Raw genomic sequence first — 112,819 nt, forward strand, 5'->3', positions numbered from 1 at the left:
GTGCGGCGGGGGAGTGGCGGTGGAGGGAGATCCCAGCTTTCGCTGGGATGACGGTTTTAACGCGCTCGCCGTCGCCCCGGCGGAAGTTGGGGCCGCGTGCGGCGGGGGAGTGGCGGTGGAGGGAGATCCCAGCTTTCGCTGGGATGACGGTTTGGAGGCAACGGTTACTCGGCCGCCACGGGTGCTCCGAAATCGAAATGCGCCTGGGCGACCGGGGCGAAGCTCTTGCGATGGTGGGGGGTGGGGCCGAGCGTGCGTAGCGCTTCCTGATGGGCGCGTGCGCCATAGCCCTTGTTGCTCGCCCAGCCATAGCCGGGGTGGAGCGCGTCCAGCTCGATCATCATGGTGTCGCGGCGATGCTTGGCGACGATCGAGGCGGCGGCGATCGACAGGCAGAGCGCGTCGCCCCCGATCACCCATTGACTGTTATGCTGCCATTTGGGGCAGCGATTGCCATCGACCAGCACCATGGCGGGCGCAAAGCCCAGCGCATCGACCGCGCGGTGCATCGCCAGCATCGATGCCCAGAGGATATTGAGCGAATCGATTTCCTCGACGCTGGCGATGCCGATGCCGACCTGCGCACAGGCGAGCAATTCGGCGCACAGCCGCTCGCGCTTGGCGGCGGTGAGCGCCTTGGAATCGTCGATCCCATCGGGCACGCATTTGGGATCGAGGACGACGGCGGCGGCGACGACGGGGCCGGCCAGCGGGCCGCGCCCGGCTTCATCGACGCCCGCGACGGGCCCCTTGTGAAGCCGCTGATATTTCCGTTCGAACTTGAGGTCAGGCATCGCGATCAATCATTTTCCAGCCGCCATGGCGGGTAGCGGCGCATCTCGCCGGCCTGATAAAGCCGGACCGAATTGCCCGCCGGATCGCGCAGCCGCGCTTCGCGCCAGCCCCAGCTTTCGTCCTTCGGCTCGGCTTCGAACGCCACGCCCTGTTGCTGGAGATAGGCGACGGTGACGTCGAGATCGCCGCATTCGAAATAGACGACCGCGCCGGTATATTCGGGATCGGTGGCGACCGAGAAGGTTGCGCCGCCCTCGGTCTCGAAACGGGCATAACGCGGGCTGGCGCGGACGATCTGGCGCAGGCCGAGCAGGCGATAGAATTTCTCCGACGCGGCAAGATCGGCTGCGGGCACGGTGACCTGGTTCAGCATCGGCTCGAAAAAGCTCATATTGGTATCGAGCCGCACCGATTGCTGGCCCATCGGGCCATGACCCCGGCCCAGCCCCGGCGCTTCGCGCATCGCGATCCGCACGAAGCGGCGGGCGCGGCGGACCGCCTCGGGCAGATCCCATTCCTGCGCGAGGCCGCAGGCGATCGCAGAGGAAAGCGTGCAGCCGGTGCCGTGATTGCTGGTGCTTTCGATGCGCGGATTGGTCCAGTCGATCTCGGGCGGGTCCTCGGGATCGGAGGAGTAGAGCCGGTCGGTGACCTGATCGCCCTCGGCATGGCCGCCCTTCACCAGCACCGCGCAGCCATGCGTCTTGACCAGCGCGCGGGCATCGCCGCCCAAAGCCGCGAGTTCCGGGAGGTTGGGCGTGACCACGGTGGCGACCGCCATCAGCCGCTCGAACGCGGCGATCGTCGCTTCATCGGCCAGCTCCGCGCCCGAGCTGGCGACCATGACGGGATCGAACACCACCGGCACGCCGGGCAGCTCAGCGAGCTTTTCCGCCACGGCAAGCGCGGTGCGCGCCGAGCCGATCATGCCGATCTTGACCGCGTCCACGCCGATATCGCGGACCACTGCGTCGATCTGCTCGATCACCATCTTGGTCGGGATCGGATGGACGGCGGTGACGCCCAAAGTGTTCTGCGCGGTGATCGCGGTGATCGCGGTCATGGCATGGCCGCCGAGCATGGTGACGGTCTTGATATCGGCCTGGATCCCGGCGCCGCCGCCCGAATCCGATCCGGCGATGATGAGGATGCGCGGCGTCATCTCAACCCTTGAACCGCGGCTCGGTCGAGGCGGGATGCCGCGCCAGCGCGGCACCGGTGCGGGTGGGCCGGTCCATCAGTTCGCCGCCGCAATTGGGGCAGGTCTCATCGAGCGCATCGGCGCACAGCGCGCAAAAGGTGCATTCGAACGAGCAGATGAACGCGCCGGGCTGATCGGCGCGAAGCACCGTGCCGCAACGTTCGCAATCGGGGCGCATTTCGAGCATCAGGCGGCGGCCTTGCTGACCGCATCGCACACGCGATCGACCACGGCCTCCACCTGTCCGGCATCGTCGCCCTCGGCCATGACGCGGATCACCGGCTCGGTGCCGGAGGGGCGGATGACGAGGCGGCCGCTGCCCGAAAGCTCGGCTTCGGCGGCGGCGATGCAATCCTTGACGGCGGCGTCTTCGAGCGGCTTGCCGCCCTTGAAGCGGACATTCTTGAGGATCTGAGGCAGCGGATCGAAGCGGTGGAGCACTTCGCTGGCCGGCGCGCGGGCGCGGACGATCTCGGCGAGGATCTGGAGCGCGGCGACCAGGCCGTCGCCGGTGGTGGCATAGTCGCTGAGGATGATGTGGCCCGATTGCTCGCCGCCGACATTATAGCCCGAGGCGCGCATATGCTCGAGGACATAGCGGTCGCCGACCTTGGTGCGGACCATGCCGAGCCCCTGTGCGGCGAGATGGCGCTCAAGCCCGAGATTGGACATGACCGTGGTGACGAGGCCGCCGCCCGCGAGCCTGCCCTGGCGCGCCCAGCCGCCGGCGATCGTCGCCATGAGCTGGTCGCCGTCGACCACCCGGCCGTTCTCGTCGACCACGATCAGCCGGTCGGCATCGCCATCCAGCGCGATGCCGAGATGCGCGCCGGAGGCAACGACGGTCTCACACAGCGTTTGCGGCGCGGTGGAGCCGACGCCGTCATTGATGTTCTTGCCATTGGGCGTGACGCCGATCGCGACGACTTCGGCACCCAGCTCCCACAAAGCGGAGGGCGCGACCTGATAGGCGGCACCGTTGGCGCAATCGACGACGATCTTAAGCCCGTCGAGCGTCAATTCCTCGGGAAAGGTCATCTTGGCGGCGTGGATATAGCGGCCGCGGGCATCCTCGACGCGGCGGGCGCGGCCGATATGCTCGGATGCGGCGAGCGGCACGTCGCCGTCGATCAAGGCTTCGATCGCCAGCTCATCGGCATCGGAAAGCTTGTAGCCATCGGGGCCGAACAATTTGATGCCGTTGTCGCGATAGGGATTGTGGCTGGCCGAGATCATCACGCCCATATCGGCGCGCATCGACTGGGTGAGCATGGCGACGGCAGGGGTGGGCATCGGGCCGACCAGCACCACATCCATGCCGACCGCGGTGAACCCCGCGACCATCGCGTTTTCGAGCATATAGCCCGACAGGCGGGTATCCTTGCCGATCACCACGCGGTGCCGGTGATCGCCGCGCAGGAAGTGTGCGCCGGCCGCCATGCCGACCTTCATCGCCATCGCCGCAGTCATCGGATGCGCGTTGGTCGCGCCCCTGATTCCATCCGTTCCGAAATATTTTCTTGCCATGCCCCGCCTTCTGAAGGCCATTGTCGCGTTCAACCCGGGCAGCAATAGCGCTGCGAACGGCAAAGGGCGAGCACCGGTGATACTCAATCTTCTCAAGGCGATCATTCGGGCGACGCTGGGCAGCGCCAGCAAGCCGCAGCCGACGCGCATCCTGATCGCGCTGATCGGCGGGCTGATCATCGGCGTGGCCGCCGCCAGTGCGATGCCGGGCGGCGCGCTGATCGCCGCAGACGGAATCCAGCCGATCGGCACGATCTGGCTGCACGCCCTGCAGATGACGATCGTGCCGCTCGTCACCTCGCTGCTGATCACCGGCATCGCCGCCACCGCCGAGCGGGCCAAGGCGAGCAAATTGGCGACGCGGGCGTTCGTCACCTTCCTGGTCCTGCTCTGGGTCTCCTCCGCGCTGGGCGGGGCGCTGACGCTCGGCTTCCTCAACCTCTGGCCGCTATTGCCGGATTCGGCGGAGGCGCTGCGCGGGGCGCTGGCGCAGCAGGCGCCCGAGACCGGCACGATCCCGCCCTTCATCGACTTCGTCGTCGCGATGGTGCCGAGCAATCCGGTCACTTCGGCGGCGGAGGGCGCATTCCTGCCGCTGATCCTGTTCACCACGGTCTTCGCCTTCGCGATCACGCGACTGCCCGAAGAGGAGCGCAAGCGCCTGACCGGCTTTTTCGAAGCCATTGCGAACGCGATGCTGGTGGTGATCAACTGGGTGCTGTGGCTGGGGCCGATCGGCGTGGGCGCGCTGGCCTATGTCGTCGGCGCGCGCGCGGGCACCTCTGCGTTCGGCGCGCTGCTCCATTATGTGCTGATCGTCTCCAGCGTCGGGATCGTATTGTGGATCCTCGCAGTCCCCTTCGGCGCGATCGCGGGCAGGGTTTCGCCGCTGCGCTTCCTCCGCGCGGTGGGGCCGAGCCAGGCCGTGGCGATGTCGACGCAAAGCTCGCTCGCGACGCTCCCCGCGATGCTGCGCGCCACCGAGAAGCTCGACGTGCCGGTGGCGCATTCGGGCGTGACGCTGCCGATCGGCGTGGCGATATTCCGCTGGACGGGCCCCGCGATGAACTTCGCGGTGGCGATCTATGTGGCGCACTGGTTCGGCGTGGAACTGGGGCCGGGCGCGCTGGCGGCAGGGTTCGCCGCGGCGGCGATCACGACCATGGGCGCGGTGGGCCTGCCGGGCACGGTGAGCTTCGTCAGCTCGATCGCGCCGATCGCGATCGCGATGGGCGTGCCGGTGGTGCCGCTGGGGCTGCTCGTCGCGGTGGAGACGATCCCCGACATCTTCCGCACGCTGGGCAATGTCGCGATGAACATCGCCGCGACGCGCGCGATCTCGCTGCGCGCGGGCGACCATGATCCGGGGCTCAGCGAGAGCGACGAACTGTTGAAGGGGTAGGCCGGGCGCGCTGGCCGGGGTGCTTTCGCACCCGCGCGCCTTACTTCATCAGGACGAGTTCCTCGGCCATCGAGGGATGCAGCGCGACGGTCTGGTCGAACTGGTCCTTGGTCAGCCCGGCTTTCACCGCGATCGCCGCGGCCTGGAGGATTTCGGGGGAGTCGGGGCCGATCATGTGGAGGCCGACCACGCGGCCCGTCGTGCCGTCGCAGACCATCTTGTAGAGCGCGCGTTCATTGCGGTTCGCCAGCACGTTCTTCATCGCGCGGAAATCCGAGGTGTAGACCGAGACCGAGCCGAGCTTGTTGCGCGCCTGGCTCTCGGTCAGGCCGACGCCTGCCATGGGCGGGTGGCTGAACACCGCGCTGGGGATGCAATCATAATCGACCCGATGCGGCTTGTTGCCGAAGATCGTGTCGGCAAAGGCCTGCCCCTCGCGGATCGCGACGGGAGTGAGCTGGACGCGGTTGGTGACGTCGCCCACCGCATAGATCGAATCGACCGAGGACTTGTTGTCGGCATCGACCTTGACCGCGCCGTGCTGGTCCAGCTCGACCCCGGCTTCGGCGAGGCCCAGGCCATCTGTGTTGGGCACGCGGCCCGTGGCGAACAGGACGATATCGGCGATCAGCGGGTCATGGCCCTTGGTCATCACCGTAAACGTGCCGTCGTCATTCTTGTCGATGCTCTCAAACCCGCAATTGAAGCGGAACTCGACGCCCTTCGTCATCGAGATCTGGAGCAGCCGGTCGCGGATCGATTCGTCATAGCCGCGCAGGATCACGTCGCTGCGGTTGATCAGCGTGACCTTCGATCCCAACTCGTTGAAGATCCCGGCAAATTCATTGGCGATATAACCGCCGCCCGCGATCACGACGCGCCTGGGCAGCTTTTCGAGGTGGAAGACCTCGTTCGAGGTGATGCCATGCTCGCTGCCCGGAAATTCGGGGCTGTGCGGATGCGCGCCGACCGCGATCAGGATATATCTGGCGGTGATCTTGCGGCCCGAGGCGAGCGTGACTTCATGCGCGCCCGAGACGGTGGCGCGTTCCAGGATCACGTCGACATTATTGTTGCTGAGGGTCTGCCCATAGAGGCCGTTGAGGCGATCGACCTCGCCCAGCACATTGTCGCGCAAGGTCGCCCAGTCGAACTCCACCTCGGGCACGTTCCATCCGAAGCGCTGCGCGTCCTTCAGATCCTCGGCGAAATGCGCGCCATAGACGAGCAGCTTCTTGGGCACGCAGCCGCGAATGACGCAGGTGCCGCCCACGCGATATTCCTCGGCGACCGCGACCCGCGCGCCATGGGCCGCCGCGATGCGCGAGGCCCGCACCCCGCCCGAGCCGGCACCAATGACGAAGAGGTCGTAGTCGTAATCGCTCATGTTCAATTCCCGGATCGCCGTCGCCGCGCGACGCTTATTTGAATGCTCTGGCGATCAGATCGGTAGTCGAGGCGTCAAAATCCAGTCCGCCCTGATCCGCCGCCTTGGCCATCTGCTTGCCGAGCTCGACGCCGAACTGATCGAACGGATTGATGCCGAGCAGTACGGCATTCACGAAGGTGCGGTGCTCGTAAAATGCGATCAGCGCGCCCAGCGTGCGCGGATCGAGCCGATCGAGCAGCAATGTGGAGGAGGGGCGATCGCCGGAATAGGCGCGGGCGGGATCATCGGCATGCTTGCCGGCCATCAGCGCCGCACCTTGCGCGAACATGTTGAGCAGAAGCTGGCGGTGATGATCCTCCGCCAGCCCATCGCCCGGCTCGATCACGCCGACGAATTCGACCGGCACCAGATGCGTGCCCTGGTGGAGCAACTGGAACACCGCGTGCTGCGCATCGGTGCCGACTCCGCCCCAGGTGATCGGCGCGGTGGGATAGGTGACGGGTTCGCCACCGGCGGTCACGCTCTTGCCGTTCGATTCCATCTCCAGCTGCTGGAGATAGGAGGGCAGCAGGCGCAGCCGCTCGTCATAGGCGAAGGTGGCGCGCGTCTCGCAGCCGCGCGCCTGGGTGTAATAAAGGTCTGCGAAGGCAGCGAGCACGGGGGCGTTCTTCGCGATCGGAGCCAGCCGGAAATGGCGGTCCATCTCCGCTGCGCCCTCCAGCAGTTCCTCGAACGCGTCCCAGCCGAGCGCCAGCGCCGCCGGAAAGCCGATCGACGACCAGAGCGAATAACGCCCGCCCACGCTTTCGGAGAATGGCAGGATGCGGGTTTCGTCCACGCCCCATTCGATCGCCTTGTCGGGCGCCGCCGTGAGCGCGATCACCTGGCCATAGGGATCCTCGACGCCTGCCTGCTGCATCCATTCCAGCGCGCTTTGCGCGTTGAGCATGGTTTCGGTGGTGGTGAAGGTCTTGGACGCGATGGCGAGCAATGTCGTTCGGGGATCGAAGCGCTCCATCGCTTCCTCGATCGCGACGCCATCGACATTGGAGACGATGGCGACTTCGTAACGATCCGAATCGCGGCCGAGCGCATCGACGAGCAGATCGGGGCCGAGCGCCGATCCGCCGATGCCGACATGCAGGATCGAGCGGATCGGGCCAAATGCCTCCGCTTCGATCGCGTCGATCACGGCGCGCATCCGCTCGCGATAGGCGCGGGCGAGCGCGACACTGTCCGGCGCGCCCTCGCCGCGCTCGGCGCTATGCTCGGCGGCGCGGCCTTCGGTGACGTTGACGGCCTCGCCCGCGAACAGCGCGTCGCGCTTCGCCGCCAGCCCCATCGCATCGGCGAGCGCGGAGAAGACGGCCAGCGCCTCTTTCGTCAGGTGCGTCTTCGACCAGTCGAACCGGATTCCCGCCACGTCGGCCGAGAGCGCGGCGACTCGATCCCCGTCCTGCCTGAACAATGCGGGAAGCGGGGTGCGCGGCAGCGCGCGGATCGCGGACCAATCGGGCAAGGCCATGTTCATCTCCTGTCTCCCATGCCCTATCGTCCCAAACCTGCGCCTGCCAGCAGGATTCACCCGCTTGACCTCGCCGCCCAGCCCAAGCAGAGCAAAGCCCATGGAAACCACGCCCTCCGACGAAGCCGTCCCTGCCGGCCAGAACAACCCGGCCCAGGCCACGACTGCCGATCCCAAATCGGAATGGCGCGATCTGGGAATATTCCTGGTCAAGCTGGCCGCGATCGTCTTCTTCGTGCGCAGCTTCATCTTTTCGCCCTTCGTCATCCCAAGCGAATCGATGATGCCGCGGCTGCTGGTCGGCGACTATCTGTTCATCACCAAGTGGAACTATGGCTATTCGCGGCATTCGCTACCGTGGAGCCTGCCGCTGATTCCGGGGCACCTGTTCGCCAGCACCCCGACGCGCGGCGACGTGGTGGTCTTCAAGGCGCCGCCGACCGACAATACCGACTGGATCAAGCGCGTGATCGGCCTGCCCGGCGATAGCGTGCAGATGGTGGGCGGCCAGCTGATCGTGAACGGCAAGGCGGTGCCCAAGCAGAAGGTCGCCGATTTCGTGCTGCCGATCACGCCCAATTTCACCAAATGCCAGATGCAGTTCCAGACGGTGGAAGCCGGCCAGCCGGTGTGCCGTATCCCGCGCTTCCGCGAGACGCTGGACAATGGCAAGACCTATGACGTGCTCGATCAGGGCCTGCGCGATCAGGACGATACGGTGGTGTTCCACGTGCCCGCCGGCCATGTGTTCCTGATGGGCGACAATCGCGACAATTCGACCGACAGCCGCTTCCCCCATGCGGAAGGCGGGATCGAATTCGTGCCGCTGGAGAATCTGGAGGGCAAGGCAGTGGTCAGCTTCTGGTCGACCGATGGCAGCGCCAACTGGTTCCTGCCCTGGACCTGGTTCACCGCCGCGCGCTGGAGCCGCATTGGGGAAGGCTTTTGAGCGCGCGTTCGCCGAGTAGCGGTGCCAGCCCGCTCCCCCTCCCGACCTCCCACAGAGTATCCTGAAATGGGTGGCCGGGAGGGGGAGCGGGCCGGCACCGTCTTGCCGACGCAGACTCTCGGGGGGTGGATCAAAACAACCTTTGGCGAGAAGCCGGTTGACCTCACCGCGTTCGAGCGCGCGCTGACGCATGGCAGCCAGGCGGCGGCGAATTACGAGCGGCTGGAATTCCTGGGCGACCGGGTGCTGGGGCTGGTCATCGCCGAATGGCTGTATGAGCGCTTCGGCAGCGAGGCCGAAGGTGCGCTTTCGCGGCGGCTGAACGCGCTGGTGACCGGGGCGATGTGCGCCGGCGTGGCGCGCGAAGTGGGCGTTGCGCCCTATCTCCGGCTGGGCAAGCAGGCGCGCGACGATGGCGCGGCGGACAGCGACAATGTGCTGGGCGACGTGATGGAGGCGCTGATCGGCGCGCTCTATCTGCAATCGGGGCTCGCCCCGGTGCGCGCGTTCATTCGCAAGGCCTGGGCCAGCCGGATCGAGGAGCATGCCCAGGCACCGCAGCATCCCAAATCGGCGCTGCAGGAATGGGCGGCGGCCAATAATCGCAAGCCGCCCGAATATGAGATCACCGATCGATCGGGGCCGAATCACGCGCCCAAGTTCGTGGTGACGGTGCGCATCCCCAAGCTGGCCGAGGCGAGCGCGCCCGGCACCAGCAAGGGCGCCGCAGAGACGGCCGCAGCGGCCGCGCTTCTGGAGAAACTGAGGAAATGACCCAGCATTGCGGCGTAGTCGCCATTGTGGGTGCCCCGAATGCGGGCAAGTCGACGCTCGTCAACGCGCTGGTCGGCCAGAAGGTGGCGATCGTCAGCCCCAAGGCGCAGACGACGCGCGCCAAGCTGCTCGGCATCGCGATCGAAGGCGAGGCGCAGCTGCTGCTGGTCGATACGCCCGGCATCTTCACGCCCGAGCGGCGGCTGGATCGCGCGATGGTCGCCGCTGCATGGGAGGGGGCCGAGGGCGCGGACCTGATCGCGTTGGTGGTCGACGCCAAGGGCGGGATCGGGCCGAAGGTGCAGACCGTGATCGACAGCCTGGCCGGGCGCAAGGAGCGCAAGATCCTGGTGCTCAACAAGGTGGACGTGGCGGACAAGCCGCGTCTGCTGGGCCACGCGGCCAAGCTGAACGAGACTGGGCTGTTCGACGAAACCTATTTCATCAGCGCCAGCACCGGCGACGGCGTGGCGGAGCTGAAGGCGGAACTGGCCAGGGCGATGCCCGAAAGCGCGTGGCATTTCCCCGAGGATCAGGTGAGCGACGCGACCGAGCGGATGATCGCCGCCGAGGTGACCCGCGAGCAGCTCTATCTCCAGCTTCATGCCGAGCTGCCCTATGCCAGCGCGGTCGAGACCGAGAAATATTCGGAACGCGCCGATGGGTCGGTGGAGATCCACCAGCAGATCATGGTCGAGCGCCCCACCCAGCGGGCGATCGTGCTGGGCAAGGGGGGCGCGCGCCTCAAGGAAATCGGCAGCCGCGCGCGCGCCGAACTGAGCCGGATCATGGGCGTACCGGTCCATCTCTATCTTCACGTGAAAGTAAGGCCGGAGTGGCAGGAAGACCGCTCGCTTTACCGTGAGATAGGGTTGGACTGGGTGGAATGAGCGAAAAGCTGAAGGTCGCGATCGTACAGGATAGCCCGGCGCCGCTCGCCGTGGCGCAGGGCATGGAAAAGGTGGTCGCCAAGACGCGCGAGGCGATCGAGATGGGCGCGCGCGTGATTGCGTTCGGCGAGGCGTTTCTGGGCGGCTATCCCGCCTGGCTCGATCATGTGCCGGCGGTTTCGCTCTGGGATCATCCGGGCACCAAGGAGCTGCATGCCCTGCTCCTCGCCCAGGCAATCCGCGGCGACGATCCGCGCTTCGCCCAGTTGCAATGGGCGGTGGATATCGCCGGCGTCGCGGTTTCGACGGGTGGCTATGAGCGCATCCGCAACAGCCTTTATTCCACGCAATTCCTGTTCCGGCCCAAGGCGCCGGTGCTGCGCCACCGCAAATTGATGCTGTCACCGTCGGAGCGGCTGTTCCTCGGCTCGGGCGACGGATCCACGCTGGAGGTGCATCAGGCTCCGTGGGGCGGGCTGGGCCAGCTGGCTTCGGACGAGCATTGGATGCCCCTCGCCCGCGCGGCGATGCACCATGCGGGCGAAGCGGTGCATGTCGCCGCCTGGCCGACGGTGCACGACATCTCGATGCTCGCCTCGGCGCATTATGCCTATGAAGGGCGCACCTTCGTGCTTGCGGCGGGAACGGTGCAGGACAAGGCCGAGATGATCGCGGGCTATGAAGCGGCGGGCGGTGACGGATCGGCGCGCAAGCTGCTGGACCGGCTGCCCGAGGGCCAGCTCCAGCATGGCCGCAGCGCGATCATCGCGCCCGATGGCGTGGTGCTGGCGCAGGCGGGCGAGGGTGCCGAGATATTGCTGGCCGAGATCGATCTGGGCGAAATCCCGCGCGGGCTGGCGACGATGGATGCCGATGGCCAGCACGCCCGGCCCGACGTGTTCGAACTGCGCATCGATCGCCGCACGCGCACGGGTATCGTCGATGTGCGCGAGGACGATTCGGGGTCAAAGGCCGCCTAGCATTTCCTCCACCCATCGGGGCACCAGAGTGCCCGCCGGGCCCAGCCGGCTCTCGCCGAACCATCCGCTTCCCTCCGACGGATCGAGGTTGAGCTCCAGCGTCTCCGCGCCGTGATAGCGCGCGGTCTGGACGAAACCGGCGGCGGGATAGACCGCGCCGGAGGTGCCGATCGAGACGAAGAGGTCGGCCGCGCCCAGCGCGCGCTCGATCGCCTCCATCCGGTATGGCATCTCGCCGAAGAAGACGATGTCGGGGCGGAGCGCCGGTTCGCCGCAATCGGGGCATTCGCTCTCCGGCGGCAGCGCGCTTTCCCAGGCGTGGCGGATGCCGCACAAGGCGCAAAGGGCCGATTTCAGCTCGCCATGCATGTGGATCAGCCGCATCGCTCCGGCGCGTTCGTGCAGATCATCGACATTCTGCGTGACGATCAGCAATTCGCCCGGCCATTCCGCGTCGACCCGCGCCAGCGCCCGATGCGCTGCATTGGGCGCGACATCCGCCAGCTTCGCGCGGCGTTCGTCATAGAAACGATGCACCAGCTCGGGATCGCGGTGCAGCGCCTGCGGCGTACAGACATCCTCCACCCGGTGCCCCTCCCACAGCCCGCCGGGTCCGCGAAAGGTGGCGATGCCGCTCTCCGCAGAAAGCCCCGCGCCGGTGAGGATGACGGTGTTTCGGATGTCGCGCATGCCGGACTATCTACCCTTGCCGAACGCGCTGTGCCACAGACGCGGCCATGACGAGCATCGGTATCTATGGCAGCCTTGGCCGCATGGGGCAGGCGATTATCGAGGTCGCGCCCTCGTTGGGCGCGCGCGTGGCAGGCGGGGCGGACGCGCAGGACGATCCCGCGCCGATCGCTGCCAAGGCGGATGTGCTGGTCGACTTTTCGGCCGCCAGCGCGCTCGACGCGCATCTGGCGGCAGCGCGCGCCGCGGGAACGCCGATCGTGATCGGCACCACGGGCTTGAGCGCGAAGCAGCACGAAGCGATCGACGCAGCGGCGCAGGAAATTGCGGTGCTCCAGACCGGCAACACCTCGGTTGGTGTCAATCTGCTCGCGCGGCTGGTGCGCGATGCGGCGGCGCGGCTGGGCGGCGACTGGGATGTCGAGATCGTCGAGATGCACCATCACCACAAGGCCGATGCGCCTTCGGGCACCGCGCTGATGCTGGGCGAAGCGGCGGCATCCGGCATGGGCACCACGCTGGGGGAAGCGCGGGTTACGGATCGTGCGGGGCTGGTTGGTGCGCGCGCGGAAGGCACGATCGGCATGGCCAGCCTTCGCGGCGGATCGGTGGTGGGAGACCACACAGTGATCTTCGCGGGGCAAGGCGAGCGGATCGAGCTGACCCACCGGGCCGACGACCGCGCGATCTTCGCGCGTGGGGCGGTCCGCGCGGCGCTGTGGCTCGCGGGCCAGAAGCCCGGGCGCTACACGATGGACTCGGTGCTTGGGGACGCGGTGCTCGGCGCGTGAAGAAGGCCGATGTCATCGAATTCTTCGCCCGGCTGGCGGAGGATAATCCGCATCCCGAAACCGAGCTCGAATATACCAACCCCTATACTTTGCTCGTCGCCGTCGCGCTTTCGGCGCAGTCGACCGACGTAGGGGTGAACAAGGCGACGCGGCGGCTGTTTGCCGAGGTCGATACGCCCGAGAAGATGGTGGCGCTGGGCGAGGCCGGGCTCAAGGAGCACATCAAGACGATCGGGCTGTTCAACACCAAGGCGAAGAACGTCATCGCCTTGTCCGAAGCGCTGATCCGGGATCATGGCGGCGAGGTCCCGGACGACCGCGAGGCTTTGGAGAAGCTGCCGGGCGTCGGGCGCAAGACCGCCAATGTCGTGCTCAACACCGCGTTCGGCCATGAGACCTTTGCGGTCGACACGCATATCTTCCGCGTCGGCAACCGCACCCGGCTCGCGCCTGGCAAGACCGTGCTGGCGGTCGAGCAGAAGCTGGAGAAGGCGGTACCCCAGCCGTTCCGGCTCCATGCCCATCACTGGCTCATCCTGCACGGCCGCTACACGTGCAAGGCGCGAACGCCGGAATGCTGGCGCTGCATCGTCGCCGATCTGTGCCCCTATAGCCCCAAGACACCAGCGCCCAAAAAGGCGGCATCGCCCGCGCATTGAGGCACTGGCGCGGACTTGCGCGCTTTGCTAGGCGGCATTCCCAGGCACCCGTAGCTCAGCTGGATAGAGCGCTGCCCTCCGAAGGCAGAGGCCACAGGTTCGAATCCTGTCGGGTGCGCCACACCGGTAAAAGCCCGGAAATCCGGCATTTCCTGCTGAGGCCGTTCCCGAACAAAAGTGAGAACTTTAGCTGGCAGCTTCGTCCGTCCCGCAAGCCGGTGGGGATGGCACAGAAGGTCCGACCCCGCAAAGCGCACACAATCGTCCCTTCGGTCGGGGCCGGACGCACTTGATTAAGATAGACCTGCCTTGTCCAGCCCGAACGCCTTGTCCTGCGAGCCAGGCACCGACTGGAACGCGATAGAGGCGCGGTTCCAAGCGTTGATTACCATAACCATGTAGGTGAGATAGACCAACTCATCCTCCGAGAATTGCGCGCGCGCTTCGGCGAAGACGTCGTCTGAAACGCCGTGCGGCGACAGCCGGGTCAGTGCTTCGGTCCACGTCAGCGCAGCGCGCTCACGATCGCTGAACAAGGTCGATTCATGCCAGATCGCGACGTGGTGCATGCGGAGCTCGCGCTCGCCATGGAGCTTCGCCTGTTTGACGTGCATGTCGAGGCAGAAGGCACAGCCATTGAGCTGCGACGCACGCATCTCGACCAAGCTCAAGATGGTCTCCTCAACGCCCCCTTTCTTGAGGGCGAGAGTGAGTTCGGTCAGCTTCTGCGTCAGCGCCGGCACTTGGTGCATATGATCCAGTCGTTCGGTCATAGTCCGTCGATCCAATAAGTTTGAGGTTGTCAGGGCTTGGCTTTCACTGGCAAGCGGAACGGCGCACCGAGCCGATTGAAGGCATTCATCGCTGCAATCGCGATCGTCAGATCGACCAGATCGCGCGGCTCGAACGCGGTCGCTGCGGCGGTATAGGCATCGTCCGAAGCATGGGTTTCACCGACCCGTGTCACCTCTTCTGCCCAGGCAAGAGCAGCGCAATATTGCGGTCCGAACAAATGGGGCACTTCGGCCCAGACCGGTAGAAGTACGACCTTGTCGAGCGGCATCGTCTTGAGCAGGTCGCGGCTATGCAGGTCGATGCAATGAGCACACCCGTTGATCTGTGACACCCGCAGGAACACGAGGTGGATCATCTCTTCCGGCAGATTGGTGCCGGTGATGATGTAATGATGCACGCCGAAAAGGGCCTGCGCACCCTTCGGCGCCACTTCATGCCAAACCAGTCGCTTGATCTCATTCATGTCGTCATTCCTTTGCAGCGGCGTCCAATCGACGCTCGCTTGCTCTGACGAGACTGATCGCGCTGATGTGACATGCAGGAACAATTTTTGGATCTGCCCGCGATCATGTCACACTGGGCCCGGCTGGCTCGTCAGAACTGAGGAGCTAAGGAGGTGACGCAAGATGACGAGGATGGAGCGAGAGCAAGCGGCTGGGCAAACGATCGAACAAAGTCAGCGCTTGGCTGATTTCCAGCGTGAGCGTAAGCGCCTCGTCCGCCTGGGCTATCGAATGCTCGGCTCATTCAGCGAGGCCGAAGATGTCGTGCAGGATGCTTGGTTTAGATGGGAAAAAGTCGAGGCAGGCATCGACTCACCGGAGGCCTATCTGACGCGGATCGTTACGCGCCTTTGCCTCGACCGCCTCAAATCTGCACGCGCACGACGCGAAACCTATGTCGGCCCGTGGTTGCCCGACCCGCTGATGGACTCGGTCGATCCCGATGAACCCATCGCTGATGATATCACGGTCACATTGATGCTCGCGATGGAGCGCCTGTCGCCGCTGGAGCGGGCTGCTTTCCTTCTCCACGACGTTTTTGACATCGCGTTGAGCGACATTGCCGTAACGCTGGGCCGCGAGCCGGCAGCGGTGCGCCAACTCGCCTCACGCGCCCGCAAGCATGTGCAGGCGGCACGACCACGCTTCAGCGTCGAAGCGGCTGAGGCAAACCGGATTACGCGAGCGTTCTTCGTTGCCGCTCGCGACGGCGACACTGCCTCCCTTGCCTCGCTGCTTGCCCAAGATGTCGAAATTCACTCGGACGGGGGCGGCAAGGTCCTGGCCTTTCGCAACGTCATTCGCGGCCTTGATCGCGCGCTGCGCCTGTTCGCTGGACTGCGGCGCAAGAATGCACCAACCGCTCAACTGCTGCGCACTGTGGAGATCGACGGTCTGCCCGGCTACATCAGCGTCGATCGCGACCTCGTGCAGACGACCGCACTCGATATACGGGACGGCAGGATTACGGCAGTCTACATCGTTCGGAACCCCGACAAATTACGGCACCTGACAGGCGACATGATCGCCTAGTATCGACCTACTGACGCGCCGCTGCTGCATGACGCAGAACGGTTGCTCTTGAGATCGCATAAGTCACCTCCGAAACGGCTGAATTTGAGGCGCGAGGCTGTCGTTGTCGTTAGACCTCCCGTGCTACACGACGATCATCCAGTTCTCATCTTCATCATCTCGGGTGCGCCATTCCCGTTCGATGTTGGGCACCGATCGGTGCGGCTGCCTTGATATGGCGCGTTTCCAAGGCATTCAGGGGGATTTGATGAATCAGCCGTTCTCGCGTCGGCTTGGCGACCGTCTGATCGAATTGTTGGATTCAGGCGACTTTCGCAAGCATCGGCTCCAGAAATCGCTATAGGAAGCTCGATGCGTATTCTAGTTCTTGGCGGCGGCGTTATCGGCGTCTCCTCCGCTTATTATCTGGCTCGCGCCGGCCATTCGGTGACCGTCGTCGATCGTCAACCAGGTCCGGCGCTGGAAACCAGCTTCGCCAATGCGGGTGAGATTTCCCCCGGTTACGCTTCCCCCTGGGGCGCACCCGGCATCGTGCCCAAGGCGATCCGCTGGATGCTTATGTCGCATCCGCCGCTCGTGTTGCGACGCGTATTGGATCGCGACGCGATCAGCTGGGTGCTGGCGATGCTCGGCAACTGCACAGAGCGCCGCTACGCGATCAACAAGGAGCGCATGGTTCGCCTCGCGGAGTTCAGCCGCGACAGGTTGATCGATCTGCGCGCGGAGACCGGCATCGAATATGACGGCCGGCAGCAAGGAACGCTGCAACTGTTCCGGACGATGAAGCAGGTTGATGGCGCGGCGAAGGATATTGCCGTGCTGCGCGAAACTGGCGTGCCTTTCGAGGTGCTCGACGTGGCCGGATGCATCGCGGCGGAGCCCGCGCTTGCCGCGACGGCCGAGAAGTTCGTCGGCGGCCTGCGCCTGCCGAACGACGAGACCGGCGATTGCTTCAAGTTCACCAACGCGCTGGCGGCGCTTGCCGAAACACTTGGCGTCGAGTTTCGCTATGGCGAGACGATCTCGCGGATCCAGACCGACGGAGAGGGCGTATCGGGCGTTCACACCGATAAGGGCCTGCTGACCGCCGATGCCTATCTCGTTGCGCTCGGCAGCTATTCGCCCTTGCTGCTGCGGCCGCTGGGGCTGCGCCTGCCGGTCTATCCGGTGAAGGGCTATTCGATCACCGCCCCGATCGTGGATGCGGCGCGCGCGCCCGAATCGACGATCATGGACGAAAGCTACAAGATCGCGATCACGCGCCTGGGCGACCGGATCCGGGTTGGCGGCATGGCGGAGATTTCGGGATTCAGCACCGATCTGCCCAAGGTTCGGCGTGCGGCACTCGAATTCTCGGTCGGCGATCTGTTCCCCGGCGGCGGCGATCTCAAGGCGGCGAGCTTCTGGACCGGGCTTCGCCCCATGACCCCGGACGGAACGCCGGTAATCGGCGCAACCGGGATACCAAATCTGTTCCTCAACACCGGGCACGGCACGCTCGGCTGGACGATGGCATGCGGCTCGGCGCACGTGATCGCCGACCTGATTTCCGGTCGCCCGGCGGCGATCGAGACGAGCGATCTTTCGCTGACCCGTTACCGTTCCTGATCCACCCGCAGAGGAAAGCAAAATGAGCATCAAGCGTATCAACCCCGGCACCCGCATGAGCGATGCCGTGATCCATGGGAACACCGTATATCTTGCCGGTCAGGTCGCGCTGCCGGGTGCCAGCGTCACCGAGCAGACCCGTGCCGTGCTCGCGCAGATCGAAGCGCTGCTCGGTGAAGCGGGCAGCGCCAAGGAGAAGATCCTCAGCGCCACGATCTGGCTGGCCGACATGGCTGACTTCGCCGAAATGAACGCGGTCTGGGATGCATGGGTCGATGGCCGCGATGCGCCCACGCGCGCGACCGGCGAAGCGAAGCTCGCTACGCCCGATTATAAGGTCGAGATCATCATCATCGCCGCTGTCGGCTGAGCGCACAGCGATTGAAACGCAATGCGGGCCTGGATCGCATCAGCGACCCGGGGCCCGCTTAATCGTCATCCCCGCTGTTCGCGCGGGGCAACGGCTGTTTAATCCGGCAGCGATGTGGGACGCACATTGTCACTTCTCGAGTAGGTCGATCGCTTGCGCCAGGTCCGTCACCTCGCCGATCTTCTTGCTGATATCGAACAGGTTCTGACTGTGAATCGCGGGCGAGCGATCTGCGCACGCTTCGTCGATGACGATCGGCACGAAGCCGTGGCACAGCGCGTCGAGCGCGGTTGCCCGAACACAGCCTGATGTCGAAAAGCCGGAAATCAGCAAGGTATCGATCGACATGCCGCGCAGCGTCGAAGCCAATGCGGTTCCGAAAAACGCTGACGGATAGTGTTTGACCAGAACCATCTCGCGGTCGCGGGGGGCAATCTCGGCGGGAAATTCTCCCAGCGGCCCGCCATCGACGAACACCTCCAGTGCAGGCACCTTGCGGTAAAATAATCCGCCTTCGCGCCCGCCGGGGGTGTACCGGACCGTGGTGAATATGACAGGAGCGCCAGCCGCGCGAGCGGCGGCAAGCAACTGCTGGTTGGCGGCGATGGCACCATCTCCATCGAGCCGGAGCGGACTGTCCAGATCGAGATAGGCCCTTACGACGTCGACGATCAGCAATGCGATGTGCGAACCGGCGTTGAGCGTTCCGCCAAAGCCTGCGCGGCGGTAATCCTCATGCGCGTCCAAGTCTAATCTCCCACGATCGCATTGATGTGGTGAAGATCGGCGATTTCGCCGGCGAACGCTTCCGTCGAGCGGTCATGATGCAAGCGCGTCAGCCAGCCCGGTGCATGCGCGACCAGACCATGCAGCATCATCAGGGGATGCAGGGCGACGGAGAAGCCCATCGCTTCGAGCTCCGCGCCATCGTTGCTGGGGGCGGAACCCCCTTCGACCAGATTGACGACCAGCGGCGCGCGCCCTGCGAAGCGCTCCGTGACGGCCCTGGCCTCCGCAATATCACGCGGGCCTTCGACAAAAATCAGGTCTGCGCCTTCCTCCAGGAATGCTTCCGCGCGATCCAGTGCCGCGCCGATGCCATCGACCGCCAAAGCGTCGGTGCGGGCGACGACCAGCATCGCACTACGAGCGTCGAGCGCGGCACGAATCCTGTCACGCGCCTCTTCGATCGGGACCACCGATTTCCCGATCATGTGGCCGCATCGCTTCGGAAAGGTCTGATCCTCGATCTGGATCGCACTCGCGCCGCTGCGCTCGTACTGGCGAACCGTGCGCGCGACATTTTGCGCATCGCCAAAACCGGTATCCCCGTCGACGATCAGCGGCAAAGCGACCCGATCGCGGATCTGCATCACGATGTCGGCGATTTCCGTCGGGCCGACCAAGCCGATATCGGGTCGGCCGAGCCGGGCCATGGAGATCGCGGCACCGCTGATGAATGCAGCCTCGAATCCGGCGCGCTCGATCAGCAGCGCACTGAGCCCATCCCAGCAGCCTGGCAAAGAAAGCAGGCGGTGGCCGGCTCCGGGCGCGAGCAGCGTGCGTAGCCGCTCGACATGCGCGCCCATCTAGCCCAGCTGCCCGGGAATATGATCCTGGTGCACGCCCAGGTACCAATCTGCCAGCTCTTCGCGCGTCGTCCACCAGATACCTGGCAGCGATTGCGCATGGGCGATAAATTCCCTGAGCGCGCGGATCCGGTGTGCACGGCCCGAAACATGGGGGTGCAGCCCGACATTCATGATCCGGCCGGTGGTAGCGCCCTCCTCATAGAGGACGTCGAGTTCCTCGATCAGCGCCTGGGCGAATTGATCCGTCGTGTAGTTCTTGCGGGTGATGAAGGTGAAATCATTGATTTCATTCGAATAGGGTACCGAGACGATCGGGCCGTGCGGCGTCCGGAGCAAGAACGGCTGATCGTCGTTCATGATGTCGCAGTAGAAGCTGCAGCCATATTCGGCGAGGATCTCCGCAGTCTGCAACGTGCCCCGCAACGAGGACGAGAGCCAACCACGCGACTTGCGCCCAACATGCTTCTCGAAAGCGTCGAGCGTGCGAAGCACCACCTCGCGTTCACGCTCGGGGTCCTGGGCAAAGCTGGTCAGCAATTCCCCCTGCTCCCAGTTGTGTGCAAGCAGTTCCCAGCCGCGTTCGAGGACGGCGTCGGTCATCGCCCGGCGGCGTTCGAAGGTCACCGCGTTGGTGGTGCACGAGGCTTTGGCGCCCATCGCATCGAACAAGTCGAGCAAACGCCAGATCCCGACCCGCTGGCCATATTCCCGCCAGGTAAAATTGGGAAAATCCGGCGTATTTCCCGGCAACGTATCCGGAAGGATCGACGGTCCGCCGGCATAATAGGGCTTGTCGGTATCCTTGGTGAGATCCCAGGTTTCGAGGTTGAATGTGAGGATCAGCGCAACGCGCGCGCCGTTCGGGAATTTGAGCGGATTTCGCGCCGGGAGCGGGACATAATCATATTCCATCGTGCGACGTTCCTCAGAATTCGGCGAGAAGCCGGCCGTAGCCATAAACCTTGTCAGAAATTCCCATCGACCTCAGCGCGTGCCAATAGGTCGCGGTGTTAATCGCGATAACGGGCTTTTCGAGCCAGAATTCGGCGATCGCCGCAACCTCGGCAAAGGCGAGGTTGGTGCCGCACTGGATGACCGCATCGACGCCTTCGGAAACCTCGATCGCCGCGCGTTTCAGGGTCTGCTTGGTCTCGTGGGCGATCATCATCGGCGAGGGCGATTGGAGGCCGACCAGATTGACGACCTCGAACCCCTGATCCTCGAAGAACTTGCGGACGTTGGCATCGCCGACCGGCATATAGGGGGTTACGATGCCGATCTTCCTGATGCCGCCATAGCTTTTGATCGCCGCATCGAGCGCCGTCGAACCCATGATCACCGGAATGCCGCCCGTCCTTTCGAGCATGCGCTTGTGCAACCGCTCGGCCCCCTCGGCACCATCCCAGAACGTTTCCGCCGACATGCCCATGATCAGGCAGCCCGGCTCCATCGACATCGAGACATCCACCGCATCGAACGTCGCATCGCGGATAGACTGCAGCATCACCATGAAGCTGTCGTCGTCGGTCACCTTCGTGTCGGGGATTGAAATACGAGAGAAGTGATTGGTCACGCCGTGCGGACGCATATCGTCATATTCGGGCTGGACGCTCGTATTCGTCGATGGCGCGACAACCGCGAACTTCATCCTGTGCCCTAGAGAATCAACCATGATGGCTTCCTGCTGCTTTGCTTGAGACAAGGCCTAGAAGCTTGCGGCGGGCCGTCTCGACCGCTCCCGGCCAAATGATCGCCTGACGAACATTTTGGCAGACGCCCCGATGTCCCCGGTCCGAACCTCCTATCAAGACGCGGAAGCACAGGAGGGAGCCGCCCATGCCAGCCTATATCGTCGGAACAGTCAGAATCTCTGATCCAGAGCGGTTCGCCGAATATCAAAAGGCGATCGTAGGATTGTCCGAGCGATTCGGCGGCGAGACGGTGATGAAGGGTGTCGTGGCGGAGGCGCTCGATGGAGCTGCGGACGTCGGCGAGCGCGTGGTCGTCAGCCGCTATCCGGATGCCGACTCCGCCCGCGCCTACATTGCCTCTGCCGAATACCAGGCCGCGGCGGCGCTGCGCGAGGGGGCTGCCCAAGTCGTCCTGCGGCTCATCGAAGCCTGATTGGGGGAATTGATTTTGCACTCTGCGAGCAAGCGCGCCCAGGTTCTGGTGGTCGGTGCGGGCCCCGTCGGCGCCTTCGCTGCCTATCGCCTCGCGCGGATGGGCATCGATACGATCCTGATCGAAGCGTTACCCAATTGTCCGGAGGATATGCGGGCGTCGACCTTCCATCCGCCTTCGATCGAGATGCTCGATGCGCTGGAGCTTTCCGAAGCGCTGATCGCGGACGGACTGAAGGCTCCCGTCTATCAATATCGTGACCGGCGCTCGGGCCAGACGATCGAGCTCGACATGACCGAGCTGTCCGAGGTGACCCCCCATCCGTACAGACTGCAATGCGAACAATATAAGCTGGCACGCCTAGCCTCTGCGCGCCTCGATGCACATCCGTGCGGGACGGCATTGTTCAGCCACCGCCTCCTGGCATTCGAGCAGGACGACACGGGGGTGACGGTGCAGGTCGAGACGCCGATGGCGGTCGAGCAGATTCGCTGCGACTATATGATCGGGGCCGATGGCGCCAACTCGACCGTGCGCAAATGGACCGGAATTGGCTTTAATGGCTTTACCTGGCCCGAAAGCTTCCTGACGCTCTCGACCGCCTATCCGATCGAACAACACATTAAAGGTTTGGCGAACGTCAACTACGTCGCGGATGCCACCGAATGGTGCGTTCTTTTGCGCGTGCCGACGCTGTGGCGCATGCTTGTGCCGGCACCGGGGGGCACGGGCATCGACTATTTGTCGGACGCCTATAAAAGCGGCGTGTTCGATCGGCTGGTCGGAGACGGCAAGGCGGTAGAGACCTATCACCGTACGCTCTATCGCGTGCATCAGCGCGTCGCCGAGACTTTTCGACAAGGCCGGGTCCTGCTGGCCGGCGATGCCGCGCACCTCAACAACCCCCTGGGCGGATTCGGTATGAACTCCGGTCTGCACGACGCATGGAACCTGACCGGTAAGCTCGAGCAGATTCTGATTGGCGGCGAACCTGCCGATCCATTGCTCGATCGCTTCGATCGCCAACGACGCACGATTTCTCACGAGTTCATCCAGTCGCAGACGATCCAGAATAAGGAGGCGATGGAGAGCACCGACGTCGACGGCCGCTCACTGCAGGAAAGCAAATTGCGCGCGCTGCTCGACGACAAGGAGGCGCGGATGCGGCATTTGTTGGCTCAGGGGATGTTCACCAGCTTGCGGCGGGAGGCGGAGATTGCGTGAGTGGAGCGCGAAGCGGGCCGTGGGCGCGGGGGCGGGAACGCGTGGGTGCTGGCGCGACAGGGGCGAGAGAGCTAAGCTTGCCTTGAGATGAGTGACGAAGTTCCGATCCGTTCGATCAGCCGCGCGCTTCGGGTACTTCAAGTCATCAACCGCGGCCGATCGCTCACGCTGACCCAGATCTCGCGCGGGACATCGCTCCCCTATCCCACCGTTGCCCGGCTGGTGCAGACGTTGCTGCACGAGGGGATGCTCGAACGCGAGCCCGGCCGGAAGCGCTATCGGCCGACCGCCATGGTCCAGACCCTATCGCATGGATTCCAGGGCCATGGCCGGCTGGTCCGCGCCGCCCGCCCGCATATCGTGGAGCTGACCAAGGCGCTGGGCTGGCCGGTCACGCTGGCGGTGCATGTCGGCCACCGCATGGTCGTCCAGGATTCGACCCATGCGCTGACCTCGCTCACCTTCAACCATTATTATCCGGGCTATGCGATGCCGCTGCTCGGCAGCGCCGCCGGCAAGGTCTTTCTGGCGTTCACCGACAGGACCGAACGCGACCTCATCATCGAGACGCTGTCGCGGCTGCCGCCCGAACAGGGGGCCGACAAGCTGACCATCCAGCGCTTCGCCGAACTGCTCGATACGATCCTGCGACAGGGTTATGCGACCGGCGTTCGCAACATCTTCACCGAAAATCCCGGCAAGACATCATCGATCGCGGTTCCGATCATCGTCGACGGCAAGGTGACGGGCACGCTGACCCTGGCGTTCTTCCAGGCGGCGATGGCGCTGCCCGAGGCAGTCCAGCAATATCTCGGCCCGCTATACGAATGCGCGCGCCGGACGATCGAGACGCTGGCGACGATCGAAGACCTGCCCGACCAAGGATAGAATAAAGGCCGCAGCGCGATCGCACTGCGGCCCCAATCTTTTACGCAACGCTACAGACAGTCGTCAGAAGCGCACCGAGAACCGTGCCCCGCCGGTGCGCGGCATCTGGGGCGACAGCGACAGCACATTGGCCGCCGTATAGGTGTCGGTCGAACGCGTGATGTTGATCGGCGTGCGATCGTCGGTGACGTTGTTCATGTAGAGTTCGAACCGATAGGCGCCGTGCTCCACACCGGCCCGCAGGTTGATGCGATGCGAAGGAGCGGTCCAGGCGAGGTTCGCCTCGCTTTCATATTGCCGGCCGACATAGAGGTAGTCGGCACGGAAGAAGCCTTCCCAATCGGGCGCGATAGCCTGCTGGTAGTTCAGGCCCGCATTCGCGGTATGGGCCGGATAACGCGGCAGGCGATTGCCGACCTGGTTGGGGTTGCCCAGGAACGTCTGCGCGACGATGTCACGCGAATAGCGGATATTGGTTTCCGCATAGACATAGCTGGCATCCAGGGTAAGGGCGGGCGTCACCTTCAGCGACCCCTGAACCTCGATCCCATAGACCTTTACCCGCCCGCTCGGCAGCACGACCGTCACCGTCTGCACGGTGGGCGTCGTATAGGCGAAGGTCTGGCTGATATGGCGATCGGTCCAGTCGCCATAATAAGCGGCGGTCAGGAGGCGAAGGCGGCGGTCGAAGAAGTAGCCGCGAAGGCCGACTTCCGCCATCTTCAGCCGCTCTTCCGGAACGCCGATCGGAACCGGTGCCTGCGCCTGCACCTGTGCCTGCGAGGCGGCCGGCAGCTGATAGAGCGAGCCGTTGAAGCCGCCCGGACGGGTGCCGATCGAATAGGACGCGTAGAGCGTCTGATCCGATGCCAGATCATAGCTGAGGATCGCGCGCGGCGTGAACGACTTGAAGGTTTCTTCGAGGCTGAGGCCCGAGAACGGCACCTTCTGAACCACCGTATCCCACTGGTAACGGCCTTCGACGCTGATCTTCAGGCCATCGACGAGGCGATAGTTGAGCGCAGCGAAGACACCGCCGGTACGCGCGCCGTCCAGCGTATCGCGCACCGAATAGGCAAAGCCGGTGTTCGCGAACGCAAGCGTGTTGCGCATGATATCCTGCGTGAAATAATTCGCGCCGATCATCCAGCTGAACCGGTCGCGGGCTGGCGAGCTCACGCGCAGCTCACCCGACCAGCTGTTGAAGTCGCTCTGTCCCATCACGGTGCGCGAGAAGTACGGCACCGATCCTGCCACGGCGGGATAATTGGGGTTCGGCGTGGCGCGGCGGTCGCGGAAGCCGGTGTCGCTGAGGAACGCGAACTGCTGCGAATTGTAGGAGACGTTGCCGCCCAGCGAATAGCCACCGCCGAGATCGTAATCGACGAGTACATTCGCGACGAGAGCCTCACGCTCCAGCCCGAAATCCTGGATGAAGTCGCTCGGCAGCAGCGTGGTCGCGCCGGTAAGGCGCTGGATCACTGCGGTGCCGACATCGACCTGCTGGGTCATCCGGCTGTTCGGCAGGTCGCGAAACGCGCCGCAGAAGAAGTTGTTCGCGGCGGTCGCGGCAGTGGGCGTGCGGCAATTATATTCGTTGGCACCCAGCATGCCGGCGGCAGCCGGACCGTCATGGTCGGTCCAGGCAGACACATAAGCACGCACCTGCAGCGAATCGCTGGGGGTCAGGTTCAGCGCGAGCGAGGCGGACCTGCTCTCCTGTGCGCCGAGGCGGCCGCGATAGCCGAAATTCTTATAGCCGCCGTCGGTGGTGTAATAACGCGCGCTGACACGCGCGGCGAGAACGTCGGGGATCACGCCGCCTTCGAGCGAAGCGCTGGCTTCGAGCGTGTTGAAGGTGCCGTAGCTGATGTCGCCGGTGAAGCGGGTGGGGGCTTCCGGCGCCCGGGTGATGAAGTTGAGCGCGCCCGAGAAGGTCGAGCGGCCGAAATAGGCGCTTTGCGGGCCATTGACGAGTTCGACCTGCGAAACGTCGGTCAGGCCGGGCACGCTGCCGGTGCCGATGGGAACACCGTCGATGAAGATCGATGCCGCCTGACGGCCGGGCAGATCGGAGCCCGGGAAAATGCCGCGAACGACGAAGACCTGGAAGCCGCGATCGTTGCGGTTGGTCGATTGCTTGCCCGATTTGAAATTGGGAAGGAAATCCGAGAGGGCGGCGACATCGCGGATGCCGCGATCGGTCAGGGCGCTGCTGTCGAGCGCCGTAACCGCGACCGGAACCGAGACCAGGCTTTCGCTCTGCTTACGCGCGGTGACGAGGATCTCACCGTCTTCGGACGCATCGGCTGCAGGTGCCTTTTGCTCCGTGCCCTCCGTGGTCTGCGCTTGGGCCATCGGCGCCAAGAAGGTGAACAGGGCTCCACTGAGGAGCAAGGCGACTTTCTGGGTACGCATGCAGTCTTCCCCTTCGCTCATTTTCATATCGGCGGCTATTACCGTTCGCCCATAGGGTGCTGATCGAGAGCGCTCCGGGTCCAGCCATGCCCACGGTTCATCCGCGCTGCGGATAAAATCGGTTCGAAATGGCCTTCACCCCGCGAATTTTATCGCCAGCCGATAAGTTTTCCGCGCCAAGGTCACCGCGCACAAAGTTCCTGTATGAGGAACACTGTTCTGTTATGGTGAACTTTCAAGGGAGCCGATCGATGCGATTCGGACTGTTTTGCAACCAGCAGCGTGCACGCCAGGACGTGGGCGCATCCTGGCGCGAGGATATCGACGAGATCGTGCTCGGCGATAGGCTGGGGTTCGAGCAGGCATGGATCAGCGAGCATACCGGATCGCCCTGGTTGCCCGATGCGCTGCCATCGCCCGACCACATGATCTGCGCCCTGGCGATGCTGACCAAGCAAATCCGGCTGGGACCGGCGATCCGCCGTCTGGCGCTATATCATCCGCTGCAGGTGGCGATCGAAGCCGCAGTCTGCGACCAGCTGACCGGTGGCCGGTACATGTTCGGCTTTGGCCGGGGCGGTCCGGTTTCGGGCTGGGGCCAGCGCGGCACCGCCTGGGAAGAAACGCACGACATGATGGTCGAGGGCATCGACCTGATCATGCGCTGCTTCGACGAGGCGGATCCGTTCGATTTCGAAGGCCGTTTCTATCGCGGGCGTGACATCAGCGTCTATCCGAAGCCGGTGCAGCGGCCCGGACCGCCGATCGCGGTGGCGACGGGCAATCCGACGCTGCTGGCGCTGGCCGCCAAGCGCAAGTTCGACGTGATGACGTCGCAGTTCGCGACGCCGCAGGAAATCCGCAAGCTGGCCGATGCCTTTGCCAGCGTTGGCCCCGATGGCGGCACGCGCGAGCAGGTCACCGCCGTACGCGGCGTCTATATCGGCGAGACCGATGCCAAGGCCGTGGCCGAGGTGAAGTCCGATTGGGAGACCCACCTCGCCTTCAACCGGAAGCACTTCCCGGTGAATTTCAAGAATTGGGTTGGCGAGGGCAGCATTGCCGATGCGCGTTTCGACAATCTCCACCGCGACGGGCTGATGTTCGTCGGTTCGGCGGAGACGGTGGAGGAGCGCATTCGCGAATTCCATCATGCATCGGGCGGCTTTGGCACGCTGCTGCTGGTGACCGGTCGCGATTGGGGCAGTTTCGACCAGCGCGCGGCATCGATGCGGCGCTTTGCCGAGCAGGTCGCGCCAAAGCTGGCGGATATCGGCGCCGTAGCCGATCCGGTACGCGAGGTTGCCCATGGCTGATCTGGCCGGCCGCCGCGCAGTGATCACGGGTGCCGGCCGGGGGATTGGCCGTGCATCGGCATTGCTGCTCGCCGGGGCCGGCGCAGCGATATTCGTTGTCGACGAAGATGGCGCACTGGCGGACGAAACCGTGTCTGCCATCGAAGCGGCGGGCGGGCGGGCGATCGCATGCGTAGCGGATGTCGCGCAGCTCGATGCGCTCGAACGGCTGATCGAGGAGGCCGTGCAGGCCCTTGGCGGCATCGACATATTGGTCAACGCAATGTCTCTGCCGGCGCGCGGCGGCACCGTGCTGGATCATGATGAGGCGGAATGGGAGGCGGTGCATGCCGTCAACCTGCGCGCGCCGAGGGTGCTGATCAAACTGGCGGCACAGCGGATGGTGGACCAGGGAACCGGCGGGCGGATCGTCAGCATTTCCTCAAGCTCCGGAAGCCGCGCGGCGGGGGTGAAGCTGGCTTATGGCGCGTCCAAAGCGGCGCTCAACGCGGTGACCCGCATCGCGGCGGCGCAGCTCGGCAAGCACGACATCAACGTCAATGCTGTTGCGCCGGGGATCACGAAGACTCCGTTGCAGCGCTCGCTTCGCGACGAAAGCACGATGGCGCGCGATGTCGCGTCCGGGACGCTGGAGAATTTCTTCAACCGCGTGTCCGAGCCCGAGGATGTTGCCGCGACCGTGCTGTTCCTGTGCATGCCGGCGAGCCGGCAGATCACCGGGCAGGTGATCCACACCAGCGCTGGAGTGGTGGTGTGACCGCCAGCGCGCAGCTTGCGTCCTGTACGCTTGCCGACAGCGTTACCGCGCTGGCTGCCGATGCTGCGGGCACGATCCTCGTCACCGGATCGCATGGCGGTGTCGTCGCAGCGGCGATGGCGCTGCGAGCTGGTGTTGCGGGCGCGATCTTCAACGATGCGGGCATCGGGCTGCGCCGCGCAGGCGTGGCCGGGCTGGCGCTGTTCGAACAGGCCGGGCTGCCGGCGGCCGCGGTCGATCATCGCAGTTCGCGGATCGGCGAGGCCGAGAGCACGATGCGCGGGCGGATCAGCTGCTGCAATTCGGTGGCGGAGGCTCTCGGCGTCCATTCGGGGATGGCATGCTCGGACGCGGCGTGCCTGATGGCGCGCGGGCAGGGCGGCGGCGCCCGCATCGAGATTCCGGAGGAACGCCGCGAGATCCTAGACCCCGCTGCGCCCGCGCTGATCCTGCTCGATTCGGCATCGATGGTCGAGCCCGGTGATGCCGACGCGATCGTCGTCACCGGATCGCATGGCGGCATGGTCGGCGGCATGACGGGCTATGCGATCAAGGCGCCGGTGCGCGCCGCGATCTTCAACGACGCCGGGTTCGGCATGGGCAATGCCGGGATCGCACGGCTGGCGGCGCTCGACGTGCTCGGCATCGCCGCGGCGACGGTGGACGCCGGGAGCGCCGCGATCGGCGATGCCCGGTCAACCTATCACGAGGGCTGCATTTCCGCGGTCAACCAAAACGCGGCGCAGTTGGGCGCCCTCACCGGCATGGATTGCGGGCAGTTCGTTGCCTGCATCCGCGATGCCGCCAGGAGATCTGAGCGATGAAGATGACGGGGGGCGAGGCTATCGCCCGGATGGTACAGGCGCACGGCACCGAGCTGGCCTTTGGCATGGGCGGGTTTCAGCTGCTGCCATATTATGACGGGGTCCGCCGGCTGGGCGTGCGCCATATCCTGATCAACGACGAGCGCACCGGGGCCTTTGCCGCCGACGCCGCTTCGCGCGTGACCGGGGCGCCGGCGGTGTGCGATGCGACGCTGGGGCCGGGCGCGACCAACCTGGCGACGGCGCTGGCGGAGAGCTTCAACGCAGGCGTGCCGATGGTCGCGCTGACCGGCGACGCGCACCGCGATTATGCCCATCGCAACATGACGCAGGAGACGCGGCAGAACGAGATCCTGGCGCCGGTCGCCAAGGAATTGCTGCGCGTCGAGAAGGTCGAGCGGATACCGGAGATGATGCGCCGGGCCTATTCGGTGGCGACGAGCGGCCGGGGCGGGCCGGTGGTGGTCGACGTGCCGGAGGATGTGGCGCATGGCGAGGCGGAGTTCGCCGAGGCGGATTTCGAAGTCTCGGCGGGCTTCGGGCCGCGGCTGCGTTGTCGCCCGGATCGCCGCGACATCGAGCGCGCGGCGGCGCTGCTGGCCCGCGCCAAGCGGCCGATGATCCTGGCGGGCGGTGGCATCCATCTGTCTGAGGCGACGGCGGCGCTTCGCCTGTTTGCAGAAGCGCGCGGCATCCCGGTGGCGCACACGCTTTCGGGCAAGGGCGCGATCGCGTGCACCGATCCGCTCTCGGTCGGGCTGTTCGGGCGCTACAGCCGCATCGCCAACGACCTGATGGAACAGGCCGATGTGCTGCTCGTCGTCGGCTGCAAGCTCGGCGAGATCGCGACCAAGCGCTACGCGCTGCCGCCCGCGAGTGCGAAGGTGATCCATCTCGATATCCTGCCGGAAGAGATTGAGCGCTGGCGCCGGGTGGACGTCGCATTGTGGGGCGATGCGCGCTCGGGCCTCGAGGATCTGCTCGAGGCGCTGGGTCCGGCGGCCAAGGACGCCGAGTATCACCGCGAGATCGCCGAGCGCACCGCCAAATGGTATGCCGAGGCGCGCGAGCGGCTGGAGAGCGCCGACAGCCCGATCAACGTTGGCCGCGTCGTCGGCGAGCTCAACAAGGGACTGCCCGAAGACGCGATCGTCGTCGCCGATGGCGGCTTTGCCAGCCACTGGGTTGGCCTGCTTTACGATACCAAGCAGGACGGGCGCGGCTTCGTTGCCGGGCGCGGCATGGCCTCGATCGGATACGGCCTGCCGGGCGCGCTCGGCTGCAAGCTGGCGGCACCGGACCGGCCCGTCGTCGGTCTGACCGGCGACGGTGGCTTCAACATGGTTGCCGGTGATCTGGAAACGGCACGCCGCGCGGGCGCGGGCTTCGCGCTGATCGTGCTCAACAACGCTGCTTCCGGTTACATCAAGGCGCTCCAGCACGCCGTGTACGGCGAAGGCAATTACCAATCGAGCGACCTGGGCGAGATCAACTATGCCGATGTTGCGCGCGCATATGGTTGCGAGGGCATCCGCATCGAGAACCCCGACGATCTCGCGGGTGCGGTGAAGCGCATTTCCGAGCCGCGCGACGTGCCGCTGATCCTCGACCTCGTCGTTACGCGCGATCCTGCGCAGATGCTTCCCGGTGTCGATAACCGCACGCTGAAGGTCGAAGCCGGCGACCGCCCCGTTTGATCGAATCATCAGGAGACCTGTCATGACCAAGCTTCCCGAAATCACAAAGACGTTTGCACCCTATGGTGCCGAAGTGCGCGGCGTGGATTTTTCCAAGCCCTCGCCCGAAGTGACGGCAACGCTGAAAACCATGCTCGCCCAGCATCATGTGCTGGTCAGCCGCGGCCATCCGACGCCCAACGATGACGATATCTCGAACTTCTTTGAAGGCTTTGGCGAACTCAGCGAGCGCACCGCCGAAGTGCAGGCGCATTATCGCCGCCTGTCGAAGCTGGTGCCCGAATATCTTGAAAACGGCGCCAACAAGGTGGGCACCCGCTTCATGCTCTCCAATGTGGAAGAGGACGGCAAGAAGCTTGGCGGCCTGGGCAATCGCGAGCTCCAGTGGCACAACGATCAGGCCGATCTGCCCCGGCTGAAGACGATCTCCTGCCTGGAAGCGATCGACTTCGAAGCGGGTGCTGGCAACACCTTCTACTGCGACATGTACGCCGCGCTCGAAACGATGCCCGCGGACTTGCGCAAGCAGCTCGACGGCATTTTCGGCCTGCACGATTCGAAGCGCTACAAGTCGAACGATGGCGCGACCCACGACGAAGCACCGAGCGCTGTGCATCCGGTCGCGCTTGCCCACCCCGAAACCGGTCGCAAGTGCCTGTACGTCAACGAATCGTTCACGTCGGGCATCAAGGGCATGAGCGCGGAGCAGAGCGCAAAGTTGCTCGAGAAGCTCTACGCGTTCGCCTACCGCCCCGAGTTCATCTACGAGCATCAGTGGGAGACCGGCGACATCGTGATCTGGGACAATGTGGGGCTGCAGCACATGCGCAATGCGCTCGATCCGACCAAGCGCCGGACGATGCGCGTGTTCCAGGGCGTTTCGGAAGCGCTGAGCATGCCGGGCGCGCTGGCAGCATGAGCCGCCGCTTCCTCGCCGCCTGCATCCAGGCGCCAGTTCATGTGCCGGCGGGCTGGAGCAGCTTCGAGGGAGTCGTTCAGCGCAATGTCGCTGAAGTCGCACGCGCGGCGGCCGGAGCAATGGATCAGGCCGGCAAGGATTTGCGCCTGATCCTGTTTCCGACCCAGCCGTTCAGCGGCGGATCGTATAACGCGTGGAAGACCTGGGCCGAGCAGCCGCCGATGGAAAAGGTGGCGCTCGATCTGGAGAGTTCCACGCTCGATCCGCTGCGCATGCTGTGTCGACAGGCGCGCTGCTATATCGGCTTCAGCATCTTCGAGCGGACGCGCAAGATGCCGGGCCACTGTTTCCACACCGCGGTATTGCTGGGGCCGGAGGGCGTCGTGCTGCGCGTTCCCAAGACGCAGGGGACCAGCATCGCGGGGGCAACCGTCTTGCGCGACGCGCTGGACAAATATGTCGCAGCATTCGGCGAGAGTGCGATCCTGCCGGTAGCCGAAACCGAGATCGGCTGGATCGGCACCGCCGTCGAACGCGAGCTGCACGCCACCGAGATCGGCCGCCTGCTTACGGCCAAGGGCGCGGAAATCGTGCTGCAACCCACCGCCAATGTGGAGCCGGGCCCCGATGCGCTCGCCTGGCGGGCGGGCTTCGCTTACGCCAATTCGGTCTATCTGCTTTCCGCCAGCCCATCCCGCCGTCTGGCCGAGGACGGCACGCAGCAATGGACGCCGGGTTCGTCGAGCATTGTTGGCCCGGACGGAAAGGTGCTGGGCAGCATCGGCGGGGCGATGGCCGAAGGCAGCGTGATCGCTCCTATCGATCTCGATCAGCTTCGCGAGGTCCGCGAGCGGCAGCGTAACAACACGGTGCTGGCGCCTTCGCTGCGCCCATTGATCTTGCGCCAAACCGGCCGCGAATGACCACTGCCAGCCTATGGATGGTGCAAGCCGGACAGGGGCCGACAGCGCTGTTCGTGCATGGCGGGCTGCTAGACCATCGCATCTTCGCGCCGCAGATGCGCGATCTCGCCGATGTGCGGCGCTGCGTTGCGCTGGACCTGCCCGGCTTTGGACGCTCGCCGGCCAAGGGCGCTCTGGCGCCCGCCGCGCTTGCCGAGGCGGCGATCGAAGCGATGGCGGGGCTGAAGCCGCCCTGGGATCTTGTCGGGCTGAGCCTGGGCGGAAGCGTCGTCGCCGAGATTGCCCGACAGGCGCCGGATCGGGTGCGATCGGTCTGCGCGATCGGCGTGGGCGGCGCAGGCGGAAGGTCCGCTGGCGCTATCGCCGCCGCGCGCGACCGCTTTGCGACGCAGGACCGCACCGAGTTCGCCGCGAGCTTTGCGGATCGCATGGTCAGCGAAGCCGCCGATCCCGGGATACGCGCGCTGATCGCAGAGATGGCGGCGGCCACTCCTGATGCGACCGTCCACGCGCTGTACGATCTGCTCGTCGACTTTCCCCCGTCGCTGCCGCGACTGGAGGCTCTGACATGTCCGGTGCTGTTGCTCGCCGGTAGCGAAGATGGCGGTGCCGCAACGGACGAGATGGTCGCCATCGCTGCGCGCCGGCAGCATATCGCGTTTTCCGTGATCGCGCAGGCTGGTCACGTCGCTACGCTGGAGAAGCCGGCGGCGATCGATGCCGCGTTGCGCGCCTTTTGGAGCTGAGAGGGTAGGGGCATGAGCGATCCCGACGAAATGGCACGCTGGATCGAGGCGAACAGCAATTGGGGGCGGTGGGGCGCCGACGACGAGCTGGGCGCAGTCAATCTGATCACCCCCGAGCGCCAGCGCGCGGGGGCTGCGTGCGTTCGCCAGGGGCGCTCGATATCGCTGTCGCGCGATATCCGCACGGCACCGGCGGTCGACAATCCCCAGCCGGTCCAGCATTTCGTGCGCTGGTTCGACCGTAGCGACGGCAAGGGCGGCGGCGCGGGAGAGTTTATCGGCCTGCACGTTCATGGCCTGCAGATCACGCATATCGACGCGCTTTCGCATGCCTGGGGCGATCGCGGCTTCTGGGGCGGGCGCACGCGGGACGAGGTGCTTTCCCCGCTCGGCTTGAAATGGGGCGCGGTCCATCACTGGAAGCAGGGGCTGGTGACGCGCGGCGTGCTGATCGATGTGGCGGCCCATCGCGGCATGGCGCATATTGGGTTCGACCGGCCCGTTGAGGCGGACGAGCTGGAGGAGGCCGCGCGGATGCAGGGCGTGACGATCGAACCCGGTGATGCGCTGGTGATCCATAGCGGTCGCGATGCGCTGGAGCGCGAGAAGCCCGACTGGAATATCGCCGCAGACCCCCATCCGGGGCTTGGCGCATCGACGCTGCGCTTCTTCCGCGAGCGCGATATTTCGTTGCTGCTATGGGATTTGATGGATTTCCAGCCCTATCCCTTGGGCTGGCCGCTCGTCCCGCATGCCGCCTTGTTCGAGCTGGGCATCCCGCTGGTTGATAATTGCGCGCTGGGCGATCTGGCCTTGGCCTGTGCCGAGAGCGACCAGCGCGATTTTCAGCTGATCGTAGCGCCGCTGGCGTTGCGCGGCGGCACCGGATCGCCCGTCAATCCGCTGGCAATCCTGTGAGCACCGGCGGCATTCAGAGCCTGCAACGGGCAATCGAGATACTCGACTTGCTCGCCGAGTCCGGCAGTCGCGGTGCGCGCCTGTCTGACCTGGCGGCGGCGACGGGGCTCGGAAAGTCGACCGTGCATCGCATGCTCGGCGAACTGATGCGCGGCGGCATGCTCGATCAGGATCCCGCCACCAAATATTACCGGGTTGGATCCAAGCTGATCCGCCTGGGCGAGCGCGCTTCGCGCGGCCGGCAGCTGGGCGACCTCGCCCAGCCGGCGCTCCGCCGGATCGCCGAGCAGACGGGCGATACCGCCTATCTGAGCGTCCGGGTCGGCAATAAATTCGTGTGCATGGGTCGCGAAGTCGGCGGCTATCCGGTCAAGGTGTTGAGCCTTGAGGTGGGGGAGCAGCGACCGCTTGGTCTGGGCGCGGGATCGCTGGCGTTGCTGGCAATGCTCGATCCGCGCGAACGCGATGCGATCATCGCCGCCAACGCCGCAGAGATGCCCGACAACCCGGCTTTGGCCGTGGACGAGATGAACCGCTGCGTCAGCGAGGCGCTCAAGCTGGGCTATGCGCGCACCGAAGGGCGGGTGGTGACCGGAATCGCAGCGATCGCGGTGCCGGTATTCGATGCCTCCGGGACGGTTGCAGGTTCGCTGAGCCTGCAGGCGATCTCCTCGCGGCTCAGCAGCGCGCGGACGCCGGAGCTGGTCGCGTTGCTCGCCCGCGAAGCGCTGTCGCTCTCCAGGGAGATGGGCGCTCCGGCGGACAAGCAGTCCAAGCTGGTGGCGCTGGCCGCGCACGCGCCCCATCCGAGCAACATTGCCGGCAATGCCGCGCTGGTCGAAGGGTTCGCATGACGGACGCGTTGCTGGGCAAGCCCGCATTGCTGATCGTCGATATTCAGAACGGGACGTTGGGCCGCGCTTTCGCGCCGCGATCGGCGGAGGAGTGCATGTCGAAGGGCCTGAAGCTGGCCGAGGCCGTGCGGCGCGCGGGGGGACTCGTCGTGGTCGCGAGCTCAAGCTTTGCGCCTGACCTGAGCGATGCGCCTCCAGGACCGGTTGACCGGCCGATGCCGATCCTGACCAGCGGACTGCCGACGGATTGGGATACGCTTCCCGAGAGCCTGTTGGCGGCAGCCGACATGCTGGTGCCGAGGCCGCATTGGAACGTGTTTCACGGCACCGCGCTCGACACCGGACTGCGCCGCCGGGGCATCCGGGACCTGATAGTGGCAGGGCTGACGACCAATTTCGCCATCGAATCCACCGCGCGCAGCGGATGGGAGCTTGGCTATGCGCAGTGGTTTGCCGAGGATGCGATGACCAGCATCTCGGACGCCGGCCATCGCTTTGCCATGGAGACTACCCTCCCCCGATTGGGAAGGGTTCGCGACACGGGCGCGCTAGAGGCTATGCTGGCCCGGACTGCTCGCCCCTAAGATCGCGTTCCTTCAGGCTGTATCCGAAGATCGTCGCCATGCTGATCAGCGAGGCGATCCCCGGTACCGCGGCGAAGGCGATGTAGATCGCGGTCAGCGCTTCGGCTGACTGGCGCGAGCCATGGCCGCTGGCCGACGAGACATAGCCCGAGGCGGTGAGGAAATAGCCGATCAGCGCCACGCCGACCGCCGCCGAGATCTTGTCGATCAGGCTGATCGCACCGGCGAACGCGCCTTCGCGGCGCAAGCCGGTCTGGACATTGTCGTAGCGCATGATGTCGGTCACCACCGAATAGCCGAGCAGGATCACGCCGCCCATCGCCACGCCGATGATGAACATGCGGATCAGCACCAGGCCGATCCAGTCTTCGGGGGTGGCAAACAGCCAGCTGAGATTGAACAGGCCGTAAGCGGCGAGCGCGGCGATATAGGCGTTGCGCTTGTCGAAGCGCTTGGCGATCCACAGCCACATCGGCATCGAGATGATGTTGCCGACCACCTTGAGGCCGTAGAAGCTGCCCAGCCACAGATCGGACAGCAGCAATACGTGGCGCGAGAAGAAGGCGGTCGAGGAAACCGTCGCCGCTACGGCGATCTGGAACGAGACATGGCTCAGCAGGATGAGCCGGAACGGGCGGTTCTGCCACGCCAGGGCCAATCGCTTTCGCGCGCTCAGCACCGTCCGCTGCGCCGCCGGGGCACCGCTGGCGGGAAGGATCATCGCGGCCGCCAGGCCGACCACGGCGATGATCACGCCGATCGTCACGCCCATCATCGCGTGCCCCTCTGCCGTTGGCCCCCAAAGCGCCAGCAGCCAGGGCGCACCGGTCGCCGCGACGAGAAGGCCAAGCGCACCGCCATAGACCCGGTAGGACATCAGCACGGAACGTTCGTGATAATCGTCGCAGACCTCGGAGCCGATCGCCGTATAGGGGACGACGAACATCGAATATGCGGTGCCGTGGATGAGCAACAGCACCAGCACGATCGCGACAGGATAGCTGCTTGCGAACATCGGCACGCTGAACAGGGCCGCGACGCTGACGGGCAGGATCACCGCGCCGCCCAGCATCCATGGACGGCGACGCCCCCATTTGCCGCTGGTGCGATCGCTGGCGACGCCGATCGCCGGATCGATCAGACCGTCATAGATCTTGACGATGGCGAGCAGCAGCCCCGCGGTTGCGGCGGTCATCGCCAGACTGTCGGTGAGGAAGCGCAGCATCAGGATGGTGACGATCTGGAGGCCGGCGGCCGGGCCGATCGCGCCGAGCAGAAAGCCGATACGCACTCGCCGCGATGTCTTGCCGCCGGATGCGGTCCCAGCCTGGCCCGCGCTTTCCAGATCCGTCTTCAACACATTTGCCTCCGTTCGGGTCAGCTCCTGGCAAACCGCGAGAATGGCGATCGCCCGCTTGGAATGCGCCATGGCGCACCCAGCGACACGCGCCCAGCAACTTTTCTCCGTGGAACGGATAAACGTGCTCCCCGGGTTGAACTGCCCGACCGGCCAGAACAGATTCGGTGCCGGGAAAGGAGAGTTTTGTGAGCTTCGAGATCATCGGCATCCTGCCACACCGGCGCTATTCCGAGGTGTTCGCCGATCCCCTCTCCGCTTTCGATGCGAGCGTATTGAGCGAGGGTGCGCGCGCCCTGGAAGCGGCCGGATTCGAGCGCGTGCTGATCGCCAATTCGGCGACCTATCCGGACAGCATGCCGCTGGCCAGCTGGGTGCTTGCCCAGACCACCAAGCTGAAGGTGATGATCGCCCATCGCCCCGGCTTCATCGTCCCGACCATGGCGGCGCGCATGCTCGCGGCGCTCGATCGCGTGAGCGAAGGTCGCGCCGGCGTCCACATCATCACCGGCACCGATGACAAGGAAATGCAGGCGGACGGCGATTTCCTGACCAAGGACGAGCGCTATGCCCGCAGCCGCGAATATGTCGCGGTGATGAAGCGGATGTGGCGCGAGGAAGCGCCGTTCGATCATGACGGAGCATTCTACCGGTTCAACGGCGCGTTTGCGGCGGTGAAGCCGGCGCGCAAGATCCCGGTATTCTGGGGTGGCCTGTCCGATGCCGCAGTCGATGGCGCGGCGGCGGTTGCCGACATCTTCGCATTCCCCGGATTGCCGCTTCCGAAGATCGAAGAGCTCATCGCCCGCACGCGTTCGGTGCCGCGCGCTCCGCACGATCAGCCGCTCGAATATCTCGTCACGCTGCGCATGATCGTCGGCGCCACCGAACGACAGGCATGGGATACCGTCCAGGATTATCTGCGGATGCTGGCCAAGGAAGCGGCGAACAATGGCAAGCTGGGCGACGGCGGCCAGGAGGAGATCGACGCGTGCGTCGCCGCTGCCACCGAAGGCAGCAGGTTCGGCACATTGTTCAACGGCTTCGGCAAGGTGCCGGTGGGCCGCCCGATGTCCGGATGCGTGGTCGGCACCGTCGATCAACTGCTCGAGACGCTGATGGCGTACCGCCATGCCGGCATCGATCGCTTCATCATGGGCGGATATGGAACCCCTGCAGAATATGCCCGCGAACTGGGCGATGAACTGCTGCCGCGCTTCCGCGCCGCTGTTGCCGCAGATGATCAGAGGCGTGACGCTGGGGCAGCGGCTTGACGTGTGCGACCATGGCACCGCGAGACAATATCGTTGAACTGCCGCCCCAGGCCTCCCGGATCGGCGGGGCCTGGGTAACCGGCAGTGCCTGGATCGACGTGAACGATCCGGCAACCGGCGCGATCATCGGGCGGGTGCCCAATCTGGGCGCGGAGGAGACCGAACGCGCTGTCACCGCCGCGACCGGGGCGATGCCTGCCTGGGCTGCGCGAACTGCGGCCGAGCGTGCCGATATATTGCGCGCCTGGCATGCGCTGGTGCTCTCGAAGCGGACCTGGCTGGCGCGCCTGCTGACGCTTGAGCAGGGCAAGCCGATCGTCGAAGCCGAGGCCGAGATCGACTATGCTGCGGCCTATATCCTGTGGTTCGCCGAAGAGGCGCGCCGGGTCTATGGCGAGATCATACCCGCCCCGACCGGTGACACGCGGATCCTGGTCCTTCGCCAGCCGGTAGGCGTGGTCGGCGCGATCACGCCCTGGAATTTCCCGGCCGCAATGATCACCCGCAAGCTGGCGCCGGCGGTGGCTGCCGGATGCGGCGTCGTGCTCAAGCCGGCGATAGAAACGCCGTTCACCGCGATCGCGCTGATCGACCTGGCCGAACAGGCCGGTATTCCCGCCGGGCTGCTCAATCTTGTAACCGGGGATGCCGAGCCGATCGGGGCGGTGCTGACCACGGATCCGCGCGTCCGCAAGATCAGCTTTACCGGATCGACGGCGGTGGGCGCGCGGCTATTCGCGCAATCCGCCTCGACGATGAAGCGATTGGGCCTGGAACTGGGCGGCAACGCACCGTTCGTCGTATTCGAGGATGCCGATCTCGACGCCGCTGTCACCGGGGCGATCCAGGCCAAGTTCCGCAACGCCGGCCAGACCTGCGTTTGCGCCGATCGCTTCTATATCCAGCAATCGATATACCCCGCATTCATCGAGCGCTTCGCCGCGGCGATGGCGCATCTGCGCTCGGGAAGCGGTTTCGCCCCGGGGGTGACGATCGGCCCGGTCATTCACGAGCGCGCCCTGACACGGCTTGAGAAGCTGATCGAAGAGGCGATGCAATCCGGCGCGCGCCTGCTGTGCGGCGGTACACGAAGCAAGGGTGCCGGGACCTTCCTGGAGCCGACGTTGCTGTGCGATGTGGACCACAGCATGCGGATCGTGTCCGACGAGGTATTCGGCCCCATCGCCGCCGTCATGCCCTTCGCAGACGAGGCGGAAGTGATCGAGCGCTGCAACGCTTCCGAGGCCGGCCTTGCCGCTTATTTCTACGCCCGTGACCATGCCCGCATATGGCGCGTGGCCGAGGCGATCGAGGCCGGAATGATCGGCGTCAACACCGGCCGGATTTCCACAGAGGTCGCGCCCTTTGGCGGGGTCAAGAGCTCGGGGATTGGACGCGAAGGCTCACGGCACGGGATCGAGGCTTTCTGCGAACTCAAATATGTCTGCCTCGATATCGGCAGCGGGGAGAAGGCTGCATGATTGAGGATTCGGCCCAGGTCGCGGGTGAACTGAAGGCGGCAATGCGCAGTTTCGCGAAATCGGTGGTGATCATCACCGCACAGCTGGACGGACAGCGTTATGCGATGGCCGCCAGTGCCGTGGATTGCCTGACGCTCGACCCGCCATCGATGCTGATCTGCGTCAATCGCAGCGCGTCGCTATGGCTGCCGCTGGCAAAGGGCGCCGATTTCGCGATCAACCTGCTTTCGGCCGAGCAGCAGCATCTGGCGGTTCACTGCAGCACCGGGGCGCGCGGCGACGACCGCTTTTCCGAAGGTGCATGGGCATCGAGCGAGGCGGATCCGCCGATCCTCTCCGATGCGCTCGCCAGCATCGTCTGCCGGCAACAGACTTCGACGACCTATGGCACCCACCAATTGTTCATCGGCGCGGTGCGTAGTGTCGCGCGGCAGCGAGATGCCGATCCGCTGGTCCATTCCAACGGTGCCTATCACCGCCTGGCCAGCGCCGCCTGAACTTCGACTGGACTTGTTGCCATGACGCAAAGCGACGCACGCCTGGTCCTCGCCACGCCCGAGGAGCTGGTCGAAGAGGCGCGTAACGGCCGGATGTTCATCCTGGTCGACGACGAGGACCGCGAGAATGAAGGCGATCTCGTCATTCCGGCCCAGATGGCGACGCCGAGTGCGATCAATTTCATGGCGCGTTTTGGCCGCGGGCTGATCTGTCTGGCGCTGACAAAGGCGCGCGTCGAACAGCTTGGCCTGAGCCTGATGAATCAGGATAATGGCTCACGCTTCGAAACCGCATTCACTGTCTCCATCGAAGCACGCGAAGGAGTGACCACGGGCATTTCCGCCGCTGACCGTTCGCGCACCATCGCCGTTGCGACCGACCATGCCCGCGGCGCGGACGACCTTGTCACGCCGGGCCATGTGTTCCCGCTCATCGCCCGCGACGGCGGCGTGCTGGTTCGCGCCGGACATACCGAAGCCGCGGTGGATATTGCCCGCCTCGCAGGCCTCAATCCGTCGGGCGTGATCTGCGAGATCATCAATGACGACGGCACGATGGCACGGATGCCCGACCTGATCGAGTTCGCCGGGCATCACGGCCTAAAGATCGGCACGATCCGCGACCTGATCGCGTTCCGGCGCAGGCACGACCATCTCGTCGAGCGGCTTTCCGAAGTGCCCTTCGAAAGCGAATGGGGCGGGAGCTGGCAAGCGATCAACTTCCGGAACCGGGCGACCGGCAATCGCCATGTCGCACTGGTCAAAGGGCATATCGACCCCGCCACGCCCACCCTTGTCCGCATGCACGTTCTGTCGGCAAATCATGACCTGTTTTCGGGGGTAGGGGGTCGCAACGGCCTGTTGCATCGATCGATGGAGCTTATCGGCGCGGAAGGAGCCGGCGTGGTGGTTGTCCTTGCCGGGGACGCGGCTCCGGGCATTGGCGTTTCCCCGGGAGATCCCCGTGTTCTGAGCCCCGACCAGAGCGAGCGCCAGTTCCGCGCTTATGGCGAAGGTGCGATGATCCTTGCCGATGTGGGGGTGAAGGACATCACCCTTCTGACCAACTGGCCGCAGATGCTGGTCGGCCTGGAAGGATATGGCCTGTCGATTTCGGGCCATCGCGCGCTGTAGAAGCACGCCGGAATAGCCGTCGTCTGCTTTCCGGGGGAGCATGGCGGGTTAATGGATCGGTTTTTCTGCGACTAGGATTGCCCGCTCTACCGCGATCTGTTCGCCGGGCATTGCGCGCGCTGCCCGACTGGAGACCTGGCTCGGGTGCCTGATGCCCTTAGGCAAAGATTAACCATGTGCGGCGAAGGGTGTGGCGATGACCATGCCTGTGCCCGTGCGAAAGGATCCGGCGGGCTGCCCGCTCAAGGCGCGTGCGCAGCGTATCCGGCGGCTCGCCCTCGAAATGGTGACGCGTGCCCGCGCTTCGCACATCGGCAGCGCGCTTTCGATCGCGGATATTGTCGCGGCGCTTTATGGTGAGGTGATGCGGGTTGATCCCGCCGAGCCCGCTTGGGATGCGCGCGACCGGCTGTTGCTGAGCAAGGGGCATGCCTGCGTCATCCTCTATGCGGCGCTCGCCGATGCGGGGTTCTTCCCGCTCAACCGGCTGGAGAGCTATGCGCAGGATGGCTCGGACCTGATGAGCCATATCAGCCACAAGGTGCCCGGCGTCGAATTCTCGACCGGGTCGCTGGGCCACGGCCTGCCCTTTGGCACGGGCAAGGCGCTGGCGGCGAAGAAGCAGGGGCGCGACTGGCGCACCTTCGTCATCCTGGGCGACGGCGAAATGGCGGAGGGTAGCAATTGGGAAGCGATGCTGTTTGCCGCGCATCACCGCCTCGATACGCTTGTCGGCATCATCGACTATAACAAGTTGCAGAGCCTCACGACCGTGGAGCAGACGCTGCGGATCGAGCCGCTGGCGGAGAAGATTGCGGCGTTCGGCTGGGCGGTTCGCGAAGTGGATGGGCATGACGTGCGCGCCATCGCCGATGCGCTTTCCGGCGCGCCGTGGGAACCGGGCAAGCCATCGATGCTGATCGCGTACACGATCAAAGGCAAGGGCGTCTCGTTCATGGAGAACCAGGTCGCGTGGCATTATCGCAACCCGGACGCGGCGCAGCTTGCGCAGGCGATCGCGGAGATCGGCGATGCGTAACGCGTTTATCGAAGAGCTTTGCGCGCTGGCCGGAGCGCATGACCATATCGCGCTGATCGTCGGCGATCTCGGCTATGGCGTGATTGAGCCCTTCGCCGATGCCTTTCCCGATCGCTTCATCAACGCCGGGATCGCCGAGCAGAATATGGCGGGCCTTGCCGCCGGCATGGCGTCCGAAGGCTATCACGTCTTCACTTATTCGATCGCCAATTTCCCCACCTTTCGCTGCGCCGAGCAGATCCGCAATGATGTGGGCTATCACGGCCTGCCGGTGACAACCGTCGCGGTGGGCGGCGGGCTTGCCTATGGCGCGCTCGGCTATTCGCATCATGCCGTGCAGGATTATGCGCTGATGCGGTGCATGCCAGGCATGACCATCGCGGCACCCGGCGATGCCTGGGAAGTGCGCGCGTGCATGCGATGGCTGATTGCCAATCCGGGGCCATCCTATCTGCGCATCGGCAAGGCGGGCGAGCCGGTCTATCACGACGCGCTTCCCGATGTGGCGCCGGGCCGCTGGGTTCCGGTGCGCAAGGGAGAGCATTGGGACGGGCGCGCGCTGATCGCAACCGGCGCGGCGCTGGGCGCGGCGCTCGATCGGGCAGAGGGCGCACCAGTCTACTCGATGCCCCTCTGGGGCATGGCGAGCAAGGCCGCGCAGCCGGAGATGGTGGCGCAGCACGCCCGCGTCGAGACGCTGGAGGATCATCTGATCGATGGCGGCTTTGGCGCGTGGATGATGGAGGCGATGATCGGGCATGGCGATCTTGCCGGGCGGATCGCCCCGGTCGCGCTCGACCCGCGTGTTTGCGGCATGGTCGCGTCGCAGGCGGTGCTCAATCGGGCGGGTGGGCTGGTGCGCTGAACCAGGCGGGCCTTCACGACTTGTTTACCATCTTCGTTGAAACCTTCGCGCCATGAAAGCCATCATCCTGGCCGGCGGCCTCGGCACGCGCCTCTCAGAGGAAACCTCGCTTCGGCCCAAGCCGATGGTAGAGATCGGCGGCATGCCGATCCTGTGGCACATCATGAAGATCTATTCGCACTACGGGGTGAACGACTTCATCATCTGCCTGGGGTACAAGGGCTATATGGTGAAGGAATATTTCGCCAATTACGCGCTGCACATGTCCGACGTGACCTTCGACATGCGCAAGGGATCGATGGAAGTGCATCGCAACGACGCCGAGGAGTGGAAGATCAGCCTGATCAACACCGGCGAGACGACGATGACCGGCGGCCGGCTGCGCAGGGCACTGCCGCATATCGGCAATGACGATTCCTTCTGCCTCACTTATGGCGACGGCGTCAGCGACGTGGATGTCGCCGCGCAGATCGCCTTCCACAAGGCGCATGGCAAGCGCGCGACGGTGACGGCGGTGCGCCCGAGCAGCCGCTTCGGCCAGCTCGATCTGGATGGCGATGATGTCCGCGCCTTTGCCGAAAAGCCGGTGGATGAAGGTGGCTGGATCAATGGCGGCTTCTTCGTGCTTTCGCGCGATATCGGCGATTATCTGGGCAATGACGATGATTGCGTCTGGGAGCGCGGCCCGCTCGAGGCGCTTGCGAGCGAAGGCGAGCTGAAATCCTATTTCCATGACGGCTTCTGGCAGCCGATGGACACGCTGCGCGACCGGCAGATGCTGGAGGGCATGTGGGAAGCCAAGCAGGCGCCCTGGAAAGTCTGGCACTAGGCCGTGATCGACCGCGCGTTCTGGCAAGGCCGGAAGGTGTTCCTGACCGGGCATACCGGCTTCAAGGGCAGCTGGCTGACCTTGATGCTCGAGATGCTCGGCGCGCGGGTGAACGGCTATAGCCTGACGCCGCCGACCGATCCTTCGATGTTCGAGCTGCTGGGACTGGCTTCGGCGGTCGATCACAATGTCGGCGATATCCGCGATATCTGGGCGCTGGAGGCAGCTTTGGCGGCCGGCCGGCCGGAGATCGTGCTCCACCTTGCCGCCCAGCCGCTGGTGCGCGAATCCTATCAAACGCCGGTCGAGACGTTCGAGACCAATGTGATGGGCACGGTGAACCTGCTCGACGCCTGCCGCCGGGTCGGTTCGGTCAAGACGATCGTCGTGATCACCACCGACAAATGCTATGAAAATATCGGAACCGCGCGCGGCTATGCCGAGGGCGACCCGATGGGCGGGCACGATCCCTATTCGAGCAGCAAGGGGTGCGCCGAACTCGCCGTATCCGCCTATCGCGACAGTTTTCTGGCACAGGCAGGGATCGGCGTTGCGTCGGCGCGCGCGGGCAATGTCATCGGCGGCGGCGATTTCGCCGAGGACCGGCTGGTGCCCGACGCGGTACGCGCCTTTGCTTCGGGCAAGCCACTACAGATCCGAAACCCCCTGGCGATCCGCCCATGGCAGCATGTGCTGGAGCCGCTGGTCGGCTATCTGATGCTGGCCGAGCGGCTGCACGGCGATACGGGCTTTGGCGGAGGCTGGAACTTCGGCCCTGCGCTGGGCGACGCCGCGCCGGTCCGCGAAGTCGCGGATCTGTTCGTCGGCCATTGGGGCGAAGGCGCTTGCTGGACGCAGGATCCGGGCGCGCACCCGCATGAGGCAGCAACGCTGATGCTTGATTGCGCCAAGGCGAATGCCGGGCTGGGCTGGAACCCCAAGCTTAGCCTGGACGCGGCATTGGCTCTCAGCGCGGAATGGTATCGCTGTTGGCTCGGCAAAGGCGATTTGCGCGCAATATCTAAAGAGCAAATTAACCAATATCTTTCACGTTGACGCTCGATGAGCGGGGACAAATCCTTGAAGATGCTGGTCACTGGCGCCGGCGGTTTCGTTGGCGCGGCGGTCGTGCGCGCCGCGCAGGCTGCGGGGGTGGCGGTGCATGCAAGCGGGCGGGGCGATGCGCCCGTGCGGCTCGCGGGGTGCGATGCGCCCTATACGCGCACGGATATGTTCGATCGGCACGCGGTGGACGCGCTCTTCGCAGCCGTCCGCCCCGATATCGTCGTGCACACGGCATGGGCGGGCGTTTCGGGAGACGCGCGCGCCGATGACGTGCAGTTCGCCAATATCAACGCCACCTGCCACCTGGCTGCGGCGGCTGTGTGCCATGGCGCGCGCAAGTTCGTCGGACTGGGCAGCCAGGCCGAATATGGCATGTTCCACGGCCCCGTCGCCGAGACGCACGTGCCGAACCCCTCAAGCTTGTATGGTGCGGCCAAGCTCTCCGCCTCGCATCTCGCGCGCCAGCGCTGCGAGGTTGCGGACGTGGAATTCGCGTGGCTCCGGCTCTTCGCTACCTATGGTCCGGGAGACAATCCGAACTGGCTGATTCCCAGCCTGATCGCCGGGATGGCCACGGGCACATCGCCGAAGATGACGCCCGGCACCCAGAAATGGGATTATCTCTATAATGACGATACCGCCGCGGGCGTGCTCGCGGTGGCGCTTGGCGATGCGCGCGGCACATTCAATCTCAGCTCGGGCAGCGCGCTTCCGGTGCGCGATATCGCCGCGATGATCCGCGATCGTATCGCGCCCGATCTGGAGCTGCGCTTCGGCGAGGTCGATTTCGGACCCGGCCAGATCATGCACATGGAGGGCGATATCAGCGCGCTCCGCCATGCGACCGGCTGGTCGCCAAGGATCGATCTCGCAACCGGTCTCGACCGTACCATCGCCGCGATGCGGCCGCTTCTTCAAAAGGCCGCCGCATGACCCGCAAGACCCGCAAGACCATCTCGATCGTCTCGCCCTGCTTCAACGAGGCCGACAATGTCGCGCGCTGCCACGCAACCGTGCGGGCGCTGTTCGATGGGCCGCTCGCCGATTACGATCTGGAGCACATCTTCGCCGACAACGCCTCGACCGATGGCACCCCCGATATTCTGCGCGAGATCGCTGCGACCGATCCGGCGGTGAAGGTGATCCTGAACGCGCGCAATTTCGGGCCGTTTCGCTCTATGTTCAACGCGTTGCGCGCGGCGACCGGGGATGCGGTGGTGGTGTTCCTCGCGGTCGATCTGCAGGATCCGCCCGAGAAGATCGTCGATTTCGTGCGGCTGTGGGAGACCGGCGTCGAAGTGGTCGCGGGTGCGCGCGTCAACCGGCAGGAAAGCCTGGCGCTGCGCATCTGCCGGGGCATCTTCTACCGCATCGTCAACGGGCTTTCGGATATCGATATCCCGGTCAATGTCGGCGAGTTCCAGCTGATCGATCGCAAGGTCTGGCAGGCCGTGGTCGAGCATGACGACCATTATCCCTATGTGCGGGGCATCATCGCATCGGTGGGCTTCAGCCGCGTCATCCTCCCCTACACCTGGGAAGCACGCAAGAGCGGCATTTCGAAGAACAATCTGCCGCGGCTGGTGGATCAGGCGCTGAACGGCATCTTCTCTTTCACCAACGCACCGATGCGCGTGTGCACCTTTGCCGGCTTCGGCCTCGCGGCGCTCTGCATGCTCTACGCGCTCGGCTCGGTGATCGCCTATCTGTTCGATCCGAGCATGGCACCGCGCGGCACCATGACGATGATCGTATCGCTCTTCTTCCTATCCGGCATCCAGATGATCTTCATCGGCATCCTGGGCGAATATGTCACCTCGATCCATTCGCAGGTCCGCCGCGGACCCATGGTGGTCGAGCGCGAGCGGATCAATTTCGACACCCGGGCGCTGCCGAAGAACAGCGAGAACCCGGTGCACAAGCTCCAGAAGAAAGTCGCCAAATCGTGACCCAGCTGCTTGCCGCCGATCCCGAGCGCGATGCCATTGTCGCGGCTGCGCGCGCCTATTTCGAATCGCGCCCCAAGCCGGCATTCGTGCCGGGCGAAACCTATATTCCGCCATCGGGCAAGGTGATGGACGGCAATGACTGCGCCTCGCTGGTCGATGCCTCGCTCGACATGTGGCTGACGGCCGGGCGCTATGCCGAGCAGTTCGAACGCGAACTCGCCGAGCGCTGCGGCCGCCGCTATTCGAAGCTCACCGTATCGGGCTCCGCTGCCAATCTGCTCGCCTTCGCGACGCTCACCAGCTGGAAGCGCGGGCCGAAGGCCATCAAGCCGGGCGACGAAGTCATCACGGTTGCGGCGGGCTTCCCGACGACGATCACGCCGATCGTGCAATATGGCTGCGTGCCCGTTTTCGTCGATGTCGATATCGAGACGCACAATGTCGATGTCGATCTGATCGAAGCCGCGATCACCGGAAAGACCCGCGCGGTGATGATCGCGCATTCGCTGGGCAACCCGTTCGACGTGGTTCGCGTCCGCGAGATTTGCCGCAAATATGATCTGCTGCTCGTCGAGGATTGCTGCGACGCATTCGGCGCGACTGCAAACGGCCAGCTTGTCGGTACGTTCGGCGATATCGCAACGCTCAGCTTCTACCCCGCGCACCACATCACCATGGGGGAGGGTGGCGCGGTGCTGGTGGACAGCCCGCTGCTCGCCAAGGTCTGCGAGAGTTTCCGCGACTGGGGCCGCGATTGCTATTGCGCGCCGGGCAAGGACAATAGCTGCAACAAGCGCTTTGGCTGGCGATTGGGCGATCTGCCCAAGGGCTATGACCACAAATACACCTATAGCCATATCGGCTATAACATGAAGGTCAGCGACATGCAGGCGGCGCTCGGCGTCAGCCAGTTGACCAAGCTCGACCATTTCATCGCGCGCCGCCGCGAGAATTTCGTCGAGCTGGAAAAGCGCCTGCGCGCTGCCGGGCTCGACCGCTATTACCACCTGCCGCAGGCGACACCGGGCACCGATCCGAGCTGGTTCGGCTATCTGATGACCGTGCGCGACGGGGCGGGCTTTGCGCGCAACGACGTGACGCGCGCACTGGAAGAGCGAAAGGTCGGCACGCGGCTGTTGTTCGCCGGCAACATCATCCGCCAGCCGGCATTCCGCGACGTGGCGTACCGCGTCCATGGCGGACTGACCAACACCGACAAATTGATGGAAGACGCATTCTGGGTCGGCGTCTGGCCGGGCATCGACGCCGCGCGGATGGATTATATGGTCGAGACGCTTGCCGATATCACGCAGGCGCTGATCGCCGGACGCGATCCGCTGGCGCTGGTGCGCCCCGCCGCGTGACCGCAGGCCCGCCCCAGGGCGGCATATCCGGCCGCATCCTGACCTCCGCATTGTTCGGGCTGTTTGCGCTCGGCAATGTGCTGGTGCCGGTCTTCCTGGGGAAGACCATGCTCGCCCTTGTGTCGGCGGTGGCGGCATGCGGATTGCTGGTGCTGCTTTGGCGGAGCGACATATTCGGGGCACGCGTTTCGTGGCGCGTACTCGGCGTCAGCTTCGCGGCCGCATTGATCCTGTTGCTGCTCGGCGGTGAGGGGCGGCTGTTCTACGCCAACGAGGATTGGCAGATCCGCGACGCGGTGCTCGCCGATCTCGCGCGAAACCCCTGGCCCTTCGCCTATCAGACCCATGTCGGCGAACAGGTGCTGCGCGCGCCGCTTGGAATGTATCTGCTGCCCGCATTGTTCGGGCCGGGCGCGGAAATTGCGCTGTTGGCCTGCAACACGGTTTTGTTGGGGCTGATGCTTGCTCTGGGCTCACTCCTCTTCCCCGGTGGCCGCGCGCGGTGGATCGCGCTGGCCGTATTCGTTGCGTTCAGCGGGCTCGATCTTCTCGGCAATGTGCTGGCCGGCAGCGCAGGATCGTTCGATCATCTCGAGCGCTGGGCGCCGGGGCTGCAATATTCCTCGGTCCTCACGCTGATCTTCTGGGTGCCGCAACATGCCTTTGCCGGCTGGTTCTGCGCCCTGCTCTATCTGCTGCATCGGCGTGGCGAGGTTTCGCTGGGAACGTTCGCGGCGTCGCTTCCGATCGTGGCGATCTGGTCGCCGCTGGCGATGATCGGCGCGTTGCCGTTGGTGGCCTGGGCGGCCTTGCGAACAATACGCGCGATTGGCTTGCGCGACATTGCCGCCGGGGCGCTGGCATTGGCCGTTTCGCTCCCCGCTTTGGCCTATATCGCGGCGGACGCGCAGCAGGTGTCCTCAGGACTCGCCGTTCCGCCGCTCGCGACGCTCGCGCTTTTCCTCGCGCTCGAAATCGCGCCTTTTGTATGGATCGTCTACCGGCTGCGCGCGACCGGGCGCTTCGGGCTCGACAGTCTGGTGCTGGCGGGGGTGATGCTGGCGCTGATCCCGTTTCTGCATATCGGCGACAATGGCGATTTCGCGATGCGCGCGTCGATCGCGCCTTTGGCCGTCCTCGCCGTGATGGTCGCCGCCAGCCTGATCGATACGGACTGGGCCGCACATCGCCGCGCCGGGATTGCCGCCGTCCTCCTGCTATCGCTCGGGGCGGTGACCGGCGTGGCCGAAGTCGCACGCGCGCTCCGCCATGCGCCCGCGCCGCCGCCCGGTTGCACGCTGCCCGAAGTCTGGACCCGCCAGACCGGCGTGGTGGCCGATATCGCCACCTATCTGGCGCGCATCCACGCCATGCCTTCCGTCCTCCGGCCCCAATCGCCTGTGCTCATTGTCACCCGTGCAACCCCTGTCTGCTGGTCGCATTCGTGGAAGGTGCCGCGCTGATGCAGCCCCGGACCCTCCGCCGTGTCGAATGGGCCGCGCTCGCGCTCGCGCTTCTTGCTGGCGTGGTGCATCGGTTCGTCTTCGCCTGGGGCGCGCCACTTTGGCTGGACGAAGCCTATACCGGCGTGATCGCCGCGCAGCCGGATTTCGCCGGATTGTTCGAATGGTGCCGCCAGGAGCTGAGCGGCCCGGTTTATTACGCATCCATGTGGGCGTGGGAAAAGATCGCGGGCGACAGCAATATCGCGCTGCGGCTGCCCAGCCTGATCGCATCGCTGGGTGCGATCGTTCTTATCGCTTTTTGGGGGCCGGACGATCGCCGCGAGCGCCTGCTCTGGGCGGGGTTCACCGCGATCTGGCTGCCGGGACTATTGTTCGTGGCACAGGCGCGGCCGCAGGCCTTGCTGTTCCTCTTTGCGACCGCGCAGGCCATCGTGTTCCTGCGCGCCATGGAGTTTCGCACGCGCGGCTGGCTGACGCTCTGGGCCCTGCTCGGCGCGCTGATGGTGATGACGCATGTGCATGCGGCGGTGATCGCCGGCATCCAGGGCCTGTGCCTGCTCTGGGCGATCCGCCCGAGGCTGCGCGACGCTGCGCCGGGCCTGGCGATCTTCGCCGTCGCGGGGCTGTGGCTGTCGCTGCAATGGTCGTTCCTGTCCGGCATATTGAAGCCCGGCGCGGCCTGGTATCCGCTCCTCGCGCCCAGCGATCTGCTCCAGCTTTCGGGGCATCTCTTCGCGCAGAATATCGCCGCCCCCGCAGTTGTCGCGATCGTTCTGGTCGTGCTCGGGCTGCAATTTGCCGAGCGGCGCGCGACGGGCACGCCGATGCCGTATGCGCCGCCCGAAGCGATGCTGGCGCTCAGCGCGGTCGCATCGGTGCTGCTGGTCTATGTGATGGGCTATATCCGGCCCTCTTTCGCGCCGCGTTATCTGTTCCCCTATATGCCCGCCTTGCTCTTCGGGCTGACGATCGTGCTCGCGCGCACGCGGCTGTTGCTCGGGCTGCTGCCCAGCATCGTACTTGTCACCTGGGCCGCCACCGCGACGCTGAACGCCGCAGCCTATGCGCGCCCGGAGTTGCGCGCGACGCTCAACCCGCTGGAATTCGAGCGCGGATCGGATTGGCTGATGGCGAACAAGGCGCGCAGCGTGGTATTTCTCTGGGACAATCCGAGCAGCGCGCTCAGCGGCGATGCGCGCCAGGCGGAGGTGGCTGGCTTCTTCTTCCGCCGCGCGCGATATCCGGTGCGGCTGCGCGCGATCTACCTCGATCATGCCGAGCATAGTAGCGAGCGGATCGCCGCCCTGGCCGATGCCGAGGGTGCGTCGATCCTGTGGGTCGGCGGGGAGGAGGTGCCGACGGGCCTTGCCGCGCTGCCGCAGTTCGATTGCCGCATCCATGGCAACGGCAAGAGCAACTCGATCACCTGCGCGCGCCGATAGCCGGCCCTTGCTCCGGCCACCGTGCGAGCCTAGCTCGGCAGGCATGACCGACTCCGCCACCGCGCTCGATTTTGCCGAGCGCCATATCGATGACAGCCTTGAACGGCTGTTCGCACTGATGCGCGTGCCTTCGATCTCGACCGATCCGGCCTATGCCGAGCAATGCCAGCGTGCCGCGCGATTGCTGGCTGACGAGCTGGCGTCGCTGGGCTTTGACGCGCGGGTTGCGCAGACGCCGGGGCACCCGATGGTGGTCGCGCACCATGACGGCGATGGACCGCACGTGCTGTTCTACGGCCATTATGACGTGCAGCCGGTGGACCCTCTCGAATTGTGGAAGCGCGATCCGTTCGATCCGGTGATCGAGGCGCGCGCGGACGGCGCGAAGCAGATCGTCGGGCGCGGCGCATCGGATGACAAGGGCCAGCTGCGCACCTTTGTCGAGGCATGCCGCGCATGGAAGGAAACTGCCGGCGCCTTGCCGTGCAAGGTCACCATCCTGTTCGAAGGCGAAGAGGAATCGGGCTCGACCAGCCTGGAGCCCTTCCTCCACCAACATGCCGAGGAACTGAAGGCCGATTTCGCGCTGATCTGTGACACGCTGATGTGGGATACCGAGACGCCGGGCCTCACCATCGGCTTGCGCGGCATGGTGGCGGGGCAGGTGACGGTACGCGGCCCCTCGCGCGATCTGCATTCGGGACTATATGGCGGGGCTGCACGCAATCCGATCCAGCTGCTGAGCACGATCCTCGCCGATCTGAAGGATGCGGACGGCCGCGTGACGCTGTCCGGCTTCTATGACGGCGTGCCCGAGATCAGCGACACGGTCCGCAAGAGCTGGTATGCGCTTGGCTTCGACGAGAAGGCGTTTCTTGGTGAGATCGGCCTTCGCGTGCCTGCGGGCGAGGAGGGCCGCAGCGTGCTCGAACAGATTTGGGCGCGCCCGACTGCCGAGGTCAACGGCATCTGGGGCGGCTATACGGGCGAAGGCTTCAAGACCGTGATCCCCGCCGAGGCGCACGCCAAGATCAGCTTCCGCCTGGTCGGCACGCAGGATCCGGACAGGATCTGGGCGGCGTTCGAGGAACATGTGCGCGCGCGGCTTCCTGCCGATTGCACGGTCGCGTTCGCGGGGCGGGGGCCGGGCAGTCCCGCCGTCAGCGTCGCGAGTGACAGCGGGCCGCTCGCCGCCACGCGCGCCGCATTGGATGCGGAATGGGGCAAGTCGGCGCTGATCGGCTGCGGCGGAGGCATCCCGGTGGTCACGTCGATCTCGAAGATCCTCGGCATGGATACGGTGATGGTCGGCTTTGCGCTGCCCGACGACAATATCCATTCGCCCAACGAGAAATATGATCTCAAGAGCTTCCACAAGGGCATCCGTTCCTGGGTACGGATTCTGGCCGAGATCGGGGCAATGGCCAAAGCCTGAGCGCTGGAGATCGGGCGCTTTCTGGGTTAGGATAGCCTCCATGAAGCGGGGGCTTTCCATATTTATCGGGTGCGCGGGGCTGCTGGCGGGGTGCGAGTCCAAACCGTCGGCGCCGGCTGCGAATGTGACTGCAAACGTCGCGGCCGATCCGGCCGACGAAGCGCCGCCCGCGCCTGTCGCGACCTCTGCTGCGATTGCCGCTTCGCCGCTGGCGCAATGGCTGGTCGGGAGCTGGTCGGCCGAGGCCAATTGCTCCAGCGATTTCATCGCGCATTACAATGCCGATGGCACGCTGCAATATGGCGAGGATTCCGGAAGCTGGACGCTTACCGGGGATCAGGTGACCGAAACGGTCACCGAGCGCTTCTCGATGGAAAGCGACACGCCCGAGAAGCTGACCAAGCCCGAGACGCGCACCTACAAGGTCGTCCGGATCGACGATGGGCACGGCACCATCCAGTTCGAGGGGCGCAAGGTGGCAATCCAGCGCTGCTGACGCTGCGGTTGACTGGCGCGCCGCCGCGCCCGATAGCGGCGACATGGTTCCCCTTTCGTTCGCCGGACATGATTTCAGGGCGCTGGCCGCGGGCGCGCTGTACTGGCCGGCGCGGCGGGCGTTGCTCGTCGCCGATCTGCATTTCGAGAAAGCGAGCTGGTTCGCTGTCCGCGGCCAGATGCTGCCGCCTTATGATTCGATCGCGACGTTGAGCGACGTCACCGCGCTGGTCGATCGCACGCAGGCGCGCGAGCTTTGGTGCCTGGGCGACAGCTTTCACGATTCGGCGGGCTGCGAGCGGCTGCCCGAGGCGGCGCGGGCCATGCTGACGGCGCTGACGGCGCGGCTCGACTGGCGCTGGATCACCGGCAATCACGACAGCCTGATGGCGGATCATTGCGGCGGCACGATCGAGGAAGAGGCGTTGATCGACGGGCTTGTGCTGCGGCATGAGGCGGATCCCGGCGATCCGCGGCCCGAGCTTTCGGGCCATTTCCATCCCAAGTTGCGGCTGCGGCTGCGCGGGCGGCAGGTGGCGCGGCGCTGCTTCGTCGCGACGGAAACCAAGCTCATCCTGCCCGCATTCGGTGCGCTCACCGGGGGGCTGGACGCGCATCATCCCGAGATCGTCCGTGCGGTGGGCAGCGGCGCGCAGGCGCTGGTGGCGCTCGAAGACCGTTTGCTCCGCTTCCCGATCGCCGCCTAGCGCCGTTCTTCAGTTAGACGGCACCCCGCATCGTCATTCCGGCGAAAGCGGGGACGACGATCCGCCCGTCATCCCAGCGAAAGCTGGGATCTTTCGCAATTAGCCCCCAGCCTCACAGGGCCCCAGCTTTCGCTGGGGCGACGGGCGCCCTGCCATCGGCAATCCTCGAAACCCGCAGGTTGCCCACCACTGGCCGTGGATGACGGCTGTTTCGATCCTGATCGAGTGCCTGCGCCAGTTGGATCAGGAGCAGCGCACCTCGCCCGAGCCGACTGCGTTGGTGGTGCACTTCGCGCCGCCGACCAGCTCGACATCGCCCGATCCGACGATCGATACCGATGCCGCGCCCTTCACGGTACCGTGAAGGCTGCCCGATCCGGCGATCGAGATATCGGCGCTGTTCGCGGTCAGGCCACGTGCGGAAATGTCGCCCGATCCGGCGATCGAGGCCGACAGCTTCTCCGCCGTGCCCTTGACGCTAAGGTCCCCCGATCCGGCGATGGTCAGCGTCGCGGTGCCACCCTTCAGATTCTCGATGTCGAGATCGCCCGAGCCCGTGACCGCCGCCTCGATATTGCCTTCGGCACGATCGGCCGAGAGGTTGCCCGATCCGCTCACCCGGGCGCGCGCCAGCGCCGGCATCACCACATGGACGCGAACGCCATTGTCGTGGCTGAACCAATTGCCGCTGCGATCCTTGCGGCCGATTCGCAGATTGCCGTCCACCACCTGGATATCGAGTTGGTCGAGCACCTTCGGATCGCCTTCGGCGGTGACCGAGAAGGCGCTGCCGATCTTGACATCGACATTGTCCGAACCGCGCAGATCGACGCCGGTAAAGCCGGTCGCGGCATAGGTTCGCGAGGCGCCGGGGCCGCTGGGCGATATGCTTGAGCCTTCCTTCTCCCATTTGGATTGGCAGGCTGCGGTGGTCGCCAGCATCGGCACCAGTGCGATCGTCAACAGGCGCATTATCATCCTCCCATTACGTGTATTGCATCTCCAATACACCTGCGCCGGACAAAAGAAAAGGGGCGGCGAGTTTCCCCGCCGCCCCTTTCGTCGATCCAGGCCGGTGCGGCTTAGGCCGGCACCTTGTCCTTGTTCCAGACCGCAGCTGCGACCTTGAGGATGTCGATGATCTTCACCAGCGCGGCCGGCTCGTCGATCTGCTCCATCGCGGCGAGCTCGCGCGCGAGGCGCGATGCGGCGGCTTCGAAGATTTGACGCTCGGAATAGCTCTGTTCGGGCTGGTCCTCGGCGCGGAACAGATCGCGGACCACTTCGGCGATCGACACCAGGTCGCCCGAATTGATCTTCGCTTCATATTCCTGCGCGCGGCGCGACCACATGGTGCGCTTGATGCGCGGCTTGCCCTTCAGGGTCTCCAGCGCCTCGCGGAGCGTCTTGTCGCTCGAAAGCTTGCGCATGCCGACGCTCTCCGCCTTGTTGGTCGGAACGCGCAGGGTCATTTTCTCTTTTTCGAAGCGGAGCACATACAGCTCAAGCTGCATGCCCGCGATTTCCTGCTTTTGAAGTTCGATCACACGGCCCACGCCGTGCTTGGGGTAAACGACATAATCGCCGACATCGAAGGACAGCGCCTTGGCAGCCATGTGCGTGCAACCTTTCCGTGAAATACAGGCCCCGACGATTGCGGCGTCGGCCCGGGCGCGCTAACGGCCGGGCTGGCGGATCGGGGCAAATGAATAGTTCTCCAGGCAAAGGCCCTTATGCCTTCGTCGAAAGCTATATAGCACGCTCGCAATAAAATTACCACACCCGCAAGGCCACGAAGCCACGGAAAATTACGGTTTTCCGCAGCTTTTTGCTGAATATGCGCCCATCGGGCCTGGATTTTCGAACTTTGGGTGTGCCGACTCGGCTTTAGCTGCCCGAACCGGGCTCCGCCGAGAAATGCTCGATCTTGCCTTCGACGCCTTTCCAGGCATCGGCATCGGCGGGAACGTCGCCCTTCTGCGTCACGTTCGGCCATTCTTCCGAATAGGTCTTGTTGAGTTCCAGCCACTTTTCGAGGCCATTCTCGGTGTCGGGCAGGATTGCTTCGGCCGGGCATTCGGGCTCGCAGACGCCGCAATCGATGCACTCGTTCGGATTGATGACGAGCATGTTCTCGCCCTCATAGAAGCAATCGACGGGGCATACCTCGACGCAGTCCATATACTTGCAGCGGATGCAAGCGTCGGTGACGACATAGGTCATGGCGGAACGGGCCCCTTGGAACGACTGATCGGCCCCCCTGCTATGCCGGTCGATTCCGCGCGTCAATCAATCGAAGCTTCCTGCGAGACATTCTCAGTTATCAGGCTCTGGTAACAGGCGCGCGCTTCGGCGGGCGGGCCGCGCCTGGCGGGCAGGGCCTCGACGCGGATGACGCAGACCTGGCCATAGAGCGGAAAGGCCAGCACCGAACCGATCCGCACCGGCACGGCGGATCGCTCGATCCGGCGGCCATCGAGCCGCAAGGTGCCCTTTTCCGCGATCGCCTGCGCGGCGGAACGCGTCTTGGCGAGCCGCGCGAACCAGAGGAAGCGATCGAGCCGCATCGTCGCGCCCTCAGCCATGCCGCAGGCTCGCGAGAATGGCGAAGGCATTGTCGGCTGGGGGCGGCTTGGGCGCGGCGACGGGGGTGAGCCCTTGCCAGATCCATTGCTGGGCCTCGCCTGCGCGCGCCCGCGCCGTGCGGAAGCCGAGCTGCGCCATCAGCCGGGCAAGCGTTTCCGGCTTGACCCCCATCGACGTGGCGAGCGCGGGATCGGGCACGAAGGGCTTGCGCCCGCCTTTGCCCTTGCTCGTGCGGCTGTCATGCGCGGCGCGGGCGATGCGCTCGACCAGATCGACGCGCACCGCCTGGGCCCCGAGCGGGCGATAGCCGTGCGGCAATTCTGCACCGGGGGCGCTTCGTGGCAACACGGTCGCACCGTCGGACGGCGCATCCTCCAGCCCCATCCATTCGCGGCGCCAGCGCGCGGCGCGCGGCTTGAGCAACGCGGGCGCGAACAGGTCGAGCGTGCCGATCGTCACCCCCATCTTGCGAAGCGCCTTGCGCGCGTCGGGGGGCAGCGCATCGACCAGCCGGGCTGCAGCACGGCGCGGGAGCAACCCGCCCGCCTCCAGCAACAACCCGGCAAGCGCGCGCAGCTCACCGCCCGCTTGCGGATCGCGTGTTGCCGCGTCGAGCGCCACGAAAACCGGGAGGTTGCGCGCAAGCTGCGCCATCATCCAATCGTTCAGCCGGTTCTGCACCGCAGTCCGCGCGGGCGGATCGAGCACGTCGATCGCGCGATCGAGCAGGACGCGGGGGCGCGCGAGATTGGGGCCGTGTTCAACGCTGGCGACAACGGTGCTGTGCCAGGCGATGTTTCCCGGCGAGCGGCGGGAATCTCCCGGTGCGCCAGTCTGGGGAACGAAGGCGAACGCTTCGTCGCTCGCCCCCGCCAGCGCCGCGCCGCGTTTGCGATATTCCCCCGCCAGCCGTTTCTCCGCCGCCGCCAGCAGCATCTTCTTGTCGCCCATCCGCGCATCCGGATCGACGCTGAACCGGAAGCCCTGGAGCCAGCCCAGCACATGCTCCTCGACGCTCACCTCGCCTTCCGGCCCGATCGTCACCGGCAGGTTCGATGCGTCCGCGCCGATCTGGCGGAGCAGGACGGTGGTGCGCTTGTCGACGAATCGCTGCGTCAGGCCGGCGTGGAGCGCATCGGACAATTTCTCCTCGATCGCGCGCGTGCGTTCGGCCCAGTGAGCGGGGTTCTCGAGCCAATCCTGGCGGTGCGCGATATAGGCCCAGCTGCGCGTGGCGGCGATCCGCCCAGCGATCGTCTCGACATCGCCCCCCATATTGTCGAGCCGCTGGATCTCGTCGGCGAACCAGATGTGCGGCACGTGTCCCTTGCCCTCGGACAGATGCCCGAACAGCCGCCCGACGAAGCGCGCATGCGGATCGACGCCGAGCTTGCGGAAATCGGGCAGGCCGCACGCGGCCCAGAGCCGCGCGACCTGGCTCGGATGGCGCACCCGGTCGCGCACCCATTGCTCGTCTGCCAGCCGCTTGAGCACCGCCAGGTCGGTGGCCTGGGGCGCGGCGCGCAGCGCCTCGTGCGAGGGCTTCGCCTCCAGGCTGGCGATCAGATCGTCGATGCTGGCGAAATCGGGCTCGCCCTCGCGCCAATAGAGCTTCTCGAGCGGGCGGACGCGGTGCGCCCCGATCGCCAGCACTTCCTCGGGCGTGAACGCGTTCGGCCCCTCTTCGTGGAGCGCGCCGAAGGTTCCGTCCTTCTGGTGCCGCCCCGCGCGTCCGGCGATCTGCGCCATCTCGGCGATGGTCAGCCGGCGCTGGCGGCGTCCGTCGAACTTGCTGAGGCCGGCGAAGGCGACATGGTGAACGTCCATGTTCAGTCCCATGCCGATCGCATCGGTGGCGACGAGATAGTCGACCTCGCCCGCCTGGAACATCTCGACCTGTGCGTTGCGGGTGCGCGGCGAAAGCGCGCCCATCACCACCGCCGCGCCGCCGCGAAGCCGCCGCAGCGCCTCCGCGACCGCATAGACTTCCTCGGCGCTGAACGCGACGATCGCGCTGCGCCGCGGCAGGCGCGAGAGCTTCTTCGCCCCGGCATAGCTGAGCGTCGAAAAGCGCGGCCGCCCGATGATCTCCGCATCGGGCACCAGCGCCTTGAGCATCGGCTTGAGCGAATCGGAGCCCAGGATCATCGTCTCGGCAAAGCCGCGCGCGCGCAGCAGCCGGTCGGTAAAGACATGGCCGCGCTCGGGATCGGCTCCCAGTTGCGCCTCGTCCAGCCCGACAAAGGCGAACTCGCGATCGCCATTGCCGCCGCCGATCGGCATGCTCTCGGCGGTGCACAGGAACCATTTGGCCTTGGGCGGCAGGATTTTCTCCTCGCCCGTCAGCAGCGCGACATTCGCCTCGCCCTTGATCCGCACGACGCGGTCATAGACCTCGCGGGCGAGCAGTCGCAGCGGGAAGCCCATCATGCCGCTCGCGTGCCCGCACATCCGCTCGACCGCGAGATGCGTCTTGCCGGTATTGGTCGGGCCGAGCACCGCGGTGACCGGGGAACGCGCGAACTGGCTCATATTATCTTCAAGATCGTCGCGACTCGCTGAAACCGCAAGCTTACGGGCTGTACCTTAGGGAAGTTAACCACATTGGTTTCGTTGGCGAAGTTGGTAAATGCCTCCCTTCATCCTTGGCAGCGCACAGCTCATCGCACGTGGGACAGCCAAAGGTGCTGCTTAATTTGACTTTAAGAGATCGCCTACACAGTGATCTTCCCCAGAGCCGGGGGTTGCGGCCTAATTTGCGGACCGATTTTGGGGGGCGTCAGCCTTGTTCGTGCGTAGCGAGAGCGACAGCGAGATGACCGGAGGGGCAGGCGGGCGCGCAAGCGTTGCCGCGCCGCAGGTCTTCACCGCCAAGTTCCGCCGCCGTTTCTCCGACTTCGATGTGATGCCCGATCTCGGCTCGCGCATCGGCTCGCTCACCTGGTATCGCGGCGCGGCCACCTGCATCGGCCTGTGCGCCTTCACCCTGCTGCTGGCACCGGGCTTTGAAAACCCGATCTACGGCACCGTGCCGCCCAAGATGACCGGTGCGCAGTTCGACGCGACCCGCGCGCAATCGATCCGCCCGCTCGGGATGGGCGGCACCACCGGCTACCGCGTCGCCGCGTCGCGCCTGGTCACCCCGCTGACCGACACGCCGGAGCGGCCGATCCTTCAATCCACCGCCAAGCTCGCATCGGGCGAGGCGCTGCTGGGCGTTCTCCAGCGCTCGGGCGTTGGCAAGGGCGACGCAAGCGCGGTCGGCGCGCTGATCACCAAGGCCGTGGCGCTGGGCGAAATCCAGCCGGGCACGATGCTCGATCTGACGCTCGGCCGTCGCGCCGATAAGTCGCAGCCGCGCCCGCTCGAAAAGCTGGAGCTGCGCGCCCGCTTCGACCTCAAGCTCGAAGTCGCCCGCTCGGGCGGCACGCTCAGCCTCAAGGAAATCCCGATCGCAATCGACCGGACTCCGCTGCGCATCCAGGGCACGATCGGCGGCAGCCTGTATCGTTCGGCCCGCGCCGCCGGCGCGCCCGCCAAGGCGGTCGAGACCTATATCAAGACGCTTGCCAGCCGCGTGCCGGTGTCGCGGCTCGGTTCGGGCTGCAAGTTCGATATCATCATCGGCCAGGCGCGCGCCGAGACCGGCGAGGTCCAGCTCGGCAATCTGATGTATGCCGGGGTCAGCGGCTGCGCCAACAACGTCCAGATGCTGCCCTATGAAAGCGGCGGCAAGGTCGAGTGGTATGACAGCTCGGGCAAGGGCAACACCACCGGCATGATGGGCATGCCCGCCAATGGCCGCTTCTCCTCCAGCTTCGGCATGCGCCGTCATCCGATCCTCGGCTATGCGCGGATGCACAAGGGCGTCGATATCGCCGCCCCCTGGGGCTCGCCCGTCTATGCCGCAGCCGATGGCGTGGTGCAGGTCGCCGGGCGCAGCTCTGGTTACGGCAACCTCATCCGGCTCAGCCATGGCGGCGGCAATGGCAGCGGCTATGGCCATCTCAGCCGCATCTATGTCCGCCCGGGCCAGCATGTGCGCAAAGGGCAGCAGATCGGCGCGGTCGGCAACACCGGCATGTCGACCGGTCCGCACCTCCATTACGAATGGTACAAGAACGGCGTCGCCGTGAACCCGCGCTCGATCTCGTTCAGCTCGACCAAGCAGCTGACCGGCGGCGATCTCAGCCAGTTCCGCGCCAAGCTGAACGCGATGCTCGCCGTGCCCGTGGGGCATGGGCTGGAACGGGACGAGGACTGAGCCTCCCGGGATGATTGTCGCGCGGAGCCGGCACGAAGCCGGTGCCGCGCCTTTTCCCAATCTTCAACGATAGCCGGCCGCGAAACTTCTCGCTTGCACTGCCCGCGCGTTTGCGTAATTACTGAACCATATGGTTCAGTATGTAAGCCCCCCTCTCGATCTGTCCTTCGCGGCGCTGGCCGATGCGACCCGCCGGGGGATCATCGATCAGCTCGGGCGCGGAGAGGCGTCGATCACCAGCCTCGCCGAACGGTTCCAGATGACGCTGACCGGCGTGAAGAAGCATGTCCAGGTGCTCGAACGCGCGGGGCTCGTCGTCACGCAAAAGGTTGGGCGGGTGCGAACCTGCAAGCTCGGGGCGCGCGGTCTCGCGGCTGAAGCCGAATGGATCGAGGCGCGGCGAAAGCTCTTCGAAGCGCGCTTCGACGCGCTGGACGAAATCATCAGCGAGATGAAGCAGGAGCAAGGCAATGGATCAGCAGATTAGCGGCACGGCGGGCGCGCAAGCCCGCACCTCGATCGAACGCAAGGGCGATCGCGAACTCGTCGTCACGCGACTCTTCGATGCGCCGCCGACTATGGTGTATCAGGCGTGGAGCCGCGCTGAACTGTTCCAGCGCTGGTGGATGCCAAAGTCGGTGGCGGGGGTGTCGATCGTCGCATGTGACCTGGATATGCGCACCGGCGGCAAATACCGGCTGGAATTCAGTGCCGGCGGTCCTGAGACGATGGCCTTTTACGGCAAATATCTCGAAGTGATCCCGAACGAACGCATCGTCTGGACCAATGACGAAGGCGAGGAGGGCGCGATCACGACCGTCACGTTCGAGGATCGGGGCGGGAAGACGCTGCTTACCTTCCATGAAGCCTATCCCTCGGCGCGGGCGCTCGAGGAAGCCATGCAGGGCTCGGCCGCCGGACTGCCCGAGCAATTGGATCAGCTCGAGGAATTGCTTGCGAGCATGCCACGCTAGCGCCGTAGCTGGCGCGCACCTTGGGCGGCGCGGGGTGCCGGTCGGGTCCGGGCTATTTGCCCTGTGCGCGCCAGCGGCGAATCGTGCGCTCCAGGATCTGCTCCTCGCCGCCCGCATCGCGCCACAGCTCGGAGAAGAGCGGGTCTTCGGAGGCGGGGCGCTTATTCTCTTCAAGATTGTCGAAGAGCAGGCGAACCGGAGTCGAGACGCCTTCGCCCACCGCGATGCACTCGCGGTTGCGCAGCGCCGGGATCGAATCGAGGAAGCCGCGCGCGCCTTCGGGCATTGCGGCCTTGACGAAGGCCTGGTCGCGTTCGTTGTTGAGTCGCATCGACAGGATGGTGCCGCATTGCGAGAGCACGCCTTCGGCAAGATCGGACGGCCGCTGGGTGATCAGGCCCAGCGAGACGCCGTACTTACGGCCTTCCTTGGCGATGCGGCTGAGGATGCGGCCGACCGACGATCCATCGGCATTGCGTTCATTGGGCACGTAGCGATGCGCTTCCTCGCACACCAGCAGCACCGGGCGCTTGGCCTCGCCGCGTGACCAGATCGCGAAATCGAACACCATGCGGCTGAGCACCGCGACCACGACGGAGGTGATTTCGTTGGGCACGCCCGACACGTCGATGATCGAGATCGGCTTGCCGTCGCCCGGCAGGCGGAAGATGCGCGCGATGAACTGCGCCATCGTGTCTGCTACCAGCATGCCGGAGAACATGAAGGCATAGCGCGGATCGGACTTGATCTCGTCGATCTTCGAGCGGAGCCGCAGATAGGGCGCCGTGTCGGTCGCCTTGTCCATCTTGCCCATTTCGAGCTGGATGATCTGGGTCAGGTCGGAGAGCAGATAGGGGATCGGCGCATCGACGGTCAGCTTGCCGATCTCGGCAGCGAGCCGGTTCTTCGACTTGGCCATCAACAGGCACTTGGCGAAGATATCGGCATCGACCTGCCGGTCCGAACCTTGTGTGGTCAGGAAGACCTCGCAATGCTCTTCGAAGTTCATCAGCCAATAGGGCATGGCGAGATTCGATACGTCGTATAGCGCGCCCGTATTCTTGAACGCGCTGGCATATTCGCCGTGCGGATCGATCATCACGATATGGCCCTGGGGGGCGCATTCGCAGATTCGATGAAGGATCAGGGCGGCGGCGGTCGATTTGCCGGTGCCGGTGGAGCCCAGCAGCGCGAAATGCTTGCCGAGCATCGAATCGATATAGAGCGCGGCGCGGATGTCCTTGGTGGGATAGACATTGCCGATCTCGATATGCGCGCGGTCCTCGGCGGCATAAATCTGCTTCAGGTCGGCGGTCGATACCGGGAAGACCGCGCAGCCCGGGGTGGGATAGCGCGTAACGCCGCGGCGGAACTTGTAGAGCTTGCCGGTCAGCCTTTCCTCATCGCCTTCGCCCAGAAAGTCGATCTGCGCGGCGATATGACCGTCTTCCAGCCGGAGCGAGCGGACATTGGCGATCAGCCAGGTTGCGCCGACGCGCATCTTCACCTGCGCGCCGACCTGGCCGGCATTCGCCACCACATTGTCGGCGCTTGAGGAAAGCGCTTCCAGCGCTTCGGGATCGAGCAGAATCTGGCTCGACGACCCGGAGATTTCCATCACCGCGCCGATCGGCTGGAGCGATGCCCGTGCGGGCGCGGCAGCGTCCGAAGAGACAGGCGTCGCACCTTCGAATCCGCGCGCGCCGAATTGGCCTTCCATCGGTCACTCCCATTTGACGGCGGCCATTGTGCCCATGGGAGGTAAAAATACGGTGTGTTTCGTGCGATCAGAATCGCCGCCAGATCGCCCCCGCGCCCCAGCCGAACAATATGGATAGCGCGACGGCGGTAATGCCATAGATCCATGAATGGCGTTCTGCGCTGGTAGCCACGAAGCGCTCGAAGCCCGATTTGCGGATGTCGATCGGGCGGACGGCCGCCGCGAGCACGCGCCCGTCGCGGATCAGGAAGGTCTCGGCGGTGAAGCGGCCAACTGGAACGCGCGCCGGAATCTGGAGCCGCGCGCGGTACAGCACGCCGTCGGTGATCTCCACCGCGCGGGGCGCTTCATAATAAAGGCCGGTGCGAGTCCTGAGATCGACCAGTCCCTTGTCGAACCGGCCCTGCACCTCTGGCGTCGCGCCCGATGCGGGGGAAAGCTGGAGGCTGTCGACGCCCAGTTCGTAGATCGCGCGGGTGCGTTCGTCGACAAGCTCGCGGATCGGCTTGGAAGAGGCGACGGCGAAGAAGCTGGGTGCCGAGCGATACCGCATCCGCCCCGCATTGACCCAGATGCCTGCCACCTTCTCCTTCTCGCGGACGAGCACCGATTGGGTCGGCCCTTTGACGACCACCACGATATCCGCCGGTTTCTCCTTGTCGCCCGGCACGCGCCCCCCGGGATAGAGGATCGCGCCGAACAGCAGGAGCTCGGCACCGGTAAAGGAATAGGCGATCTCGATGTCGCGCTGCGAGACGTCGGGCACCAGCACCGGCTTCTGTCCGGGCTGGCTCTGGCCCATCAGCAGCGGGGCCAGCAGCAGGATGGCCCGGCGCTTCACAGCGTATGCACCGTATAGATCTCGTCGGGTCGCCAGGCGAGGCCGAGCAGCATGCGCAGCGCCACCGCCAGCACGATGATCGCCAGCACCAGCCGCAGATATTCGGGCTTCGCTTTCTGCGCCATCCGCGCGCCGAGCTGTGCGCCGATGACCGATCCGAGCAGCAGCAGTGCGGCGAGGACGATGTCGACCGCCTTGGTGGTGGTCGCGTGCACCATCGTCGCGGCGGCCGTGACGAACAGGATCTGGAACAGCGAGGTGCCGACCACGACCTGCGTGCCCATGCCCAGCAGATAGAGCATCGCCGGTACCAGGATGAAGCCGCCGCCGACGCCGAGCAGCACGGTCAGGATGCCGGTGAAGAAGCCCAGGATCAGCGGTGCGAGCGGCGAGATGTAGAGCCCCGAGCGGTAGAAGCGCCAGCGCAGCGGCAGCATCGCCACCAGCGGGTGATGCCGCCGCCGCCGGGGCTTGGCGCGGGCATGGCCGCGCGCCACGCGGATCGCGCCCACCGATTCGTGCAGCATCAATCCGCCGATCGAACCGAGCATTAAGACGTAAAGAATCGCGATTACAGTATCGATTGAGCCGTTCGCCTGCAGCTGGGTGAATATCCCCGCTCCCACCAAACTCCCCACCACCCCGCCGGCAACAAGCACGAGTCCCATATGCACATCGACACCGTCACGGCGGAAATGCGCGAACACGCCCGAAACGCTCGCGCCGGTCACCTGGCTAGCTGCCGAGGCCGCAGCGACGGTCGGCGGGATGCCGTAGAAGATCAGAAGCGGCGTGGTGAGGAAGCCGCCGCCGACGCCGAACATGCCCGACAGGAGCCCGACACCCAGCCCCAGCGCGACGATAACGAGCGCGTTGACCGAGAGGCTGGCGATGGGGAGGTACAGGTCCATTGGCAGCACGCGATACCGCGTCCCGCGCGGCCGTGCAAAAGCGCGGCGCTAGAAATCTCCGCCCAATGTGAGCGCCAGCCCCGAACCCGGCCTTGCGCGGCCCGCCACGCGCTGGCGCCAGTCCAGGGAGAGACGGAGCCTGCCCAGCGTCAGCGTGGCGGAAGGGCCGATATCGAGCCGCTCGGCACCGCGCTGCACGCCGCCCCATGCGCCGATGCCGAGCGACAAGGGATATGCTGCCGTGCGCGCGACGCGAATGCCGCCATCGGCATAAGGATCGACGCGGCCGCGTGCGACGGCACCCGCCTGAACATAGCCCTCGATACGAAAGCCACGGGCTTCGCGATAAAGCCCCGCCGCTATCCCGGCGCCTATGCCGGATGGCCCTCCGTCGATCGCGACGCGACGCTCCACCGCCAGGCGAATCGGCGCCTGGCCGGGTTGCCATTCCACTCCGGCCGCAGCTTCCCGTCCCTTACCGGCAAGCGGGGCAGAGACGCGCCCGAATATCGCAATGCGCGGCCGGGCCGCCAGGAGATAGGCGACCCGCACACCTGCCTGCCCGCCGCCCAATTGCCCGGCGGGCGCGGCGCCGGTTCCGCTCCCGCCCCGCGCTACGAACCAGCCGCTTGCCGACCAGCGATTGGTGCGAGGGGAGGGCGGGGGCGGAAGCGGCAAGGCGGGCGGAGCCGGCGCTAGCGCGAATTCTTCCAAAGGCTGGAAGCCTGGCAGCGGAATGGGCGGCGCAAATGGGCCGGCGTGCAAAGGTGGCGAGGGGTTCAGCGGCCAGCGGGGCCGGAAGCGGCGGGCGGAGATCCGCCGTGGGGGACGCGCGGGCAGGCCGAGCGCCACGGCCATCGCGGGCAGTTCGGCGGATGGCGTTGCCGCAAGAGGAACGAGCGCACGGATAGCATTGGGCAGCGATCCGGTCTGCGGCCAGAGCAGGGCGATGCGCACGCCGATCCAGCCAACGCAGACCAGCCCGACAAAGCGGAAGGGCCGACCGCGCGCGCTCACACTGCCACGTGCTCGGGATCATCCGGAAACTGGTGATCCGTCTTGTCCCAGCGCGGTGCCGCGCCCGCTAGCATCCGGATATAGGCGATCAGCGCCAGCCGCGCGGCCAGCAACGCGATCAAATTGCCGACAAAGGCGCGCGGCACGGACCAGAACGCTTCTCGCCAGCCATAGCCGCGCCAGACGAATAAGCCCCGGACCCCGAGCCGCCAGCCGAGCAGCGCGAAATTTACCCACAGCAGATCCTGGATGAGCGGCGGAAGGGCCGGCGGCGGATTGTTCGAGATGAAATGCGCGCCCGACGACGTGCCCCAGGCAACCAGTGCGCCATAGGCAATGGCGAGCACCGGCATTGCCAACGTCGCGCGACGGTCGCGCATCCGCATCCAATGATCGCCCAGATTGCCCGCGCGGCTCCAGCCGGTGCGATCCCAACCGGCGAGCGCGATCCCGTTGAGCCAGCGCGCCTTTTGCCGCACGGCTGCAGGGAGCGTGTCTGGGAAATAGGCCCGTACCGCGACAGGGGGACCGCCGGGACGCTCGGCTACGCGGGCCAGTGCGGTCTCACCCCCCATGGATGCGACGGTCAGCCCAAGTTCGTAATCCTCGGTAAGCGAGGTCGCATCGAAAGGAACGCCGCCGCGCGCCTCCGCGATCTGCTTGAGCATGTCCAGGCGTACCGCGCACCCTACGCCGGCAAGCGGCATTCCCGCGCCAAGCGCCTGGCGGACGACGAGCGACTTGGCGTGGGCCTCGGCAAACTCGTCCATGTAGTGCCCGGCAACGAAGCGGGAGCGTGGATGCGGAAGCGGCAGCACGGGGAGCTGGACTGCAACGTAGCGCCGGAGCCACTGGGCATAGACGCGGAGTTCGAGCGGGTGGACGACGTCCTCCGCGTCGTGGAGGGCGACTGCGAAGACCGGCACATTCTCCACCGCCTCGTCGCGCAGCATCGCTCGCCAGAGCGTGTTGAGGCAATCCGCCTTGGTCGTCGGACCGGCCTGCCCGCCGATGACGAGCCGTACCCGCGCATCCAGCGCCGAAACCTGCGCTACCGCGTGGATTGTTTCCGGATCGTTCGGGTAGGTGCCGACATAGAGGAGGTAATTGTCGTGCTCGAACCGGGCGAGCGCCGTGCGGAGCATGTCGCCGATCACTGCGGATTCATCCCAGGCAGGAATGAACACGGCTATCCGGCCCGGCACCGGCGCATCGCCTTGAGAGGGCGTTTCTACGCCCGGCCGCAGCTTCATCTTCAGCCGCCGCGCGACGTAGATCAGGTCCACCGCCAGATCATCGATGCCGCCGACCAGAAACCAGATCGCGGCGAACAAGGTAGATTCGCGCGCAACGGCGTCGATCGCGGCGATCAGCATTTGGCCATTCCCCCGTTTCGGAGGGAAACCTATCCGAAACGGAGTAGCAATGAGGGATGGGTCCAAAACGGATGCGCCAACATTGGTTAATTCGCTGCTGGACTCGTTTCGCGTGCGAGTTAGGGTGGCGCGCTGCTAGAGGGGATAGGCTGCCATGAAGCTCGTTGCTCGGCTCGGGATATTGGCGCTTGTCGCCGCGCCACTGGGAGCGATCGCCGCATTCGGCGACAATAGCCCGCAGGTCGAAATGGCGACGCCGGGTATCGGCAATGGCGCGATCGAGCGCTTCACCGCGCGGTTCAACACGCCGATGGTGCCTTTGGGCGACCCCCGTGCCCCATCCCCCTTCACGGTGGAATGTGCGGTTGGCGGCGAAGGGCGCTGGGTCGATCAGCAGACCTTTGTCTATGAGTTCGCCAATCCGCTTCCCGGTGGGATCACCTGCAAGTTCAAGAACCGTGATAAGTTGAAGAGCGTCGCCGGCTACGATGTGGTCGGGCAATCGGAGTTTACCGTCGATAGCGGCGGGCCGATCGCGCGCGAAGTGCTGCCGAGTCGCTATGGCAGCGAAATCGAGGAGGATCAGGTGTTCCTCGTCTCGGCGAACCTCGCGCCGGATCCTGCGTCGGTTGCTGCCAATGCCTATTGCGCTGTCGACGGCGTGGGCGAGAAAATCCCGGTCGATGTGCTGCCGGGCGATGTCGCGCCAAGGCTATTGGCTGATCTGGGCACCGATCGCTGGGAAGTGCAGAGCTTCTTGACCAATTCGGGGCTGCCGCAAGCGCTGCCCGCCAGTACCGAGGACAGGGGCAAGGCACTCGCCAGCGTCGTCGCCCTGAAATGCCGCCGGCCGCTGCCGCCCGGTCGCGATATCGCCGTCGTCTGGGGCAAAGATATCAAGAGCATGTCCGGTCGCACTGCCGGTACAGATCAACGCTTCGATTTTACCGTGCGCAAGCCGTTTTCGGCGCGTTTCGAGTGCTCGCGGGTCAATCCCCAGGCGGGCTGCAACCCGGTCAAGGACGCATGGGTGCGCTTCTCCGCGCCGATCGCGCGCGCGCAGGCAGAGGCGGTGCGGATCACGCTGCCGGACGGCAAGCAACTGACCCCGATCTTCAACGATGACGACAAGAACAAGGCATTTGTCGGCGATCTGAAGTTCAAGGCGCCACTGCCAGCCGCGCTCACGGCGAAACTCACTCTGCCGGCCGATGTTTCGGACGAAAGCGGGCGCAAGCTTTCCAATGCCGAGCGATTCCCGCTCGATGTGAAGTTCGATGCGCCCCCGCCGCTGGTGAAGTTCGCCGCGAATTTCGGCATCCTGGAGGTCAAGACCGGCGGCGTGCTGCCGGTCACGGTGCGCAACGTCGAGGCGGATCTCGCGGGCAGCCGAATGGACGTCGGCGGGCAGAGCCTGAAGGTGGCCGGGGGCGATGGCGAGATCGCCAAATGGCTCCGCGCGCTTGACGATGCAGCCGAGGACAAGTCCGACGAGGTCAAGAAGGGCGACGAGGTCACCCATATCAATCAGACCGGCGCCAAGCCGTTGCTGACCCCCGCCACGGGCAAGCCCTTCAAGGTGGGATTGCCGGGCAAGGGCAAGGAATTCGAAGTCGTCGGCATTCCGCTCGAAAAGCCGGGCTTCTATATCGTAGAGCTGGCCTCGCCCGCACTGGGCCAGGCGCTGCTCGGCCGCAATGCGCCGCGCTACGTGGCGGCTGGCGCGCTCGTCACCAACATGAGCGTGCACTTCAAATGGGGCCGCGAGCAATCGCTTGTCTGGGTCACCGCGCTCGACACCGGCCAGGGCGTGAGCGCCGATGTGCAGGTGACCGATAGCTGCACGGGGCAGGTGCTCGCCAAGGGGAAGAGCGATGCGTCGGGCCGCCTCACCGTGCCGGCCGGGCTGCCCAAGCCCGAAACCTATGCGAGTTGCGAGAATGGCAACAGCGCGCCGCTGATGATCTCGGCGCGGGCCGGGGACGATTTCAGCTTCACGCTTACCGAATGGGGGCAGGGCATCCGCCCCTATGATTTCGATCTGACCTATGGTTACAGCGATCCGGAAGACGTGTTTCACACCGTCTTCGATCGCGCGCTCGTCCGTCAGGGCGAGACGATCCATATGAAGCATATCGTGCGCAAGCCGATCGGGGCGGGTTTCGCCCTGACGCCCGCGTTCACCGGGAAGCTTCGCCTGTCACACCGCGGGTCGGATACCAATTACGATCTGCCGCTGACGATCGACGCGAATGGCATTGGCGAGACCGAATGGACCGCGCCATCGGGCGCCAAGATGGGCGATTACGACATCCAGGTGCTCGTGAAGGAGGGCGGCGAGGACAAGACGATCTGGACGCAGCAATCGTTCAAGGTCGACGAGTATAAACTGCCGACGATGCGCGCGACCGTGAACGGTCCGAAGGAAGCAGCGGTACGGCCAGCCTCGCTGCCGCTTGATCTGTTCGTCGGATATCTCTCGGGCGGTGGCGCGGCGAACCTGCCGGTCGAGCTGCGCGTCGGATATTACGCGTCCAGCAGCGCACCGGACGGGTATGAAGGCTATAGCTTTGGCGGTCGCGCGATGGCCGAAGGCATCAAGCCGATGGACGGCGAAGGCGAGGACGAGACCGTTCAGCTGCCGCCGACCCAGACGCTGCCGGTCAGCCTGGGCGGCGATGGCAGCGCGCGCACCATTGTGGAAGTGCCGCAGACGCTCGACCAGCTCACCTCGATGGCGGTCGAGATGGATTATCAGGACGCCAACGGCCAGATTCTGACCGCGTCGCGGCGCATCCCGATCTACACGTCCGCCGTCCAGCTTGGCATCAAGACCGATGGCTGGCTGATGAAGCAGGACGATCTGCGCCTGCGCTTCGTTGCGCTCGATACGGCGGGCAAGCCGCTCGCAAACCAGTCGATCTCGGTGGAGCTGTACAGCCGCGAGATATTGACCGCGCGGCGGCGGCTGATCGGCGGCTTCTATGCCTATGACAACCAGATGAAGACGACGCGTCTGGGCGCCACCTGTTCGGCGACGACCGATGCCCAGGGTCTGGCGACCTGCCAGCTCAATCCGGGCGTGTCGGGCGAGGTGTATGCCGTCGCCACCACCAAGGACGCCAGCGGCAATGTCGCGCGCGCCACCCAGTCGGTGTGGCTGGTGGGCGACGAGGATTGGTGGTTCGGCGGCGACAATGGCGACCGGATGGACGTCATCCCCGAACGCCGGGAATATAAGGCTGGCGAGACCGCCAAATTCCAGGTGCGCATGCCCTTCCGCGACGCGACCGCGCTCGTGACGGTCGAGCGCGAGGGCGTGCTTTCGAGCTTCGTCGTCGGGCTGACCGGCAAGGACCCGGTGATCGAGGTCCCGATGCCGGCGGCATATGCACCTGATGTCTATGTCTCGGTGATGGCGGTGCGTGGGCGCGTATCGGGCTGGAGCCAGTGGACCGCCGACCTGGCGAAGAATTGGGGCATGCCCTTCTCGAAGGACGGCACGAGCGAAACCGCTACGGTCGATCTCGCCAAGCCGGCATATCGGCTGGGCATCGCCAAGGTGAAGGTAGGCTGGGAGGGCCATAAGCTCGACGTGGCCGTAAAGGCGGACAAGGCGACCTATGGCGCACGCGGCACTGCTGCCGTGGACCTCACGGTCAAGACGCCTGACGGTAAGCCCGCGGCCAGCGCCGATGTGGCGTTCGCGGCGGTCGATGAGGCGCTGCTCCAGCTCGCCCCCAATGAAAGCTGGGATGTGCTGACGGCGATGATGGGCGATCGCCCGATCTCGGTTCTCACGTCCACCGCGCAGACGCAGGTTGTCGGCAAGCGGCATTACGGCAAGAAGGCTGTCGAGGCAGGCGGTGGTGGCGGCGGCGATCTCTCCGGGCTCAACCGCGAGAATTTCCAGCCGGTGCTGCTGTGGAAGGGTAGGGTGCCGCTCGACGCGAACGGCCATGCCCGGATCGACGTGCCGCTCAACGATGCGCTGACCTCGTTCAAGCTCGTCGCCATCGCCACCGATGGGGCGCAGCTTTTCGGCACCGGGTCCGCCAGCGTGCGGACGGCGCAGGACCTGTCCATCTATGCGGGCGTGCCGCAACTCGTTCGCACGGGGGATACGTTCAGCGGCATGTTCACGCTGCGCAACGGATCCAGCAAGCCGATGAAAGTAACGGCGAATGTCGAGCTCAGCCCGAGGGTGGCGACCGGCAAGGCGCTGACGGTCGAGATCCCGGCGGGCGGAGCCGCGCCGGTTGTGTGGAACCTCACCGCACCGCCCTCTGCAGGCAATCTGACCTGGACGGTTTCCGCGCGTTCGGAAGACGGCAAGGCGACCGACAAGGTGACGGCGGTGCAGGAGATCATTCCCGCCGTGCCGGTCGAGACCTGGGCGGCCAGCATCGCGCGGGTAACCTCGGGCACGAGCTTCTCGATCGCGCCGCCCGTTGGCGCGCTGCCCGGCGTCGGCATGGTCGAGGTCAGTCTGGCGGACACGCTGGCGCCGCCGCTTCAGGGCGTTCGCGATTATATGGCCGCTTATCCCTATGTCTGCCTGGAGCAGCGCACGTCGCGGGCGATCGCGCTGGGCGATGCCGGGATGTGGAACCTGATCGCCGGCGAATTGCCCGCGTATCTCGATAATGATGGCCTGCTGCGATACTTCCCCGGAGACATGCCGGGTTCGGAATCGCTGACCGCCTATATGCTCGCGGTCACCTCGGAAGCGGGGTTGCCGCTGCCCGATGCGCCGCGTGCCAAGATGATCGATGCGCTGAAGAGCGTCCTCGATGGACGGCTGCGGCGTGAAGATTATGGCGATGTCCGTCTCCAGCGGCTGACCGCCTTCAACGCGCTGGCGCGTGCCGGGGCGGCGACTGCGAACATGGTCGGGCAGGTGGGTATCGGCGTGGCGGAAATGCCCACGTCGAGCCTCGCCGATTATGCGGTGGCGATCGGCAAGGTGCCCGGCCTCGCCAACGGCCAGCAACTGCGCCTCGACGCCGAAAGGACGCTGCGCACCCGCCTGGTCTATGAAGGGACGCGCATCGATATCGCCGACAAGGGCAAGATGCCCTGGTGGCTGATGGCATCGGATGACGAGGCGGCGATCAAGGCGCTGCTCGCGACGCTGGGCCGCCCCGGCTGGCAGGACGATACCGCGAAGATGATGGTCGGGCTGGCGTCGCGCCAGCAGCGCGGCCATTGGGACACGACCCCCGCCAACGCCTGGGGCGCGATTGCCGCACGCCGGTTCATGGCGGCCTATCCCGCCGAATCGATTGCCGGGATCACTACCGCGACCTTCGGTACGTCGAGCGTCAGCCGCACCTGGCCTCTGGCCGAACCGCAGCGGCTGTTCACGCTGCCGCTCCCGGCCCAGACCACGCCGCTGGTGTTCAACCAGAGCGGCGGCGCGGGGCCATGGGCGTTCGTCCGCGTCAAGGCGGCGGTGCCGCTGACCCAGCCGCTGATGGCGGGGTACAAGGCGACCAAGAAGGTGGAGGCGGTCAAGCAGGCCGTGGCCGGCGCATGGACGCGCGGCGATATCGTCAAGGTGACGATCAGCGTTGAAGCATCCGCCGAGCGCAACTGGGTGGTGATCAACGATCCGGTGCCCTCGGGTGCGACGATCGTGGGCAATCTGGGCGGCCAGTCCGAGATGCTCGCGGCGCAGGCCGGGACCAGCGGCGGCGTTCCCCCCAGCTATATCGAACGCGGCCGCGATTCGTGGCGGGCTTATTATGGCTGGGTGCCGCGCGGCAGCTTCACCATCTCCTATGTGATGCGGCTCGATGCCGCCGGGCGCTTCAGCCTGCCGGCCACGCGGGTTGAGGCGATGTACGCGCCCGAGATCCGCGCACAGATCCCGAACCAGCCGATGGTGGTCGCGCAGAGGTGAACTGGAAGGAATGGAGCGGACGGTTCCCGCGCGTATCGCGGGCCGTCCGCTGGATCGACGACACGCCCGAGCGGCTGCACGGCTGGTTCGGCCGGGTGCGCGACGCCTATCGCGAACAGGGCTGGCGTGGCGTGTTCACGGCGCGGCGGATGGTGCTGGGCACGGGCTCGGTATTGCTCACCGCGTTCGTCAGCGCCTGGTGGGTGACGCTGCCACCCGCGCTGCCAAGCTATGCCGCGGTGCGCGGGCATTGGAAGGCTTCCGAAGCATGGATGTATGATCGCAACGGGCGGCTGATCGATTCCGCACGCGTCGATTATCAGGCGCGGCGGCTTGCCTGGGTGAAGCTCGACGAAGTCTCGCCCGTGGCGCGCGATGTGCTCGTGGAGGCAGAGGACCGGCGGTTTCGTTCGCACGGCGGGATCGACTGGCTGGCGACCGCCGGTTCGCTGCGCGCGCGGCTTTCGGGCAAGCGGGGACGCGGCGCATCGACGCTGTCGATGCAGGTCGCGGCCTATTTGGCACCCGAATTGTCCGCGCCGGGAAGCCGCGGGCTGATCGACAAGCTTCGCCAGATGCGCGCGGGCGACGCGCTCGACGGCGCATGGAGCAAGGACCAGATCCTGGAGGCCTATCTGAACCTCGCCGGTTTCCGGGGCGAGGCGCAGGGGATCGGCGCGGCGGCGCTGGGCCTGTTCGGCAAGACGCCGGCGGCGCTCAGCCGCGACGATGCGCTGTTGCTGGCGGCGCTCCTGCCCGATCCGCGCGCCGGGGCGGCCAAGGTCGCGGCGCGCGCCTGCGCGCTCAGCCGCGAGCAGGATTGCAGCAGGTTTGCGGGCGCTGCCGCCTCGATGCTGGGGCCGGCGCGCAGCCTGGCGCTCGATCCCGGCCTGGCCCCGCATCTCAGCGCGCGGCTGCTCACGCAACCGGGCGCGAAGGTGAAGACCACGCTCGACATCAATATCCAGCGCGCCGCGATCGCCGCGCTCAAGCGCCAGCTCCAGGGGCTTGGCGGCACCCGCGCGCGCGACGGCGCTGTGGTGGTGGTGGACAATGCGACGGGCGACGTGCTGGCCTATGTCGGCGGGATCGGGGGCGAATCGACCGCGCCCGCCGTCGACGGCGCGTCCGCCTATCGGCAGGCGGGGTCGACGCTCAAGCCGTTCCTATACGCCCAGGCGATCGAGAAGGGTTACCTTACCGCCGCCTCGATCCTCGACGATTCGCCGGTGCAGCTCGACACGGCTTCGGGGCTCTACGTGCCGCAGAATTACGACAAGGCGTTCAAGGGGCCGGTATCCGCGCGCGTCGCGCTGGCGGGCTCGCTCAACGTGCCGGCGGTACGCACCTTGCTGCTCACCGGCGTGGACCCCTTTCGCGATCGGCTGTGGGATATCGGCTATCGCGGGCTGGTCGAGGACGGCCAATATTATGGCTATTCGCTGGCGCTGGGATCGGCCGAGGTCACGCTGATGGAGCAGGTCGCCGCCTTTCGCAGCTTCGCGATGGGCGGGCGCTGGGGTCCGTTGCGGGTTCTGGAGGGCGACGGGCGTGAGGCGCTTCGCCGCGTGACGACCCCGCAGGCCGCATGGATCGTGGCGGATATGCTCGCCGATCCCAATGCGCGCGCGGGCACGTTCGGGATCGATTCGGCGCTGCGCCTTCCCTTCTGGGCGGGAGCGAAGACGGGCACGTCCAAGGCGATGCGCGACAATTGGTGCATCGGCTTCTCGGATCGCTTCACGGTGGGCGTATGGGTCGGCAATCTGGAAGGAGACCCGATGCGCGCGGTTTCCGGCACCAGCGGCGCGGCGCCGGTGTGGCGCGATCTGATGATAATGCTGCATCAGGAAAGCCCGGGCAAGGCGCCGCCACGCCCCTCCGGCATCGAGGAGCGCGGCATCGTCTTCGAGCGCGGCATCGAACAGCCCCGGCGCGAATATTTCATCGCGGGCACCGCGCTTACCCGCGTGGCGGTGGCTCCGGCGGCGGCGCGGCGTCCGCGTATCGTCAATCCGGTGGCGGGCAGCGTCTATGCGCTAGATCCGGACATTCCGCGCGAGAATCAGCGGCTGGCCGTGTCGGTCACCGGCGAGGTGCTCGGCCACCGGCTGGTCCTCGACAAGCAGGATCTGGGATCGGCGGAGTCGCGGCCGTTGATCCTCGCGCCGCGCGGCCAGCATCGGCTGCGGCTGGTCGATCTGGGCGGGCGCACCGTGGATCAAGTGGTGTTCACCGTCCGGTGAGGGAGCCAAATGCGCGGCGGTGCGTTACCCGAGTCGGTCCCTTTACCCTTTCGGGGGCTGAGTAGATTCGGCCGCGTCGGCGTACCACGGCGCGGCCGGACGCGCGCTCAAGACAGCGCTCGATCGATTATTGGCCACCGCCGCCCATGCCGGGCGCGCCGACCGTGCCGATATTGCCGAACAGATCCTGGAAGAAGCCGCGCTTGCGGCCGAGCGTCGGCGTCTTCTTGCCATAGGCATCGACCGAGGCGACCAGCTCGATCCCCGAGCGATCGACCGCGACGACATTACCCTTGGTGTCAAAGCGGATGCGCAGCGTCTGCTGCTCGCGAACCTTGGGATCCTGGAAACCCAGATTGCTGCTGTTGCGCGAGACGTAATACCATTCGCCTTCGTTGAACTGGCTCGTCAGCGTCGGGCGGCCGAGCGTCTGCAGCACCGATTCGCGATTATCGATGCCGGGTTGGATCGCATCGACCAGTTCCTTGTCGATCACATAGCCCTGATGCGTGCGCACCGGAGCGCAGGCCGAGGTGCCGAGAGCTGCTGCCAGCAGGGCGGCGCCAAGCGCACGGACGGGAATCGGCATAACTTCTCCAAAGGCAAACGCTGGGCGCAGCGCATTGCATCGCGCGGCCATAGCCTCAATATGCGCCAAAATGCGGCCAAACAAGGTCGCAGCCCTATTAGCTATGGAACGAACCGGCACATGCGACTGCTCCAGCGTCTCTTCGGAGCCCCAGACCGCGGCACCGCGCCGCAACTCTATGACGCGGTAGTGGCGCTCGGCCGGATGCCGCATTGGTATGAAGAAGGGGCCGTGCCCGACACGATCGACGGGCGCTTCGACATGATCGCGGCGGTCCTCTCGATCGTCATGCTCCGGCTGGAAGGCGATCCGCAGGGAGTGCCGCAGAGCACCGCGCTGGCCGAGTGCTTCATCCAGGACATGGATGGGCAATTGCGCGAGATCGGAATTGGTGACGTGGTGGTCGGCAAGCATCTAGGGCGGATGATGGGGATGCTGGGCGGCCGCCTGGGCGCCTATCGCGACGGCCTTGCGGCCGGATCGATCCGCGATGCTCTGGTGCGCAACGTCTATCGTGGCGCGCCGCCTGCGGATGCCGCGCTCGCCCATGTGGAGCGGGAATTGCTCGCGTTGCGCGAGAAGCTCGCGGCGGCACCGATCGCTGTCTTGGTCGCTGGGGAGCTGCCGGCATGAGCGAGTTCGAACGGCTGCACCGGCTCGATCAGATCGGCGCCGGGGAGAATCGGGTTTCGGTGACCGCAGAGCCCGGCGAGCGGGCGGCGCTGGCGGCGCGCTTCGGGCTGGCGGAGATCGCGTCGTTGAGCGCAGACTATGCGATCCGGCGCGACAGCAGCAGCGTGGTTGCGCGCGGCCACCTCTCGGCGCAGGTGACGCAGCATTGCTCGGTGACGGGAGATCCCTTGCCAGTGGGCGTGGAAGAGGATTTCGCGATCCGTTTTCTGCCCGAGCCCGATACCGAGGCGGCCGATGAGGTCGAGCTGAGCGAGGATGCGTGCGACACGGTGTTCTACACCGGCGGCGCGATCGATCTGGGCGAGGCGGCGGCGGAGACCTTGCTGCTGTCACTCGATCCCTTCCCGCGCGGGCCGAACGCGGCAGCCGCGCTCAAGGAAGCGGGCGTGATCAGCGAGGAAGAGGTTACCCGCGCCAGCGCCTTTTCCACGCTCAAGGACCTGCTCGGCAAGAAGGACTAGGTGGGCCCCGGAGCTTTTTGCCTGCGGCGCTGCCAGCCCAACGCGAACCGCTCTCCGACCGATGTCATATGGCATCTGAGCGCGGCTGCCGAGCTTAACGGCTTCGCCGCTCGGCCTGAGTAAGATACTCGCAGGACTTGCTGGCGGAGCGGGAGGGATTCGAACCCTCGATACGGTTTTGCCGTATACTCACTTTCCAGGCGAGCGCCTTCGACCACTCGGCCACCGCTCCGCATGCTCTGGAAGGGGCTGCCGATATAGTGTGGAAGGGAACTAGGCAAGCGTGGCGCGGCGTGCCAGTTTCCGGGCCATGCTGAAGCCCCTTCTCGCGCTGCTCGCGCTCACCGCCGCTTTCCCCGCCACCGCGCAGACCGCGCCGCAGCCCAGCGATGCGATCCCCGAGGATTGGCGCGACATTCCCGATGACGAGATTATGGTGATCACGTTCAAGGATGGCCGCCAGGTGTTTATCCGGCTCGCGGCGCGGTTCGCGCCCGGCCATGTCTCAAACCTGCGCAAGATCGCGCTGGCGCGCTGGTGGGACGGAACGAGCGTCTATCGGGTGCAGGAAAACTGGGTGACGCAGTGGGGCGGCGACGAGAAGGCACCGCCGCCGGAAATCATTGCGCGCCCGCCCGCCGAGTTCGAGATCGGCCAATTCCAGCCCGCGCAGCGGCTGACCAAGGCTGACGGCTATTCCGCCGCATCGGGGGTCACGGCGGATGGCTGGCCGATCGCGACCGATGGCAAGGTGGCGTGGCTCACCCATTGCTATGGCATGGTCGGCGTTGCGCGCGATCAATTGCCCGATACCGGCGCGGGCACCGAATTGTTCACGCCGATCGGCCAGTCGGCGCGGCGGCTTGACCGCAATTACACCGTGGTTGGCCGGATTATCGAGGGCATGCAGTTCATGTCGGCGATGCCGCGCAGCAGCGCTGCGATGGGCGTCTATGCGACCGAGGCGGAGCGCACGGCGATCGCATCGGTGCGGCTTGCCAGCCAGTTGCCCGGCGACGAGCGCCCGCGCTTCCAGTATCGCGCAACCGACAATGAGCGCTATGCCGCCCTGATCAAGTCGCGCGAGAATCCCGCACCGCCGACGGTAGCGACCGGGCTGGAAGTCTGCGATCTCTCGCCCGGGGTTCGCCGCAAGCAATAAGCAGGCGGCGTCTGGCGGAAAACGAGCCTAGCGGCCGATCCAGTCCGCCACCTGCGCCGCGACCTGATTGGCGGCGATGTTGAGCGCGGTGCCGCTCGAGCGCGCATCGATAGGGGCAGCGGGCGCGCGCGCCTCGAAGCGGCGCTTCTCGAGCACGGTTTCCTTGCCGCGAATCAGCGCGGCATCATAGGTGACAACCGCTTCGCCGCTGTCCGCGTCAATCCCGAAGCGTCGCAGCTCGCCCATCAGATAGGCGCCGGGGTCGAGCTGCGACTGGCGCGACGAAAGCACCAGACGCCCGGTGCGTGACGTGATCGTGTCGCTCAGCACGCGCTGGAAAAGCTGGTTGGGGCGCTCCACCCATTGCGCGTCCTTCACATAGGCGATCGCAGTGCCCCCCGAATGGACCGGGATGCGCGACGCGGAAAGCTCTTGCGGCACCGACGGCACTGAAACCGTGATCGTCGCGGCGACACTCGATTGCTGCGTTTCGCCCACGGGGAGTTCCACCGACGAATGGAGCGTCAGCAGGCTGGCGGGAGGCTTGCTGCCGAACGAGATGCAGCCCGAAAGCGCGCCGGCGAGCAGGGGGACGAGGAACAGGTGCTTCTTCATCGCGGCTCTCACTTCTTCTTGCCGGGTTTGTAATCGGGCAGCTTGGGACTGCCGAGGATGCTGCCCGCGCCGTCCTGATCGATCTTCTCCGCCACCGATGCGAGCGACTGCGACATGATGCGCAGATCCTGGATCAGCTGGCCGACTTCGGGGATGGTCTTTTTAGAGAATGCCTGAACGCCCGGTCGCGCATCGGCGATCGTCGCATCGAGCGTCTCCATGCTCTTCTTGGCCGATTCGATCGTCTTGTTTAGGTTGGCGATCGTCGGCTTGATATTGTCCGAAAGCACGCCGTTGGTGGTCTTGGCCAGATCGCCGATCTGCTCGGCGGCGATGCCTGCCTTCTGGATCGCGATCCGCGTCTCGGCGAGCGTGGCGGCGATTTCCGGTCCGCGGTCGGCCAGCGCGTCGGTCAGCCGGTTGGTGTTCGCGAGGATGCCGGCGATCGATGCCTGGTTCTTGTCGCCCAGCATGTCGGTCAGGCGTTCGGTAAGCGTGGAGAGCCGCTCGAGCAGCTTCGGCGCCGAGTTCAGCAGCGCGCCAAGCCCGCTCGCCTTGGTCGGGATCACCGGCACGCCAAGCGGGCACGCGGCCTCAGGCTTTTGCGCGGGGCAGGCGATGGCGGGCGCGCCCTTGACCGCGCCATCGAGCTGCACGCTGGAGGGGCCGGTGAAACTGCCCTGTATGGTCGCGGTCGTGCCCTCCAGAATGGGCACCGCATCCTTCACGGCGATCCGCACACGCACCAGGCTGGGATCCGGCTGCCAGAATGCGATTTCCTTGACCTGCCCCGAAGGTACGCCGGAAAAGGTCACCTGCGATCCGGCACTGAGCCCGTCCACGGCTTGCTTGAAGAAGATGTCATATTCGCGATCGTCGCCGCCGCTCAGCCGCGCGAGCCAGACAGCGAAAAGCGCCAGCACCGCGATCAGGATCAGCACGACGCTGCCGACAAGCACATGATTTGAACGCGTTTCCATCAGACTTGGTCCTCACGTGCGGCATGCCGGGTCGTACTGGCGACCGCAGCTCTCCCGCGCGGTCCGTTGAAATATTCCTGGATCCAGGGATGATCCAGCGCGAGCAGTTCGGGAATGGTGCCCACCGCGATCACCTTCTTGTCGGCGAGAACTGCGACGCGGTCGCAGATAGCGTAGAGGGTGTCGAGATCGTGGGTGATGAGGAAGACCGTCAGCCCCAGAGTCTTTTGCAAGGATGCGGTAAGATCGTCGAACGCGGCGGCGCCGATCGGATCGAGCCCTGCCGTCGGCTCATCGAGGAACAACAGCTCGGGATCGAGCGCGAGCGCGCGAGCGAGGCCGGCGCGCTTCTTCATACCGCCTGAAAGCTCGGCGGGATATTTGGGGCTGGCATCGGCCGGCAGGCCGGACATCACCACCTTGTAACCGGCAATCTCGTCGAGCAGTTGCTGGTCGAGCTGGGGGTAGAATTCCTTGAGCGGGACCTGGACGTTCTCCGCCACCGTCAGCGTAGAGAAGAGCGCGCCGCCCTGGAACAATATGCCCCAGCGCTTGCGGACATCCATGGCTTCGGTTTCGTCGCGACCGATCGTGGTTTCGCCGAACACTTCGATCTGGCCCTCGACCGGAGTCTGCAATCCGATGATCGAGCGCATCAGCACCGATTTGCCGGTCCCAGAACCGCCGACCACGCCCAATATCTCGCCGCGACGCACGTCCAGATCGAGCCCGTCATGCACCACGGCGTCGCCAAAGGCGTTGCGTAGCCCGCGGACCTTGATGATCGTATCGCTTTTCGGGGGGCGGCTCATTTCCAGCCGATCCCGCTGAAGAACACTGCGAAGAAGGCGTCGAGGACGATCACGAGGAAGATCGCCTGGACCACAGCCGTCGTCGTGCGGTGGCCGACCTGCTCGGCATCGCCTTCCACCTGCATGCCCTGAAAGCATCCCGCCAGCGCGATGATGATCCCGAAGACCGGTGCCTTGATCAGGCATATCCACAGATCGGTCATCGGCACGACTTCGCGGATCTTCATGATGAAGGTAATCGGCGGGATGTCGAGCGCGATCCAGCAAAGCAATCCGCCGCCGATGATCCCGATCAGCGAGGAATAGAAAGCGAGCAGCGGCATCATCAGAACCACCGCAATCGTGCGCGGCAGCACCAGTGCCTCCAGTGGCGACACGCCGATCGTGCGCATCGCATCGACTTCCTCGGTGAGCTTCATTGTGCCGATCTGCGCGGCGAACGCCGAGCCCGAGCGGCCGGCGACCATGATCGCGGTCATGAGCACGCCGAGTTCGCGCAAGGTGATCCGGCCGACCAGATTGATCGTGTAGATTTCCGCGCCGAACTGACGGAGCTGCACCGCGCCTTGCTGAGCGATGACGATCCCGATCAGAAAGCTCATCAGGCCGATGATGCCCAGCGCGGTGACGCCGACGATCTCGAAACGGTGGACGGTGGCGTTGAAGCGGAAGCGCGAGGGATGCGTCGCGACGTTCCAGAAAGCGATCAGCGTGGCACCGAGAAACCCGAGCAGGCCGTAAAGCGTCTTGCCCGCGGTGACCACCGCTTCGCCCACCTCGCCGAGCACGCGCGGGATCAGCCCTGCCTGCGGCCGGGGCTTCTCCACCGGGCATTCGGCGGCGGCCACCTGCTCAAGCAGATGCGCTTCGTCGGGCTGAAGACCGACAATCTCGGCACCATGATCGCGGGCGAATCGGTGCACCAGCCATGCGCCAACCGTATCGATCCGCTCGATCTGATGCAGATCGATCCGGCTGACCGGACCCTGCACTGCCTCCAGCCGCTTCGGCAGATCGCCGATACGCGCGAGCGACAGGTCTCCGGAGAAGCACAGGGCCGCGCCGCCGCCGGAATCGATGCGCTCGAAGGTCGCAGGCTCGTTCATGAACGGCACCTTTCCGCGATTCGCCCTTCTGCGGCAAGGATTTGCTCTGGTGCGGCCTTATGGCCTCGTCCTACATGTCCCAATGCGACACCTCGCGATCTACGACATGGACAAGACGATCACGCGCGATGCGACGTGGACGCGCTTCCTGCTGGCGTCCGCCAGGGGCCGCGCGCCGTGGCGGCTGGCGCTGTATCCGATCGCCGGGCTGGCGGCACTCGGCTACCTGTTGAAGCTCACCGACAGGGCCGGGCTCAAGCGGTTTACCCAGCGTCTGATGCTGGGCGCAGCGCTCTCCGAAGCGGAGATGGAACAGCTTGCCGAAGACTTTGCCGATGCCGAGGCCACGCATGGCGTGCTCCACGGCGCGCGCGAGCGGGTCGCGGCGGATCGCGCGGCGGGCTATACCCTGGTCATGGCCACGGCGTCGCACGGCTATTACGCCGCCGCTATCGCGCGCCGCCTGGATTTCGATGCTGTCGTCGCCACTCGGGCAAAACGCGATGGGCAAGGGCGCATTCTCCCTGATCTCGACGGCGATAACTGTTACGGCCCCGCAAAGCTCCGCATGATTCTGGATTGGATGGACCAGGAGCGGATCGAGCGTACCGGCGCCTATATCCGCGCATATTCGGATCATGTTTCGGACGCGCCGCTGCTCGGCTGGGCGGATGAGGGCTTTGCGGTGAACGCACATGGTCCGCTCAAGGTGCTGGCCGCCGAGAAAGGCTGGCCGATGCTGGACTGGCGCTAGAACGGCGCGCAGCGGGTGCCGTTCAACTGAAAACGATTCTAGAACAAAGTATCCACGGCATGGATCGCGACGCCGACCAGCCCGCCCACCAGCGTTCCGTTGATCCGGATATATTGCAGGTCACGGCCGACGGCGTTTTCGAGCCGCCCGGTCACCGTCTCGGCGTCCCAGCCTTTGATCGTATCGGAGACCAGGCGGACGATTCCATCGCCATAATCCGATGCCGCCCCGACCGCAGTGCGCCGGGCGAAGCGGTTGATCGTGTCGGCCAGCCGCCGGTCGGTCTGCAAGGTCGTACCGAACTGGCGGAGCGCTTCGCCCATCTTGCCCGCCATCGCGCGTTCGGGATCGCGCGCGACGCGCAGCAACGCGGCGCGGCTCATTTCCCACAGCCCGTCGATCCAGCGCTGAAACGCCTGATTCTCGATCAGCTCGCCCTTGAACGCCTCGACCCGCTCGCGCAGTTCGGGCTTGTGCTGAAGGTCGTCCGCCAGCCGGGCAAGGCCCTCTTCCGCCTTGGCGCGGAGCGGGTGATGCGGATCGTCCGCCATTTCGAAGAGAAGCTTGTGCAACCCGTCGATGATCTTGTTGGCCAGCGTCTCGTCGAGCCCGGTCCAGCGCATCACCGAGCCTGAGCGCTGGTGCACCATCTCGCGGATCATATGCTCGTTGGCGGCGAGAATCCGCGCGGCCCAGTGGATCATCCCGTCGAGCAAAGGCAGATGCCGGTCGCTGGCGATCGCCGCGCCGAGCGCCTGACCCGCAAGCGGGGACAATTCGAGCGCGCGCAGCCGGGATGCGATCGCGCCCTTCGCCATGCCGCCCAGCCGCTCCTGATCGAGCGATTCGAGGATGTCGGCGAAAAGGCGGGACGCGCCGCTGCCGATGCGGCCGTTCGCTGCGGGCGGATTGGCCAGCCAGCGCCCGGCCGCGCCCGCCACGTCGAGCTTCTGCATCCGGCGCGCGACCACTGCAGGGGTCAGGAAATTATCGCGGAGGAACTGGGCGAGCGTGCCTGCGATCCGATCCTTGTTGCGCGGGATGATCGCGGTGTGCGGTATCGGCAGCCGCAGCGGATGGCGAAACAAGGCGGTGACCGCGAACCAGTCCGCCAGCCCGCCCACCATCGCCGCCTCGGCAAAGGCGCGGACATAGCCGATGGCGGGGTGCACATCGACCAGCGCGCGGGCGGCGAGAAACAGCGCGGCCATCGCGACCAGCAGTCCGGTCGCGACCCAGCGCATGCGGCGCAGGCCGGGGGCTACTGGCTCGGTGGGGCGGGAAGCGCGCGTGATCACACGCTTCCCAATACACGAAATGGCTTTGGGTTCACTCGGCCGGCTGCGGCACGTCGTCCCCAGGCCTGTGGTCGATCATGCCGCCCTTGCCATCCTGCCCGATCACGCGGCTGCCATCATCGCCCGGACGATAGGTGAGCAGGCGGCGCGACAGGCGCGGCCCAAGCCAGGTTTCCAGGCCGGTCGCCAGGCTGAAGCTCGCCGGCACGATCACCAGCGTGAGCGCGGTCGAGAGGATCAGGCCGCCGATCACGACAATGCCCATCGGCGCGCGCCATGACGCGTCGCCCGAGCCGATCGCCGTGGGGATCATGCCCGCGACCATCGCGACCGTGGTCATCACGATCGGCTGGGCGCGCTTGTGCCCCGCGTCGAGAACGGCGGTGAACTTGTCGACGCCCTTGTTCATCTCCTCGATCGCGAAATCGATCAGCAGGATCGAGTTTTTCGCGACGATGCCGAGCAGCATCAGCATGCCGATATAGACCGGCATCGAGATCGGATGCCCCGTGATCCACAGCGCAATCAGACCGCCGAGCGGTGCGAGGAGCAGCGACCCCATGTTCACCAGCGGCGACATGAAGCGGCGATAGAGCAGCACCAGCACCGCGAAGACGAGCATCGTGCCGGCGAGCACCGCGACGATGAAGTTCTGGATCATCTCCGCCTGCCACTTGGCCTGGCCGACCTTGAGCTCCTGAACTCCCATGGGCAGGTTCTTCATCGTCGGGAGCGCCTTGATCTGCTTGTCCGCCTCACCCGAGACGAATGGCTTGCCCGTCTTGGGATCGACCGCGAGATCAGCGCCGACGACAAGGCGGCGCTGCTGGTTGAGGCGCTGGATGCGCGTCGGGCCTGCGCCGAAGCCGATATCGGCGACCACGCCGAGCGGCACGGAACCGCCGGTCTGCGTCGCCACTGGCAGCGTCTGGAGCGTCGAGAGCTTGGTGCGCGCATCCTCAGCAATCGCCACCCGAATGGGGATCTGGCGATCGGACAGCGAGAATTTTGCGCTGTTCTGCGTGATGTCGCCCAAGGTCGCGATACGGATCGCCTGGCTCAGCGCCTGCGTCGTCACGCCCAGATTTGCGGCGAGATCGAGCCGCGGCTTGATGATGATCTCGGGGCGCTGGAGATCGCCCGAGACACGCGGCGCGACCACGGTGCTGAGCCCGGCCATCTCGGTGACGAGCTGGTTCGCGGTCTTGCTCAGCAGTTCCGGATCCTCGCCGCCCAGCACGATCGAAAGATCGCGGCCGCCCGATCCCCAGCCGCCCTGGGCGCGGAACGTCACGCGGGCGTCGGGGATCGCGGCGAGCCTGCCAGCCAGCGCCTTCTGGAACTGGTCGCTCGTCATGTCGCGCTTTTCCTGGAGCAGCGCGGTGACGCGGCCATTGCCCACGAACGTGCGCGCATAGACGCTGCGCACCTGGGGTTGTTCGCGCAGGATATTGGCGACGTTGGTCACCACCACATCGGTGCGCTCGAGCGAGGTGCCCGGCGCCATCTCGATATTGGCCTGCACGCTGTCCTGATCCTGCGTCGGCTGGAACGTGCTCGGCAGGATCGCGAAGAACATGATCGTCAGGCCAAAGGCTATGCCGCCGCCGACGATCGCCGACCAGCGATGCATCAGCGTCCAGCGCAGCACCTTCATGTAAATGTCCATGATGCGCCCGCCGCCATGTTCGGCATGGCCATGCGCCTTCAGGAAATAGGCCGCGATCATCGGCGTGAGCATGCGCGCGACGGCAAGGCTCATCAGCACGGCGGCGACGACGGTAAGGCCGAAATTCTTGAAGAACTGACCCGACACGCCCGGCATCAGGCCGACGGGCAGGAACACCGCGACGATCGACATGGTGGTGGCGAGCACCGCCAGGCCGATCTCGTCGGCCGCGTCGATCGATGCCTGATAGGCGGATTTGCCCATCCGCATGTGGCGCACGATATTCTCGATCTCCACGATCGCGTCATCGACGAGCACGCCGGCGACCAGGCTGAGCGCAAGCAGCGTCATCTGGTTGAGGGTGAACCCCATCAGATCCATGAACCAGAAGCTGGGGATGGCCGAGAGCGGGATGGCCAGCGCCGAGATAAGCGTCGCGCGCCAGTCGCGCAGGAAGATGAAGACCACGATCACCGCAAGCGCCGCGCCTTCGAACAGTGCTTCCATGGCGGTGTGATATTGCGCCTCGGCATATTTGGCGGTGCTGGCGTCGAGCAGCTCGAAGCGCACCTTGGGATAGCGCTCCTCCAGCCCCTTCAGCTTCTTTTCGATCTCGTGATAGATCGTGACGTCCGAAGCGCCCTGCGCGCGCGTGACGTCGAAGGTCAGCACCTGCTGGCCGTCGAAGCGCGCGAACGAGGTCTGTTCGGCGTAGAGGTCCTTCACCTGCGCTATATCGGCAAGGCGAACAGTGCGTCCGCCGCCCACGGCGATCTGGGTCTGGCCCAGGTCATAGGCGCTCCTGGCGTTGCCGAGCACGCGCACCGATTGCTCGGAACCCGAAATCTGCGCCTTGCCGCCCGCCGCGTTCAGATTGGTCTGGCGCAGCTGCTGGTTGACCTGGCTCGCGGTGATGCCCAGCGACTGCAGCTTGGGCAGATCGAGGATCACGCGGATCTCGCGGTTGACGCCGCCGTTGCGGCTTACGCCCGCCGTGCCCGAAATGCCGAGCAGTTCCTTGGATACGGTATTGTCGACGTACCAGCTCAGCTCCTCCATCGTCATATCGGTGGCGATGGCGGTGAAGCTGGCGACTTCGTTCTGCGAGGCGCTGTCGACGCGGCCCACCTGCGGTTCGAGGATGCCGTCGGGCAGGTCGCCGCGAATCTGCGAGATGGCATCGCGAACGTCGGTGACGGCGCGATCGATCGGCGTGCCGATCGCGAGCTGGATCACGGTCTGCGAATTGCCTTCGCTGGCGAAGCTTTCGATCTGGTCGATGCCCTGAAGGCTACGGACTGCGGCCTCGACCTTCTGGGTCACCTGCGTCTCGAGCTCGGAGGGGGCGGCGCCCGGCTGGCTGACGCTCACCCAGACGACCGGAAAGTCGATGTCCGGGTTGTTGTTCACGTCCATCCGCATGAAGCTGACCAATCCTGCGATCGTCAGGGCGACGAACAGCACGATGGGCGGCACCGGGTTGCGGATGCTCCAGGCGGATATGTTGCGAAAGCTCATCGCGCGTGGTCCTTATTTGGCCTGGAGCTGGGGCTTGACCTTCTGGCCCGGCGTCAGGAAGGCGCCGGCGGTGGCGACAACGCGCTCATTGCCCGTCAGCCCCGATGTGATCGCCACGCCGGTCTCCGTCACTTCGCCGGTCTTGACCGGCACGCGAACGGCCTGGTCCTTGGCGTCGATGACGTAGACGTAATTACCGCCATTATCGCTCTGCACCGCGGACTGGGGCAGCATCACTGCGGTCACCGCGCCTGCGGTGATGCGCGCGCTGGCGAAGCCGCCGGGCCGCAGCGCGGGATCATAGGACAGCGCCACGCGGGCAATGCCCTGGCGGTTCTGCGGGTCGATGACCGGTGAGACCTGCCACACTTCGCCCTTGAACACCTTGGCCGATCCAGTCGGAGTCACTTCCGCCTGAACGCCGGCATGGATCTTCTGCAGGTCCGATTCGGCGAGCTGGGTACGGAGTTCCATCTGTCCGCCCATTGCGAGGCGGAACAGCACGCCGCTGCCCGAGCTGACGATCTGGCCAGGCTCGACGCCGCGGGTGAGCACCAGCCCCGCCGCCGGCGCGCGAATGTCGAGGCGGCGGTTGCGCGCAGCCGTCTCGGCAAACTGTGCGCGCGCTACCCGGACGCGGGCATTGGCCTGGTCGCGAGTCGCGGTCTTGCGATCGATATCGGCCTTGGAAATGAAGCCGCCGCTGACCAGCTTCTGCGCGCGCTCGAGTTCGGACTGGGCCAGCCGGGCATCCGCTTCGGCGACACGCACCGAGGCCGCGAGCGATTCGGCGGTCTGAGACTGAACCGAGCGATCGACGGTGGCGAGCACCTGCCCCGCCGAGACCCAGCTGCCGGGTTCAACCAGAACGCGCGTTACCATCCCGCCTTCGCCCGCGACACCGACCGGCATCTCACGGCGCGCTGCCAGCGTGCCGGTGCCGGTGATGATCGTTGCGACGGTCGATCGGCCGGGGCTGATCACGGTTACGGTGGGAAGCTGCGAACGGCCGTCCTTTCCGGCGGCGCCGGTGGGGCTCGCGGCCTTTTCCGCGCCGCCGCTGCGGCCCATCAGGAAGAAGGCCAGCACGCCCGCGGCCACGATCACGCCCAGCGTGATCCAGATCCAGCGTCGGCTTTTACGCGTGCCTTCGTCCCCGCTAAATTCCAGGCGATCCTGCCGTCCGAACATCTTGGCCTCGTAATTCATGCGTGTCTCGTTGCGGCCCCGGCGCGGGTCCCCCGAATACATGCTGTATTAGATGAATAACTCACCAGCGGCAAGAGCCATTGGCAACTCGGTGTGGCAATGCGCTTTTCGGCCTTTTTCCGCAAGTGTCCGGATCGTTGCCCCGAAGAAACGGGTTGCATTGGGCCTGTCATCGGGCAACCTTTTGCACAGGCTCGCCGCGACGGGCCCAAACAGGAGGAAAATATGCCTGAAGGTATCATTCAGTGGCTGCTGATCGGTCTGGTGGCAGGCGCTCTGGGCAAGCTGATCATGCCGGGCAAGGATCCGGGCGGCATCATCGTTACTATCCTGATCGGTATCGTTGGCGCGCTCGCCGCCTTTTATCTTACGCCGATGCTTGGCATCGTCGTGACCGACGCCAGCTGGAAGGCATATGCGGCGGCAACCGTCGGCTCCGTCGTGCTGCTTGCGCTCTATCGACTGGTGATGGCGAAGCGCGTCTGAGCGGATCGCTCGTTCAGCTTTCATTTGTCCCGCGTCCGGCATGCCGGGCGCGGGACAATTGTTTCTGGAGTGAAGACATGATTCGCACAGCGTGTATCGGTGGCGCCATCCTGGCCGCCAGCGCATTGCCAGCCGCAGCGCAGGAGGTGCGGCTGGCGGCGGTGGACGGAACGGTGCTCGAGGTTTCGGCCGAGGGCGTCAGCACGCGCGTTCCCGATGTGGCGGTGATTCAGGCGGGCGTCGTCACCCAGGCGACCACCGCAGCCGCGGCGATGGCGCAGAACAGCACACGCATGGCCGCGGTGCTTGCAGCGCTGCGCGGGGCGGGCGTGGCCGAGCGAGATATGCAGACCGCGTCGATCTCGCTCAGCCCGCAATATCGCTACGAGAATAATCAGCCGCCGGTCCTCACCGGATACCAGGCGTCGAACCAGGTCTCGATTCGCTTTCGCGACATCGCGAAGAGCGGAGCGATTCTGGATACGCTGGTGAAGCAGGGCGCGAACAATATTTCAGGCCCCAACCTGACCGTCGACAAGCCGGAGGCAGCGCTGGACGAGGCGCGCACCGACGCGATCGCCAGGGCGCGCGCCCGCGCCACGCTTTACGCGAACGCGGCGGGCCTGCGGGTCGATCGCATCCTGACCATTTCGGAAAACGGCGCGATGCCGCCGCCCATGCCCGTGATGGCATTCCGCGCTGGCAAGGCCGAATCCGCAGCCGATACGCAGGTGGTGGCAGGTGAACAGCAACTGAGCGTCACCCTGTCGGTTCGATTCCTGCTCAAATAGGTGAAAAAAAGGGGCCGCCCCGGCGCTGCGGAGCGGCCCCTTTTTTCTAAGGTTTCGTCTTAGCGGACGGTGCCGCGACGGACGAGATTGACAATCGCAAGCAGCACGATCGCGCCAACCAGCGACACCAGGAAGGTGGTAGGCGTGATCACGCCGCTATTGATGTTCGCGCCGAACAGCAGCCCGCCGATAAAGGCGCCAACGATACCGACGATGACGTTCAGGAAGATGCCCTGCTGCCCGTCGGTGCGCATCACGATGCTAGCGAGCCAGCCGACGACGCCGCCGACCACGAGCCATACGATAAGTCCCATAAGTCCCTCCGTTTCTTGAGCTACCCGGCGGGCCGGGCGACTAGGGGACAAATGAGCGACCGCTCATATTGGTTCCGTATCGAATTTGCGCAGCGGTGCGAAACCAGTGCGTCAGATACCAAACGGCCCGCCTTCCGGGAGGGGGAAGGCGGGCCGCTTCGCTCCTTGGGAGAAGCCTCAATATTTTTGTTGGCGCTCGTAGAGCGAGCGGTAATGCTGGATGCGCGTGACGCGCAGGCCGGGCATGCCCGATCGATCGATCGCCCGCTGCCAGCTGGCGAATTCTTCCACGGTAAGACCGTAGCGCTCGCAGACTTCGTCCACGCTGAGCAGGCCGCCATTGACCGCAGCCACTACCTCCGCCTTGCGGCGCACGACCCAGCGCGTCGTCTCCGGCGGGGGCAGCGTGTCGATCGTCAGCGGCTCGCCAAGCGGACCAATGACTTTCGCGGGGCGGATCTTCTGGTTCTCGATCATTGGACCTCTTTTTGGGGCGGGGGGCCCCCATTACTCAAACTGTGTAACGACAATACCAAAAGGGCTTGAACATCCCTTGAAGCGTCAGGGTAAATTTCGTCTTCATCTGCGTTGCCAGCGCGTAAGCGCCAGCGCCGCAGCATGGTGGAATGCGCCGTGGACGGGAGCCAGCAGTGCATCGACCGGCAGCAACGCGCCCAGCCGCGCCTGTGCACGGGCCGTGGGGCTCGCCGCCTGACGCGCCGCAACGCCTACCAGAAGGATGGCAAGGTCGATCGGCATGGCGGTAACCGCCACATCCCGATCCAGCCTGGCAAAACTCAAATCCACAAATACACACCCGAAATCGCTACGTCGGATGTCTGGCTTAGCGCCGAGTGCTAAAGGGTCGGTAAAGGCCGGGAAAACTAGCGCTTAACTTCCAGTCCCGTTATGGGGCGGCGGCAATGACCTCAGCCGATTTCCAGCTCGAAGGGCCGCTTGCGAAGCGGCGGATCGTCGTCGCCATGTCGGGCGGCGTCGATTCGTCGGTGGTGGCCGCGCTCGCCGCGCAGACCGGTGCGGAGACAATCGGGGTGACGCTCCAGCTCTACCACCATGGCGAGGCAGAGGGCCGCGCCGGTTCGTGCTGCGCGGGGCGCGACATCCGCGATGCACGCGCGGTGTGCGACCGGCTTGGCATCGCGCATTATGTCTTCGATCACGAATCGAGCTTCCGCGAGACCGTGATCGACGATTTCGCCGATGAATATATGGCCGGGCGCACGCCGATCCCCTGCGTAAAGTGCAATATGGGGCCGAAATTCACCGATCTGTTCAAGCTCGCGCGCGATCTGGGCGCGGATTGTCTCGCCACCGGCCATTATGTCCGCCGGGTGATAGGCGAGCACGGCGCCGAACTGCACCGCGCGGTCGATCCGGCGCGCGACCAGAGCTATTTCCTGTTCGCCACGACGAGCGACCAGCTCGATTATCTGCGCTTCCCGCTGGGCGGGCTTCCCAAGGCGCGTGTGCGCGAGCTTGCGGCGGAATTCGGACTGAGCGTCTCCGGCAAGCCCGACAGCCAGGATATCTGCTTCGTGCCGGACGGTGACTATGCCTCCTTGGTCAAGAAATTGCGGCCCGAGGCCGATATCGGCGGCGATATCGTCGATGAAGCGGGCAGGGTGCTTGGCCGGCACAAGGGGCTGATCCACTTCACCGTGGGCCAGCGCCGCGGCATCGAGATCGGCGGAACGCCCGAGCCGCTTTACGTGCTGCGGCTCGAGCCCGCGACCCGCCGCCTGATCGTCGGCCCCAAAGCAGCGCTCGCCGTCCGCGCGGCGCGCATCGAGGGGGTGAACTGGATCGGCGAAGGCTTTGAAGGCCAGGTCACCGCCAAGGTCCGCTCGCTGGCAAAGCCTGTTCCGGTGCGGCTCCAAGGGGATCGGGTGGTGTTCGAAACCCCCGAATATGGCGTCGCGCCGGGGCAGGCGGCGGTGCTCTATGCGGGCGACCGGGTACTCGGCGGCGGCTGGATCGCCGAGACCGAGCGCGCGGAGTTGGTAGCGAGCTGACCACCGCCACCTGGCCGTTGCCAGCGCCGATTCTCATGTGTATTAGTATAATAATACACATGAGGAGTTCCTGATGTCGCTATCCGCCGCCCTGGCGCTCTTTCTGGGTCAAGCAACGCCGACGCTGCGTGAAGAGATATCGGCCGCGGACGCCGCGTTGTTCGAGATCTTCTTCGAGCGGTGCGATCCGGTCAGGCTGGCATCGCTGGTGACGCCCGATTTCGAAATGTACCATGATCGCGACGGTGTGGTGGCGACAAATGGTGCGGCATTCGTGGCGATGTACGCCAAGCAGTGCGAGGCGAAAAAAGCATCCGACGCCTGGCGCAGCCGCCGCGCGCTGCTGCCGGAGACACTACGGGTCGAACCGGTGCCCGGCTATGGTGCGATCGAGGAAGGCGAACACCTCTTTTACGAGCGCAAGGGCGATGGCCCGGAAAAGCTGGTCGGCAAGGCGCGCTTCGTCCAGCTATGGAAAAAGAGTCCAGATGATTGGCGGGTCGCCCGCATTCTAAGCTACGCGCATCAGGCGCTCTAGCTACAGCACGAACACACCCTCGATCACGGTAACGCAGGTGCCGCCGAGGATCGCGCGATCACCGTCCAGCTCGCATTCGACGCGCCCGCCGCGCTTGCTCGCCTGAAAGGCGCTGAACCGGTTGCGCCCCAGTCGCGCAGCCCAATAGGGTACCAGCACCGAATGCGCCGATCCCGTCACCGGATCCTCGTCGATCCCGGCGGCGGGCGCGAAGACGCGGCTGACGACGTCGGTGTCCCTGCCGGGCGCGGTGACGATGTTAAGTGTATCGCCGAGCGCGGCGAGCGCGCGGAAATCGGGCCTCAGCGCGAGCACCGCTTCGGCGCTTTCCAGCACGGTCAGATCATAGCCATTGGAATGACGCAGCGTCTCGCCCGCAGTGATGCCCAGCGCCGCGCGCAGCCCGGGCAACTCGGCGGGTTGGGGCGGGTAGGCCGGCAGCGCCATCAGATAGCCATCGCCATGCCGCGCGACTTCCAGCACCCCGGCCTTGCGCGTGCGGAAGCGGACAAGGTCGCGATCCTGCTGCGCGGAAAGGATATAATGGCCGCTCGCCAGCGTCGCATGGCCGCACAAAGCGACTTCGACTGCCGGGGTGAACCAGCGCAGTTCATAGTCCGCCTCCCCGCTCGCATCGGGGATGATGAAGGCGGTTTCGGCCAGGTTATTCTCTTCCGCGATCGCCTGGAGCACCGTGTCGTCGAGCCATGCCTCTAGTGGCATCACGGCGGCCTGGTTCCCGGCGAACGGACGGTCGGCGAACGCGTCGATCTGGGCGAAGGGGAGCTTCATGGTATTTCCTTGAGCAAATCGGCCTCAGCCATCGGGTTGCCGGGTTCGTCGATCTGGCCCTCCGGATCGATATGGATAAGGATCTCGGTGCCGGGAAATTCCGCTGCGAGTTCGGCTTCCAGCCGCTCGACCACGTCATGCGCGGCCAGGATCGTCATCTTCGGGTCCATCGCGACGTGAAACTGCACGAAATCCCGCGCTCCGCTGGTCCGCGTGCGCAGGTCGTGCAGGCTTTTAAGCTCGGGATGCCCCGCCGCCACCTCGACGAACGCCCGGCGCTTTTCCTCGGGCCATTCCTTGTCCATCAACTGGTCGATCGCAGCCTCGCTCGCCCGCCAAGCGCCGAACAACAGCCACAGCGCGATTCCCACGCCGAACACAGCGTCGGCGCCCGTCAGGCCGAGATAGGAATCCAGCACCAGGGCGATGATCACCGAGGCGTTGAGATACAGATCCGACGCATAATGGAGATGATCGGTGCCGATTGCGATCGACTTGGTCCGCCGGATTACCGAGCGCTGATAGGCAGTCAGCGCCAGCGTGACGAGGATCGCAATGGCAGAGACACCGATGCCATATTCGGGGCTCGCGGTCGGCCCGGGATCGCGCAGATTGTCGATCGCCCTCACCAGGATGGCGAGCCCCGAGATCGTGATGACGACAACCTGAAACAGCGCCGCCAGCGCCTCGGCCTTGCCGTGCCCGAAGCGATGCTTGTCGTCGGCGGGCTGCGCCGCCCAATAGACGCCCGCCAGCGTAACCAGCGATGCGACGAGATCGAGCGCGCTGTCGGCCAGGCTCGCGAGCACCGCGACCGATCCGGTGGTCCACGCCGCCCAGCCCTTGAGGCTGCCGAGCAGGACTGCGACCGAGACGCTCGCCAGCGCCGCGCGGTGCGCCAGGTTGCTCACGGGTAGAGCAGCCCTTCACTCCAGCTGTCGCCGTTGCGAGTGAAGACCCGGCGTTCGTGCAGGCGGTGGGCGCGGTCCTGCCAGAATTCGAGGCGGTCCGGAGTGACACGATACCCGCCCCAATGCGGCGGGCGCGGCACGCCGTCGCCCTCGAAGCGTGAGCGCACTTCCTCATAGCGCGCCTCGAAGGTTGCGCGGTCGGCCAGCGGGCGGGACTGGTCCGAAGCCCATGCCCCCAGCTGCGAATCGCGGCTGCGCGAGGCGAAATAGGCGTCGCTCTCGGCGTCGCTGGCCAGGGTCACCGCGCCTTCGATGCGAATCTGGCGGCGCAGCGATTTCCAGTGAAACAGCAATGCGGCCTTGGGCGTCGCCGCCAGTTCCGCAGCCTTGCGCCCCTCGCGGTTGGTGTAAAAGACGAAGCCGCCGGGGCCATGCCCCTTCAGCAGCACCATCCGCACCGAAGGCTGTCCGTCGAGGCCCACCGTCGCAAGCGCCATCGCGTTGGAATCATTGGGTTCGGATGCGCGTGCCTCGGCATACCAGTCGTCGAACAGCGCAAAGGGATCGGTGATCATGCCTCGCCCTTTAGCGAAGGATCGGAACGACTCCCAGCCTCGGGATTTGAATCGGCTTCGCAACGAAGGAACTCGTCATGGCCGCGCGCGCCTATTGGCAGGGACAGATCAGGTTGGCGCTCGTCTCGATCCCGGTCGAGATCTACAGCGCTACCAAATCGGGAGCGCAGATCGCCTTCCACCAGATCCACGAGCCGAGCGGCAAGCGAATCAAATATGAAAAGGTCGCGCCCGGCGTCGGCGCGGTCGAGCCTGACGAGATCGTCAAGGGCTATGAGGTCGAGAAGGGCGAATATGTCCTTCTCGAACAGGACGAGATCGATGCGGTGAAGCTAGAATCGAAGAAGACGCTCGAGCTCACCCAGTTCGTCGATGCCGATGAGATCGACGTGCTTTATTACGAGAAGCCCTATTTCGTCGTGCCGGCTGACGACCTCGCCGAAGAGGCTTTCATCGTGTTGCGCGAGGCTTTGCGCCGCAGCCGCAAGGTGGGGCTGGGCCAGCTCGCCATGCGGGGGCGAGAGTATGTCGTGAGCCTCAAGCCTTGCGGGCGGGGGATGGTGCTGGAGACGTTGCGTTATGCCGATGAGGTCAACAAGGCGCAGGGCTATTTCCGCGATATTCCGGACAGCGAGCCCGATCCCGAACTGCTCGGCCTCGCGCAAAGCCTGATCGAGAAGAAGGTTACCAAGTTTGATCCCAAGGGCTTCCACGATCGCTATGTCGATGCGCTCAAGGATCTGATCGAGCGCAAGAAGAAGGCCAAAGGCAAGAAGATCATCGAGGATAAGGATGATGGCCGCAACGCCCGCGGCTCGAACGTCGTCGATCTGATGGCGGCGCTCAAGAAGTCGCTGGAGAAGGGCGGCAGCGCCCCGGCGAAGAAGCCCGCCGCCAAGGCGGCACCCGCCAAACCCGCTGCGAAAAAGGCCCCGGCGAAGAAGCGTGCCTGAGCTCTTCCTCCGTCATCCCCGCGAAAGCGGGGATCCCGCTTCTTCTTCTCGGGGTGCCCGGAGATAGCGATGGCCAAGCCCGATCCCCTCGCGCGCTACAACGCCAAGCGCGATTTCGCGCTGACCGCCGAGCCGGCGGGCAAGGTGGGGCGCGGGAAGGGCAATCGCTTCATCGTCCAGAAGCACGACGCCTCGCGCCTCCACTGGGACTTCCGCCTGGAGGTGGACGGCGTGCTCAAAAGCTGGGCGGTGACGCGTGGCCCCAGCCTCGATCCCGCCGAGAAGCGGCTCGCGGTGCGCACCGAGGATCACCCGCTCAGCTATGCCGATTTCGAGGGCACGATCCCCAAGGGCCAATATGGCGGCGGCACGGTGATGCTGTGGGACGATGGCGTATGGGAGCCTGTCGCGGGCAAGAGCGCCAAGGATCTGGAGAAGGGCCATCTCCACTTCCGCCTTCACGGCGTCCGCATGCAGGGCGAATGGCTGCTCATCCGCCTCAAGCCGCGCGCCAAGGAAAAGGCCGAGAACTGGCTGCTCCGCAAGATCGACGACGAAGCTGCTGGCGCTACCGACTTTCTCGTCGAGACGGGTCTCACGAGCGTGAAGACCGGCCGGACGATGGCAGAGATTGAGGAGGGGGCGAAACCCAAAAAGGTCCTCCCCCTGCGGGGGAGGATTGCCAAAGTTCCAATCCCCCCAACTCGCCACGCTCGTCGACGCCGTCCCCACCGGGAACAACTGGCTCCACGAGGTCAAGTATGACGGCTATCGCGCCCTGATCGCGCTCGGCGGCAAGGGGCCGAAGATCTACACGCGCTCCGGGCTCGACTGGACCGACAGATTCCCCGGCATCGCCCAGGCCGCCGCCACGCTCCCCGGCCCGGCGCTGCTCGACGGCGAGATCGTCGCCTATAAGCACGGCAAGCCCGATTTTTCGACGCTGCAGGATGCTATCTCGAACGGCGGCGAGGGGCTCACCTTTTTCGCCTTCGATCTGCTGGAGGATCGCAGCGAGGATCTGACCGGCCAGCCGCAGCTTGCCCGCAAGGAGCGCCTCCGCGCCCTGCTCGAAGGTGTCGACGATCGCATCCAGTTCTCCGAGCATATCCAGGGTGCCGGCGAGAAGCTGTTCGAGACGATGTGCCGGGAGGGCTATGAGGGCGTCGTTTCGAAGCGTGCCGATGCGCCCTATCGTGGTGCCCGCACCAGGAGCTGGCTCAAGACCAAGTGCATCCGCCGCCAGGAATTTGTGATCCTCGGCTGGGTGTCCTCCGCCGCGAAGGGGCGGGGCTTCCGCTCGCTGCTGCTCGGGCTCAACGGCCCCGACGGCCTCCGCTATGCCGGCAAGGTCGGCACCGGCTTCAACCAGCGGACGCTCCAGGATCTGCGCGAACGCTTCGACAAGCTCGCGACCGAAAAGCCCGCCGCCGCCGTGCCCCGGCCCGAGGCGCGCGGCGCGCAGTGGATCAAGCCCGTGCTCGTCGCCGAGGTCGCCTTCGCCGAATTTACCGCCGACAAGGTCGTCCGCCACGCCAGCTTCATCGCCCTGCGCGAAGACAAGAAGGCGAAGGATGTGGTCGCCGAAATGCCCGCGCCGCTCCCCGATGCGCCAGAAAGCAAGGTAAAGATCACCAATCCGGACCGGGTGATCTATCCCGAATCCGGCCTCACCAAGGGCGATCTCGCCGCCTATTACGCCGCGGTCGCGCCGATCGCCTTGCGCTGGCTCGCCAACCGCCCGATCAGCCTGGTCCGCTGTCCGCAGGGCCGCGCCAAATATTGCTTCTTCCAGAAGCACGATGCCGGATCGTTTGGCGAGCATGTGAAGCATGTCGACATCCGCGAGAAGGATGGCTCGGTCGAACCCTATCTCTATGTCGACGATGCGGACGGCATCCTCACCTGCGTCCAGATGGGCACGATCGAGTTTCACGGCTGGGGCTCGTCGGTCGCGGACATCGAGAAGCCCGATCGCATGGTCTTCGATCTCGATCCCGATGAGGGGCTCGATTTCGAAGCGGTCAAAAAGGCCACCTTCGACATCAAGGAGCATCTGGCCGATATCGGCCTGACCAGCTGGCCTTTGCTCTCGGGCGGCAAGGGCATGCATGTCGTCGTGCCGCTGGTCCCGCGCGCCGAATGGCCTGAGGTCAAATCCTTTGCTGAGCGCTTTGCGCGGGCGCTGGCCCAGGCCGAGCCCGATCGCTTCACCGCCAATCTCAAAAAGGCCACGCGCAAGGGCAAGATCTTCCTCGATTATTTGCGCAACCAGCGTGGCAGCACCGCCGTGCTCCCTTATGTCGCCCGCGCCCGCGAAGGCGCGCCGGTGGCGGCCCCGGTCACCTGGAGCGAGTTGCGCGAGATCGACACGCCAAAGCGCTGGTCGATCCGCGACGCCGCCGAGCTCATCGAACGCGCAACATCGCGCGCGCTTCAGGGATGGGGAGAAGCAGCGCAGGAGCTGCCCGATCTGTAATTCCCATGTTGCGTGGCAACATCGATTCGCTCAGAGTCCCCGAAAGGGGATTGTCTGTGGCCAGCAGCGCCGCACCATTGTTCGACGCAAGCACCATCGCGGACCGGTGGATCGCCCATTATTGTGCCGCGTCGAGCGGTGGAGACGCCCTGTGCGCCGACAGGGGGGATCGCGCCGCCTGGGTCGCGCTGTTCGAGGAACTGGCCGGGCTTAGCGGCGAGGATCTCGATCATGCGCGTGAGCGTGCGCAGCGCCACGCCGCCGATATCGGCACGGGCTTTCGCATCGCGGGCGAGGGCGAGGACGAAGAGCGCCCCTGGCCGCTCTCCCCGGTGCCCTTGCTCATCCCGGACGCCGAGTGGCGGGGCATCGAAGCTGGAATCGCCCAGCGCGCCGAGCTGATGGAGCGCCTGCTCGCCGATCTCTATGGCGAACAGACGCTGGTGGCAGATGGGCATGTCCCGGCCACGCTGGTTACCGGCAGCCCCTATTTCCTTCGCCCGCTCACGCGGCTCGATCCGCCCGGCGGTCACCATCTCCATTTCGTCGCGTTCGATCTGTGCCGTGGGCCGGAGGGGAATTGGCGCGTGCTCGCCGATCACCTCCGCGCACCCGCGGGTGCGGGCTATGCGCTGGAAAACCGGCTGGCCATGGCGCGCACGATCGCCGGGCTGCCGAACCGCTTGCAGATCGCCCGCCAGGCCCCGTTCTTCGCTGCCTTTCGCGAAGGGCTGGCGGCGTCGTGCCAGCGGGTAGAGCCGCGCATGGCGTTGCTCACACCGGGGCGGCTCAATCCCAGCTATGCCGAGCAGGCGCATCTCGCGCGTTATCTGGGCTTCCTGCTGGTCGAAGGGCCCGATCTCGCGGTGCTCGACGACAAGCTCTATGTCCGCACGATAGCCGGGCTGAAGCGCGTCGATGCGCTGTGGCACCGGCTCGATCCGCGTCTGCTCGATGCGCTGGCGCTTGATTCGCATTCCACGATCGGCGTGCCCGGCGTGGTGGACGCGATGGCGGCGGGCAATGTCGTGATTGCCAACGCGCCCGGCGCGGGGCTGCTCGAAGCGCCTGCATTCCATGCGTTCCTGCCCCGGCTCAGCAAGCTGCTCGGCGAGCCGCTGCTGCTGCCCAACATCGCGACCTGGTGGTGCGGGCAGGATGCTGCGCGCGAATATGTCGAGGCCAATCTTGAGACGCTGGTGATCGCCCCTGCCTTCGGCGCAAAGCCGCTCGGCTTGCCCGATGGGAAGGCGGCGCTCGGATCCAGCATGAAAGGCACGGAGCGCCAGGCGCTGCTCGCCGATCTGGCGCGTCGGCCGCAGGATTATGTGGGGCAGGAAGTCGTTCGGCTTTCAACCATGCCGGTTGTCTCCGAAAACGAGCTTGCGCCGCGGCCTTTCACGTTGCGCGTCTTTGCGGCCCGCGGGGCCGATGGCGGCTGGGTGGTGATGCCGGGCGGCTTTGCCCGGATCGGCGAGCATCCCGATGCCCGCGCCGCAGTGATGGGCGAAGGCGTCTGGTCTGCCGATGTCGTGATCCATGGCGGCGAGGCGGCGGCCCCCGTGTCGCTGCTGCCTGCGCGGGACAGCACCGCGCTGCGCCGCAATCCCGGCACCTTGCCAAGCCGCGTTGCCGACAATCTGTTCTGGCTCGGGCGCTATCTGGAGCGTGGGGAGGCGCTGCTCGGCGTGCTGCGCGTCCTGCTCGGCCATTCGATCAGCGCGGATACCGGCGCGGCGCTCTCCGCCGATACGGTACGGCGGCTGGTCAGTCTCGTCGTCGCAGCGGGCGCTGCGCCCGAGCCCAAGTCGTATAAGCGCGCCGATCTGACCGCGTTGATCCGCACCGCGATGGAGGGTGAGGAGGGCTGGTACAGCGTCCGCCACACCAATGCGCAGGCGCGGCGGATCGGCGAAGTGTCGCGCGAGCGGCTTTCGGCCGATGTGATCCGTCTGCTCGATGCGCCCTTTCCGACGCGCGGCGGCGTGCTCGACAAGGCCGGCAGCCTCCAGCGGCGCTATTCGGCGCTCGCGGGGCTCGCGGCCGAACATATGGGCCGCACCGACGCTTGGCGCTTCCACGATATCGGGCGGCGCATTGAGCGCGCTGCCAATGCGGTGCGCGCCATCCGCGCCTTTGGCGGGCCGGATGCGACGAGCGACGATCTCTCGACCCTGCTCGATCTTGCCGATAGCCAGATCAGCTATCGTCAGCGCTATCTGACCGGCATTGCGCGCATCCCCGTGCTCGATCTGGTCACGCTTGATCCCAGCAACCCGCGCGGCATCGCGTTCCAGGTCGCGGCGATCTCCGGTCATCTCAACAAGTTGCCCGTGCTTTCCGACAGCGGGCTTGCCGAGCCGCAGCAGGAGCAGGCGCGCGCTCTCGCCGCGATCCTGGTCACTGCGAGCGCGGCGCGAATCGATGATTGGACGCTCGGCGATATCGGCGTGCGGCTGACCGAGCTCTCCGACGCCGTGGCGCGCCGCTATTTCCTCCAGGGTGCAGAGCCTTTGCGCGCCGCGGGGATGGTGCTGGCGTGATGCTCTACAATATCCGGCACGTGACGCGCTTCGAATATGCGCGGCCGGTGGGGTTTGCGCGCAACAATCTCCGCCTCCAGCCGATCCACTGGTCTGGGCAGGAGGTCGAGAAATACAGCCTGACGATCGAGCCGCATGGCCGCATCCATCCCGCGCGCGCGGAGGCGGGACTCGCCAATGTGATGCGGCTGGTGGTGGAGGCCCCGGCGCGGTCACTCACCATCACCAGCACCGCGCGGGTCCGTGTCGATCGTCCGATCCCTTTTCCCCGGCCGGATGATCCGACGCTCGCCGATGTGGCCCTGCTTGCCCGTGCCAGCCGGGATGCTTCTCCAGCCAGCCCGGCCAGCTATATATTTCCTTCTCCGCTCATTCCGCTCGATGCCGATATCGCGCGGTGGTGCGCGGAGGATCTGGACCCCGGCCGCGGCGTGCTGGAGGCCGCTTTCGCACTCGCCAGCCGCATCCAGCGCGAATTCGATTTCGATCCCCATGCAACCCTGGTCGATACGCCTCCGCGCGAGGCATTCGAAAAGCGCGGCGGTGTTTGCCAGGATTTCGCGCAGATCATGATCTCGGGGTTGCGCGCCGCCGGTATGCCTGCGGCTTATGTCTCGGGCTATCTGCGCACGCTGCCACCGCCGGGCCAGCCCAGACTGGTCGGCGCGGACGCGACGCATGCCTGGGTGCTCGTCTGGGCCGGGCCGGATCTTGGCTGGGTCGGGGTCGATCCGACCAACGGCATCTGGATGGCCGAGGACCATATCGTGGTGGCGATCGGCCGCGACTATTCGGATATTGCACCGGTCGATGGCGTCGTTCTGGGATCGGGCGCGCAGAACATGCATGTCTCGGTCGATGTCGAGCCGTTGACCGAACCAGTCTCCTGACCCTTGCGTTCAGGCCCCGGCGCGCCGAAATAGCCGCCGGTAAAAGGGATTTAGATGGCCGATCCATACGCAACACTGGGAGTAGCCCGCGGCGCCGATGAGGCGACGATCAAGAAGGCGTACCGCAAGCTCGCCAAGGAGCTGCATCCCGACAAGAACAAGGACAACCCAAAGGCCACCGAGCGTTTCAGCAAGGTGACCCAAGCCTATGACCTGCTGACCGACAAGGACAAGCGCGCGCGCTTCGATCGCGGCGAAATCGATGCCGACGGCAATCCCACCGCGCCCTTCGGCTTTGGCGGCGGCGGCCCCGGCGGGCCGCAGGGCGGCTTCAGCGCCCGCGATTTCGGCGGCGACGGCGGCGGCTTCAGCGACATTTTCGAGGGGCTGTTCGGCGGTGCGCGCGGCGGCGGCGGCGGCGGCAGCGGCTTCGCCAGCGGATTCGGGCGGCGGCCCGCGCCCAAAGGGGCGAACGTCGCATATCGCCTGTCGGTCTCGTTCGAGGATGCGGCCCGGCTCAGCCCGCAGCGCATCACCCTGCGTGACGGCAAGACGATCGATCTCAAGCTTCCCGCGGGTGTCGAGACCGGCACGCAGATGCGCCTCACCGGAAAGGGCGACGAAGGTCCGGGCGGAATGGGTGATGCGATCGTCACAATCGAAATCCAGCCGCACCGCTTCTACACCCGCAGCGGCGACGATATCCGCCTCGACCTGCCGGTGACGCTCAAGGAAGCGGTGCTCGGCGGGCCGGTGCGCGTACCAACGCCCGATGGCGCGGTGATGCTGACGGTTCCCAAGGGCTCGTCCTCGGGGAAGGTATTGCGCCTCTCGGGCCGTGGCTTCCACAAGAAAGGCGGCGGGCGCGGCAATTTGCTGGTCACGCTGATTGTCGATCTGCCGGCTGATGATGCGGATCTGGCCGCCTTCGCCCAGGGCTGGACCGATGAGCGGAACCCGCGCGCGAGAATGGGCGTCTAGCTCGGCGTGACCGATGTCTCTCCGATCGAGCCCATCCCGCCGGGCATCTCGCCCGAATCGCCAGAGGCTCGCAGGAGGGGGTTCGGCGAGCGGCTGGGGGATGTCGGGATAAGCCAGCGCGCGTTGGTGGTGCTCAAGCGCGTCGCGATCGGCACCTATACCGACGGCTTCACCCATGCTGGGAACCTCGCCTATCTGTCGCTGGTCACGCTGTTTCCCTTCTTCATCGTGACGGCGGCGATCGCGCGGCTGATCGGACGCAGCCATGATACGGTGGCGGCGCTCAACGCCTTTCTGCGCACCGTGCCGCCCGATGTCGCTGCGGTGCTGGCTCAGCCGGTGCAGGACGTCCTCGAAGCCCGCTCGGGCAATCTGCTGTGGTTCGGCGCGCTTGTCGGGCTGTGGACCACCGCCGGCTTTATCGAGACGGTGCGCGAGATCCTGCGCCGGGCTTATGGCACGCAATCCTCCACACCCTTTTGGCGCTATCGGCTTGGCGCGATCGGGATGATCGTCGGCGCGGTGGTGCTGGCGATGGCGGCGTTCAGCTTCCAGGTGATCCTGACCGCAGTCGAGCAGTTCCTCACCAGCGTCCTTCCGTTCACCAGGGAGGCGCGGCAGCTCGTATCACTGGGTAAGCTCGCCCCGGCGCTGGCGCTGTTCGGTGCGCTCTATATCCTGTTCTACTCGCTCACCCCGTCCAAATATCGCAAGGCGAAGTGCCGCAAATGGCCCGGCGCGGCGTTTGTAGCGATCTGGTGGACAGGCACCACGGCTTTGCTCCCCTGGGTGTTGTCGCTCGCCGGGGGCTATGACCTCACCTATGGCAGCCTGGCGGGGGTGATGATCGCCCTGATCTTCTTCTTCATCATCGGATTGGGCGTTGTCGTAGGGGCAGAACTCAACGCGGCTCTGGCGGAAGTGCCGCAGGACGGTTTAGAGGAGCCGCAACAGACGGAGGTTTCGGCGTGACCGGATTAATGCAGGGTAAGCGCGGGCTGATCATGGGGCTCGCCAATGATCGCTCGCTCGCATGGGGCATTGCGAAGAAGCTGCGCGAGCACGGCGCGGAACTGGCATTCAGCTATCAGGGCGAGGCGCTGGAGAAGCGCGTGCGCCCGCTGGCGGAGGAACTCGGCAGCGATTTCCTGATCGACTGCGATGTCAGCGATATGGCGGCGCTCGACACCGCGTTCGAGACGTTGGCTGCGCGCTGGCCAACGATCGATTTCGTCGTCCACGCCATCGGCTTCTCGGACAAGAACGAGCTGCGCGGCGGTTACGTCGATACCAGCCTCGACAATTTCCTGCTGACCATGAACATCAGCGTCTATTCGTTCGTCGCGGTCTGCCAGCGCGCGGCGAAGATGATGCCGAACGGCGGCAGCCTGCTGACGCTCAGCTATTACGGCGCCGAAAAGGTGATCCCGCACTATAACGTGATGGGCGTGGCCAAGGCCGCGCTCGAGACCAGCGTCCAATATCTTTCGGTCGATCTCGGCCGCGACAATATCCGCGTCAACGCGATCTCGGCCGGCCCGATCAAGACGCTTGCGGCTTCCGGCATCGGCGATTTCCGCCTGATCCTGAAGTGGAACGAGCTCAACAGCCCGCTCAAGCGCAACGTGACGATCGAGGATGTCGGCGGCTCTGCTCTGTACCTGCTCTCCGATCTGGCAAGCGGCGTCACCGGCGAGACGCATCATGTCGATGCCGGCTATCATGTGATCGGCATGAAGGCAGAGGACGCGCCGGACATCGCACTGGCGTGAGCATCGCGATTCGCGCGGCGACGGGCGGCGATGTCGCTGCAATCGACGCGCTGCTGCGCTCGGCCTTTCCCGATGCCGGTGAAGCCCAGCTCGTCCAGCGGCTGTGCATGGACGGGGATATGGTCCTCACCCTGATCGCCGATGATGAGGATGATGGCGGGCTTGCCGGCATGGTCGCGTTCAGCCGGATGACGGTGGATATCGGCGGCAAGGCGATCGCCGCCGTCGCGCTTGCGCCGCTGGCGACCGATGCGTCGCATCGCGGGCAAGGCGTTGCGGAAGCGCTGGTAAGGGCCGGCATCGCGCACCTCGCCGATGCGGGGGCGATGCTGTGCTTCGTGCTGGGCGATCCGGATTATTATTCGCGCTTCGGTTTCTCTATCGACTGGGCAAGCGGATTTGCGTCGCCTTATGCGGGCGAGTATTTCATGGCGCTGCCATTGCAGGGCGGCGCGATGCCCTGTGGCGTGCGAGGCCAGGCGATCCACGCCGCCGCGTTCGCGCAACTGGGCGGGGAAGCATGAGCTACAACACCTTCGGACGCGTCTTCCGCTTCACCACCTGGGGCGAATCGCACGGGCCCGCATTGGGCGCGATCGTCGATGGCTGCCCTCCGGGGCTGGCGCTCAGCGAAGCCGACATCCAGCCATTCCTCGACAGGCGCCGCCCGGGCACCTCGCGCTTCACCACGCAGCGGCAGGAGCCCGATCAGGTCCGCATCCTCTCGGGCGTGTTCGAAGGCAAGACCACCGGCACGCCGATCGCGCTCCATATCGACAATGTCGACCAGCGCTCGAAGGACTATTCCGAGGTCGCCAAGGCCTATCGCCCTGGCCATGCCGATTACGCCTATGACGCCAAATACGGCTTTCGCGACTATCGCGGCGGGGGGCGCTCCTCGGCGCGCGAAACCGCCGCGCGGGTCGCGGCCGGAGCGGTGGCCCGGCTGGTGATTCCGGAGGTGAAGATCACCGCCTGGGTCGAGGCGATCGGCGGCGACGCGATCGACTATGACAATTTCGACGCGCACGAGATCGAGCGCAATCCGTTCTTCTGTCCCGATGCCGCCGCCGCGATGCGCTGGGAAGCCGCCGTCGATGCCGCGCGCAAGGCAGGGTCCTCGCTCGGTGCGGTGATTGCGTGCGAGGCGGTGGGCGTGCCCGCCGGCTGGGGCGCACCCATCTATGCCAAGCTTGATAGCGAACTGGCCGCCGCCGCCATGTCGATCAACGCGGTGAAGGGTGTGGAGATCGGCGACGGCTTCGGTGCCGCTGCGCTTTCGGGCGAGGAAAATGCCGATGCGATGCGCCCGGGCACCAACCATCCCCAGTTCCTCGCCAACCATGCCGGCGGGATTACTGGCGGCATCTCCACCGGTCAGCCGCTCCGCTTGCGCGTCGCATTCAAGCCGACAAGCTCGATCCTGACGCCCGTGGAGACGATCACCAGCGAAGGCGAAGCAACAGAGATCCGCACCAAGGGCCGCCATGATCCTTGTGTGGGTATCCGCGGCGCGCCGGTGGTGGAGGCGATGATGGCGCTGGTGCTCGCCGACCAGAAGCTCCTGCACCGCGCCCAGACCGGTCGCTGAGTGCGCGCGGCCCGTCGCGCCCGCGGCTCGCTTCGCTGCCCGCCGGTGGGATCGCCGGGATTGGCCGATTCGACCTGAAACATTCCGGACATATGCAAGGCGTCGAACCTTCCCCGGCAACAACCGAAGGAGGATTGCCGAGTATGTTGTTCAAAACTCTGATCCGCGCAACAGCGCTATTCGCGGCCCCCGCGGCCTTCGCGCAGGACGTTCCGGCCGGCGCCCCCGCCGGCACGAACACCCCGGCAACCAACCCCGCTGATCCCGTGGCCAAGCCCGATCCGGCACCCGCGCCTGACGCGACAACCACCACCACCGATCCGGCACCCGCCCCGGAAGGAGCGCCGGAGAGCGGCAAGAAGGACCGGAAGCGGCCTGATCCCCGCTAGCCAAAGCCGGTGCGGCCGGGATCCTGCCGAGGCAAAGGTTCCGGCCGCGTTCCGCTCATGCGCGGCTCAATCCGCGAAGGGATCGCGTACCAGGATCGTGTCGTCGCGCTGCGGGCTGGTCGAAACCAGCGCGACCGGGCACTGGATCAGCTCCTCGATGCGGCGGATATATTTGATCGCCTGCGCGGGCAGCTCGGCCCAGCTTCGCGCGCCCGCCGTGGTTTCCTGCCACCCCGGCATCGTTTCATAGACCGGCTCGACCGCAGCCTGATCGGCGGCGTTGGCGGGATAATAATCGAGCATTTCGCCGCGCAGCCGGTAGCCGGTGCAGATCGCCACTTCGTCCAGCCCGTCGAGCACGTCGATCTTGGTCAGCGCGATTCCGGTGATGCCGGATACCGCCGCCGATTGGCGCAGCAGCACCGCATCGAGCCAGCCGCAGCGGCGCTTGCGCCCGGTGACCGTGCCGAATTCGTGCCCGCGCGTGCCCAGCCGCTCGCCGATCGCATTGTCCTGCTCGGTGGGGAAGGGACCCGATCCCACCCGCGTCGTATAGGCCTTGGCGATGCCCAGCACGAAGCCGACGGCGCTCGGCCCCATGCCGCTGCCCGCCGCCGCCGTGCCCGCCACCGTGTTGGACGAGGTGACGAAGGGATAGGTGCCATGATCGATGTCGAGCAGCACGCCCTGCGCGCCTTCGAACAGGATCCGCCGCCCGCGCGAGCGCGCCTCCGCCAGGTCGCGCCAGACCGGCGCCGCGAACGGCAGGACGAATCCCGCGATATCCTTCAGCTCGGCGACCAGCGCGGCGCGGTCCACCGGCGGTTCGCCAAAGCCCGCCCGCAGCGCGTCATGGTGCGCGCATAGGCGATCGAGTTGCGGCCCGAGATCGTCGAGATGCGCAAGATCGCATACGCGGATCGCGCGGCGGCCCACCTTGTCCTCATAGGCCGGGCCGATCCCGCGCCGGGTCGTGCCGATCTTGCCCGCGCCGCTGGCATCCTCGCGCAGCGCGTCCAGATCGCGGTGAAAGGGCAGGATCAGCGGGCAGGTGTCGGCGATCTTGAGCGTGGCCGGGGTCACATCGACGCCCTGGCCGCGCAATTTCTCCACTTCGGATTTCAGGTGCCACGGATCGAGCACCACGCCATTGCCGATCACGCTGGGCGTGCCGCGCACGATGCCTGAGGGAAGCAGCGAGAGCTTGTAGACATTCTCGCCGACCACCAGCGTATGGCCGGCATTGTGCCCGCCCTGGAAGCGCACGACCATGTCGGCCCGCTCGGCGAGCCAGTCGACGATCTTGCCCTTGCCCTCGTCGCCCCATTGGGCACCGATCACTGCTACATTGGCCATTGGATACGCGACTCCGCCTGCCGGCGGGACCCAAAGCCGCCCTTCGACAGGACTCGGCGGCTGGGCTTTCCAAAGCGCGGGTCTTGCCCGGCGCGGCGCGAATGGCCCGCAAGCGCGCGAAGGTCAAGCGATTCGGCTGGTTACTTGCGCGACGAACATGGCCTATGCTCCGCGAAACCCTTGGGAGAGACGCATGAAACTGGCCAGCCTGAAGCACGGACGCGACGGCAAGCTCGTGGTCGTATCGAACGATCTCGCCTGGTATGCGAGCGCCAGCATGATCGCGCCCACGCTGCAGGCGGCGCTTGACGACTGGGATCGCGTCGAGGGCGATCTGCGCAATCTCGCCACCGATCTCGAGCATGAGACGATCCCGCGCGAGCGCTTTCACGAGCGACTCGCCGCCGCGCCGCTGCCGCGCGCGTTCCAATGGGCGGATGGCTCCGCCTATGTGAACCATGTCGCCCTCGTCCGGCAGGCGCGCAGCGCCGAGATGCCCGATAGCTTCTGGCACGATCCGCTAATGTATCAGGGCGGGTCCGACGGGTTTCTGGGGCCGCGCGATCCGATCCCGCTCGCCGATGAAGGCTGGGGCTGCGATCTTGAGGCTGAAGTGGTGGTCGTCACCGGTGATGTGCCGCTCGGCGCATCGCGAGAGGAAGCGCTGGCGGCGGTCCGGCTGGTCGGGCTTACCAACGATGTGTCGCTTCGCAACCTGATACCGGGCGAGCTCGCCAAGGGCTTCGGCTTCTTCCAGTCCAAGCCCGCCAGCGCCTTTTCGCCGGTGTTCGTCACCCCTGACGCGCTTGGCGACTGGTGGAAGGACGGCAAGCTTCATCGCAAGTTGATGGTGGATCTGAACGGCAAGCCCTTTGGCCGCGCCGAAGCGGGTGAGGACATGACCTTCGATTTCGGCACGCTGATCGCCCATGCCGCGAAGACGCGCAGGCTGGGTGCGGGCACGATCATCGGATCGGGCACCGTGTCGAACCGCGACGCCGATGGCGGGCCGGGCAAGCCGATCGCCGATGGCGGCGTCGGCTATTCGTGCCTGGCCGAGGTCCGCACCGTCGAGACCATCCTGCGCGGCAAGCCCGAGACGCCGTTCCTGAAGGCCGGGGATACCGTGCGCATCTGGGCGGAGGACGACAAGCACCACCCGATCTTCGGTGTGATCGAGCAGACGGTTACGGCGGACTGAGCGATGTGCAACGAACAGGCACGGCGCGTCGCGCTGGGTTTGCTTCGCGACGACTTCCACGATCTTCGCATCCCGATCCATTTCCCGGAGGGGATGCCGAATCTGGCTCCGCTCGACAGCATCCGGATCACGGATCGCAACGCCATTGTCCGCGCCGCGCCCGATGGGGCGGCTGAGATGGTGGTGCGCCGGTGGAGCTGGCCCGGCCCGACGGGGAAGCCGGTCTATAATTTCCGTTCTGAAGGGCGTCGCTTCGCCAATGGCCGTTGCCTGATCATCGCCGACGGATTTTACGAATTCACCGATCCGGATACCGATGCTTCGGGGAAGAAGCCGAAGCGCAAGCGGAAATGGGAATTCACCAAGCGGGGCGAGGATTGGTTCTGCATCGCCGGGCTCTGGCGAAGCGATCCCAGGGTCGGCGAGGCATATACCATGCTCACCACGTCTGCGGGCGAAGACGTGGCGCCGTATCACCATCGTCAGGTCGTGGTTCTGGAACGGCGCGATTTCGCCGAATGGCTGGATCCGGCAGCCACGCCCGAGCATCTGCTCAGGCCCGCGCCGGCAGGGACGTTCGAGGTCTCCGAAGTCCGGACCTAGTGGAAGTCATGCGACTTGATCGGAATGCAGCCATCGTCGTGCCTGCTGCGTCGCGGCGGCCATGCTTGGAGCGCACGCTGCGGGGCCAGTCGGAGGGTGTCGGGCTTGCGATCGCGCGGATCGATCGTCCCGCCATGCGTCGCGCCATCGCCGGGCATGGTCATGCGGGGCAGGTCGAGGTCGCCCACCGCGCGCAGCCAGGGGGTGAAATCCTCGATTTCTTCGGCGACGACATGGATCACGATGCCCTCCTTCTGCACCTTGCCGCGGATCGCCAGCATGGTGGCGGACATCACGGTGCGGCGATGCGCCTCGAAGCGATCCGCCCATAGCACCGCATTGGCGATGCCGGTCTCGTCTTCCAGCGTCACGAACACTACACCCTTCGCGCTGCCGGGCCGCTGGCGAACGAGGATCAGCCCGGCGACCTCGACGCGTGCGCCGTCCTTCATATTCACCAGATCGCCGCATCTGGTGATCCGCCGAGCCGCCAGTCGGGTGCGCAGGAACGACACCGGATGCGCGCGCAGCGAAAGCTGGGTGGCGCGATAATCCTCTACCACTTCGCGGCCCGCGGTGAGCGGCGTCAATTCCACCGGTGCTTCCATCGTCTCGGGCAGGATTCTGCCCGCACGGGCATCGGCCAGCGCGAGCAAGGGGAGCGGCGCCTGCACCAGTCCCTTGATCGCCCACAAGGCCTGTCGCCGGTTGAGCCCCAGCGCATGAAACGCATCGGCGCGCGCCAGCCGTTCGAGCGCGGAAGGCTTCACACCCGAACGGCGCCATACATCCTCGATAGAGGTGAACGGCCCGGCGCTCCGCGCCGCGACGATGCGGGCGGCATCCTTGCTGTCGAGCCCCTGCACGGCATGCATCCCCAGGCGTATCGGCCTGAGCGCGCGCCAATCGGCAGCATCCCCGCAAAACCGCGCGTCGGTGGGCCGCGCATTGTCCGCGCCCGGCACCATCTGCGTGTCCCACACGCTGGCATTGATGCACACCGGCAGCGCCTCGACGCCATGTTCGCGCGCATCGCGGACGAGCTGGGCGGGGGCGTAGAAACCCATGGGCTGCGAATTGAGCAAGGCCGCGCAGAAGATGTCGGGATGATGGCATTTCATCCAGCTCGACGCATAAGCGATCTTCGCGAAGCTGGCGGCGTGGCTCTCGGGGAAGCCGTAATTGCTGAAACCTTCGATCTGCGCGACCAGCCGCTCGGCGAATTCGTCGCTGATTCCGTTGGCGCGCATCCCCTCCAGCAGCTTGGGCCGGAATTCGCCGATGCCGCCAGTCGATTTGAAGGTGGCCATTGCGCGCCGCAACCGATCGGCTTCGCTCGGGGTGAAGCCGGCCCCCTTGATCGCGACCTGCATCGCCTGTTCCTGGAACAGCGGCACGCCCAGCGTCTTCCTGAGCACCTCCTCCAGCGCGGGGGAGGGATAATCGACCAGCGCCGGATTCTGCCGCCGCTTGAGATAGGGATGCACCATATTGCCCTGGATGGGACCGGGGCGGACGATCGCGACCTGGATCGCGATGTCGTAGAAATTGACCGGCCGCATCCGCGGCAGCATCGACATCTGCGCGCGGCTCTCGATCTGGAACACGCCCAGAGTATCGGCCTGCCGGATCATCGCGAAGGTGCGCGGATCGTCCTTCTGCATCAGGGGCGACGCCATCGTCAGATGGATGGCCTTGTGCTCGGCCAGCAGATCGAAGCAGCGGCGCATGCATCCCAGCATGCCGAGGCCGAGGATATCGACCTTCATGAAGCCGAGTTCCTCGATATCGACCTTTTCCCATTCGACGACGCGGCGATCGATCATCGCGGCGGGCTCGACCGGGATCAGATCGTGCAATTTGTCGCGGGTCAGCACGAAGCCGCCGGGGTGCTGCGACAGATGGCGCGGCGTGCCGATCAGCTGCCGCGCGAGATCGAGCGTCAGCGCGAGGCGCGGATCGCTACGATCGAGATTGAGCGCATCCGCGTGCCGGTCGTCGACCTCGTTCGACCAGCCCCAGACCTGGCTCGCCAGCGCCGCGGTGAGATCCTCGGGTAGCCCCAGCACCTTGCCAACTTCTCTCAGCGCCCCGCGCGAACGGAAGCGGCTGACCACCGCCGTCAGCGCGGCATGGGCATGGCCATAGGTCTCGTAGATCCACTGGATGACCTCTTCGCGCCGCTCATGCTCGAAATCGACATCGATATCGGGCGGCTCCTTGCGCTCGATTGAGATGAAGCGTTCGAACAGCAACTGGTGCTCGATCGGGTCGATCGAGGTGATGCCCAGCACGAAGCAGATCACCGAATTGGCCGCGGAGCCCCGCCCCTGGCACAGGATCTGCTGGCTGAGCGCGAACTGGACGATCGAATTGACCGTGAGGAAATAGGGCGCATAGCCCATCTGCTCGACCAGCTTGAGCTCGTGCGTCAGCAGGTCGCGATAGGGCTTGGCCGGCTTGCCGGCGAACTTCTGCTTGAGCCCGTTCCACGCAAGCGCATGCAACGCTTCCTGCGCGGTTCTGCCGCTGAAGACATATTCCTCGGGATATTGGTGCTTCAGCTCGCGGAGCGAGAAGGTGCAGCGCTCGGCAATCGCCATCGAAGCTTTCAGCGCCTCGGGATGATCCCGGAACCGCCGCGCCATATCCCCGGGGGATTTCAGATGCCGGTCGGCATTGCGCTCGCGGCGAAAGCCCAGTTCGTCGATCGTGCATTTCTCGCGGATCGCCGTGACGACGTCCTGCAGCATGCGATTGTCGGGCTCGGCATAGAGCACGTCGCCGGTCGCCAGCGGGGTCAGGCCGTATCGGCGCGCGGCCTGGTTCAGCGCATGCAGCCGCATCGCAT

104 protein-coding genes, 2 tRNA genes and 1 pseudogene (1 of these 107 cut by a window edge) are annotated in these 112,819 nt (G+C 65.6%); 65 read left to right on the plus strand and 42 right to left on the minus strand.

Annotated features, from left to right (window positions below; translation table 11 throughout):
- Positions 1–164: 164 nt before the first annotated feature.
- From rnhB to glmM, 4 genes are read right to left on the minus strand one after another with little or no spacing between them, the layout of a single operon-like run.
- Entirely contained in the window at positions 165–794 is a 630-nt protein-coding gene (gene rnhB / locus SSO01S_RS13630) for a ribonuclease HII (RefSeq protein ID WP_066799912.1), read from the minus strand.
- A 5-nt stretch (positions 795–799) separates the two neighbouring features.
- A complete protein-coding gene (thiD, locus tag SSO01S_RS13635) occupies positions 800–1,957 on the minus strand; it encodes a bifunctional hydroxymethylpyrimidine kinase/phosphomethylpyrimidine kinase (RefSeq protein WP_066799646.1) in 1,158 nt (385 codons plus the stop codon).
- A gap of 1 nt (position 1,958) precedes the next feature.
- Positions 1,959–2,183: a DUF1272 domain-containing protein gene (locus SSO01S_RS13640; protein WP_066799648.1), complete on the minus strand. Its 225-nt coding sequence runs from the start codon at positions 2,181–2,183 to the stop codon at positions 1,959–1,961.
- Entirely contained in the window at positions 2,183–3,523 is a 1,341-nt protein-coding gene (gene glmM, locus SSO01S_RS13645; RefSeq protein WP_066799650.1) for a phosphoglucosamine mutase, read from the minus strand. Before glmM ends, SSO01S_RS13640 begins: the two co-directional genes overlap by 1 nt.
- On the opposite strand from glmM, the gene SSO01S_RS13650 reads away from it, so the two are divergent.
- Positions 3,522–4,925: a dicarboxylate/amino acid:cation symporter gene (locus tag SSO01S_RS13650; RefSeq protein WP_083943084.1), complete on the plus strand. Its 1,404-nt coding sequence runs from the start codon at positions 3,522–3,524 to the stop codon at positions 4,923–4,925. The genes glmM and SSO01S_RS13650 overlap by 2 nt on opposite strands.
- Positions 4,926–4,965: 40 nt before the next feature.
- Here the strand turns inward: SSO01S_RS13650 and gor are convergent, their stop codons facing one another.
- Both gor and pgi read right to left on the minus strand, forming a co-directional pair.
- Positions 4,966–6,312 (minus strand): glutathione-disulfide reductase, encoded by a 1,347-nt coding sequence (gene gor / locus SSO01S_RS13655; RefSeq protein ID WP_066799652.1) that lies wholly within the window; start codon positions 6,310–6,312, stop codon positions 4,966–4,968.
- Positions 6,313–6,346: 34 nt separating this feature from the next.
- A complete protein-coding gene (gene pgi / locus SSO01S_RS13660) occupies positions 6,347–7,840 on the minus strand; it encodes a glucose-6-phosphate isomerase (protein ID WP_157073785.1) in 1,494 nt (497 codons plus the stop codon).
- A gap of 100 nt (positions 7,841–7,940) precedes the next feature.
- Here pgi and lepB point away from each other — a divergent pair, with 100 nt between their 5' ends.
- The 4 genes from lepB to SSO01S_RS13680 all read left to right on the plus strand — a co-directional run bounded on the left by lepB (position 7,941) and on the right by SSO01S_RS13680 (position 11,433).
- Positions 7,941–8,789 carry a signal peptidase I gene (gene lepB, locus SSO01S_RS13665; protein WP_066799656.1) on the plus strand — a complete coding sequence of 283 codons (849 nt, stop codon included), beginning with the start codon at positions 7,941–7,943 and terminating at the stop codon, positions 8,787–8,789.
- Positions 8,790–8,855: 66 nt separating this feature from the next.
- Positions 8,856–9,563: a ribonuclease III gene (rnc, locus tag SSO01S_RS13670; RefSeq protein ID WP_066799658.1), complete on the plus strand. Its 708-nt coding sequence runs from the start codon at positions 8,856–8,858 to the stop codon at positions 9,561–9,563.
- Positions 9,560–10,453 (plus strand): GTPase Era, encoded by an 894-nt coding sequence (era, locus tag SSO01S_RS13675; RefSeq protein WP_066799660.1) that lies wholly within the window; start codon positions 9,560–9,562, stop codon positions 10,451–10,453. Before rnc ends, era begins: the two co-directional genes overlap by 4 nt.
- Entirely contained in the window at positions 10,450–11,433 is a 984-nt protein-coding gene (locus SSO01S_RS13680; protein ID WP_066799662.1) for a nitrilase-related carbon-nitrogen hydrolase, read from the plus strand. The genes era and SSO01S_RS13680 overlap by 4 nt, the downstream gene beginning before the upstream one ends.
- Here SSO01S_RS13680 and SSO01S_RS13685 read toward each other — a convergent pair.
- The gene (locus tag SSO01S_RS13685; RefSeq protein ID WP_066799664.1) at positions 11,419–12,123 is read right to left on the minus strand and encodes an NAD-dependent deacylase; all 705 of its coding nucleotides are present in this window, start codon (positions 12,121–12,123) and stop codon (positions 11,419–11,421) included. The genes SSO01S_RS13680 and SSO01S_RS13685 overlap by 15 nt on opposite strands.
- Positions 12,124–12,170: 47 nt before the next feature.
- On the opposite strand from SSO01S_RS13685, the gene dapB reads away from it, so the two are divergent.
- The 3 genes from dapB to SSO01S_RS13700 all read left to right on the plus strand — a co-directional run bounded on the left by dapB (position 12,171) and on the right by SSO01S_RS13700 (position 13,694).
- On the plus strand, positions 12,171–12,914 hold the full coding sequence (gene dapB / locus SSO01S_RS13690) for a 4-hydroxy-tetrahydrodipicolinate reductase (RefSeq protein ID WP_066799666.1): 744 nt from the start codon (positions 12,171–12,173) through the stop codon (positions 12,912–12,914).
- On the plus strand, positions 12,911–13,573 hold the full coding sequence (gene nth / locus SSO01S_RS13695) for an endonuclease III (RefSeq protein ID WP_066799672.1): 663 nt from the start codon (positions 12,911–12,913) through the stop codon (positions 13,571–13,573). The genes dapB and nth overlap by 4 nt, the downstream gene beginning before the upstream one ends.
- A gap of 44 nt (positions 13,574–13,617) precedes the next feature.
- A tRNA-Arg gene (locus tag SSO01S_RS13700) sits at positions 13,618–13,694 on the plus strand.
- A gap of 172 nt (positions 13,695–13,866) precedes the next feature.
- On the opposite strand, the gene SSO01S_RS13705 is transcribed toward SSO01S_RS13700, so the two are convergent.
- The gene (locus tag SSO01S_RS13705) at positions 13,867–14,346 is read right to left on the minus strand and encodes a carboxymuconolactone decarboxylase family protein (RefSeq protein ID WP_066799674.1); all 480 of its coding nucleotides are present in this window, start codon (positions 14,344–14,346) and stop codon (positions 13,867–13,869) included.
- 29 nt (positions 14,347–14,375) lie between these two features.
- A complete protein-coding gene (locus tag SSO01S_RS13710; protein ID WP_174520792.1) occupies positions 14,376–14,831 on the minus strand; it encodes a carboxymuconolactone decarboxylase family protein in 456 nt (151 codons plus the stop codon).
- A gap of 172 nt (positions 14,832–15,003) precedes the next feature.
- Here SSO01S_RS13710 and SSO01S_RS13715 point away from each other — a divergent pair, with 172 nt between their 5' ends.
- The 3 genes from SSO01S_RS13715 to SSO01S_RS13725 all read left to right on the plus strand — a co-directional run bounded on the left by SSO01S_RS13715 (position 15,004) and on the right by SSO01S_RS13725 (position 17,881).
- Positions 15,004–15,903, plus strand: a complete 900-nt coding sequence (locus SSO01S_RS13715) for a sigma-70 family RNA polymerase sigma factor (RefSeq protein ID WP_218000374.1) — start codon at positions 15,004–15,006, stop codon at positions 15,901–15,903.
- A gap of 291 nt (positions 15,904–16,194) precedes the next feature.
- Positions 16,195–17,511, plus strand: coding sequence for a D-amino acid dehydrogenase (locus SSO01S_RS13720; protein WP_281178703.1), 1,317 nt, complete (start codon positions 16,195–16,197; stop codon positions 17,509–17,511).
- 22 nt (positions 17,512–17,533) lie between these two features.
- A complete protein-coding gene (locus SSO01S_RS13725; RefSeq protein ID WP_066799680.1) occupies positions 17,534–17,881 on the plus strand; it encodes a RidA family protein in 348 nt (115 codons plus the stop codon).
- Between the two features lie 129 nt (positions 17,882–18,010).
- On the opposite strand, the gene SSO01S_RS13730 is transcribed toward SSO01S_RS13725, so the two are convergent.
- From SSO01S_RS13730 to SSO01S_RS13745, 4 genes are all read right to left on the minus strand, one after another.
- Positions 18,011–18,559 (minus strand): isochorismatase family protein, encoded by a 549-nt coding sequence (locus tag SSO01S_RS13730; protein WP_245646790.1) that lies wholly within the window; start codon positions 18,557–18,559, stop codon positions 18,011–18,013.
- 71 nt (positions 18,560–18,630) lie between these two features.
- Entirely contained in the window at positions 18,631–19,470 is an 840-nt protein-coding gene (locus SSO01S_RS13735; protein WP_066799684.1) for an isocitrate lyase/PEP mutase family protein, read from the minus strand.
- On the minus strand, positions 19,471–20,385 hold the full coding sequence (locus SSO01S_RS13740) for a polysaccharide deacetylase family protein (protein WP_066799686.1): 915 nt from the start codon (positions 20,383–20,385) through the stop codon (positions 19,471–19,473).
- A 13-nt stretch (positions 20,386–20,398) separates the two neighbouring features.
- A complete protein-coding gene (locus tag SSO01S_RS13745; RefSeq protein ID WP_218000371.1) occupies positions 20,399–21,121 on the minus strand; it encodes a maleate cis-trans isomerase family protein in 723 nt (240 codons plus the stop codon).
- 188 nt (positions 21,122–21,309) lie between these two features.
- Between SSO01S_RS13745 and SSO01S_RS13750 the strand changes: the two genes are divergently transcribed.
- The 3 genes from SSO01S_RS13750 to SSO01S_RS13760 all read left to right on the plus strand — a co-directional run bounded on the left by SSO01S_RS13750 (position 21,310) and on the right by SSO01S_RS13760 (position 23,709).
- Entirely contained in the window at positions 21,310–21,597 is a 288-nt protein-coding gene (locus tag SSO01S_RS13750; RefSeq protein ID WP_066799693.1) for a DUF1330 domain-containing protein, read from the plus strand.
- A 15-nt stretch (positions 21,598–21,612) separates the two neighbouring features.
- Positions 21,613–22,821 carry an FAD-dependent oxidoreductase gene (locus SSO01S_RS13755; protein WP_066799695.1) on the plus strand — a complete coding sequence of 403 codons (1,209 nt, stop codon included), beginning with the start codon at positions 21,613–21,615 and terminating at the stop codon, positions 22,819–22,821.
- An 87-nt stretch (positions 22,822–22,908) separates the two neighbouring features.
- Positions 22,909–23,709 (plus strand): helix-turn-helix domain-containing protein, encoded by an 801-nt coding sequence (locus SSO01S_RS13760; protein ID WP_066799697.1) that lies wholly within the window; start codon positions 22,909–22,911, stop codon positions 23,707–23,709.
- 63 nt (positions 23,710–23,772) lie between these two features.
- On the opposite strand, the gene SSO01S_RS13765 is transcribed toward SSO01S_RS13760, so the two are convergent.
- Positions 23,773–26,127, minus strand: coding sequence for a TonB-dependent receptor (locus SSO01S_RS13765; protein WP_169798360.1), 2,355 nt, complete (start codon positions 26,125–26,127; stop codon positions 23,773–23,775).
- Positions 26,128–26,378: 251 nt separating this feature from the next.
- On the opposite strand from SSO01S_RS13765, the gene SSO01S_RS13770 reads away from it, so the two are divergent.
- The 10 genes from SSO01S_RS13770 to SSO01S_RS13815 are packed head-to-tail and all read left to right on the plus strand — an operon-like array spanning position 26,379 to position 35,665.
- Positions 26,379–27,443, plus strand: a complete 1,065-nt coding sequence (locus SSO01S_RS13770) for an LLM class flavin-dependent oxidoreductase (protein WP_066799701.1) — start codon at positions 26,379–26,381, stop codon at positions 27,441–27,443.
- Positions 27,436–28,200: an SDR family NAD(P)-dependent oxidoreductase gene (locus SSO01S_RS13775; protein WP_157073786.1), complete on the plus strand. Its 765-nt coding sequence runs from the start codon at positions 27,436–27,438 to the stop codon at positions 28,198–28,200. The genes SSO01S_RS13770 and SSO01S_RS13775 overlap by 8 nt, the downstream gene beginning before the upstream one ends.
- Positions 28,197–29,024 carry a hypothetical protein gene (locus tag SSO01S_RS13780; protein WP_066799705.1) on the plus strand — a complete coding sequence of 276 codons (828 nt, stop codon included), beginning with the start codon at positions 28,197–28,199 and terminating at the stop codon, positions 29,022–29,024. The genes SSO01S_RS13775 and SSO01S_RS13780 overlap by 4 nt, the downstream gene beginning before the upstream one ends.
- Positions 29,021–30,721 carry a thiamine pyrophosphate-binding protein gene (locus SSO01S_RS13785; protein ID WP_066799707.1) on the plus strand — a complete coding sequence of 567 codons (1,701 nt, stop codon included), beginning with the start codon at positions 29,021–29,023 and terminating at the stop codon, positions 30,719–30,721. The genes SSO01S_RS13780 and SSO01S_RS13785 overlap by 4 nt, the downstream gene beginning before the upstream one ends.
- A 22-nt stretch (positions 30,722–30,743) precedes the next feature.
- Positions 30,744–31,640 carry a TauD/TfdA dioxygenase family protein gene (locus tag SSO01S_RS13790; protein ID WP_066799709.1) on the plus strand — a complete coding sequence of 299 codons (897 nt, stop codon included), beginning with the start codon at positions 30,744–30,746 and terminating at the stop codon, positions 31,638–31,640.
- Complete coding sequence (locus SSO01S_RS13795) at positions 31,637–32,563, plus strand: nitrilase-related carbon-nitrogen hydrolase (RefSeq protein ID WP_066799711.1); 927 nt, start codon at positions 31,637–31,639, stop codon at positions 32,561–32,563. The genes SSO01S_RS13790 and SSO01S_RS13795 overlap by 4 nt, the downstream gene beginning before the upstream one ends.
- Positions 32,560–33,309: an alpha/beta fold hydrolase gene (locus SSO01S_RS13800; RefSeq protein ID WP_083943090.1), complete on the plus strand. Its 750-nt coding sequence runs from the start codon at positions 32,560–32,562 to the stop codon at positions 33,307–33,309. Before SSO01S_RS13795 ends, SSO01S_RS13800 begins: the two co-directional genes overlap by 4 nt.
- A gap of 12 nt (positions 33,310–33,321) precedes the next feature.
- The gene (locus SSO01S_RS13805; protein WP_066799715.1) at positions 33,322–34,227 is read left to right on the plus strand and encodes a cyclase family protein; all 906 of its coding nucleotides are present in this window, start codon (positions 33,322–33,324) and stop codon (positions 34,225–34,227) included.
- The gene (locus tag SSO01S_RS17610; RefSeq protein ID WP_066799717.1) at positions 34,224–35,081 is read left to right on the plus strand and encodes an IclR family transcriptional regulator; all 858 of its coding nucleotides are present in this window, start codon (positions 34,224–34,226) and stop codon (positions 35,079–35,081) included. Before SSO01S_RS13805 ends, SSO01S_RS17610 begins: the two co-directional genes overlap by 4 nt.
- Entirely contained in the window at positions 35,078–35,665 is a 588-nt protein-coding gene (locus SSO01S_RS13815; RefSeq protein ID WP_066799719.1) for an isochorismatase family protein, read from the plus strand. Before SSO01S_RS17610 ends, SSO01S_RS13815 begins: the two co-directional genes overlap by 4 nt.
- Here SSO01S_RS13815 and SSO01S_RS13820 read toward each other — a convergent pair.
- Positions 35,637–37,025 (minus strand): MFS transporter, encoded by a 1,389-nt coding sequence (locus tag SSO01S_RS13820; protein ID WP_169798361.1) that lies wholly within the window; start codon positions 37,023–37,025, stop codon positions 35,637–35,639. The genes SSO01S_RS13815 and SSO01S_RS13820 overlap by 29 nt on opposite strands.
- A gap of 185 nt (positions 37,026–37,210) precedes the next feature.
- Between SSO01S_RS13820 and SSO01S_RS13825 the strand changes: the two genes are divergently transcribed.
- The 16 genes from SSO01S_RS13825 (at position 37,211) to pdeM (ending at position 54,064) form a co-directional block, all read left to right on the plus strand.
- Positions 37,211–38,296 carry an LLM class flavin-dependent oxidoreductase gene (locus tag SSO01S_RS13825; RefSeq protein WP_066799723.1) on the plus strand — a complete coding sequence of 362 codons (1,086 nt, stop codon included), beginning with the start codon at positions 37,211–37,213 and terminating at the stop codon, positions 38,294–38,296.
- An 11-nt stretch (positions 38,297–38,307) separates the two neighbouring features.
- Positions 38,308–39,777, plus strand: a complete 1,470-nt coding sequence (locus SSO01S_RS13830) for an NAD-dependent succinate-semialdehyde dehydrogenase (RefSeq protein ID WP_066799725.1) — start codon at positions 38,308–38,310, stop codon at positions 39,775–39,777.
- Positions 39,774–40,274 carry a flavin reductase family protein gene (locus tag SSO01S_RS13835; RefSeq protein WP_066799727.1) on the plus strand — a complete coding sequence of 167 codons (501 nt, stop codon included), beginning with the start codon at positions 39,774–39,776 and terminating at the stop codon, positions 40,272–40,274. Before SSO01S_RS13830 ends, SSO01S_RS13835 begins: the two co-directional genes overlap by 4 nt.
- A gap of 21 nt (positions 40,275–40,295) precedes the next feature.
- A complete protein-coding gene (gene ribB / locus SSO01S_RS13840; protein ID WP_066799728.1) occupies positions 40,296–41,408 on the plus strand; it encodes a 3,4-dihydroxy-2-butanone-4-phosphate synthase in 1,113 nt (370 codons plus the stop codon).
- A 196-nt stretch (positions 41,409–41,604) separates the two neighbouring features.
- On the plus strand, positions 41,605–42,447 hold the full coding sequence (locus tag SSO01S_RS13845; RefSeq protein ID WP_218000372.1) for a transketolase: 843 nt from the start codon (positions 41,605–41,607) through the stop codon (positions 42,445–42,447).
- A complete protein-coding gene (locus SSO01S_RS13850; protein ID WP_066799730.1) occupies positions 42,440–43,312 on the plus strand; it encodes a transketolase family protein in 873 nt (290 codons plus the stop codon). Before SSO01S_RS13845 ends, SSO01S_RS13850 begins: the two co-directional genes overlap by 8 nt.
- A 52-nt stretch (positions 43,313–43,364) precedes the next feature.
- On the plus strand, positions 43,365–44,141 hold the full coding sequence (gene rfbF / locus SSO01S_RS13855) for a glucose-1-phosphate cytidylyltransferase (protein WP_066799732.1): 777 nt from the start codon (positions 43,365–43,367) through the stop codon (positions 44,139–44,141).
- A gap of 3 nt (positions 44,142–44,144) precedes the next feature.
- On the plus strand, positions 44,145–45,197 hold the full coding sequence (gene rfbG, locus SSO01S_RS13860; protein ID WP_066799734.1) for a CDP-glucose 4,6-dehydratase: 1,053 nt from the start codon (positions 44,145–44,147) through the stop codon (positions 45,195–45,197).
- Between the two features lie 30 nt (positions 45,198–45,227).
- Positions 45,228–46,139 carry an NAD-dependent epimerase/dehydratase family protein gene (locus tag SSO01S_RS13865; protein WP_245646794.1) on the plus strand — a complete coding sequence of 304 codons (912 nt, stop codon included), beginning with the start codon at positions 45,228–45,230 and terminating at the stop codon, positions 46,137–46,139.
- Positions 46,136–47,155 (plus strand): glycosyltransferase family 2 protein, encoded by a 1,020-nt coding sequence (locus SSO01S_RS13870; RefSeq protein ID WP_083943094.1) that lies wholly within the window; start codon positions 46,136–46,138, stop codon positions 47,153–47,155. The genes SSO01S_RS13865 and SSO01S_RS13870 overlap by 4 nt, the downstream gene beginning before the upstream one ends.
- Positions 47,152–48,519 (plus strand): lipopolysaccharide biosynthesis protein RfbH, encoded by a 1,368-nt coding sequence (gene rfbH / locus SSO01S_RS13875; protein WP_218000373.1) that lies wholly within the window; start codon positions 47,152–47,154, stop codon positions 48,517–48,519. Before SSO01S_RS13870 ends, rfbH begins: the two co-directional genes overlap by 4 nt.
- Positions 48,516–49,982, plus strand: a complete 1,467-nt coding sequence (locus SSO01S_RS17770; RefSeq protein ID WP_066799741.1) for a hypothetical protein — start codon at positions 48,516–48,518, stop codon at positions 49,980–49,982. The genes rfbH and SSO01S_RS17770 overlap by 4 nt, the downstream gene beginning before the upstream one ends.
- On the plus strand, positions 49,982–51,427 hold the full coding sequence (locus SSO01S_RS13885) for a glycosyltransferase family protein (RefSeq protein ID WP_169798363.1): 1,446 nt from the start codon (positions 49,982–49,984) through the stop codon (positions 51,425–51,427). The genes SSO01S_RS17770 and SSO01S_RS13885 overlap by 1 nt, the downstream gene beginning before the upstream one ends.
- Before the next feature lie 43 nt (positions 51,428–51,470).
- A complete protein-coding gene (locus tag SSO01S_RS13890; protein WP_066799747.1) occupies positions 51,471–52,862 on the plus strand; it encodes a M20/M25/M40 family metallo-hydrolase in 1,392 nt (463 codons plus the stop codon).
- Positions 52,863–52,986: 124 nt separating this feature from the next.
- Positions 52,987–53,358 carry a hypothetical protein gene (locus tag SSO01S_RS13895; protein WP_157073790.1) on the plus strand — a complete coding sequence of 124 codons (372 nt, stop codon included), beginning with the start codon at positions 52,987–52,989 and terminating at the stop codon, positions 53,356–53,358.
- Positions 53,359–53,401: 43 nt separating this feature from the next.
- Positions 53,402–54,064, plus strand: coding sequence for a ligase-associated DNA damage response endonuclease PdeM (gene pdeM, locus SSO01S_RS13900; protein ID WP_066799750.1), 663 nt, complete (start codon positions 53,402–53,404; stop codon positions 54,062–54,064).
- Between the two features lie 243 nt (positions 54,065–54,307).
- Here the strand turns inward: pdeM and SSO01S_RS13905 are convergent, their stop codons facing one another.
- The 5 genes from SSO01S_RS13905 to SSO01S_RS13925 all read right to left on the minus strand — a co-directional run bounded on the left by SSO01S_RS13905 (position 54,308) and on the right by SSO01S_RS13925 (position 59,182).
- Entirely contained in the window at positions 54,308–55,036 is a 729-nt protein-coding gene (locus SSO01S_RS13905) for a head GIN domain-containing protein (RefSeq protein ID WP_066799754.1), read from the minus strand.
- Between the two features lie 110 nt (positions 55,037–55,146).
- Positions 55,147–55,680 carry a CarD family transcriptional regulator gene (locus SSO01S_RS13910; protein WP_066799757.1) on the minus strand — a complete coding sequence of 178 codons (534 nt, stop codon included), beginning with the start codon at positions 55,678–55,680 and terminating at the stop codon, positions 55,147–55,149.
- Between the two features lie 271 nt (positions 55,681–55,951).
- Positions 55,952–56,287: a ferredoxin FdxA gene (fdxA, locus tag SSO01S_RS13915; RefSeq protein WP_066799760.1), complete on the minus strand. Its 336-nt coding sequence runs from the start codon at positions 56,285–56,287 to the stop codon at positions 55,952–55,954.
- Between the two features lie 62 nt (positions 56,288–56,349).
- Complete coding sequence (locus SSO01S_RS13920; protein WP_066799763.1) at positions 56,350–56,649, minus strand: RNA-binding S4 domain-containing protein; 300 nt, start codon at positions 56,647–56,649, stop codon at positions 56,350–56,352.
- Positions 56,642–59,182, minus strand: a complete 2,541-nt coding sequence (locus SSO01S_RS13925; RefSeq protein WP_066799766.1) for a helicase-related protein — start codon at positions 59,180–59,182, stop codon at positions 56,642–56,644. The genes SSO01S_RS13920 and SSO01S_RS13925 overlap by 8 nt, the downstream gene beginning before the upstream one ends.
- Positions 59,183–59,441: 259 nt before the next feature.
- Here SSO01S_RS13925 and SSO01S_RS13930 point away from each other — a divergent pair, with 259 nt between their 5' ends.
- The 3 genes from SSO01S_RS13930 to SSO01S_RS13940 all read left to right on the plus strand — a co-directional run bounded on the left by SSO01S_RS13930 (position 59,442) and on the right by SSO01S_RS13940 (position 61,888).
- Positions 59,442–60,914, plus strand: a complete 1,473-nt coding sequence (locus tag SSO01S_RS13930) for a M23 family metallopeptidase (protein ID WP_245646792.1) — start codon at positions 59,442–59,444, stop codon at positions 60,912–60,914.
- Positions 60,915–61,044: 130 nt separating this feature from the next.
- Positions 61,045–61,401 carry an ArsR/SmtB family transcription factor gene (locus tag SSO01S_RS13935; RefSeq protein ID WP_066799770.1) on the plus strand — a complete coding sequence of 119 codons (357 nt, stop codon included), beginning with the start codon at positions 61,045–61,047 and terminating at the stop codon, positions 61,399–61,401.
- Positions 61,385–61,888, plus strand: a complete 504-nt coding sequence (locus SSO01S_RS13940; RefSeq protein WP_066799771.1) for an SRPBCC family protein — start codon at positions 61,385–61,387, stop codon at positions 61,886–61,888. Before SSO01S_RS13935 ends, SSO01S_RS13940 begins: the two co-directional genes overlap by 17 nt.
- A gap of 52 nt (positions 61,889–61,940) precedes the next feature.
- On the opposite strand, the gene SSO01S_RS13945 is transcribed toward SSO01S_RS13940, so the two are convergent.
- The 5 genes from SSO01S_RS13945 to SSO01S_RS13965 form a co-directional block, all read right to left on the minus strand.
- Positions 61,941–63,608 carry an ATP-binding protein gene (locus SSO01S_RS13945; RefSeq protein WP_066799775.1) on the minus strand — a complete coding sequence of 556 codons (1,668 nt, stop codon included), beginning with the start codon at positions 63,606–63,608 and terminating at the stop codon, positions 61,941–61,943.
- Between the two features lie 67 nt (positions 63,609–63,675).
- On the minus strand, positions 63,676–64,410 hold the full coding sequence (locus tag SSO01S_RS13950; RefSeq protein WP_174520793.1) for a TIGR02186 family protein: 735 nt from the start codon (positions 64,408–64,410) through the stop codon (positions 63,676–63,678).
- A gap of 35 nt (positions 64,411–64,445) precedes the next feature.
- The gene (locus SSO01S_RS13955; protein WP_066799784.1) at positions 64,446–65,360 is read right to left on the minus strand and encodes a sulfite exporter TauE/SafE family protein; all 915 of its coding nucleotides are present in this window, start codon (positions 65,358–65,360) and stop codon (positions 64,446–64,448) included.
- Between the two features lie 48 nt (positions 65,361–65,408).
- A complete protein-coding gene (locus SSO01S_RS13960) occupies positions 65,409–66,377 on the minus strand; it encodes a hypothetical protein (RefSeq protein ID WP_066799797.1) in 969 nt (322 codons plus the stop codon).
- Positions 66,374–67,753 (minus strand): glycosyl transferase family protein, encoded by a 1,380-nt coding sequence (locus SSO01S_RS13965; protein ID WP_066799800.1) that lies wholly within the window; start codon positions 67,751–67,753, stop codon positions 66,374–66,376. Before SSO01S_RS13965 ends, SSO01S_RS13960 begins: the two co-directional genes overlap by 4 nt.
- A gap of 154 nt (positions 67,754–67,907) precedes the next feature.
- Here SSO01S_RS13965 and SSO01S_RS13970 point away from each other — a divergent pair, with 154 nt between their 5' ends.
- Together SSO01S_RS13970 and pbpC are read left to right on the plus strand one after the other, a co-directional pair.
- Entirely contained in the window at positions 67,908–73,658 is a 5,751-nt protein-coding gene (locus SSO01S_RS13970) for an alpha-2-macroglobulin family protein (protein ID WP_066799803.1), read from the plus strand.
- A gap of 149 nt (positions 73,659–73,807) precedes the next feature.
- Positions 73,808–75,904, plus strand: a complete 2,097-nt coding sequence (gene pbpC / locus SSO01S_RS13975; RefSeq protein ID WP_066799928.1) for a penicillin-binding protein 1C — start codon at positions 73,808–73,810, stop codon at positions 75,902–75,904.
- A 127-nt stretch (positions 75,905–76,031) separates the two neighbouring features.
- On the opposite strand, the gene SSO01S_RS13980 is transcribed toward pbpC, so the two are convergent.
- The gene (locus SSO01S_RS13980) at positions 76,032–76,493 is read right to left on the minus strand and encodes an outer membrane protein assembly factor BamE (RefSeq protein WP_066799931.1); all 462 of its coding nucleotides are present in this window, start codon (positions 76,491–76,493) and stop codon (positions 76,032–76,034) included.
- Positions 76,494–76,613: 120 nt separating this feature from the next.
- Between SSO01S_RS13980 and SSO01S_RS13985 the strand changes: the two genes are divergently transcribed.
- Together SSO01S_RS13985 and SSO01S_RS13990 are read left to right on the plus strand one after the other, a co-directional pair.
- On the plus strand, positions 76,614–77,126 hold the full coding sequence (locus SSO01S_RS13985; protein WP_066799811.1) for a ubiquinol-cytochrome C chaperone family protein: 513 nt from the start codon (positions 76,614–76,616) through the stop codon (positions 77,124–77,126).
- The gene (locus tag SSO01S_RS13990; RefSeq protein ID WP_066799814.1) at positions 77,123–77,647 is read left to right on the plus strand and encodes a YceD family protein; all 525 of its coding nucleotides are present in this window, start codon (positions 77,123–77,125) and stop codon (positions 77,645–77,647) included. The genes SSO01S_RS13985 and SSO01S_RS13990 overlap by 4 nt, the downstream gene beginning before the upstream one ends.
- A 141-nt stretch (positions 77,648–77,788) precedes the next feature.
- Here the strand turns inward: SSO01S_RS13990 and SSO01S_RS13995 are convergent.
- A tRNA-Ser gene (locus SSO01S_RS13995) sits at positions 77,789–77,879 on the minus strand.
- A 78-nt stretch (positions 77,880–77,957) separates the two neighbouring features.
- Here SSO01S_RS13995 and SSO01S_RS14000 point away from each other — a divergent pair.
- Positions 77,958–78,809, plus strand: coding sequence for a peptidylprolyl isomerase (locus SSO01S_RS14000; RefSeq protein WP_066799817.1), 852 nt, complete (start codon positions 77,958–77,960; stop codon positions 78,807–78,809).
- 27 nt (positions 78,810–78,836) lie between these two features.
- Here SSO01S_RS14000 and SSO01S_RS14005 read toward each other — a convergent pair whose 3' ends face one another.
- From SSO01S_RS14005 to SSO01S_RS14020, 4 genes are read right to left on the minus strand one after another with little or no spacing between them, the layout of a single operon-like run.
- Entirely contained in the window at positions 78,837–79,424 is a 588-nt protein-coding gene (locus SSO01S_RS14005; RefSeq protein ID WP_066799820.1) for an ABC-type transport auxiliary lipoprotein family protein, read from the minus strand.
- Positions 79,425–79,432: 8 nt separating this feature from the next.
- A complete protein-coding gene (locus SSO01S_RS14010) occupies positions 79,433–80,404 on the minus strand; it encodes an MlaD family protein (RefSeq protein WP_066799822.1) in 972 nt (323 codons plus the stop codon).
- On the minus strand, positions 80,404–81,216 hold the full coding sequence (locus SSO01S_RS14015; RefSeq protein ID WP_066799825.1) for an ABC transporter ATP-binding protein: 813 nt from the start codon (positions 81,214–81,216) through the stop codon (positions 80,404–80,406). The genes SSO01S_RS14010 and SSO01S_RS14015 overlap by 1 nt, the downstream gene beginning before the upstream one ends.
- A complete protein-coding gene (locus SSO01S_RS14020; RefSeq protein ID WP_066799828.1) occupies positions 81,213–82,322 on the minus strand; it encodes an ABC transporter permease in 1,110 nt (369 codons plus the stop codon). The genes SSO01S_RS14015 and SSO01S_RS14020 overlap by 4 nt, the downstream gene beginning before the upstream one ends.
- 82 nt (positions 82,323–82,404) lie before the next feature.
- Here SSO01S_RS14020 and SSO01S_RS14025 point away from each other — a divergent pair, with 82 nt between their 5' ends.
- Positions 82,405–83,076, plus strand: coding sequence for an HAD family hydrolase (locus SSO01S_RS14025; RefSeq protein ID WP_066799934.1), 672 nt, complete (start codon positions 82,405–82,407; stop codon positions 83,074–83,076).
- Positions 83,077–83,114: 38 nt separating this feature from the next.
- On the opposite strand, the gene SSO01S_RS14030 is transcribed toward SSO01S_RS14025, so the two are convergent.
- The 3 genes from SSO01S_RS14030 to SSO01S_RS14040 form a co-directional block, all read right to left on the minus strand.
- On the minus strand, positions 83,115–84,320 hold the full coding sequence (locus SSO01S_RS14030) for a DUF445 domain-containing protein (protein WP_066799937.1): 1,206 nt from the start codon (positions 84,318–84,320) through the stop codon (positions 83,115–83,117).
- Positions 84,321–84,405: 85 nt separating this feature from the next.
- Positions 84,406–87,561: an efflux RND transporter permease subunit gene (locus SSO01S_RS14035; protein ID WP_066799832.1), complete on the minus strand. Its 3,156-nt coding sequence runs from the start codon at positions 87,559–87,561 to the stop codon at positions 84,406–84,408.
- Positions 87,562–87,573: 12 nt separating this feature from the next.
- A complete protein-coding gene (locus SSO01S_RS14040) occupies positions 87,574–88,770 on the minus strand; it encodes an efflux RND transporter periplasmic adaptor subunit (RefSeq protein WP_066799836.1) in 1,197 nt (398 codons plus the stop codon).
- A gap of 225 nt (positions 88,771–88,995) precedes the next feature.
- On the opposite strand from SSO01S_RS14040, the gene SSO01S_RS14045 reads away from it, so the two are divergent.
- Together SSO01S_RS14045 and SSO01S_RS14050 are read left to right on the plus strand one after the other, a co-directional pair.
- Positions 88,996–89,256: a GlsB/YeaQ/YmgE family stress response membrane protein gene (locus SSO01S_RS14045; protein ID WP_066799838.1), complete on the plus strand. Its 261-nt coding sequence runs from the start codon at positions 88,996–88,998 to the stop codon at positions 89,254–89,256.
- Positions 89,257–89,333: 77 nt separating this feature from the next.
- Entirely contained in the window at positions 89,334–90,047 is a 714-nt protein-coding gene (locus SSO01S_RS14050) for an SIMPL domain-containing protein (RefSeq protein ID WP_066799840.1), read from the plus strand.
- A gap of 59 nt (positions 90,048–90,106) precedes the next feature.
- On the opposite strand, the gene SSO01S_RS14055 is transcribed toward SSO01S_RS14050, so the two are convergent.
- The 3 genes from SSO01S_RS14055 to SSO01S_RS14065 form a co-directional block, all read right to left on the minus strand.
- Positions 90,107–90,361 carry a GlsB/YeaQ/YmgE family stress response membrane protein gene (locus tag SSO01S_RS14055; protein WP_066799842.1) on the minus strand — a complete coding sequence of 85 codons (255 nt, stop codon included), beginning with the start codon at positions 90,359–90,361 and terminating at the stop codon, positions 90,107–90,109.
- A 177-nt stretch (positions 90,362–90,538) separates the two neighbouring features.
- Positions 90,539–90,838 (minus strand): CtrA inhibitor SciP, encoded by a 300-nt coding sequence (gene sciP / locus SSO01S_RS14060; protein ID WP_066799844.1) that lies wholly within the window; start codon positions 90,836–90,838, stop codon positions 90,539–90,541.
- Positions 90,839–90,940: 102 nt separating this feature from the next.
- Positions 90,941–91,120, minus strand: coding sequence for a hypothetical protein (locus SSO01S_RS14065; RefSeq protein ID WP_083943105.1), 180 nt, complete (start codon positions 91,118–91,120; stop codon positions 90,941–90,943).
- A gap of 164 nt (positions 91,121–91,284) precedes the next feature.
- Here SSO01S_RS14065 and mnmA point away from each other — a divergent pair, with 164 nt between their 5' ends.
- Together mnmA and SSO01S_RS14075 are read left to right on the plus strand one after the other, a co-directional pair.
- Positions 91,285–92,394, plus strand: coding sequence for a tRNA 2-thiouridine(34) synthase MnmA (mnmA, locus tag SSO01S_RS14070; protein WP_066799850.1), 1,110 nt, complete (start codon positions 91,285–91,287; stop codon positions 92,392–92,394).
- Positions 92,395–92,467: 73 nt separating this feature from the next.
- Positions 92,468–92,932, plus strand: a complete 465-nt coding sequence (locus SSO01S_RS14075; protein WP_066799856.1) for a nuclear transport factor 2 family protein — start codon at positions 92,468–92,470, stop codon at positions 92,930–92,932.
- Here SSO01S_RS14075 and SSO01S_RS14080 read toward each other — a convergent pair whose 3' ends face one another.
- The 3 genes from SSO01S_RS14080 to pdxH are packed head-to-tail and all read right to left on the minus strand — an operon-like array spanning position 92,933 to position 95,210.
- Positions 92,933–93,724, minus strand: coding sequence for a PhzF family phenazine biosynthesis protein (locus SSO01S_RS14080; protein WP_066799858.1), 792 nt, complete (start codon positions 93,722–93,724; stop codon positions 92,933–92,935).
- Positions 93,721–94,635, minus strand: a complete 915-nt coding sequence (locus SSO01S_RS14085; RefSeq protein WP_066799861.1) for a cation diffusion facilitator family transporter — start codon at positions 94,633–94,635, stop codon at positions 93,721–93,723. The genes SSO01S_RS14080 and SSO01S_RS14085 overlap by 4 nt, the downstream gene beginning before the upstream one ends.
- Positions 94,632–95,210, minus strand: a complete 579-nt coding sequence (pdxH, locus tag SSO01S_RS14090; protein ID WP_066799864.1) for a pyridoxamine 5'-phosphate oxidase — start codon at positions 95,208–95,210, stop codon at positions 94,632–94,634. The genes SSO01S_RS14085 and pdxH overlap by 4 nt, the downstream gene beginning before the upstream one ends.
- Positions 95,211–95,287: 77 nt before the next feature.
- Here pdxH and ku point away from each other — a divergent pair, with 77 nt between their 5' ends.
- The 10 genes and pseudogenes from ku to SSO01S_RS14140 all read left to right on the plus strand — a co-directional run bounded on the left by ku (position 95,288) and on the right by SSO01S_RS14140 (position 106,808).
- Complete coding sequence (gene ku / locus SSO01S_RS14095; protein WP_066799866.1) at positions 95,288–96,163, plus strand: non-homologous end joining protein Ku; 876 nt, start codon at positions 95,288–95,290, stop codon at positions 96,161–96,163.
- 69 nt (positions 96,164–96,232) lie between these two features.
- Positions 96,233–98,642: pseudogene (gene ligD / locus SSO01S_RS14100) on the plus strand (DNA ligase D).
- A gap of 56 nt (positions 98,643–98,698) precedes the next feature.
- Positions 98,699–101,185, plus strand: a complete 2,487-nt coding sequence (locus SSO01S_RS14105) for a circularly permuted type 2 ATP-grasp protein (protein WP_066799869.1) — start codon at positions 98,699–98,701, stop codon at positions 101,183–101,185.
- Positions 101,185–102,075, plus strand: coding sequence for a transglutaminase family protein (locus tag SSO01S_RS14110; RefSeq protein WP_066799871.1), 891 nt, complete (start codon positions 101,185–101,187; stop codon positions 102,073–102,075). The genes SSO01S_RS14105 and SSO01S_RS14110 overlap by 1 nt, the downstream gene beginning before the upstream one ends.
- Positions 102,076–102,129: 54 nt before the next feature.
- A complete protein-coding gene (locus tag SSO01S_RS14115) occupies positions 102,130–103,056 on the plus strand; it encodes a DnaJ C-terminal domain-containing protein (protein WP_066799876.1) in 927 nt (308 codons plus the stop codon).
- A 93-nt stretch (positions 103,057–103,149) separates the two neighbouring features.
- Positions 103,150–104,028, plus strand: coding sequence for a YihY/virulence factor BrkB family protein (locus SSO01S_RS14120; RefSeq protein ID WP_245646795.1), 879 nt, complete (start codon positions 103,150–103,152; stop codon positions 104,026–104,028).
- On the plus strand, positions 104,025–104,828 hold the full coding sequence (fabI, locus tag SSO01S_RS14125) for an enoyl-ACP reductase FabI (RefSeq protein ID WP_066799888.1): 804 nt from the start codon (positions 104,025–104,027) through the stop codon (positions 104,826–104,828). Before SSO01S_RS14120 ends, fabI begins: the two co-directional genes overlap by 4 nt.
- Complete coding sequence (locus SSO01S_RS14130; RefSeq protein ID WP_066799890.1) at positions 104,825–105,352, plus strand: GNAT family N-acetyltransferase; 528 nt, start codon at positions 104,825–104,827, stop codon at positions 105,350–105,352. The genes fabI and SSO01S_RS14130 overlap by 4 nt, the downstream gene beginning before the upstream one ends.
- Complete coding sequence (aroC, locus tag SSO01S_RS14135) at positions 105,349–106,419, plus strand: chorismate synthase (RefSeq protein ID WP_066799899.1); 1,071 nt, start codon at positions 105,349–105,351, stop codon at positions 106,417–106,419. Before SSO01S_RS14130 ends, aroC begins: the two co-directional genes overlap by 4 nt.
- A 143-nt stretch (positions 106,420–106,562) precedes the next feature.
- Positions 106,563–106,808, plus strand: a complete 246-nt coding sequence (locus SSO01S_RS14140; RefSeq protein ID WP_066799901.1) for a hypothetical protein — start codon at positions 106,563–106,565, stop codon at positions 106,806–106,808.
- A 66-nt stretch (positions 106,809–106,874) separates the two neighbouring features.
- Here the strand turns inward: SSO01S_RS14140 and SSO01S_RS14145 are convergent, their stop codons facing one another.
- On the minus strand, positions 106,875–108,164 hold the full coding sequence (locus tag SSO01S_RS14145; RefSeq protein WP_066799903.1) for an adenylosuccinate synthase: 1,290 nt from the start codon (positions 108,162–108,164) through the stop codon (positions 106,875–106,877).
- Positions 108,165–108,357: 193 nt separating this feature from the next.
- Between SSO01S_RS14145 and SSO01S_RS14150 the strand changes: the two genes are divergently transcribed.
- Together SSO01S_RS14150 and SSO01S_RS14155 are read left to right on the plus strand one after the other, a co-directional pair.
- Positions 108,358–109,365 (plus strand): fumarylacetoacetate hydrolase family protein, encoded by a 1,008-nt coding sequence (locus tag SSO01S_RS14150; protein ID WP_066799905.1) that lies wholly within the window; start codon positions 108,358–108,360, stop codon positions 109,363–109,365.
- A 3-nt stretch (positions 109,366–109,368) separates the two neighbouring features.
- Positions 109,369–109,968 (plus strand): SOS response-associated peptidase, encoded by a 600-nt coding sequence (locus SSO01S_RS14155; RefSeq protein ID WP_066799907.1) that lies wholly within the window; start codon positions 109,369–109,371, stop codon positions 109,966–109,968.
- On the opposite strand, the gene SSO01S_RS14160 is transcribed toward SSO01S_RS14155, so the two are convergent.
- Positions 109,965–112,819, minus strand: partial view of an error-prone DNA polymerase gene (locus SSO01S_RS14160; protein WP_066799909.1) — the 3' portion only. Its footprint extends 517 nt past the window's final position; 2,855 of the gene's 3,372 nt are visible here — the last part of the coding sequence; its start codon lies beyond the right edge, outside the window; its stop codon occupies positions 109,965–109,967. The genes SSO01S_RS14155 and SSO01S_RS14160 overlap by 4 nt on opposite strands.

The sequence above is a fragment of the Sphingomonas soli NBRC 100801 genome, from assembly GCF_001591025.1.
GTDB lineage: Bacteria > Pseudomonadota > Alphaproteobacteria > Sphingomonadales > Sphingomonadaceae > Sphingomonas > Sphingomonas soli.

Excerpts from the sequence above, each read along its gene's own strand:
- SSO01S_RS13935 (WP_066799770.1), top strand. The coding sequence starts at position 61,045 with ATGGTTCAGTATGTAAGCCCCCCTCTCGATCTGTCCTTCGCGGCGCTG.
- SSO01S_RS13745 (WP_218000371.1), bottom strand. The coding sequence starts at position 21,121 with ATGAAGTTCGCGGTTGTCGCGCCATCGACGAATACGAGCGTCCAGCCC.
- ku (WP_066799866.1), top strand. The coding sequence starts at position 95,288 with ATGGCCGCGCGCGCCTATTGGCAGGGACAGATCAGGTTGGCGCTCGTC.
- rnc (WP_066799658.1), top strand. The coding sequence starts at position 8,856 with ATGGGTGGCCGGGAGGGGGAGCGGGCCGGCACCGTCTTGCCGACGCAG.
- SSO01S_RS14050 (WP_066799840.1), top strand. The coding sequence starts at position 89,334 with ATGATTCGCACAGCGTGTATCGGTGGCGCCATCCTGGCCGCCAGCGCA.
- SSO01S_RS13790 (WP_066799709.1), top strand. The coding sequence starts at position 30,744 with ATGACCAAGCTTCCCGAAATCACAAAGACGTTTGCACCCTATGGTGCC.
- SSO01S_RS14055 (WP_066799842.1), bottom strand. The coding sequence starts at position 90,361 with ATGGGACTTATCGTATGGCTCGTGGTCGGCGGCGTCGTCGGCTGGCTC.
- SSO01S_RS13725 (WP_066799680.1), top strand. The coding sequence starts at position 17,534 with ATGAGCATCAAGCGTATCAACCCCGGCACCCGCATGAGCGATGCCGTG.
- SSO01S_RS13985 (WP_066799811.1), top strand. The coding sequence starts at position 76,614 with ATGCGACTGCTCCAGCGTCTCTTCGGAGCCCCAGACCGCGGCACCGCG.
- SSO01S_RS13650 (WP_083943084.1), top strand. The coding sequence starts at position 3,522 with ATGCCCCGCCTTCTGAAGGCCATTGTCGCGTTCAACCCGGGCAGCAAT.
- SSO01S_RS13965 (WP_066799800.1), bottom strand. The coding sequence starts at position 67,753 with ATGCTGATCGCCGCGATCGACGCCGTTGCGCGCGAATCTACCTTGTTC.
- rnhB (WP_066799912.1), bottom strand. The coding sequence starts at position 794 with ATGCCTGACCTCAAGTTCGAACGGAAATATCAGCGGCTTCACAAGGGG.
- SSO01S_RS13795 (WP_066799711.1), top strand. The coding sequence starts at position 31,637 with ATGAGCCGCCGCTTCCTCGCCGCCTGCATCCAGGCGCCAGTTCATGTG.
- SSO01S_RS13850 (WP_066799730.1), top strand. The coding sequence starts at position 42,440 with ATGCGTAACGCGTTTATCGAAGAGCTTTGCGCGCTGGCCGGAGCGCAT.
- pdeM (WP_066799750.1), top strand. The coding sequence starts at position 53,402 with ATGGTTCCCCTTTCGTTCGCCGGACATGATTTCAGGGCGCTGGCCGCG.
- SSO01S_RS13980 (WP_066799931.1), bottom strand. The coding sequence starts at position 76,493 with ATGCCGATTCCCGTCCGTGCGCTTGGCGCCGCCCTGCTGGCAGCAGCT.
- SSO01S_RS13740 (WP_066799686.1), bottom strand. The coding sequence starts at position 20,385 with ATGGAATATGATTATGTCCCGCTCCCGGCGCGAAATCCGCTCAAATTC.
- SSO01S_RS13970 (WP_066799803.1), top strand. The coding sequence starts at position 67,908 with ATGAAGCTCGTTGCTCGGCTCGGGATATTGGCGCTTGTCGCCGCGCCA.
- SSO01S_RS13940 (WP_066799771.1), top strand. The coding sequence starts at position 61,385 with ATGGATCAGCAGATTAGCGGCACGGCGGGCGCGCAAGCCCGCACCTCG.
- SSO01S_RS13715 (WP_218000374.1), top strand. The coding sequence starts at position 15,004 with ATGGAGCGAGAGCAAGCGGCTGGGCAAACGATCGAACAAAGTCAGCGC.
- pgi (WP_157073785.1), bottom strand. The coding sequence starts at position 7,840 with ATGGCCTTGCCCGATTGGTCCGCGATCCGCGCGCTGCCGCGCACCCCG.
- SSO01S_RS14015 (WP_066799825.1), bottom strand. The coding sequence starts at position 81,216 with ATGAGCCGCCCCCCGAAAAGCGATACGATCATCAAGGTCCGCGGGCTA.
- SSO01S_RS14115 (WP_066799876.1), top strand. The coding sequence starts at position 102,130 with ATGGCCGATCCATACGCAACACTGGGAGTAGCCCGCGGCGCCGATGAG.
- SSO01S_RS13920 (WP_066799763.1), bottom strand. The coding sequence starts at position 56,649 with ATGGCTGAGGGCGCGACGATGCGGCTCGATCGCTTCCTCTGGTTCGCG.
- SSO01S_RS13800 (WP_083943090.1), top strand. The coding sequence starts at position 32,560 with ATGACCACTGCCAGCCTATGGATGGTGCAAGCCGGACAGGGGCCGACA.
- SSO01S_RS13735 (WP_066799684.1), bottom strand. The coding sequence starts at position 19,470 with ATGGGCGCGCATGTCGAGCGGCTACGCACGCTGCTCGCGCCCGGAGCC.
- SSO01S_RS14110 (WP_066799871.1), top strand. The coding sequence starts at position 101,185 with ATGCTCTACAATATCCGGCACGTGACGCGCTTCGAATATGCGCGGCCG.
- SSO01S_RS13685 (WP_066799664.1), bottom strand. The coding sequence starts at position 12,123 with ATGCGCGACATCCGAAACACCGTCATCCTCACCGGCGCGGGGCTTTCT.
- SSO01S_RS13865 (WP_245646794.1), top strand. The coding sequence starts at position 45,228 with ATGCTGGTCACTGGCGCCGGCGGTTTCGTTGGCGCGGCGGTCGTGCGC.
- SSO01S_RS13945 (WP_066799775.1), bottom strand. The coding sequence starts at position 63,608 with ATGGAAGGCCAATTCGGCGCGCGCGGATTCGAAGGTGCGACGCCTGTC.
- SSO01S_RS14150 (WP_066799905.1), top strand. The coding sequence starts at position 108,358 with ATGAAACTGGCCAGCCTGAAGCACGGACGCGACGGCAAGCTCGTGGTC.
- lepB (WP_066799656.1), top strand. The coding sequence starts at position 7,941 with ATGGAAACCACGCCCTCCGACGAAGCCGTCCCTGCCGGCCAGAACAAC.
- glmM (WP_066799650.1), bottom strand. The coding sequence starts at position 3,523 with ATGGCAAGAAAATATTTCGGAACGGATGGAATCAGGGGCGCGACCAAC.
- SSO01S_RS14140 (WP_066799901.1), top strand. The coding sequence starts at position 106,563 with ATGTTGTTCAAAACTCTGATCCGCGCAACAGCGCTATTCGCGGCCCCC.
- SSO01S_RS13765 (WP_169798360.1), bottom strand. The coding sequence starts at position 26,127 with ATGCGTACCCAGAAAGTCGCCTTGCTCCTCAGTGGAGCCCTGTTCACC.
- SSO01S_RS13750 (WP_066799693.1), top strand. The coding sequence starts at position 21,310 with ATGCCAGCCTATATCGTCGGAACAGTCAGAATCTCTGATCCAGAGCGG.
- SSO01S_RS13890 (WP_066799747.1), top strand. The coding sequence starts at position 51,471 with ATGACCGACTCCGCCACCGCGCTCGATTTTGCCGAGCGCCATATCGAT.
- SSO01S_RS14010 (WP_066799822.1), bottom strand. The coding sequence starts at position 80,404 with ATGGAAACGCGTTCAAATCATGTGCTTGTCGGCAGCGTCGTGCTGATC.
- SSO01S_RS13680 (WP_066799662.1), top strand. The coding sequence starts at position 10,450 with ATGAGCGAAAAGCTGAAGGTCGCGATCGTACAGGATAGCCCGGCGCCG.
- SSO01S_RS14080 (WP_066799858.1), bottom strand. The coding sequence starts at position 93,724 with ATGAAGCTCCCCTTCGCCCAGATCGACGCGTTCGCCGACCGTCCGTTC.
- dapB (WP_066799666.1), top strand. The coding sequence starts at position 12,171 with ATGACGAGCATCGGTATCTATGGCAGCCTTGGCCGCATGGGGCAGGCG.
- SSO01S_RS13785 (WP_066799707.1), top strand. The coding sequence starts at position 29,021 with ATGAAGATGACGGGGGGCGAGGCTATCGCCCGGATGGTACAGGCGCAC.
- rfbF (WP_066799732.1), top strand. The coding sequence starts at position 43,365 with ATGAAAGCCATCATCCTGGCCGGCGGCCTCGGCACGCGCCTCTCAGAG.
- SSO01S_RS14065 (WP_083943105.1), bottom strand. The coding sequence starts at position 91,120 with ATGCCGATCGACCTTGCCATCCTTCTGGTAGGCGTTGCGGCGCGTCAG.
- SSO01S_RS13815 (WP_066799719.1), top strand. The coding sequence starts at position 35,078 with ATGACGGACGCGTTGCTGGGCAAGCCCGCATTGCTGATCGTCGATATT.
- SSO01S_RS14045 (WP_066799838.1), top strand. The coding sequence starts at position 88,996 with ATGCCTGAAGGTATCATTCAGTGGCTGCTGATCGGTCTGGTGGCAGGC.
- SSO01S_RS13885 (WP_169798363.1), top strand. The coding sequence starts at position 49,982 with ATGCAGCCCCGGACCCTCCGCCGTGTCGAATGGGCCGCGCTCGCGCTC.
- SSO01S_RS13770 (WP_066799701.1), top strand. The coding sequence starts at position 26,379 with ATGCGATTCGGACTGTTTTGCAACCAGCAGCGTGCACGCCAGGACGTG.
- aroC (WP_066799899.1), top strand. The coding sequence starts at position 105,349 with ATGAGCTACAACACCTTCGGACGCGTCTTCCGCTTCACCACCTGGGGC.
- SSO01S_RS14005 (WP_066799820.1), bottom strand. The coding sequence starts at position 79,424 with ATGAAGAAGCACCTGTTCCTCGTCCCCCTGCTCGCCGGCGCGCTTTCG.
- SSO01S_RS14145 (WP_066799903.1), bottom strand. The coding sequence starts at position 108,164 with ATGGCCAATGTAGCAGTGATCGGTGCCCAATGGGGCGACGAGGGCAAG.
- SSO01S_RS14020 (WP_066799828.1), bottom strand. The coding sequence starts at position 82,322 with ATGAACGAGCCTGCGACCTTCGAGCGCATCGATTCCGGCGGCGGCGCG.
- SSO01S_RS13870 (WP_083943094.1), top strand. The coding sequence starts at position 46,136 with ATGACCCGCAAGACCCGCAAGACCATCTCGATCGTCTCGCCCTGCTTC.
- thiD (WP_066799646.1), bottom strand. The coding sequence starts at position 1,957 with ATGACGCCGCGCATCCTCATCATCGCCGGATCGGATTCGGGCGGCGGC.
- SSO01S_RS14025 (WP_066799934.1), top strand. The coding sequence starts at position 82,405 with ATGCGACACCTCGCGATCTACGACATGGACAAGACGATCACGCGCGAT.
- SSO01S_RS14040 (WP_066799836.1), bottom strand. The coding sequence starts at position 88,770 with ATGAATTACGAGGCCAAGATGTTCGGACGGCAGGATCGCCTGGAATTT.
- SSO01S_RS13845 (WP_218000372.1), top strand. The coding sequence starts at position 41,605 with ATGACCATGCCTGTGCCCGTGCGAAAGGATCCGGCGGGCTGCCCGCTC.
- SSO01S_RS13925 (WP_066799766.1), bottom strand. The coding sequence starts at position 59,182 with ATGAGCCAGTTCGCGCGTTCCCCGGTCACCGCGGTGCTCGGCCCGACC.
- SSO01S_RS13760 (WP_066799697.1), top strand. The coding sequence starts at position 22,909 with ATGAGTGACGAAGTTCCGATCCGTTCGATCAGCCGCGCGCTTCGGGTA.
- SSO01S_RS14000 (WP_066799817.1), top strand. The coding sequence starts at position 77,958 with ATGCTGAAGCCCCTTCTCGCGCTGCTCGCGCTCACCGCCGCTTTCCCC.
- ribB (WP_066799728.1), top strand. The coding sequence starts at position 40,296 with ATGACGCAAAGCGACGCACGCCTGGTCCTCGCCACGCCCGAGGAGCTG.
- SSO01S_RS13710 (WP_174520792.1), bottom strand. The coding sequence starts at position 14,831 with ATGAATGAGATCAAGCGACTGGTTTGGCATGAAGTGGCGCCGAAGGGT.
- SSO01S_RS13640 (WP_066799648.1), bottom strand. The coding sequence starts at position 2,183 with ATGCTCGAAATGCGCCCCGATTGCGAACGTTGCGGCACGGTGCTTCGC.
- mnmA (WP_066799850.1), top strand. The coding sequence starts at position 91,285 with ATGACCTCAGCCGATTTCCAGCTCGAAGGGCCGCTTGCGAAGCGGCGG.
- SSO01S_RS13705 (WP_066799674.1), bottom strand. The coding sequence starts at position 14,346 with ATGACCGAACGACTGGATCATATGCACCAAGTGCCGGCGCTGACGCAG.
- SSO01S_RS13775 (WP_157073786.1), top strand. The coding sequence starts at position 27,436 with ATGGCTGATCTGGCCGGCCGCCGCGCAGTGATCACGGGTGCCGGCCGG.
- SSO01S_RS13990 (WP_066799814.1), top strand. The coding sequence starts at position 77,123 with ATGAGCGAGTTCGAACGGCTGCACCGGCTCGATCAGATCGGCGCCGGG.
- pbpC (WP_066799928.1), top strand. The coding sequence starts at position 73,808 with ATGGTGCTGGGCACGGGCTCGGTATTGCTCACCGCGTTCGTCAGCGCC.
- SSO01S_RS14030 (WP_066799937.1), bottom strand. The coding sequence starts at position 84,320 with ATGCGCTGGGTCGCGACCGGACTGCTGGTCGCGATGGCCGCGCTGTTT.
- SSO01S_RS13910 (WP_066799757.1), bottom strand. The coding sequence starts at position 55,680 with ATGGCTGCCAAGGCGCTGTCCTTCGATGTCGGCGATTATGTCGTTTAC.
- SSO01S_RS14035 (WP_066799832.1), bottom strand. The coding sequence starts at position 87,561 with ATGAGCTTTCGCAACATATCCGCCTGGAGCATCCGCAACCCGGTGCCG.
- SSO01S_RS14155 (WP_066799907.1), top strand. The coding sequence starts at position 109,369 with ATGTGCAACGAACAGGCACGGCGCGTCGCGCTGGGTTTGCTTCGCGAC.
- sciP (WP_066799844.1), bottom strand. The coding sequence starts at position 90,838 with ATGATCGAGAACCAGAAGATCCGCCCCGCGAAAGTCATTGGTCCGCTT.
- pdxH (WP_066799864.1), bottom strand. The coding sequence starts at position 95,210 with ATGATCACCGATCCCTTTGCGCTGTTCGACGACTGGTATGCCGAGGCA.
- SSO01S_RS13955 (WP_066799784.1), bottom strand. The coding sequence starts at position 65,360 with ATGGACCTGTACCTCCCCATCGCCAGCCTCTCGGTCAACGCGCTCGTT.
- SSO01S_RS13805 (WP_066799715.1), top strand. The coding sequence starts at position 33,322 with ATGAGCGATCCCGACGAAATGGCACGCTGGATCGAGGCGAACAGCAAT.
- SSO01S_RS13835 (WP_066799727.1), top strand. The coding sequence starts at position 39,774 with ATGATTGAGGATTCGGCCCAGGTCGCGGGTGAACTGAAGGCGGCAATG.
- SSO01S_RS13950 (WP_174520793.1), bottom strand. The coding sequence starts at position 64,410 with ATGGGCCAGAGCCAGCCCGGACAGAAGCCGGTGCTGGTGCCCGACGTC.
- era (WP_066799660.1), top strand. The coding sequence starts at position 9,560 with ATGACCCAGCATTGCGGCGTAGTCGCCATTGTGGGTGCCCCGAATGCG.
- SSO01S_RS13830 (WP_066799725.1), top strand. The coding sequence starts at position 38,308 with ATGGCACCGCGAGACAATATCGTTGAACTGCCGCCCCAGGCCTCCCGG.
- fdxA (WP_066799760.1), bottom strand. The coding sequence starts at position 56,287 with ATGACCTATGTCGTCACCGACGCTTGCATCCGCTGCAAGTATATGGAC.
- SSO01S_RS14075 (WP_066799856.1), top strand. The coding sequence starts at position 92,468 with ATGTCGCTATCCGCCGCCCTGGCGCTCTTTCTGGGTCAAGCAACGCCG.
- SSO01S_RS13905 (WP_066799754.1), bottom strand. The coding sequence starts at position 55,036 with ATGCGCCTGTTGACGATCGCACTGGTGCCGATGCTGGCGACCACCGCA.
- gor (WP_066799652.1), bottom strand. The coding sequence starts at position 6,312 with ATGAGCGATTACGACTACGACCTCTTCGTCATTGGTGCCGGCTCGGGC.